The sequence below is a fragment of the Bradyrhizobium centrolobii genome (genome assembly GCF_001641635.1).
GTDB classification, from domain to species: domain Bacteria; phylum Pseudomonadota; class Alphaproteobacteria; order Rhizobiales; family Xanthobacteraceae; genus Bradyrhizobium; species Bradyrhizobium centrolobii.
Genome location: NZ_LUUB01000118.1, coordinates 1 through 103,552 on the forward strand (window position 1 = coordinate 1; position 103,552 = coordinate 103,552).

The 103,552-nt window shown below is 62.1% G+C and carries 85 protein-coding genes and 7 pseudogenes; 45 read left to right on the forward strand and 47 right to left on the reverse strand.

Going from position 1 to position 103,552, the window contains the following annotated elements; translation table 11 throughout:
• Positions 1-75: 75 nt before the first annotated feature.
• A protein-coding gene (locus AYJ54_RS48485) for an IS5 family transposase (protein WP_430641395.1) occupies positions 76-836 on the forward strand; the annotation gives its coding sequence in 2 pieces (ribosomal slippage) (positions 76-409 and positions 409-836; 762 coding nt in all).
• A gap of 333 nt (positions 837-1,169) precedes the next feature.
• Here AYJ54_RS48485 and AYJ54_RS41490 read toward each other — a convergent pair.
• The 14 genes and pseudogenes from AYJ54_RS41490 to AYJ54_RS48490 all read right to left on the reverse strand — a co-directional run.
• Positions 1,170-1,817, reverse strand: a complete 648-nt coding sequence (locus AYJ54_RS41490) for an ABC transporter ATP-binding protein (protein WP_063708258.1) — start codon at positions 1,815-1,817, stop codon at positions 1,170-1,172.
• Positions 1,804-2,535, reverse strand: a complete 732-nt coding sequence (locus tag AYJ54_RS41495; protein ID WP_063708350.1) for an ABC transporter ATP-binding protein — start codon at positions 2,533-2,535, stop codon at positions 1,804-1,806. Before AYJ54_RS41495 ends, AYJ54_RS41490 begins: the two co-directional genes overlap by 14 nt.
• A complete protein-coding gene (locus AYJ54_RS41500) occupies positions 2,532-3,461 on the reverse strand; it encodes a branched-chain amino acid ABC transporter permease (RefSeq protein WP_063708259.1) in 930 nt (309 codons plus the stop codon). The genes AYJ54_RS41495 and AYJ54_RS41500 overlap by 4 nt, the downstream gene beginning before the upstream one ends.
• Positions 3,458-4,354, reverse strand: a complete 897-nt coding sequence (locus AYJ54_RS41505; protein WP_063708260.1) for a branched-chain amino acid ABC transporter permease — start codon at positions 4,352-4,354, stop codon at positions 3,458-3,460. The genes AYJ54_RS41500 and AYJ54_RS41505 overlap by 4 nt, the downstream gene beginning before the upstream one ends.
• A 44-nt stretch (positions 4,355-4,398) precedes the next feature.
• Positions 4,399-5,673, reverse strand: a complete 1,275-nt coding sequence (locus AYJ54_RS41510; protein ID WP_063708261.1) for an ABC transporter substrate-binding protein — start codon at positions 5,671-5,673, stop codon at positions 4,399-4,401.
• A 525-nt stretch (positions 5,674-6,198) separates the two neighbouring features.
• Entirely contained in the window at positions 6,199-7,152 is a 954-nt protein-coding gene (locus AYJ54_RS41515) for a branched-chain amino acid ABC transporter permease (RefSeq protein WP_063708262.1), read from the reverse strand.
• Positions 7,149-8,048, reverse strand: a complete 900-nt coding sequence (locus AYJ54_RS41520; RefSeq protein ID WP_063708263.1) for a branched-chain amino acid ABC transporter permease — start codon at positions 8,046-8,048, stop codon at positions 7,149-7,151. The genes AYJ54_RS41515 and AYJ54_RS41520 overlap by 4 nt, the downstream gene beginning before the upstream one ends.
• A gap of 1 nt (position 8,049) precedes the next feature.
• A complete protein-coding gene (locus tag AYJ54_RS41525) occupies positions 8,050-8,787 on the reverse strand; it encodes an ABC transporter ATP-binding protein (RefSeq protein ID WP_063708264.1) in 738 nt (245 codons plus the stop codon).
• The gene (locus tag AYJ54_RS41530) at positions 8,784-9,581 is read right to left on the reverse strand and encodes an ABC transporter ATP-binding protein (protein WP_347337247.1); all 798 of its coding nucleotides are present in this window, start codon (positions 9,579-9,581) and stop codon (positions 8,784-8,786) included. Before AYJ54_RS41530 ends, AYJ54_RS41525 begins: the two co-directional genes overlap by 4 nt.
• Positions 9,582-10,892, reverse strand: coding sequence for an ABC transporter substrate-binding protein (locus AYJ54_RS41535; RefSeq protein ID WP_063708265.1), 1,311 nt, complete (start codon positions 10,890-10,892; stop codon positions 9,582-9,584). It lies immediately after the preceding gene.
• 583 nt (positions 10,893-11,475) lie between these two features.
• A pseudogene (locus tag AYJ54_RS53210) lies at positions 11,476-11,692 on the reverse strand (SOS response-associated peptidase); the annotation flags it as partial.
• A gap of 141 nt (positions 11,693-11,833) precedes the next feature.
• A complete protein-coding gene (locus tag AYJ54_RS41540; RefSeq protein ID WP_063708266.1) occupies positions 11,834-12,238 on the reverse strand; it encodes a c-type cytochrome in 405 nt (134 codons plus the stop codon).
• Positions 12,239-12,281: 43 nt separating this feature from the next.
• Positions 12,282-13,970 carry a PQQ-dependent dehydrogenase, methanol/ethanol family gene (locus AYJ54_RS41545; RefSeq protein ID WP_063708267.1) on the reverse strand — a complete coding sequence of 563 codons (1,689 nt, stop codon included), beginning with the start codon at positions 13,968-13,970 and terminating at the stop codon, positions 12,282-12,284.
• Positions 13,971-14,144: 174 nt separating this feature from the next.
• A pseudogene (locus tag AYJ54_RS48490) lies at positions 14,145-14,330 on the reverse strand (oxidoreductase); the annotation flags it as partial.
• A gap of 56 nt (positions 14,331-14,386) precedes the next feature.
• Between AYJ54_RS48490 and AYJ54_RS51735 the strand changes: the two are divergent.
• The 5 genes from AYJ54_RS51735 to AYJ54_RS41575 all read left to right on the forward strand — a co-directional run bounded on the left by AYJ54_RS51735 (position 14,387) and on the right by AYJ54_RS41575 (position 17,042).
• Positions 14,387-14,572: a hypothetical protein gene (locus tag AYJ54_RS51735; RefSeq protein ID WP_063708269.1), complete on the forward strand. Its 186-nt coding sequence runs from the start codon at positions 14,387-14,389 to the stop codon at positions 14,570-14,572.
• A gap of 120 nt (positions 14,573-14,692) precedes the next feature.
• Complete coding sequence (locus tag AYJ54_RS51740) at positions 14,693-14,959, forward strand: hypothetical protein (protein ID WP_210184086.1); 267 nt, start codon at positions 14,693-14,695, stop codon at positions 14,957-14,959.
• 12 nt (positions 14,960-14,971) lie between these two features.
• Positions 14,972-15,607, forward strand: coding sequence for a hypothetical protein (locus tag AYJ54_RS41565; protein ID WP_063708271.1), 636 nt, complete (start codon positions 14,972-14,974; stop codon positions 15,605-15,607).
• 178 nt (positions 15,608-15,785) lie between these two features.
• On the forward strand, positions 15,786-15,968 hold the full coding sequence (locus AYJ54_RS53215; protein WP_063708272.1) for an SDR family oxidoreductase: 183 nt from the start codon (positions 15,786-15,788) through the stop codon (positions 15,966-15,968).
• Between the two features lie 12 nt (positions 15,969-15,980).
• Positions 15,981-17,042 carry an SDR family oxidoreductase gene (locus AYJ54_RS41575; RefSeq protein ID WP_245329281.1) on the forward strand — a complete coding sequence of 354 codons (1,062 nt, stop codon included), beginning with the start codon at positions 15,981-15,983 and terminating at the stop codon, positions 17,040-17,042.
• A 1,369-nt stretch (positions 17,043-18,411) separates the two neighbouring features.
• Here AYJ54_RS41575 and AYJ54_RS41580 read toward each other — a convergent pair.
• The 3 genes from AYJ54_RS41580 to AYJ54_RS41590 are packed head-to-tail and all read right to left on the reverse strand — an operon-like array spanning position 18,412 to position 19,976.
• On the reverse strand, positions 18,412-18,798 hold the full coding sequence (locus tag AYJ54_RS41580; RefSeq protein WP_063708273.1) for a baeRF12 domain-containing protein: 387 nt from the start codon (positions 18,796-18,798) through the stop codon (positions 18,412-18,414).
• Between the two features lie 40 nt (positions 18,799-18,838).
• The gene (locus AYJ54_RS54205; protein WP_063708274.1) at positions 18,839-19,651 is read right to left on the reverse strand and encodes a DsbA family protein; all 813 of its coding nucleotides are present in this window, start codon (positions 19,649-19,651) and stop codon (positions 18,839-18,841) included.
• A 31-nt stretch (positions 19,652-19,682) separates the two neighbouring features.
• Positions 19,683-19,976 (reverse strand): ATP-binding protein, encoded by a 294-nt coding sequence (locus tag AYJ54_RS41590; protein WP_082906093.1) that lies wholly within the window; start codon positions 19,974-19,976, stop codon positions 19,683-19,685.
• Between the two features lie 5 nt (positions 19,977-19,981).
• Between AYJ54_RS41590 and AYJ54_RS50280 the strand changes: the two genes are divergently transcribed.
• The 12 genes and pseudogenes from AYJ54_RS50280 to AYJ54_RS41640 all read left to right on the forward strand — a co-directional run bounded on the left by AYJ54_RS50280 (position 19,982) and on the right by AYJ54_RS41640 (position 29,029).
• The gene (locus AYJ54_RS50280; RefSeq protein WP_136624304.1) at positions 19,982-20,347 is read left to right on the forward strand and encodes a hypothetical protein; all 366 of its coding nucleotides are present in this window, start codon (positions 19,982-19,984) and stop codon (positions 20,345-20,347) included.
• Between the two features lie 433 nt (positions 20,348-20,780).
• Complete coding sequence (locus AYJ54_RS41595) at positions 20,781-21,194, forward strand: cupin domain-containing protein (RefSeq protein WP_063708275.1); 414 nt, start codon at positions 20,781-20,783, stop codon at positions 21,192-21,194.
• A 387-nt stretch (positions 21,195-21,581) separates the two neighbouring features.
• Positions 21,582-22,180: pseudogene (locus tag AYJ54_RS41600) on the forward strand (sulfite oxidase-like oxidoreductase).
• Complete coding sequence (locus AYJ54_RS54210; RefSeq protein ID WP_430641465.1) at positions 22,173-22,535, forward strand: FAD-binding oxidoreductase; 363 nt, start codon at positions 22,173-22,175, stop codon at positions 22,533-22,535. Before AYJ54_RS41600 ends, AYJ54_RS54210 begins: the two are co-directional and overlap by 8 nt.
• Positions 22,526-22,918 (forward strand): ferredoxin reductase domain-containing protein, encoded by a 393-nt coding sequence (locus AYJ54_RS54215; RefSeq protein ID WP_430641466.1) that lies wholly within the window; start codon positions 22,526-22,528, stop codon positions 22,916-22,918. The genes AYJ54_RS54210 and AYJ54_RS54215 overlap by 10 nt, the downstream gene beginning before the upstream one ends.
• Positions 22,919-23,172: 254 nt before the next feature.
• Complete coding sequence (locus tag AYJ54_RS41610; RefSeq protein ID WP_063708276.1) at positions 23,173-23,859, forward strand: antibiotic biosynthesis monooxygenase family protein; 687 nt, start codon at positions 23,173-23,175, stop codon at positions 23,857-23,859.
• A 307-nt stretch (positions 23,860-24,166) separates the two neighbouring features.
• Complete coding sequence (locus AYJ54_RS41615) at positions 24,167-25,102, forward strand: LysR family transcriptional regulator (RefSeq protein ID WP_063708277.1); 936 nt, start codon at positions 24,167-24,169, stop codon at positions 25,100-25,102.
• Positions 25,099-25,836, forward strand: coding sequence for a peroxiredoxin-like family protein (locus AYJ54_RS41620; protein WP_063708278.1), 738 nt, complete (start codon positions 25,099-25,101; stop codon positions 25,834-25,836). Before AYJ54_RS41615 ends, AYJ54_RS41620 begins: the two co-directional genes overlap by 4 nt.
• A gap of 12 nt (positions 25,837-25,848) precedes the next feature.
• Positions 25,849-26,130 (forward strand): GNAT family N-acetyltransferase, encoded by a 282-nt coding sequence (locus AYJ54_RS41625; protein ID WP_245329282.1) that lies wholly within the window; start codon positions 25,849-25,851, stop codon positions 26,128-26,130.
• A 199-nt stretch (positions 26,131-26,329) separates the two neighbouring features.
• A complete protein-coding gene (locus AYJ54_RS41630) occupies positions 26,330-26,905 on the forward strand; it encodes a cytochrome P460 family protein (protein WP_063708280.1) in 576 nt (191 codons plus the stop codon).
• Between the two features lie 164 nt (positions 26,906-27,069).
• Positions 27,070-27,615, forward strand: a complete 546-nt coding sequence (locus AYJ54_RS41635) for a DUF1993 domain-containing protein (RefSeq protein WP_082906094.1) — start codon at positions 27,070-27,072, stop codon at positions 27,613-27,615.
• 73 nt (positions 27,616-27,688) lie between these two features.
• Entirely contained in the window at positions 27,689-29,029 is a 1,341-nt protein-coding gene (locus AYJ54_RS41640; RefSeq protein WP_063708281.1) for an MFS transporter, read from the forward strand.
• Positions 29,030-29,209: 180 nt separating this feature from the next.
• Here the strand turns inward: AYJ54_RS41640 and AYJ54_RS41645 are convergent, their stop codons facing one another.
• Positions 29,210-30,574, reverse strand: coding sequence for an MFS transporter (locus AYJ54_RS41645; RefSeq protein ID WP_245329283.1), 1,365 nt, complete (start codon positions 30,572-30,574; stop codon positions 29,210-29,212).
• 132 nt (positions 30,575-30,706) lie between these two features.
• Positions 30,707-31,183: a redoxin domain-containing protein gene (locus AYJ54_RS41650; RefSeq protein WP_063708283.1), complete on the reverse strand. Its 477-nt coding sequence runs from the start codon at positions 31,181-31,183 to the stop codon at positions 30,707-30,709.
• Between the two features lie 384 nt (positions 31,184-31,567).
• Here AYJ54_RS41650 and AYJ54_RS41655 point away from each other — a divergent pair, with 384 nt between their 5' ends.
• The 6 genes and pseudogenes from AYJ54_RS41655 to AYJ54_RS54220 all read left to right on the forward strand — a co-directional run.
• Positions 31,568-32,185 carry a cytochrome P460 family protein gene (locus AYJ54_RS41655; RefSeq protein WP_245329284.1) on the forward strand — a complete coding sequence of 206 codons (618 nt, stop codon included), beginning with the start codon at positions 31,568-31,570 and terminating at the stop codon, positions 32,183-32,185.
• Between the two features lie 118 nt (positions 32,186-32,303).
• A complete protein-coding gene (locus tag AYJ54_RS41660) occupies positions 32,304-32,933 on the forward strand; it encodes an FMN-dependent NADH-azoreductase (protein WP_063708355.1) in 630 nt (209 codons plus the stop codon).
• Between the two features lie 46 nt (positions 32,934-32,979).
• Positions 32,980-33,897: an NADP-dependent oxidoreductase gene (locus AYJ54_RS41665; RefSeq protein ID WP_063708284.1), complete on the forward strand. Its 918-nt coding sequence runs from the start codon at positions 32,980-32,982 to the stop codon at positions 33,895-33,897.
• A 24-nt stretch (positions 33,898-33,921) separates the two neighbouring features.
• A pseudogene (locus tag AYJ54_RS41670) lies at positions 33,922-34,222 on the forward strand (cupin domain-containing protein); the annotation flags it as partial.
• A gap of 93 nt (positions 34,223-34,315) precedes the next feature.
• Positions 34,316-35,263 carry an L-histidine N(alpha)-methyltransferase gene (egtD, locus tag AYJ54_RS41675; RefSeq protein ID WP_063708285.1) on the forward strand — a complete coding sequence of 316 codons (948 nt, stop codon included), beginning with the start codon at positions 34,316-34,318 and terminating at the stop codon, positions 35,261-35,263.
• Positions 35,264-35,487: 224 nt separating this feature from the next.
• Positions 35,488-35,566, forward strand: a pseudogene (locus tag AYJ54_RS54220) (IS6 family transposase); the annotation flags it as partial.
• A gap of 120 nt (positions 35,567-35,686) precedes the next feature.
• Here AYJ54_RS54220 and AYJ54_RS41680 read toward each other — a convergent pair.
• The 4 genes from AYJ54_RS41680 to AYJ54_RS41695 form a co-directional block, all read right to left on the reverse strand.
• The gene (locus tag AYJ54_RS41680; RefSeq protein WP_063708356.1) at positions 35,687-36,232 is read right to left on the reverse strand and encodes a carboxymuconolactone decarboxylase family protein; all 546 of its coding nucleotides are present in this window, start codon (positions 36,230-36,232) and stop codon (positions 35,687-35,689) included.
• A gap of 34 nt (positions 36,233-36,266) precedes the next feature.
• On the reverse strand, positions 36,267-36,902 hold the full coding sequence (locus AYJ54_RS41685; RefSeq protein ID WP_063708286.1) for a nitroreductase family protein: 636 nt from the start codon (positions 36,900-36,902) through the stop codon (positions 36,267-36,269).
• A gap of 178 nt (positions 36,903-37,080) precedes the next feature.
• The coding region (locus tag AYJ54_RS41690; RefSeq protein ID WP_245329285.1) for an NADP-dependent oxidoreductase at positions 37,081-37,927 on the reverse strand (847 nt) is incomplete at its 5' end.
• Between the two features lie 319 nt (positions 37,928-38,246).
• On the reverse strand, positions 38,247-38,738 hold the full coding sequence (locus AYJ54_RS41695; RefSeq protein ID WP_063708287.1) for an OsmC family protein: 492 nt from the start codon (positions 38,736-38,738) through the stop codon (positions 38,247-38,249).
• Between the two features lie 697 nt (positions 38,739-39,435).
• On the opposite strand from AYJ54_RS41695, the gene AYJ54_RS41700 reads away from it, so the two are divergent.
• The 3 genes and pseudogenes from AYJ54_RS41700 to AYJ54_RS41710 all read left to right on the forward strand — a co-directional run bounded on the left by AYJ54_RS41700 (position 39,436) and on the right by AYJ54_RS41710 (position 49,920).
• The gene (locus AYJ54_RS41700) at positions 39,436-40,575 is read left to right on the forward strand and encodes an efflux RND transporter periplasmic adaptor subunit (protein ID WP_136624305.1); all 1,140 of its coding nucleotides are present in this window, start codon (positions 39,436-39,438) and stop codon (positions 40,573-40,575) included.
• Positions 40,572-43,745: an efflux RND transporter permease subunit gene (locus AYJ54_RS41705; RefSeq protein WP_063708289.1), complete on the forward strand. Its 3,174-nt coding sequence runs from the start codon at positions 40,572-40,574 to the stop codon at positions 43,743-43,745. Before AYJ54_RS41700 ends, AYJ54_RS41705 begins: the two co-directional genes overlap by 4 nt.
• A 295-nt stretch (positions 43,746-44,040) precedes the next feature.
• Positions 44,041-49,920 (forward strand): annotated as a pseudogene (locus tag AYJ54_RS41710) (ATP-binding sensor histidine kinase).
• On the opposite strand, the gene AYJ54_RS41715 reads toward AYJ54_RS41710, so the two are convergent.
• The gene (locus AYJ54_RS41715; protein WP_063708357.1) at positions 49,915-50,307 is read right to left on the reverse strand and encodes a response regulator transcription factor; all 393 of its coding nucleotides are present in this window, start codon (positions 50,305-50,307) and stop codon (positions 49,915-49,917) included. The pseudogene AYJ54_RS41710 and the gene AYJ54_RS41715 overlap by 6 nt on opposite strands.
• Before the next feature lie 232 nt (positions 50,308-50,539).
• On the opposite strand from AYJ54_RS41715, the gene AYJ54_RS41720 reads away from it, so the two are divergent.
• The 6 genes and pseudogenes from AYJ54_RS41720 to AYJ54_RS54225 all read left to right on the forward strand — a co-directional run bounded on the left by AYJ54_RS41720 (position 50,540) and on the right by AYJ54_RS54225 (position 57,687).
• Positions 50,540-51,175 carry a response regulator transcription factor gene (locus AYJ54_RS41720; RefSeq protein WP_063708290.1) on the forward strand — a complete coding sequence of 212 codons (636 nt, stop codon included), beginning with the start codon at positions 50,540-50,542 and terminating at the stop codon, positions 51,173-51,175.
• A 384-nt stretch (positions 51,176-51,559) separates the two neighbouring features.
• The gene (locus tag AYJ54_RS41725) at positions 51,560-52,450 is read left to right on the forward strand and encodes a LysR family transcriptional regulator (protein ID WP_063708291.1); all 891 of its coding nucleotides are present in this window, start codon (positions 51,560-51,562) and stop codon (positions 52,448-52,450) included.
• A gap of 393 nt (positions 52,451-52,843) precedes the next feature.
• Complete coding sequence (locus AYJ54_RS41730; protein ID WP_063708292.1) at positions 52,844-53,245, forward strand: SPW repeat domain-containing protein; 402 nt, start codon at positions 52,844-52,846, stop codon at positions 53,243-53,245.
• Between the two features lie 359 nt (positions 53,246-53,604).
• A complete protein-coding gene (locus AYJ54_RS41735; RefSeq protein ID WP_245329286.1) occupies positions 53,605-54,441 on the forward strand; it encodes a hypothetical protein in 837 nt (278 codons plus the stop codon).
• A 350-nt stretch (positions 54,442-54,791) separates the two neighbouring features.
• Positions 54,792-56,387, forward strand: coding sequence for a GMC family oxidoreductase (locus AYJ54_RS41740; protein WP_063708294.1), 1,596 nt, complete (start codon positions 54,792-54,794; stop codon positions 56,385-56,387).
• A 65-nt stretch (positions 56,388-56,452) separates the two neighbouring features.
• Positions 56,453-57,687 (forward strand): annotated as a pseudogene (locus AYJ54_RS54225) (DUF3095 domain-containing protein).
• A 61-nt stretch (positions 57,688-57,748) separates the two neighbouring features.
• On the opposite strand, the gene AYJ54_RS41750 reads toward AYJ54_RS54225, so the two are convergent.
• From AYJ54_RS41750 to AYJ54_RS41790, 9 genes are all read right to left on the reverse strand, one after another.
• A complete protein-coding gene (locus AYJ54_RS41750) occupies positions 57,749-58,765 on the reverse strand; it encodes a helix-turn-helix transcriptional regulator (RefSeq protein ID WP_063708295.1) in 1,017 nt (338 codons plus the stop codon).
• Positions 58,766-59,001: 236 nt separating this feature from the next.
• Positions 59,002-61,209, reverse strand: a complete 2,208-nt coding sequence (locus AYJ54_RS41755; RefSeq protein WP_063708296.1) for a xanthine dehydrogenase family protein molybdopterin-binding subunit — start codon at positions 61,207-61,209, stop codon at positions 59,002-59,004.
• Positions 61,210-61,213: 4 nt separating this feature from the next.
• Positions 61,214-61,669 (reverse strand): (2Fe-2S)-binding protein, encoded by a 456-nt coding sequence (locus AYJ54_RS41760; protein ID WP_063708297.1) that lies wholly within the window; start codon positions 61,667-61,669, stop codon positions 61,214-61,216.
• Positions 61,670-61,959: 290 nt separating this feature from the next.
• The gene (locus tag AYJ54_RS41765; RefSeq protein ID WP_063708298.1) at positions 61,960-62,415 is read right to left on the reverse strand and encodes a DUF3788 domain-containing protein; all 456 of its coding nucleotides are present in this window, start codon (positions 62,413-62,415) and stop codon (positions 61,960-61,962) included.
• Between the two features lie 734 nt (positions 62,416-63,149).
• The gene (locus tag AYJ54_RS41770; RefSeq protein ID WP_063708299.1) at positions 63,150-63,341 is read right to left on the reverse strand and encodes a hypothetical protein; all 192 of its coding nucleotides are present in this window, start codon (positions 63,339-63,341) and stop codon (positions 63,150-63,152) included.
• Between the two features lie 681 nt (positions 63,342-64,022).
• Positions 64,023-64,883, reverse strand: a complete 861-nt coding sequence (locus tag AYJ54_RS41775; RefSeq protein WP_430641467.1) for a carbohydrate ABC transporter permease — start codon at positions 64,881-64,883, stop codon at positions 64,023-64,025.
• A gap of 101 nt (positions 64,884-64,984) precedes the next feature.
• On the reverse strand, positions 64,985-66,103 hold the full coding sequence (locus tag AYJ54_RS41780; protein ID WP_063708359.1) for a carbohydrate ABC transporter permease: 1,119 nt from the start codon (positions 66,101-66,103) through the stop codon (positions 64,985-64,987).
• A 104-nt stretch (positions 66,104-66,207) separates the two neighbouring features.
• On the reverse strand, positions 66,208-67,866 hold the full coding sequence (locus AYJ54_RS41785) for an extracellular solute-binding protein (RefSeq protein WP_245329287.1): 1,659 nt from the start codon (positions 67,864-67,866) through the stop codon (positions 66,208-66,210).
• Positions 67,867-68,214: 348 nt separating this feature from the next.
• Positions 68,215-68,670: an RbsD/FucU family protein gene (locus AYJ54_RS41790; RefSeq protein WP_063708301.1), complete on the reverse strand. Its 456-nt coding sequence runs from the start codon at positions 68,668-68,670 to the stop codon at positions 68,215-68,217.
• Between the two features lie 99 nt (positions 68,671-68,769).
• Here AYJ54_RS41790 and xylB point away from each other — a divergent pair, with 99 nt between their 5' ends.
• From xylB to AYJ54_RS41810, 4 genes are all read left to right on the forward strand, one after another.
• Positions 68,770-70,215 (forward strand): xylulokinase, encoded by a 1,446-nt coding sequence (gene xylB, locus AYJ54_RS41795; RefSeq protein ID WP_063708302.1) that lies wholly within the window; start codon positions 68,770-68,772, stop codon positions 70,213-70,215.
• 137 nt (positions 70,216-70,352) lie between these two features.
• Positions 70,353-71,876: a sugar ABC transporter ATP-binding protein gene (locus AYJ54_RS41800; RefSeq protein ID WP_063708303.1), complete on the forward strand. Its 1,524-nt coding sequence runs from the start codon at positions 70,353-70,355 to the stop codon at positions 71,874-71,876.
• Entirely contained in the window at positions 71,869-72,906 is a 1,038-nt protein-coding gene (locus AYJ54_RS41805; RefSeq protein ID WP_063708304.1) for an ABC transporter permease subunit, read from the forward strand. Before AYJ54_RS41800 ends, AYJ54_RS41805 begins: the two co-directional genes overlap by 8 nt.
• 80 nt (positions 72,907-72,986) lie before the next feature.
• Positions 72,987-73,934, forward strand: a complete 948-nt coding sequence (locus tag AYJ54_RS41810; RefSeq protein ID WP_063708305.1) for an ABC transporter substrate-binding protein — start codon at positions 72,987-72,989, stop codon at positions 73,932-73,934.
• A 111-nt stretch (positions 73,935-74,045) separates the two neighbouring features.
• Here the strand turns inward: AYJ54_RS41810 and AYJ54_RS41815 are convergent, their stop codons facing one another.
• Genes AYJ54_RS41815 through AYJ54_RS41835 form a run of 5 tightly spaced genes read right to left on the reverse strand, consistent with a single transcriptional unit; the run spans position 74,046 to position 80,133 of the window.
• Complete coding sequence (locus tag AYJ54_RS41815; RefSeq protein ID WP_063708306.1) at positions 74,046-75,416, reverse strand: four-carbon acid sugar kinase family protein; 1,371 nt, start codon at positions 75,414-75,416, stop codon at positions 74,046-74,048.
• Positions 75,413-76,627 (reverse strand): ribulose-bisphosphate carboxylase large subunit family protein, encoded by a 1,215-nt coding sequence (locus tag AYJ54_RS41820; protein WP_063708307.1) that lies wholly within the window; start codon positions 76,625-76,627, stop codon positions 75,413-75,415. The genes AYJ54_RS41815 and AYJ54_RS41820 overlap by 4 nt, the downstream gene beginning before the upstream one ends.
• Positions 76,628-76,642: 15 nt before the next feature.
• Positions 76,643-77,182 (reverse strand): VOC family protein, encoded by a 540-nt coding sequence (locus AYJ54_RS41825; protein WP_063708308.1) that lies wholly within the window; start codon positions 77,180-77,182, stop codon positions 76,643-76,645.
• Between the two features lie 19 nt (positions 77,183-77,201).
• Positions 77,202-79,109, reverse strand: a complete 1,908-nt coding sequence (locus AYJ54_RS41830; protein WP_082906099.1) for a TRAP transporter large permease — start codon at positions 79,107-79,109, stop codon at positions 77,202-77,204.
• Between the two features lie 7 nt (positions 79,110-79,116).
• Positions 79,117-80,133: a TRAP transporter substrate-binding protein gene (locus AYJ54_RS41835; protein ID WP_063708309.1), complete on the reverse strand. Its 1,017-nt coding sequence runs from the start codon at positions 80,131-80,133 to the stop codon at positions 79,117-79,119.
• A 138-nt stretch (positions 80,134-80,271) separates the two neighbouring features.
• Here AYJ54_RS41835 and AYJ54_RS41840 point away from each other — a divergent pair, with 138 nt between their 5' ends.
• Entirely contained in the window at positions 80,272-81,327 is a 1,056-nt protein-coding gene (locus AYJ54_RS41840; RefSeq protein WP_063708310.1) for a LacI family DNA-binding transcriptional regulator, read from the forward strand.
• A gap of 55 nt (positions 81,328-81,382) precedes the next feature.
• On the opposite strand, the gene gap is transcribed toward AYJ54_RS41840, so the two are convergent.
• Positions 81,383-82,390: a type I glyceraldehyde-3-phosphate dehydrogenase gene (gap, locus tag AYJ54_RS41845; protein ID WP_063708311.1), complete on the reverse strand. Its 1,008-nt coding sequence runs from the start codon at positions 82,388-82,390 to the stop codon at positions 81,383-81,385.
• 314 nt (positions 82,391-82,704) lie between these two features.
• On the opposite strand from gap, the gene AYJ54_RS41850 reads away from it, so the two are divergent.
• Both AYJ54_RS41850 and AYJ54_RS41855 read left to right on the forward strand, forming a co-directional pair.
• The gene (locus tag AYJ54_RS41850; protein ID WP_063708312.1) at positions 82,705-84,216 is read left to right on the forward strand and encodes an L-lactate permease; all 1,512 of its coding nucleotides are present in this window, start codon (positions 82,705-82,707) and stop codon (positions 84,214-84,216) included.
• A 182-nt stretch (positions 84,217-84,398) separates the two neighbouring features.
• Positions 84,399-85,412: a hydroxyacid dehydrogenase gene (locus tag AYJ54_RS41855; protein ID WP_063708313.1), complete on the forward strand. Its 1,014-nt coding sequence runs from the start codon at positions 84,399-84,401 to the stop codon at positions 85,410-85,412.
• 91 nt (positions 85,413-85,503) lie between these two features.
• On the opposite strand, the gene AYJ54_RS51625 is transcribed toward AYJ54_RS41855, so the two are convergent.
• From AYJ54_RS51625 to glk, 3 genes are all read right to left on the reverse strand, one after another.
• Positions 85,504-86,994, reverse strand: a complete 1,491-nt coding sequence (locus tag AYJ54_RS51625) for a glycosyl hydrolase family 65 domain-containing protein (protein ID WP_063708314.1) — start codon at positions 86,992-86,994, stop codon at positions 85,504-85,506.
• Entirely contained in the window at positions 86,991-88,781 is a 1,791-nt protein-coding gene (locus AYJ54_RS51630; protein WP_063708315.1) for a beta-phosphoglucomutase family hydrolase, read from the reverse strand. The genes AYJ54_RS51625 and AYJ54_RS51630 overlap by 4 nt, the downstream gene beginning before the upstream one ends.
• A 411-nt stretch (positions 88,782-89,192) precedes the next feature.
• A complete protein-coding gene (gene glk, locus AYJ54_RS41870; RefSeq protein ID WP_063708316.1) occupies positions 89,193-90,137 on the reverse strand; it encodes a glucokinase in 945 nt (314 codons plus the stop codon).
• A gap of 64 nt (positions 90,138-90,201) precedes the next feature.
• On the opposite strand from glk, the gene AYJ54_RS41875 reads away from it, so the two are divergent.
• Together AYJ54_RS41875 and AYJ54_RS41880 are read left to right on the forward strand one after the other, a co-directional pair.
• Positions 90,202-91,203 carry a 1-phosphofructokinase family hexose kinase gene (locus AYJ54_RS41875; RefSeq protein ID WP_063708317.1) on the forward strand — a complete coding sequence of 334 codons (1,002 nt, stop codon included), beginning with the start codon at positions 90,202-90,204 and terminating at the stop codon, positions 91,201-91,203.
• A gap of 23 nt (positions 91,204-91,226) precedes the next feature.
• Positions 91,227-94,001 carry an HAD-IC family P-type ATPase gene (locus AYJ54_RS41880; RefSeq protein ID WP_136624306.1) on the forward strand — a complete coding sequence of 925 codons (2,775 nt, stop codon included), beginning with the start codon at positions 91,227-91,229 and terminating at the stop codon, positions 93,999-94,001.
• 146 nt (positions 94,002-94,147) lie between these two features.
• On the opposite strand, the gene AYJ54_RS41885 is transcribed toward AYJ54_RS41880, so the two are convergent.
• Positions 94,148-94,987 (reverse strand): universal stress protein, encoded by an 840-nt coding sequence (locus AYJ54_RS41885; protein WP_063708319.1) that lies wholly within the window; start codon positions 94,985-94,987, stop codon positions 94,148-94,150.
• Between the two features lie 314 nt (positions 94,988-95,301).
• Between AYJ54_RS41885 and AYJ54_RS41890 the strand changes: the two genes are divergently transcribed.
• The 3 genes from AYJ54_RS41890 (at position 95,302) to AYJ54_RS41900 (ending at position 97,515) form a co-directional block, all read left to right on the forward strand.
• Positions 95,302-95,682, forward strand: coding sequence for an SHOCT domain-containing protein (locus tag AYJ54_RS41890; RefSeq protein ID WP_063708320.1), 381 nt, complete (start codon positions 95,302-95,304; stop codon positions 95,680-95,682).
• Between the two features lie 87 nt (positions 95,683-95,769).
• Positions 95,770-97,182, forward strand: a complete 1,413-nt coding sequence (pyk, locus tag AYJ54_RS41895; protein WP_063708321.1) for a pyruvate kinase — start codon at positions 95,770-95,772, stop codon at positions 97,180-97,182.
• Between the two features lie 102 nt (positions 97,183-97,284).
• Positions 97,285-97,515, forward strand: coding sequence for a hypothetical protein (locus AYJ54_RS41900; RefSeq protein WP_245329288.1), 231 nt, complete (start codon positions 97,285-97,287; stop codon positions 97,513-97,515).
• A gap of 67 nt (positions 97,516-97,582) precedes the next feature.
• Here the strand turns inward: AYJ54_RS41900 and AYJ54_RS41905 are convergent, their stop codons facing one another.
• The 4 genes from AYJ54_RS41905 to AYJ54_RS41920 form a co-directional block, all read right to left on the reverse strand.
• Positions 97,583-98,809: a multidrug effflux MFS transporter gene (locus tag AYJ54_RS41905; RefSeq protein WP_063708323.1), complete on the reverse strand. Its 1,227-nt coding sequence runs from the start codon at positions 98,807-98,809 to the stop codon at positions 97,583-97,585.
• 89 nt (positions 98,810-98,898) lie between these two features.
• A complete protein-coding gene (locus AYJ54_RS41910) occupies positions 98,899-100,227 on the reverse strand; it encodes a glycosyltransferase (protein WP_063708324.1) in 1,329 nt (442 codons plus the stop codon).
• A gap of 496 nt (positions 100,228-100,723) precedes the next feature.
• Entirely contained in the window at positions 100,724-101,695 is a 972-nt protein-coding gene (locus tag AYJ54_RS41915; RefSeq protein ID WP_063708325.1) for an HlyD family secretion protein, read from the reverse strand.
• Positions 101,682-103,552, reverse strand: a 1,871-nt coding sequence (locus AYJ54_RS41920) for an ABC transporter permease (protein ID WP_245329289.1), incomplete at its 5' end; no start/stop codon positions are given. The genes AYJ54_RS41920 and AYJ54_RS41915, both read right to left, overlap by 14 nt.

Genomic DNA, 103,552 nt, shown 5'->3' on the forward strand with positions numbered 1-103,552 from the left:
ACTAGGGTCTGTACTCAATAAGGATTCCCGTCTGGGCTGAGTTGTGATTCAAGCTTCCCAAGCGAAGGGGGCTTGATGGGGAAGCAACTGTACTGGCTGAGCGAGTCGGAGTGGAAGCGGATCGAACCGCTGTTGCCACGTGGGCGACGCGGGGCGCACCGCGTGGATGATCGGCGCGTAATCAGCGGGATCATGCACATGCTGCGATCGGGCGCACGCTGGCGGGACTGTCCGCCAGACTACGGGCCGTACACGACGATTTACAACCGCTTCAACCGCTGGAGCCGGCAAGGCGTGTGGAGCAATATTTTCTACGCGTTGACCGGCTCAACTGGCCGGGTCGGGACAATGTCCATCGACGCGACCCACATTAAAGCCCACCGCTCGGCGGCGGGCGCAAAAGGGGGGACTTCCAGCAGGCGGTCGGCCGCTCGCGCGGCGGGCGCACCACCAAAATCCACGCGCTAACCGAGGATCACGGACGTCCGATCGCCTTCTTGCTTACCCCTGGCAATTGCCACGATCTCGTGGCCGCGCGCGATCTGTTACCAGCCGTGCCTCCAGCCCGACGCTTACTGGCCGACAGAGCCTACGATGCCAACAGCCTGCGTGTTTGGTTGGCGGATCGCGGAACAAAAGCGGTGATCCCGCCTAACCCAACCCGCAAACATCCTCACCGATATGACGCCAAAGCCTATAAGAGCCGTAACCTTATCGAGCGCATGTTCTGCCGCCTCAAGGATTTCAGACGCATCGCGACCCGCTATGACAAGCGAGCCGACAACTTCCTATCCGCCATCCACTTGGCAGCCGCACTCACCTGGTGGATTAATTGAGTCCGGACCCTAGATCGCAAGGGCAGGGTACTCGCGCGGCTTAGAAGCTGATCGTGCTCGTCACGAGCAGACCTCTATGTTCGGCCGATCGCGACAAGCCGTGCCGATTGCAGTGAGGACAAAAAATCGTGTCGGGGGTTCGAGTCGCTCTCCGGTACCAAGACCCACGATTTTGTGCGCGAACCTACATTTTCCGCGATCCTGTTCGCCGGACGGTAGCGCATCGTCGTGATAGCTAATCGTCTTATCCGTTGTGCAAATTCCTCCGCTGAGAGCTCTGCTATCGCGGCGGCGGCACGCTGCCGAGCCAGGCGCGTTTCATGCCAAGCATGTTCACTTGCTCACACTCACCGATCCCCGGTCGATTGCGAACACGCGGTCGAGCAGGCCGTGGGCATGCGTCATGCTCGATTCGGAGAGAACGACCGACAGCCCCGACTTGCGCAGTCCTGAGATCACCTCGGCCAGCCGCCGTGCCAGCACCGGAGCCACGCCCTCGAACGGCTCGTCGAGCAGAAGAAGCTTGTGCCCGGCCATCAGCGCCCGGCCCAGCGCCACCAGCTTCTGCTGGCCGCCCGAGAGCTGCAATGTCTTCCGTGCGCGCAGCGCCGTCAGCTCGGGGATGGTCTCGTAGATGTGCGCGAGCCTCGCGTCTGGGTCTTGTGCGTCGGCGGCCCATGCCGGCAGCAGCATGTTCTCCTCCGCCGTGAGGCCCGGCACGAGCCGACGGTCCTCCGGCATGTAGCCGATCCCGAACTCCGCGCGGCGATGGGTCGGCAGGCCGGACAGCTCTCTGCTCTCGAATTCGAGCTTTCCCGATGCCGGCGGCAGCAGTCCCATAATGGTGCGCAACAGGGTAGTCTTGCCCGCTCCATTGCGGCCGATCAGGCCCACGAACTCGCCGGTGCCGACGTCGAGGTCGACACCGCGCAGGATCGCTACCGCACCGATGGAGACAGACACACGCTCAAGCCGCAGCATGGGGCACCTCGTCGCCTATCACGTAGCGGCGAACGCTGTCCGCGCGCAGCACGGTGTCGGGCGTGCCGTCCGCGATGATGCCGCCGTCGTAGAACGCCACCACGCGCCCCGCGAAGCGGGCGACGATGTCCATGTCGTGCTCGACGAAAATCACGGTCACGCCGGCCGCGCGCGCCGCGCCCATCACGACGTCCATGATGGCGAACTTCTCATCAGCGGAGACGCTGCTCGTGGGCTCGTCAAGGAGGAGCAGCTTGGAGCGGCTGGACAGCGCCATCGCGACGTCGAGAAGCTTGCGGATGCCCTCAGGCAGCAACCCGGCCTGCTGATGCCCGTAGGGCTCAAGCGCGAACCGCGCGAGCGCCGCATCAGTCGCGGCCTGCGGATCCTTTGCTCCGGCGATGCTCTCAGCGATCAGCAGGTTGTCGCGCACATTGAGCGTCTGGAACAGCTGCGGAACTTGGAACGAGCGCGAGACCCCGAGCTTGGTGATCTGGCGCGGGCTCAAGCCGACGATGTTGCGTCGGTCGAACATGATGCGTCCGCTGTCGGGCTTAAGATAGCCCGTCACCATGTTTAGGAAGGTCGTCTTGCCGGCCCCGTTGGCACCGATCAAGCTCACCACGGTATTGGCGTCGAACGCAAGGCTGATGTTGGCGGCGGCAGTCACTGCGCCGAAACTCTTCTTCAGTCCTTCCGCGGTCAGGACGGCATTCATGCGGATCTCCGCCACCGCTCGGCGAGCGACCACAGGCCGGCCGGTTGGAACATGATGATGGCAAGCATGGCGAGCCCAAGCGACATCTGCCACACATTGGGCGCGTATTGGCTGGCTATCGTGCGCAGCGCCTCGAAGATGGCCGCCGCCACGAACGGGGCAATGATGCTCTGAGTCCCGCCGAGGATGGCGATGAATACGAATTCACCCGAGGTGGTCCAATAGGTTGTCTCGGGATCGACATGACCGACCGCCAACGCGGCCAGCGCGCCGCCAAATCCTGCCAGTGCGCCCGCGATCAGGTAGTTGACATACACGACCCGATAGGGTGATGCGCCGAGATAGGAGACGCGCAGCTCGTTGTCGCGCACAGCTGAGGCGAGTCGCCCCCAGTGTCTGCCGAGCAGCCGGTGCACCATAAGCGCGGCAACGACCGCGCAGGCGGATCCGGCGATCAGGAACACGCGACGCTCCATTCCGGAAGCGAAAGCCATGCCGAAGAATGTCCGCGCATGCAGGTTGAACCCGTCCGTGCTTCCCAGGGCGGCACTCTTCACCAGAAGGCCGTACAGGATCATCGAGAGCGCGAGCGACAGCATGGCGAAGAAGATGTCGCGATAGCGGGCGAGCAGCAGGCCGAGCAGAGCGGCGATCAGCCCGCCGGCAGCAGCCGCTGCGAGCAGCATCACGGCCGCGTCGGCAATATGCCATTGGTGCGAGAGCAGGGCCGCCGCATAGGCGCCTATGCCGAAGTACAGCCCCTGTCCGAACGACACCAGGCCGGTGCGCATGAGGACGACAAGTCCCAGCACCACGACGCCTTTGGCGAGCGCCAGCATGGCCATGAACACGAGCCATTGCGGCGCCAGTAGGGCGAGCGCGATCAGGAGAGCAAGCGCAACAGCGGCGGCGGCAAGAGCCTTCATATCTTGCGCGCCTCCTGCGCCGCGAACAGTCCCTTCGGGCGCGCGATCAGCACGATCGCCATCACGGCGTAGATCGAGAACAGCTCGGCCTCCGGCCAGTAGCGCACCGTCGCCGAGCGCACAAGGCCGACAAGCAGTGCGCCGAGGGCCGCTCCGCCGAGACTGCCAAGCCCGCCGATCACGACGACGGCAAAAGCGAGCACGATGACTTCAACGCCGATGCCGGGCGTGACGGCCACCGTGGGTGCTGTCAACGCGCCGCCGAGCGCGGCCAGCGTCGCGCCGACGGTGAAGGTCGCGAGATAGAAGCGGCTTACGTTGATGCCCATCGCCATGCTCATCTCGCGGTCATGGATGACGGCGAGCAGGAGCTTGCCCTGCCGCGTGCGATAGAGTGCCCACACAAGTGCGAGCCCCGTCACAAGCGCCATGCCGATCAGCAGCAGGTTGTAGGCGGGGTAGGCGAGGCCGCCGAGCGAAAAGTTGCCCGGCAGGGCGTACGGCTCGGGCAGCAGCAGTGAGTCGACGCCCCACACCAGCTTGATCACGTCCTCCATGATGAGGAAGACCGCATAGGTGATCAGCACCAGCACCACCTCGTCCTTGCCGTACATCCACTGCAAGAGCCCGCGCTCGAGCAGCGGGCCCACGAGGCCGCCGACGACAATGGCGGCCAGCAGCAGCATGCCGAAGCTGCCGGCCGCCGGCAGTCCGCCGTTAAGCCACGCGCTGGCGAACGAGCACGCCGCGTAGGCGCCGAGTGCATAGAGGCTGCCGTGGGCGACGTTGAGGATGCGCATGACCCCATAGATCAGCGTCAGCCCGGCCGACATCAGGAACAGCCAGGACCCATATGCGATGCCATCGAAGGCAACGGGCAGGATATTGCTCATCGGGGGCAAGCGGCGGCGGCTCGAACAAGCCGCCGCCTCCAAGGCTATTTCTTGAGATCGGACTTGATCCAGGCTTCGCTCTTCACGCCATCCGGCGGGTTCACCTTCTCGGCGGGATAGCGGACGACATCGACCATCTTGAGCTGACCACCCTCGACCTTGGTGGTGCCGACCGCAGCATCCATGATCGCCTGGTGTCCCTTGCCAAGTGACATCTTCACCGCTCCGCCGGGACCCTCGAAGGTGAGGTTCTCGAGCGCGGCAATGATCCTGTCCTGATCGGGGACCGCGCTGCCGGCGCCCTTCGCCTTCTCGTAAGCGGCCTTCACGGCCAGAATTGCCTGCGCCATCTTGAAGGAGGCATAGTTCGGCGGCACTTGATACCGATCCTGGTAGTTTGTCTTCAGCCAGCGCGCGAGTTCAGTATCGGGCGCGAATGGTCCGAAGGGGCCGCGAGCCCCCAGGATGGTTCCGTCAGGAATACGCGTGCTGAGCCTGTTGATCGCGGGCTCGCCCGCCGAGAGAATCACCTTGTGCTTTTCGAACAGGCCGCGCGGTGCGCCTTGCAGCACAAGACCCTCGAGATCGCCGCCCCACATGCTGGAATGGATCACCTCTGCGCCACTACCGAGCAACGTGGTGATCTCGGCGCCGAACTGACCCGCAAAGAGCTTTGGCATCTGTGAGGTCTTCACCTCGATACCGGGCTTCAGGGTCTTCATCGAATTCTCGAAGTCCGCCCATGAGTCCTGGCCCCAGGCGTAGTTCTGGTTGATGCCCGCAATCGACTTTACGTTGGGGTTTCGTTCCACCAGGTAGAGCGCGACAGACACGTTATCCATCGTGCCGGTGGGGCCGGTGCGGAACACATATTTGTAGCTCGCGTCCTCGAAGATGCGCGGCGTACCGCAGTCGAACAAGATCGTGAGCTTCTTCAGCTCCTCGGCCACCGGTGCGATCGCCAGGCAATCGCCGCTCGAGATATAGCCGATGACGATATCGACCCTCGGCGCAAGGTTACGAAATTCGGCCACCTGCTTCTGCGGACCGCCGGCCTCGTCGATGATGACGAGCTCGATCGGGGTGCCGCCGAAGCCCTTCTGCGTATACGGCGCAGGCACGGTGCCGGCGTTGAGCGTCTCGGCGGTGAGCTCGGCCGCGTTGCGGGCCGGGACGCCAAACGGGCCGGCCGCCGGGCCGGAGAGCAGCGTCACAATGCCGACCTTGATCGGCTGCTGCGCCAGAGATGCAGGGACAGTGAGCAGCATGACGAAGGCGGCGACGGCCGTGCGCAAGCCGAAGCTGGGTGATATTCGCATCTGATTCCTCCTCCACGTCGTCGGTGGTCGCCTGAACCTGCGGACCCTTCTTCCGGTCTCTCTTGATATGCTATTGTAACTCGCCGATTTGCAGTACGTCCAAGAATCTTGAGGGGGCGACCTCGCGCCTCGGGGCGATCTCGCGGCGTCCATCCGGGATGCTGGCTGAGTTTTCGCTCCAGTCCATTACTGGCCGTGCGACGAGCTCCGACAGGGTCCCAGATGCAGGCCGAATCCGCCAGCCCCAAAATATCTGCTTTTCTTTCGTCGGGGAGCTCAGCTGGTTCAACGCAAGAACAAAGAATCCTGGCAACGGGGGTTCGCGTCGCTCCCCGCTACTAAGTCCTGCGATTTCCTACGTTGCCTTACCATTTTCTGCGATCGCGTTCGACTGCATTGCGGGGAAGCTCTTCCTCGATCTGAACTCCCGTGCTTGGGCGAGCGTCATTGCATTTTGTCCGTTGCTTTCGAAATCGAGAGCAACCCGCGCGCTGTGACCCGATTCAGCGTAGGGGACGCTCCCAACTACTGGTTGAGCCACCGCCTCATGAACCCGAGCAGCCCTTGGGGCATGAAAATGACCATTGCGATGAAGATGAGCCCAACCGGAATCAGGTAGTACTCCGTGAAGAAGCGCGAGAAGCCCTCGCGCAGAAGCAGGAAGAACGCGGCGCCCACGATGGGCCCCACCAGCGTGCCGATTCCGCCAATGACGTTGAAGATTACCACCTCACCCGAGATCAGGAAGAAGACGAAGTCGGGCGCTGCGAACCGGTTCTGGATGGCGTAGAGCACCCCGGCCAACCCAGCGAACAGCCCGGAGAGCATCACCGCCGCGATCTTGTAGCGCTCGATGGGATAGCCAATGGCCCGGGTCCGCGCCTCGTTCTCGCGGATGGACTGCAGCACCATCCCGAAGGGAGACTGGGTGATGCGCCGTAGGGCGAGATAAGACGCGGTCACCACCGCGAGCACAAACCAGTGGAGCGTCTCAGAGGTGAATGGGACCGAGAAGAGGCCAGGAATGGCCAGCGCCGGCCGGCCGAAGGTCAGCCCGTTCTCACCGCCGGTCACCTCGGTCCACGTAAAGATGATGACATAGAAGATTTGAGAGAAGATCAAGGTCGTGATCGCGAAGTAGATGTCGCGCAGACGCGTGGCAAAGTAGGCCACGAAAGCGGCGACTCCGGCCGCGGCGATAAGCCCATACAGAATCGCCAGCCATAGATCAGGCGGCTTAACCAACAGCAGCGCTGCCGCGGCGCCGTACATCCCGAGACCAAAGAAGGCCGAGTGGCCGAACGACACCATGCCCGCGTAACCGATCAGGATGTCGGAGGACATGGCCAGCAGCCCCCAGATCAGGATCTCAGTCAGGAAGCGGCGCCAGAACTCCGGCAGCACGAGCGGCGCCACAATCAGCAGCGCCAGGATGACGGAAAACGCGGTCCAATAAACAACGACTCGGCGCGCACTCATTTCGGTGTCGGAACGAAGAGCCCGGTGGGCCGGAAAAGCAGGGTCAGGATCAGCACGACAAAGGAGAAGATGACCGCCTGGGCCGGGCTCACCCAGAGCGAGGCATATGATTCCATCAGGCCGATGAAGATGGAGGCGGCGATCGAGCCCCCGAGGTTGCCCATGCCGCCGACCACGACGACAATAAAGGCCTTAAGGACCCAATCGAGCCCCATGGCATGATTGACACCAACGAGCGGGCCGAACAGCACGCCACTGGCGGCAGCCATACCGGCACCGATGGCGAAGACGACGGTGAGGACCGACGGCACCGGGATGCCCATGGCCTGAGCCATAACACGGTCCTGAGTGGTGGCGCGGATCCAAATGCCGTAGGTGCCGAATTTGAGGAAGAGCCAAAGGGCGCCGATGATGGCGGCCGAGAGCAGTGCGATCACGAGCCGGTACCACGGGTAGTCCAGATAGAAGAGCGTGAAGTGGCCGGTGAAGGGCTCCTGGATCTTGCGCGCCACCGGCCCGAACTGCCAGAGCGCGTAGTTCTGCAGCACCAGAGAGATCCCGAAAGTGGCCAGTATGGTGGTCAAGGGATCCCGCCCGAGCAGTGGGCGCAGAGTCGTCACATGAATAGCTGCGCCGAGCAGCGCGATGGTGAGGGTGGCGACGACGAGCGCCACCCAGAAGTTGCCGGTGGCGGCCAACGTGATAACGCCCACGTAGGCGCCCAGCATGAACAGCTCACCGTGGGCAAAGTTTACCACGTCCATGATGCCGAAGATCAGTGTGAGTCCGGAGGCTACCAGCGCCAAGATCATGCCGGTGACGATGCCGTTGACCGTCTGGATGAGGAGTTGCTCGAAGGGAATGGCCTGAAGAAGCTGCTCGAGGGGAATGCCCATGCTACACTCCCAAATACTGGTGTATGACGGCATCGCTCACCCGCAGCTTGGAGGCCACCGCGTGGTGCCGGACGACGCCTTTCTCCATGATGTAAATCCGCTGGCTGGCCTCGAGCGTCAGCGGGACATTCTGCTCCACAAGTAGGATCGCCGCGCCCTCGTGGTGGAGCACATCGATGATCTGTCGGATCTGCGAAACCATGCGCGGCATCAGGCCTTCCGTCGGCTCATCCAGCAGGATGATCTTGGGCTCGAGCATCATTGCACGGGCGATAGCGAGCATCTGTTGCTCGCCACCCGAGAGCGTGCCGCCGGCCTGATTGCGGCGCTCGGCCAGCACTGGGAAGTAGTCGTAGACCTTCTCCAAGAGCTGCTTCTTCCTAGCGTCGGTCACTCCGCGGCGGTCAAGACCGGTACGGAGATTCTCCATGACCGTCAAAAGGCGGAAAATCCGCCGGTCCTCGGGAACGTAGCCGATCCCGAGCCTCGCCAAGCGGTGGGTCGGCAGATGGGTGATGGGCCGGCCCTCGAATAGCACCTCGCCCTGGCTCGGGCGGACGATGCCCATGATGGCCTTCAGCGTCGTGCTCTTGCCGACGCCGTTGCGCCCGAGGAGGCCCACTACCTCTCCTCTCCCCACCTCAAGAGAGACACCATGCAGAGTATGGCTCTTGCCGTAGTAGGTGTGGATGTCCTCGACCTTGACGAGGGGGTCCGTCGATGCGTTGCCCAGAGTCATGTCTTCAGGTAGACCTCCAGCACTCTGGGGTTCCGCTGGATCTCCTCCGGCGTCCCCTCGGCCAGGATCTCGCCGTAGTGGAACACCGTGATGCGCTGGGCCAGCTCCATGACCACGCGCATGTCGTGCTCCACGATAAGGATCGTCAGGTTCTTCGCGATGCGGCGCACCAGTGCCATTGTGTCGCGGGTTTCGGCCGCGCTCATCCCGGCCGTCGGCTCGTCCAGGCAGAGGAGCTGGGGTTCGGTAGCCAGCGCGATGCCGATCTCAAGATTGCGCTGCTCGCCGTGGGAGAGGTTGGCGGCCATTTCGTCCCCTTTGCCTCGCAGGCCGACCGCCTCCAATACTGCTTCGGCCTTTTCGATGATGTCGCGGTAAGCGCGGTGGTGGGTCAGCAGGCTCCAGCCGTGCCGGCGTGACTGCGCAGCGATGCGGACGTTCTCGATGGCGGTGGCGTTCGGGAAGATGTTGGTGATCTGATAGGACCGGGCGATACCCTTCTGAGAGATCCAATTGGGGGGAAGCCCCGTGATGTCCTCTCCGTTGAACAGGAAGCGCCCCGTCGAGGGGCGCAGGACGCCGGTCAGGCAGTTGAAGAAGGTGCTTTTGCCGGCCCCATTTGGCCCAATGATTGCGCGGATCTCGCCCCGCTGGAGGTCGAAGTTGACGCGGTTGAGCGCGGTCAGGCCTCCGAAGCGGACGGTTAGGCCTTCGGTACGGAGGATAAGGGCCGAGGCGCCTCCCAGGGCGGCGCTGGCCGGGACAGTCGCTTCCAGAGTAGGTTCGCCGGCCACTTAGGTGGAGGCAAACTTGCAGGCCGGCGCGAACATTGCCTTCTCCTTCGGGACTACCTCGACGATCCGGTGCTTGCCGTCCTTGATGTCGAAGATGAACTCGCGGAGGAAGGCCTGATGGTCGTCCTTGCGGAGCGTCTTGTCGCCCTGGGGGAAGTCGTCCCCTTCCTTCATCTCGAGCCCCTCCAGGGCCTCGATGAGTTTGGCCGTGTCCTCGCGGCCGCGGAAGCCTGACTTCTCCATGCCCATCTTGAGGGCATTCATGGCCTCGAAGTTCGACTGGACGTAGCGATCGGGCAGCGGGCCGGACGGATCGATTTGCTTGAGCCGAGCGACGGCCTCTTCGAAAAACTTCTTGTGCGCGGCTGTGTTCAGCGGCGCATCGAGAACCGGGATGTATCGGTTGATGCCGACGAAGCCTTCGATCTTTCTGCCCAGGGCAGGAAGGTTGGTGGATTCCGCGATGGCGCCGTCCCCAGCCCACTTATACCTCCTGGTCAGGCCTAGGTCGAACGCTTGGTTGCCGACCGTCACGCCGTCCTTACCGAAGAAGATGCCGAATAGGCCGTCGAAGTCCCCTGTGATCTTGGAGAGGAACGGCGTCATGTCAGCTGTGCCGAGCGGAATGCCTGTCGTGCCTACGACCTGGCCGCCCGCCTTTTTGATCTCCTCTGCGTAAGCATCGCGAGTCGATTGGCCCCAGGCGTAGTCGGCATACGCAATGTGCCACTTCTTGCCCATCTTGCCGACCAGGAAGGGCGTAAACGCCACCGCCTGAGCAGGGGCGTAGTCGAATGGCCGGAATGTGTACCGACTGCACTTGCTGGTCGTGATAGTGGTGTCGAGGCACACACCGATCATGTTGACGATCTTGTACTCTTCAAAGACCGGCATGCAGGCAAGGCATACGTTTGACAGAAAGCCACCCTCGTGGACGTCGATTTTGTCCTCGACGACCAGCTTCTCTGCCTTGCGCCGTCCGACGTCGGGCTTGGACTCGTAGTCCGCCACGATGAGCTCGACGGGGCGACCGTTGATGCCGCCTGACTTGTTAATGCGGTCAACGGCCATCTGGGTGCCGACCAGAGCCGTCTTGCCCCCCGCGGCGGCGGCGCCGGAAAGCGGCTGCAGCGTGCCGATCCTGTACGGCTTGGCCTGGCCGAAGGCAGCGCGCCACGGCGCTGGCACCAGCATTGTCGCTCCGAGCACTCCGGCACTCGCCGCGCTCCACCCGACTAGCCGGCGGCGTGTAACCTTGCCGCCGTACCAGAATTCCTCGCCCCGATCCTGCGCTTCCTCTTTGTCAAGCATAGCGGGTCCCTCTCTGGACCGCTCAGACAGATTTCCAGATCATCGCCACGAGCGGGACCGGCGAAGACCTGAATTATGCGTGCCGCCTCGGCTTGCNNNGAGCCACACCTCAAGCCGACGCATGCCATCGCGCCAAGGCTCACGGCACCTCTCCCGATGTCCCATCGAGACTACGGCGTCCCATCGAGACTATGGCTCGTCGCGCCTACCATCAGGCTTATTTAAAATTATAGACCTTCAAGGGGCCCGCGCCAACAGCAGCTCTTGCTCAGCGGCGGAAGAGCGCGCGCCCCCTCCGACGCGAGGATAGCTTCGTGCCAATTTTGGAAATCGAAATCGTAAGTAGCGATCGCGCAGCGGAAGCTTCGTCGGTGAATTCCAATTCCACTACCAGATCAAGCGGGACGAGCCGATAACGGACACGCTGCGCGCAGTCGCCGCGACCGTCGCTTCCTGTGCGGCCCGCGGCGCAGCCAGACTTCGCGGTTCCTGGAAAAAGGGACATTGACGGTCCGTTAGCGGGCCCGCAATGGGCCTCACTCGTGGCGCCGTCAAAGTCATCACGACTATCGGTCCACCGAGATCAGTACTTCGCTCGGCACCCCCGGGCCACGATCTTGAGCGCATCATCCGGTAATGGCCGCCGCAATGCCTTCGCCTCATCCCACGGCGCGCATCCAGACGTTCCATTCTTCATCGGTCGTCAGGATCGCCGGCATGGCCTTCGGATGGATCGGCGCGACCACCGCGTTCGCTTCCGTCGTCAGGAAGCCGTAGACGAGATGTGGTCCTGGGAACGGCAACGCAACGCCTCAAAGGTGGCATCAAATGGATGTTCACAACCGAAAAGCTTGCGCCAAACCGGAGCGCGCCTATGTGCAGCCAGACGTTATTCCCAGGACCAAACACATAATCAATGTGCCGCGGCGGGTAGTACGGCTTCATGGCTCCGCCTGCACCGTCTGGAGAAAGGCGAAGATGGTCCAGAGCGTCTCGTCATCCAGCCGCCCCGTCCAGTTGGGCATGCCCTTGTCAGGTCGGCCATGCGTGACCGTGAAGTGGAACACGTTGGCCATGTTCTCGCCGTAGCTACGCTTGAGCCGGCGGAGGTCTCGGGGCGGATCGGGGCTGACCGCATTCGGCCCATGGCAATGGGCGCAATATTGGTTGAACAGACCTCGCCCCGTGGCGGCCTGGCCGGCGTCGCCCTCGTAAGAGTTCTTGGCCGAGACCGCAGGATCGTCCGCGCGCGCATACCGCGCCGCACTGGGCAGACCAAAGAAGACGGCGAGCATGCTCGCGCCGGCGAAGATCGCGGCAGCGACCTTCGCTGGGCGTACTTGCATGCCGCTAGGCTGCCCCATGCTCACGACGGAACAGTCTTCCGGCTCAGTCTGGCAACTCGAAGACGAACAGCGCGCCGCCCTCGGGGCTCGAGGCGAATATCCGTTCGCCGGTATGCCCGAGGAAGCTTGGTGGGGTCTTGAGCCGGCCGGAGACGACGGCGACGTACTGCTTGCCATCAAGCTCGTAGGTGATCGCACCCTGGCTGATCCCGGACCCGGCGTTGAACTTCCACAGTTCCTCGCCGGTTTTGGCATCGAGCGCCTTGAACCAGCCCTGGATGTTCCCGTGGAAGACGAGCCCGCCGCCTGTCGTTAGGGCGCCGCCCATGAAAGGCAGCTCCTCTTTGCTGCCCCAGACCCGCTTCTGACTGATCGGATCCCATGCCACCATTTCGCTCATGAAGCCACCTGGACCGGGCTTGTCGAGATCGAACTCCTCGGCGAGATAGAACGCGCCCTTCTTCCTTTCTTCCTTCCTACCGACGAGATCCATGCAGAGATTGAAGGTCGGGATGTAGACCAGACCGGTCTGCGGGTTATAGGCCATGGGCTCCCAGTTTTTGCCCCCGAACAGGTTCGGGCAGATGTCCTTTGCCCAAACGTCGAGACGTGGCCGTCTTTCCGGGACTTCGACCGGCCGCCCGGTCTTGAGGTCGATCTCTTTTGCCCAGTTGACCATGACGAAGGGCTGGGCCGATATCAGCGCGCCGGTCTGGCGATTGAGCACGTAGAAGAAGCCGTTGCGGTCGGCCTTGAGCCCGACGGGCGTCTTCTGCCCGTTGATATCGAGGTCGGCGAGCACGAGTTCGTTCACGCCGTCATAGTCCCAGGTGTCGTACGGCGTCGTCTGGTAGTGCCAGACGATCTTGCCGGTATCTGCGTCGAGCGCCAGCGTGCTGGCCGTGTAGAGGTTGGTGAATTTGCCGTAGTCGCTCGTATCCGGGCCGCGCACCGAGGCTCCCCACGGTGAAGGGTTGCTGGCCCCGTAATAGACGAGGTTGAGCTGCGGGTCGTAGGAGCCGACGAGCCACGCGGCACCGCCGCCAAATTTCCACGAGTCGTTTTTCCAGGTTTCCGCGGCAGGCTCGCCGGCGGCAGGGACAGTATGAGTACGCCACACCTGCTTGCCGGTATCCTGGTCGTAGGCCGTGATGGCACCGCGAACGCCGTATTCGCCGCCGGCATAACCGGTGATCACGAGGTTCTTGACAAGGATCGGCGGCGAGGTGATCGCGGCGCCCTCGTGGTAGTCGACGACCTGGGTCTTCCAAAGCTCCTTGCCCGTGCTCGCATCGAGCGCGACGAGGTGGGCGTCGAGCCGCCCAAGAAACAGCTTGCCGCCCGCATAGGCGACGCCCCGGTTGTCGAGCCCGCAGCAAGTCGTCTGTTGCACGTCTCCGGGAATCTCGGGCGCATACTTCCATTTCGGCGTACCGTCTTTCGCATTGAGGGCATAGACGTAGCGGGGCCCTGCGGAAGTGGTGACGAACAGCGTATCGTCTACGACCAGAGGCGTCGATTCCTGGGCCTCCAGCGAACCAAGCTGAGCCACCCATGCCACCCTCAGCTTGGAGACATTGCCTCTATTGATTTGGGTGAGCGCGCTAAAGCGCGTATTCGCTGTGTCGCCGCCGTAGATCGTCCACGACTTTCCGCTTTCGGCCGCGGCCCCTAAGGGAAGCGCCGACAGCGCCAGCAGCGAACCTGCAAGCATTCCGCTCAGTCGCGACATTGCGATATCCTCCCTATTTGCTTCTTTTCCCCGGCACGACGCTTCGGCGTTTTTGTGCGTGCCCGGTGAGCGGACGGATCGTAGCCCTCTGGGGCTGCTAGGCAAAGATCGTTACCGGAGCCATGATGCTCACAGGCCTAATTGCAGCGATCGGCGCGGTGTGCTGCATCGGGGCCGCGCGCGATTTTCGATTGAGCCGCCGTAAGCATCCGCGTGCTTGTTGGTTCCGTCCTGCAGGAATTGGTCGGGCAGATAGCCGTTCGCGCCATAAATCTCAACGCCGTCGAAGCCGGCGCGCAGCGCCCTGAGACGGCCTTCAACGCGAGCGGACGCGGTCGTGCCGCCCTTTCGGAAGACCAGTTCGTGCGCGCACTGACCGGCTCCAAGATGATCGCGTATCCCGACAGGTCCTGCCGATGATCCACGAGCATCAGATCGACGTGCAACTCCGGATGGCGATTTATGAAGCAGGCAACCTGATCTTGATTAAGCTTGGTCACGTTTGCGCATTCCCCAGCGCGCCGCACTGCAGCATTCTGTTTTCGCAAACCGACCGTCCCAGCCTCGCGCCTTTTGACGATCAGGGCTATCTTTCGTTCTGATTGTGCTTTCGGCGAACCGCATGAAGCTTGGCCCTGGTGGCGGGTCCCGACGGCAAGAAATGAGCCGCACAGCTTTCGTTGGTGATCAAATGACGCATGGCGGCCAAAAAGGGTTTCGGCATGACCAAGCACGGCCGATCGGGGCACGCGATCCGATCGCCGCGTTTCCGTTTCCTGCAGAAGCTCGAAGCACAGAAGACCGATCGCAAGGACCGCTCTTGGATCAAGGATCCGAAACAGTCTGTCGAAGAGCTGTTCCATCCTGGGAAGCCGCGCATCGGCAAAGCGCTCCTCGAGGCTTACGGCACACCGGCCTATGCGCCGCCGCGGCGCGCGAGCGTCGCGTTTCAGCGCAAGTCGCATGGTTTCTATAAGAACCACGGCTGAGTTAATCGACGCATGAGCGGCATCCTTACGATCTGGAACGATTGCGCGCGCGGGCGCGAAGCGACCTATGAGGAGTGGTATCAGGATGAACATCTGATCGAGCGCCTCAGCGTCAGCGGCTTCCGCGTCGGTCGTCGGTATGAAGCGGTTGTCGCCACACGACAATTTCTGACCACCTACGAGGTGGAACGACCGGACGTGCTCGCCTCGGCTGAATACCGTGGGCGGCTCGCCCATCCGACGGAGCGCACCGCCGCGATCATGCGGGATGGTTTTTCCAATATGTGCCGGACAGTTTGCGAGCGGCGAGAGATCCGCGGGGCGATCCGGGGTAACGTAGCGTTAACTGTCGCATTGACCGAACCTGATCCACTGGCTCGGTTGCACGATGTTGCTGAGAAACACCCGTTGAGCATCGAACTGGCGCATTCAGAAATCTGGCTAGCGACGGAGGCAAAAAAGGCGAAGCTCTCAACCGAAGAGGCGTTGCGCGGCAGAGATGCCAAGATTTCCGGCTGTCTGGCGCTGGAATTCCTGCGGCACGAACCGGCCCTGCGCTCAGCCGATGGTATACGGCGCGCACATCCTGGTGCCGAGATCGGCGTCTATCGCTTGATGTGCTCTCTAAGAAAGGAGGATCTGGTTTGAAGATCCTTCTCATTCGACGAAATCCAGCGCGCCGACGCGGCCAAATTGGGGATGAAACTGGAAATCCTCTACACCAATGTCGAGGGCGAGGCGAGGAAACGCGATGCCTCAGACTACACCCAGAATAGCTCTTGTCACTGGCGCTGTGCGTCAACGCGATCCGTCCAGGCACGCACCGATGATCCAAGACATCCTTGGCAAGCCCGCCAACTACGGCCTAGATCGGGTCGCACTGCATCCGTTGAAGCGCATTTCGACGGTCGCGGATCAGGCGTCGGCGGCAGCTTTCCTGTGCAGCCCAGAAGCAGGGTTCATGACCGGCGTCGCGCTGAGCGTCGATGGCGGCAGAGCAATCAGATAGCGAAAGCGATAAATGATGGCACGCACAAGAAAAACGGCGCTCGTGGCTGGAGCGACTGGCGTCGTCGGGCGCAGCCTACTGCGGCAGCTTGTCTCCGATCCCGACTGGGAGGTGATCGCGGTATCGCGGCGCGCGCCTGACATCGAAGGCGACTACCGCCACATCGCCGCTGATCTGCTGGATCCGGCCGACGTCGCGGCAAAACTGAGCAGGCTGAGCGAAGTCAGCCATATCTTCTTTTCTGCCTATATCGAAAAGCCCACCTGGGCCGAGATGGTCGCCCCTAACATGGCGTTGCTAACCAACCTGATGGATGCGCTAGAGCCGGCAGCCAAGGACTTGCAGCATGTCAATCTCATGCATGGCACCAAGTGGTACGGCAATCACCTCGGCCCCTTTAAAACCCCGGCCAAGGAGACCGATCCGGGCCACATGCCGCCCAACTTCTACTATGACCAACAGTCTTTCATTGTGGAACGGCAAAAGGGCAAGGGGTGGACATGGTCCTCTGCTCGGCCGCACGGCATCTGCGGTTTCGCCATCGGCAACCCAATGAACCTAGTGATGGTGCTGGCCGTCTATGCCACAATTTCCAAGGCTCTGGGCTTGCCGCTGCGCCACCCAGGATCTGAGGCTAACGCCCGCGCACTCTACAACGTCACCGACAGTGGACTGTTGGCCCGCGCCTGCGTGTGGATGGCCACTGAGCCAGCAGCCGCAAACGAACCGTTCAACATCACGAATGGCGACATTTTCCGCTGGCAGGACATATGGCCCGCAATTGCCGACTATTTCGGGATGAAAATTGCGCAGCCACAGAAGATCGACCTAGTGCAGATGATGGCAGACAAGGGGCCGCTTTGGGAGCGCCTGGTCAAGGAGCATATCCTTCAGTCAATCCCCTATGAGCAGCTTGTTCGCTGGAACTACGGCAACTTCGTCTTCACGCCAGAATTCGACATCATCTCATCCACGATCAAAGTCAAGCAATTTGGCTTTACCGAGGTTCAGGACAGCCAAGAAATGTTCCTGCGCCATTTCGATGAACTTCGCGCGAAAAGAGTCATTCCCTAACGAGACGTGTGCGACAACGCCCGTACGCACGATCGGCATGCGGTAGGCTTGTCAATCAACCGGTTCGGTCTCCACAAGAAGTTCGCGATAGGCCGCTGTTAGTTCTCCGCTGACATCGCACGCATCGCCGAAGGAAATCCGGCCGTCACTGATCCTGCAGCATAATGGCTAATCTGTTCAACGCCATGTCGGATACGGATGCAAATCGAACCGATCGTGTGATCTGCTGTCTCCATTAATGTTCGCCGAGTCTTTCCGTCGTTTTCGTAGACAGCCCCAAGGAAAGAATGGCGTGTGCACGACGTGTGCACCGGGAGATCAAGAAAAATCTATCCTCGTCGAATGTGGATGGTCGCTCTCTGGCATAAGGCGATAGCCATAGGAGTGAGGCGGCGAACAGCAGAGCTCGGCAACTCGAGAGCCGATCATGTGCTATCGCGAGCAAAGCACTTAGAATGCGTTCTCGGTCGACGTCGGGAGGCTCCGCCTAATGGCGCACGCCAAGCCAGGTCGCGATTGCAGGGTAGCCGCGGAGCCACATGCGGTCGAGATCGAGGTCCATCGGCAGTGGTTGGGATGTGCTCGAACGGCGCGGACATATCGTCAACCGGTGGGGCACCTGGAACGAGATGGCTGGCCACGCCCATGGGATCACGATTGATCCGCAAAGCGGGATCCTGAGCGGAGGTTCGGATCCGCGCAGCGACGGTGCGGCGATCGGCTATTAGGATCGGAGCCGGCCGACTGTGGCGGCGCAAGGCAGGCCTCCCGCCGAGAATGCCGCATTCAAAGCGTGGTTGGATCGCGTGCAAACGGCGGTCTTTGGCGGACTAGCAGAGCGCCGTTCGCCGAGTCACGCTGCCCGTCGATAACAGAACAAGGCTCCCGAAATAGTGGGTCTAGCGCTGTAGCGGATCCCCGCTACCAAACGTGCGATTTCGTGCGCCAAACTACGATTTTCTGCGATTTCATACGATTGATGGTCGCGCCCTAGGCCCGCTCGCGGCGCAGCTTTCCATCTTCAGAGCGATCGTCGCAGCTAGCACTGCTGGTTCCCACGTCTTGGAATGAAAAAACGGCGTACCGGTCAACGGGGATTGACGGACACTCTCTCCGCCATTTTCACGATTTTGTACGCCAAGCTGCGATTTTCTACGGCTTTTCGTGCGCTTGCCGGCAGCGGTCGGCGGCGTTGCGGCCGGACTATCGATCGCATTAGTTGCCGGTCCGGACCGTCGGCTTGGACCGTACGCACTCGCGCGGCTCTAACGATCGGTTCTTGCCGAACGCTGCAAGTGTCGGTCGCCGCCGCTATTCGCGCAGGCTTTGGTTGGACAGGCTTGCGCTGGCAGCCGTTTCCAGAGGCACGTCAGGCATCAGCGATCAGTGAGGCGATGTCCTCGAGCGGTCGCCGGCTGAAGTCTTTCGCGAGCTCACCTATGATCTTGCCTTTCAGGTCGCGGTGGAAGTGCTTGCGCATCTCCCCTAGGGTCCTCGGGTCGGAGACAACGACCAGGTGTTCTATGGTCCCGTCCAGGCTGAGCTTGTTCAGAAACGCGGCCGTCGCTGCCGCGAAGTCGTCCTCGACGAGCCGAGAGCCGGTGTGATGGCGCGCACCCGAGCCTGAGTGGGCGGGCGCCGGCGGAGCCGCCGTGATCTCGACCAAGTGCACCCCCGGCTTCACGCCTGTATTGTGGAACAGGCGCATCGTCTCGCCGTCAGCGACTGCTACTGTCGTACCGGTCGGTAGAATCATCGAAAGCCCTCCATTCACGATCCGCATAAACACCGGCGGGCTATGATACTTGCATGCCAGCGCTCTGCGGCGCCTCTTCGATCAGTTCCTGGCGCGAAGCTCCCAGAGCAGGGCAGTCCCAACGACGGCCGAAAGAATCGACGCGGCGAACACGGCGATCTTGGCGGCTGAGAAGTCGGTGTCGCTTGGAAACGCCTGCCCGGCGATGAAGAGCGACATCGTGAAGCCGATGCCAGCGAGGGCTCCTGCCCCGGCCAACTGCCGCCACGTGTACTCCGCCGGCTTGACAGCTATGCCTGCGCGCACGTTGGCCGAGCGTGCCAAGCATCGCGTCGACGAGAGAGCTCTCGTCCCAAGGTCCATCATAGCGCCGGCGGTTGATGTAGAAGGTCGGCGCGAACCTCACGCCGCTTGCGCGGGAGCTTGCGACATCCGCCTCCACTCTCGCCCTCGCGCGCCGCAAGGCGTCGCTGTCGCCGAGCGCGAAGTCGGCGTTCACGCCGAGGTCGGTGGCCATCGCGACGAGGTCGTCCTCCGTGAGCTGCATCGACCTCGTCATCAGTTTGATGTGCGCGGACCAGAACGCCTCGGGCGTCCGGGCAAGCTCAGCGAGCTCGGTCGCCCGAAACGCAAGGCTGTTGTCCGTGAGCGGCCTGTGTCGGAAGGCGTAGCAGACGCGATCGCCGAGTTGGTCGCGTGCTTGCGCGATACGCTCGTTGGCAGCCCTGCAGTGCGGGCACGCGTAGCTGCCGTACTCGACGAGCGTGACCTCGGCATCGGCGAGGCCGAGCACGTGGTCTGTCTCGTGGTCGACCGGACGGTCGAGGCGGCCGGGCGGGATCATGAGCTCCATCGCTGAACCGGTCTCCAGGTGTTCGTGCCAGTTACGACGTCGGCGCAGCCTTCGCTGGGTTGACGATCTGGAATACGCCGCCGTCGCGTGACCGCGTGTATGCGATCTCCGTGTCGACGATACTGCTGGAGAGCCCAGCCGCGTGCACGCGCGGGAGGAAGAGGCGCACTAGCGTGCCGGCACCCCGCTCACTCTCTATAAAGACCGCGCCGCCTCGTCCTTCAGCAAAGCGCTGGACCTGGGGGAGCCCGAGACCGGTTCCGCCGCCCGGGGCCTTTGTCGTGAAGTACGGGGTGAAGGCCTGCGAGAGGACCTCCTCGGGGATGCCCGGTGCGCGGCATCGTTCTGGCGTTCGAGCAGCCGCAGGCCGCTGTCGATTACGGCGAGAAGGTTGTTAATGTCGTGGACGACCAACTGCGCTATGTCCGCTATCGCCTTCACCGTCTCCCGCCTGCGAGGAGCGATCGAGCCACGCGTGTCGGACCGCGCGTCGGTGCGGCACAAAATCCTCGAGACCTCACCGTTGGACCCGACGAGCGGGATCTCCACGCACCTGGACGCAAAGAGGCCGCTACCGCGATCGCAGACGCCTCGCACTCTTGCGCTGAACGCACGCCGCGCTCCAAGCGCGACGCCAGCGCTGTCCACGAGCACGACGACATCCTCCAGCGGCGGATCTTCGACAGAGCCGGGTAATGAAACTCCGATTGTCTCTTTGATCTGCATATCGGGCCTCCTGACCTGCGATCGTTCAACGGAACGCCGACTTCGGCCTGTACACGAGAGCGGGCGACACAGGTCGAAGATTGAGTCCATGACGGTCGAAAGGAAAATCACCTCTCGCCATGGAGTCGATAGCCGACCGTTATCGGAAATGGCTGAGAGACGCGTGGCACCGCTGCGGAGGGAGTGCGGCGCGTCCGTCTGCGAGCACTCGCCCGAGCGGAACTCTCGGCGACCGCGAAGAGATGTTCACGTGCCTACGGCCATCATAACGCGCGGCTATCGACTTCATGGCGTGACGTCATTTCCCATTCGCCGCGCGCAATCCCATGCTGACGAGTGTGAACGGCAACCTTTCGCCGCCACTCCGACACCCGAACAAGGATCCACAATCAGGAGGCTACAAATGTCAGTGAAGCAGCCGGTTCTCACGGCGCCCCACGGCGGCGAGACGGTGACATCGAGCGGGGGCTCGAGCGTCGAGATGAAAGTGGAGAGCAGCCAGTCCGGGGGCGACTATGGCGCTGTCCTGTGGACGGTGCGGGCCGGGGAGGAGCCACCGCTGCACACCCACTCGCGCGAGGACGAGCTGCTCTACGTGGTGCAGGGGCAGCTAATCGCGCGGGTCGGCGATGCCCGCGTCGAGGTGGGGCCGGGCGCCTACGCGGCTCTTCCCCGCGGTGTGCCGCATACAATCGAGGTGGTCGGCGACCAGGCGACCCTGCTGCTCAGCTTCGTGCCGGGTGGGCTGGAGCGCTTCTTGGTCCCCCGGAAAGGAGAACAGCCCGATCCGGCCGCTTTCGGCCTGACGTTTCCCTAGGGGCGGGGACCGCGGGGCGCGGCGTTCGCGACCGTGCGCCCGCTCGGGCCCGGGTGCCGGCCGCGTGCGACCGCGCCAGATGATTGATTGCACGCGCTGGAAAATCACCTCTCGCCATGAAGTCGATAGCCGACCGTTATCGGAATGGCAGAAAGACGCTTGGCACGCTGCGGTGGGAGTGCGGCGCTTCCCATCGGCGACCGCGAAGCGGTGTTCACGTGCCTAGGGCATCATAACGCGCGGCTATCGACTTCATGGCGTGCCGTCATTTCCCATTCGCCGCGCCGAATTCCATGCTTCGCCGGTACCCTGCTCATCCGGCGCACAGCGGCTTAGCGTGTTGTGCGGGACTAAGCTCCTTTCACCCGCCGACGGAGGAAATCCGCTATGGTCACTCGCGGTTTCACAGGCCGCCAATCCGGATCAGAACCATCGGACCGGATTCCCCCGGGACAGCACCTTGTCGACAATTTCCCGGTGCTTACGGCCGGCCCCACGCCGCGAATCGAGCCCGCGGACTGGACTTTCACGCTCAAGGTCGGACCTCGTCCGGTCAAAGCGTGGAGCTGGTCGGAGTTCAACGCGCTCCCACGAACCAAGATGACGCGAGACATCCACTGCGTGACCTCGTGGTCGAAGCTCAACACCGCGGCGTGGCCGTCGACGACATCCTCGCCGACGCTGGCCTTAGCGCACCCACTCCGTTTGCACTCGCACATTGCTACGACGGATACTCCACCAACGTGCCGATCGCCGACCTCGCGATGGGGAAGGCGATGGTCGCGCTCAAGTACGAAGGCCAGCCGCTGCCGCGCGACCATGGGGGGCCGGCGCGCCTGCTCGTGCCGCATCTCTACTTCTGGAAGTCGGCGAAGTGGGTGAACAGGCTTCAGTTCACGGAGCGCGACGAGGCTGGCTTCTGGGAGCTGCGCGGGTACCACATGTACGGCGATCCGTGGAATGAGCAGCGATACACGAATGACTGAAGCGATTGCCGCAGCCGCGCGATGGCAGAGCTGTGCGATTGTCGAGGTCGCGACGGGAACGCCGGCTATCAAGAGCTTCTTTCTCCGCCTCTCCGAACCGTTCGACTATACGGCCGGACAGCATGTCGACGTGCGGCTGACTGCGCCCTGCGGCTACACTGCCATGCGCAGCTACTCGATCGCGTCGGCCCCGAGCGATTCCAAGGTGATCGAGCTGGCGATCGAACGCCTCCCGGACGGTGAGGTCTCCCCGTTCTTCCACGACGTCGCCCAAGTAGGCGACACGATCGAGCTTCGCGGGCCGCTTGGCGGACACTTTCTCTGGCCGGGGCTTCCAACAAACCAGTGCTCTTGATCGGCGCCGGCTCCGGCGTCGTGCCGCTCATGGCGATGATCCGGTATCGGAAGGCCAGCGGAGAGCCAGTGCCTGTCGCGCTGTTGCTCTCCTCCAGGACCTGGGGTGACGTGCCGTTCAGGGACGAGCTCCTCGAGCTCGAGAGGTCGCTTCCCGATTTCGCGCTCGCCTTGGCTCTGACACGCGAGCCGGCGACGCGCCGCACCGACTTCAGCAGGCGGATCGACGGCAGGATGGTCGCTGACGTCGCGGGGCGGCTGCCTGTGTCCCCCGGCTGCGCCTTCGTGTGCGGGTCAAACGCCTTCGTCGACATCGCGGCGGACGCTGCGCTCGCTTTGGGACTGGAAGCCGGGGCGATCAAGACCGAACGCTACGGCACTTGAGAGACGATCCCTCTCGCTTCGCGAGAGGATAATTTTCGCAAACCCCAGATTGTCCGTGCGGCCTGCGGCAATCACGGTCGCGCTGAATGCAAGGATACGCAACAGTGAACGAAACGGGAGCCTACGCGGATGCTGTCCAAGGCGATCGATGTCGACGGCTCGAAGGTCTTCTGCTGTGAAGGCGGCGCGCATGGCGGGAGCGCTCCGACATCGAGATCGACTTCGTCGCAGCACTCTAGGAGCGGGATACGACGATGTTTTCAGTGATTTTCGAAGTCCTCCCCAATAAACAGAACTGGGATGACTACCTTGACAACGCCAAGATGTTGCGCCCCGAGCTGGAGCAGGTCGAAGGCTTCGTCGACAACATCCGCTACAAGAGCCTGACCCGCGAGGGCTGGATCCTTTCGCTTTCGAACTGGCGGGACGAGAAGTCGCTTGTCCGCTGGCGCACCCGCATGCGCCACCACGAGGTCCAGCAGAAGGGCCGCGACGAAATCCTCGCAGACTACCACCTCCGCGTCGGCCAGATCACTGCCGACAATCAGGTGCCCGCGGGGTACGCCCTCACGGAGCAGCGGCTCGACGAGACCGAAGTCGGGGAGGGAACGGCGGTCACGCTGATCAACGCGACTCGCCCCACGGAATGGAAGCAGACCAACAACCCGTACGACTGTGCCGAGTGGCCCGGACTGAACCCGTGGGCCGCCGACTGCACGTCCTGGGACATCTTCGACGCCGTGCTCACGCCCGGCGACCTGATTCTGCTCATATCCTGGAAGGACGCCGCCGCAGCGCAGGCCTACGAGGACGCTTCCGCGCCGAATGACAAGGCGAGGGTCCGGAAAGTGCGGATCGTGCGCGACTACGGCAAATACGACCGTCGCGAGGCGCCTCAATACTACACAGATGCCAAAGGCGGCGAGACCCTCCGCGCCTGACACCGCTCCGTCGGGAAGGGCCAGCCAAATCGTGGTCCCTGCCAGCGGATGGCGCCAACCCGCCGAGCGTAGGTACTCCGGACTATGGCTCGCCCAGCCCCGTCCGGTTCTCGCCCACCTCGCAGCGCACTGGCCCGGCTCTCAGAAGTTCCTGAAAGCGTGTCCGTGCGTCCAAATCAATAGACCGAGCCGTTCCAACGTGCGCACGCAAGTCGCATCTACGCTCCATGATTGCGACGTGCCCGTCACGTCGTCGAGTGCAAAGGCTCCTCAGTATCGACAGCCGCAGCTTGACGGAGAACAACCCATGGAGCTTCATCAGGTTCGCTACTTCCTCGCCGTCGCGTCCACGCTCAACTTCACCCGCGCGGCCGAGCAGTGCAATGTCACACAGCCCGCCCTGACCAAGGGGGTGCAGAAGCTCGAGCAGGAACTCGGCGGCCAGTTGATCTACCGCGAGCGTCAGCTGACCCAACTCACCGATCTTGGAAAGGAAGTCCTTCCGATGCTGGAGCGCACATTAGCCTCGGCAGAGGCGGTGCGTCGCCGAGCCCAGGAGTTTCAACGCAAGGACGTCGCGCCACTGAAGATCGGCCTCGCCCCATCCATCTCGGCCTCGCTTGTCCTCGATCCGATCGCGGAGATCGCAAAGTTCGTTCCTGGACTTCACGTCGAGCTGCGCGAGGGCGCGGCGAAGAAGCTCGTCGACCTCTTGCTTGAGGGGGAGATCAACGCGGCAATGGTCGGGGACGTGCAGGACATGCCCGACCGCATCGACGACTGGTCGCTGTTCGAGGAGCGCTACGTCGCGGTTCTTGCGCCGACACACCGGCTCGCAAACCGTCCCTCGATCGGCATCGACGACCTCCGTGAGACCATCTTGCTGGAACGCGCCGACTGCGACGTCGCCGCGAAGATCCAGCAGTCGTATTTCTCCGAGGAACCGCCCCAACTCGGCCACTGCAGCGGTCACGACCTGCACCTCCAGCACATGGCCGCAGCTGGCTTCGGCGTGATACTGGCGCCCGAGCACATGCCGCGCCTTCCGACGCTCAAGACCATTCCGCTCGAGGGCTCGCCGGTTTCGCGCGAGGTGCGGCTACTAGCTGTGCAGGGGCGCCGCTACTCGCCGGCGCTGGACGCTTTCGTCAAGGTCGCGCGGCTTCGCGACTGGTCGTTCGAAGTCGCCGACCGGGGCGTGCCGCACGCAACGGTGCCGGAGGTAGTGAGGGCGCCCACATGACCACGACACGCGCGCCGGCGGCCAACCGTTTCCAGCCAATCGATCCTCAGCCTGATGACCCCCCACCGATGCCAAATCAGACCGAAAAGACGCTCGCCCGGATTCGCACCGAGCTGTTGACGATGTTCAGCGCCGCGGACTGGGAGTCATACAACCACCTCGTGGGCTGGCTCCGCGATACAGACGTGGCATCGCACGCGTTGAAGGTCGGAGACGACGCGCCGGACTTCCTCCTGCCGGACGCCGACGGCCGTCTCCACTCCTCCGAACAGCTGCGCCGCAATGGACCTCTCGTCCTGAGTTTCTTCCGAGGCGGCTGGTGTCCGTTCTGCACGGCTGAGCTCTGCGCCCTCCAGGCCGCGAAGGATGAGTTCGAGAGCATCGGCGCGACTCTCGCAGTCGTGACACCCGAGACGAGCGACCTCCCGCGGCAGCTGAAGCGGGGTCTGGGCTTGGACCTGAAGGTGCTCTCCGACGTCGACTACGGCGTTGCCATGTCGTATGGCGTGCTGTTCCGGGTGCCCGACGAGACCAAAGCGCACTATTCCGGGCTAGGCTTCGACTTCGGCGCACGGCACGGGTCACCGGTGTGGATGTTGCCCATTCCCGCGACCTACGTGATCGACGCAGAAGGCCGGATCCGCAGCGCGTTCGTCGAGCCCGACTTCACGATACGGGAGGAGCCGGCGCAAATCTTGGCCTCGCTGCGCCAGGCCGCTTCCACGTCCGGGTGAGGGAGGCAGAAAGTGGAAAGCGACATCCGGGACAATCCGGCAATGAGCCGGTTTGAAATGCCCCTCGGCGATAGCGCGCTCGCAGTCGCCTACTACAATGTCGAAGACGGTCGCGTCGTCCTGCTCCACACGGAGGTGCCACAAGAGTTATCCGGCCTGGGGTACGGATCGATGCTGGCGCATGGCGTTTTCGAAGTGTTGCGACGCGACGGGAAACGAGTAATCGCGAAGTGCCCCTTCATGTCCTCCTACGCCGCGCGGCACCCCGAGTACGGTGCACTCCTCGACGGCTGATCGCGCTTTTGGACGACAATACCTCACGCCTATCGAATGCATGTCCAAAGGGAATTTCTAATTTCGCCGGCTGCGTCCGATGTTTGGGCCTGCCTAGGCCCGCCGAGCACACGCGGTCGGCTCCACAGCGATTGAAACAGTGATTTGAAGCCGTTGCGCCGAGTGACCATGCCACGCGCGAGCAGCAAAGGAGACCCCCATGAAATTATCGAGGACTGTCAGCCTGGCTGTCGCCGTCTCGCTGGTCGCCGGCACCGTGGCAGCGCTCGCGCAGATCAGCGGAGCTACTCCGACCGGCCCGACCGCGAACGTGGTGGACTCCGCCGGGCACCTGCGCGTGCCGGCGGACTACCGAACCCTCTACCAAGCGCTCGGCAGCTGGGCGATTGCCGCCGACAGCGGCCAGGGCTCGAAAGAAGTCCACGCCGTCTACGCATCCCCGGGGGCGATCGACGCCTACCGGAAGACGGGCCACTTCCCGGACGGCGCCGTTCTGGTGAAAGAGGTCTTCGCGACTTCGACGAACGAGATGACCACGGGCACGGTGAGCCACGCCGACAAGCTCAAGGGTTGGTTCGTCATGGTGAGAGACAGCAAGGGAACGCACCCCGGTAACCCATTGTGGGGCGACGGGTGGGGGTGGTCGTGGTTCGATGCGGACAAGCCGCTCAAGACCACCTCGACGGACTACCATTCCGATTGCCAGGGGTGCCACGTGCCGGCCCAGGCCACGGACTGGATTTATGTGAATGGATATCCCGTCCTGCGTCACTAGGTGAACGTATGCGTGGACGCCTCCTCTTGCCGTGGTTTCGCGAAGGGAATGTCGAATCCCGCAAGCTGGTACGGCAAGCCGGAAGATTGAAGAGCCTATTGTGACCATCCGTTTCGGTTATCAACCTTGCGGGTCCGACCGACGTTCAGAGTACAAGCGAGCGCATGGAGTTCGACGTGTCCTTCTCTGTCTATGACATCACGGTCCCTGTCATGGTGCACGGACTGAACGTGATGGACGACTATCTCGACCACGCCCAAGCGCTCGAGCGGACCAGGGGAATTGAGCTTGGGAGGATCCTTGGCGAGCGGCTTGCGCCCGACATGCTGACTTTCGGAGAGCAGTTTTCCGTAAGCTGCAACAAGGTCGGCGCGCACATGGCAAAGCTGATGCAGCGCGACGCGCCAGCGCCCCACAACACCCCCATGATGTACCCGGCATTGAAGGAGCGGCTCATCGAGACGCGTGGCTTCCTGCAAAACGTGCAGCCGGAGGAGATTGCCGGCGCACAGTCCCACACCTACGAGTTGATGCCGCCTATCGTGCGAGGGTGGTTCGGCGGCGACGACTATGTCCGGCACCTGGTGCTGCCCGACTTCTTCTTCCACATCTCAATCGCGCACGCGATTCTTCGGCGCCTCGGAGCGAAGATCGGGAAGCGCGACTACCTCGGTAACCTCAGTCAGCAGAGCGGCAGTGACTACTCATGAGAGGCGGGCGCGGCGCGACACGGGCCGAAGCCCTCAAGATTGTTGTTGTCATCGCGCCGGACATTGCATCCTGATGGGCGGCGTCGAATGTTTAGCGGCGTCGAAGCGCCGCTGGGTAATGCTCTGCATCTTGCTTGGACTTGGTCTAAGTTCCCTTGGAAGCGCGATCGTGAATATCGCCTTGCCGAATGTCTCGCGTTCATTCGCAAGTAGTGACGCAGCGACCGTTTGGGTCGTGAACGCCTATCAGCTTTCGGCAACGGTCTGCTTGTTGCCCGTTGCAAGTCTGGCCGAATCACTCGGTCTGAAGCGCGTTTATGCCGCCGGCTTAGCTATTTTTGTTCTCGCGTCGTTGGGTTGCGCCTTCGCTCCAACATTGCCGATGCTGGTGAGTGCGCGCTTGATTCAGGGTGCTGGAGCGGCCGGCGTTGCTGTGGCCGGCGTTGCATTGGTACGCGTGATCTATCCGCGCCGCATGGTCAGTAAGGGCCTCGCGTTGGTCGCATTAGCGGTGGCGATACCTGGAGCATTGGGGCCTACCATCGCGGCGACAATACTTGCCGTGGCAAAATGGTCCTGGTTGTTTCTGGTGAACGTACCATTCGGTCTCGCGGTACCGCTATTTATTACCGCTGCTCCACCAGACGTTCGGGTTGCTCGCCTTTTCGATCTGACCGGGACCGCTCTCAATGCGTTAGCGTTCGGACTTTTCGTCGTCGGTGTCGGCACGCTGGGTATTGGCGATGGGCGCATTGCGATGGGAGAGATCGTTGCAGGACTTGTCTGTTTCAGCCTCTTCGTTCGACAACAGCGCCAGAACCCTATGCCGATGTTGCCGTTCGATCTTTTCCGTATACCTCTGTTTACCCTATCGGTGTGGACATCTGTCTGCTCCTATGCAGCACAAATTCTGGCTTACGTCTCCTTGCCGTTTTTGTTTGAGACGGGGATGCATCTTTCGGCCGTAGAGACAGGTTTTCTCTTGACGCCCTGGCCGTTCATGACTGCCGTCACGGCTCCGATCGCCGGTCGCTTGACAATCCGCTACCCCGCCTCGGTGATTTGCAGCATTGGTTTGACGTTGTTGGCGGCCGGTTTGCTTCTGATGGTCTTCTTGCCGACAACTCCGGCGAAGTGGGATGTCGTATGGCGGCTGGCCCTTTGCGGTATCGGCTTTGGCCTTTTCCAGACCCCGAACAACACTGCGATGATGACGGCTGGACCCATAGGGCGCAGCGGGGCCGCAAGTGGGATGAATGCCGCGGCTCGCTACATCGGATGGTCAGTTGGTTCTGCCTTGGTCTCACTGATCTTCGGCTTGGGCGGAGATCAAGGCGCGATCTTTTGTTTGGTCGCCGGAATGGTCTTCGCTCTGATGGGAGCCGCCACCAGCAGCGCTCGTCGGTTCAGATAGCGTCCAAATGCGGAACGCCAGCACGTCGTCGGAGGTTGTGTGGCGATATCTGCGCCATGTGCTCGCTGCCGCAGACAAGCGGCTTTCAACAAGCCGCCACCGAACTCGGGGTTCGGGAATCGACGATCAGCCATGGCATCCGAGAGTTGGAGGATGGTTGGAGGAGGTGCCGCATGCCTTCTAAGCCCCTCTCGAGCCGCCCGCTTTCGCCGCGGCCGCTGTCAGGGTCATCGAGGCTGTAAGGGCGCCGCCGATCGAGGTTGCAGCGGCTACGGCGAGGCCGACTTCGTAGCCGGACGCGAAAGACGCGACGCCGGCGGCCAGTGCTACCCCGGCAAGCTGTGCAATCCGGCTCGCCGCATTGTTGATGCCGGAGGCGACCCCTTCGTCGGCCTGATCCACACTCGACATGACCGACGCGGTGAGCGGCGCCACGAGCACAGCGAAGGACAGGCCCAGCAGGGTCATGGGTCCGATCACGCCGAGCATCAGGGATTCGTCCCGGCCGAGCGCCATCAAGATATAGGCGAGTGCCGCACCTGCCGACCCCGCGATGAGCATGGCCCGCGCGCCAATCTTGTCCGCCAACCCGCCGAAGAAATTCGACAAGAACCCCACGCCGAGCGTGAAGGGCAGGAATGCCAGCCCGGCATCGGTCGACGACAGGGCGCGGCGATCGACGAGGTCGAAGGGTAGCAGAAAGAACATGATCGAAACCCCCGCATAGACCATCAGGGTGGCCACGTTCAGCCCGAGGAAGGCGCGGTTCTCCACTAGGCGAGGTGGGGTCATCGGGTGTTCGCTTCTGAGCTCCCAGAACCCGTAGATGGCGAGCCCGGCAATGCCAAGCCCGGCGACGATCGCGAGCACCGTGCCCGGCCGGGCTGGAGTGTCCGCAGCGGCCTGAGCTTCACTGGGGCCGATCTGGCTGAGCGCCCAGGTGAGCGCCCCGATCGCCGAAGCGAGGATCGCGGCGCCAATCACGTCAAACCTCCGCTGGATGCGGCCATCTTTCGGCGCGAAGACCAGCAGGACTCCCAGTGCTACGAGCGCGAGCGGCGGGTTGATCCAGAACACGGATGGCCAGCCAAACGTCTCGGTCAGCCAGCCGCCCAGGACAGGACCTCCGGCGGTGGTGAGAGCCGATGCCGCGGCCCATATGCCGATCGCCCGGTTTCGCTCCGCGCGCGGATAGGTGGCCCCGATCAGGGCGAGGCTGGCGGGGGTGACGATCGCTGCGGCCGCTCCCTGCGCGACGCGGGCGGCGATCAGCCAGGCGGGCGAAGGCGCCAGCGCGCAAGCTGCGGACGCCAGACCGAACAGGACGCAACCGAGCCCGAGCATGCGCGCCTTGCCATAAACATCCGCGAGCGCGCCACCGATCAACGTCAGCGAGGCGAGCGCCAGCATATACCCGTTGAGAACCCATTGAACGGAGGCGAGGTCCGCTCCGAAATCAGCGCGCAGTCTCGGTAACGCAACGGGCAGCGCTGTCCCATCGATGAACGCCATCGAGGACGCGAGCACACAGGCCGTGAGCACCATGCGCCGGCACCGAGGCGACGCTTCCCGCCCGAGCTCTCGCGGGCAGGGTGCTGCATCGATAACGCCGCGGCTGCACGGCTCTAAAAGCGGCTGTCCCATTCATCGACCTCCCCGCTAGTCTGCCGCTGGTCTTCAGTTCTTTGCCAAAGATTTGAGGTGGCGGACAAATCCGAGCACATCGTCGGGCATCAGACGGCCGATCGCGCGGGTCGAATACACGGCCGTCACCACCTGGCCTTCGGGACTAAGGACGAAGCCGGTTGCCTGGAGACAGACGGGATCGTCATTGACGAAGGCGCCGGTGACTGCGGAAACCGCTCGCGCGTTGGCGCCGTAAGCGACCGGGAAATTGAGCTTGTGCTTTTCGACGAGCATCTCCGACTTTTCCCGATCGTCTACCGATACAGAGACGACCTTGATGCCTTCCCCAGCGAATTTATCCGCTGCTCTCGCGAAAGCGGCAAGCTGGGCATTGCAGTACGGACACCAGGAACCGCGGTGGAATAGGACCACACCGAACCAACCGGCGAGATCGGCAGGCAAATGGATTTCGCCGCCACCGACGCGAGCAAAGGTAAGAGAGGGAAAGACATCGTTATTCTGCAGCATCACAATTGCGCTCCTTGTTTGATATGTCTGGTGCTCAAAGCGCCGAATGATCCTGCAACGCTTCTGACAGAAAAACGTCTTACACCATGGCGGTCGAACCCCCGGCGAGGGAAATCACGTCTCGCCATAGAGTCGATAGACGATCGTTATTGCCGCTCGCTGCGCGGCGTGATGCCGTCGCGGCCTGAACAACTTGCCTTGATTTACGAATGGCGGAGAGGACCGTCGCAGCAGCATTCCCCGCTGCTATGGAAACTATACATGCCGGCTATTGGAAAATTTCGTCCCGCGCTGCGATCAACGGGTACCCAATGTCGCAGGTTCCATCGAGTAACGCCCAGGGCGACCTGGAACAAACATTACTCAATTGCGTGGGAAAAAAGTATGGTTATGGAGAAAAAAGGTAGGCGCCTTACCCTGCTGATCGCCGGAGCGGTTTTTAGCGCAATTGCTATAACAGCTGTATTCGCGCAGTCCGAATCCAATAACGGCGGCGCACCGACGAGGAAGCGCTATCTCCCCGAATATACCGCATCGGGCGACTTGATCCTGCCGAAGAATTTCAATGAGTGGGTGTTCGTCGGCTCACCGCTCACTCCGAATGCGCTCAACGGCGGGAAGGCCAATTTTCCCGAATTTCACAACGTCTATATCGAGCCGGGCTCGTACGAGATCTACAAGAAGACAGGTGAGTTTCCGGAGGGAACGATCTTCTTCAAGGAACTACAGCTGACACTCCCAGCCGAGAACCCGGATGGATCGCGCACCGAGGCCTCCGGGCGAGGCTTCTTCCCCGGAAAGCTGAACGGTGCGGACGTTGCGGTCAAGGATAGCAAGCGCTACGCCGACACCGGAGGCTGGGGTTACTACAACTTCAATCATCACGAGCCGAAGGCGCCGACAGCCAAGCTGCAGCCAAAGTCCGAATGCGCGTTCTGCCACATGGTGAGCGCTAAGAAAGACGACGTCTGGACCCAATTCTATCCGCTGCTGGACAAATGAAATCGTCAACACGCTACCGGTTCCCCGAGGCGACGAACTCAAGTGCGCGGCGCTTGTACGAACTTGAAGCGCTGGTTGACACCGCGGTTGGTTTCGTAACGCCATGGGGATCGTTCGAATGAACATCCTCCATATTGATTGCAGCCCGCGTCCAGAATCGTACAGCCGCCAGCTTTCGGCGGCGATCGTCAAAAAGCTCCTTGAGGCTGCGCCCGCCGCAATCATCAGCCGGCGAGACTTTGGCGCAGGCCCCCTGCCGCACGCCGCGCCCGACTACGCGACCGCCCTGTCGTCGCCGGCTATGTTGGCGGCTCCGCCGAGCGGCGCGCTGGATCTTTCCGAAGCGCTTATTCGGGAAGTCGAGGCGGCCGATGTGGTCGTTATCGGAACGCCCATGCACAACTTAACCGTTCCCTCGGTCCTCAAGGCGTGGATCGACCAAATCCTGCGCGTCGGTCGCACCTTCGTGTCGACGCCGGCAGGGAAGGTGGGATTGCTCCGGGATCGTCCGGTGTTTGTCGGCATCGCTTCCGGTGGAGTCTTTACCGGCGAGAAAGCCAACCAGCCCGATTTTCTCACGCCGTATCTGTCGGCTGTACTGGGCAGCATCGGGCTGAAAACCCTGCAATTCCTTCCCGTGCAGGCCACCGCATTTCTCGCTGGGGACCAGGCCACATTAGCAAGGGAGAAAGCGCTCGCGGCGCTCGACCTGACGGTCATGGGAGAGGTTCCATGTTCGATCGCGTGACGGGTGTTGCCGCATCCGAGGCGAATGAACCGAGGAGACAATTCGTATGAAGGCGATCGTCGTAACGGACCAGGCTGCGGGAACCGCCGGGATGAGGCTCGTGGAGCGGCCCGAGCCGCAGGCAGCGATCAACGACGTCGTCGTTCAGGTTCATGCGTCGGGATTCACCTCGGGTGAGCTGACGTGGCCCTCGACGTGGACCGATCGCCTCGACCGTGACCGAACACCGTCGATTCCCGGGCAGGAGCTGGCAGGAGTGGTCACTGCTCTCGGCTACGGCACGACGGGGCTATCGGTGGGACAGCGCGTGTTCGGCCTCTCGGACTCGTATCGCGGCGGCACTCTGGCGGAGTATGTGGCCGTCGAGGCACGCAACCTCGCGCCACTGCCGGGCGACGTCGACTTCACGGTGGGTGCGAGCGTGGCGATGCCGGGTCTGACCGCGTGGCAGGGACTGTTCGTGCATGGCCGCCTTCAGGCGGGGCAGAGCGTACTCGTGCATGGCGCGGCCGGCGCAGTCGGGTCGATGGTGACGCAACTCGCACGTGAGGCCGGCGCCTACGTCACCGGCACCGGACGCGCCGCTGATCGTCAGAAGGCGCTCGACTTCGGTGCGCAGGAATTCCTCGACCTCGAGACCGACGTCCTCGAAGACGTCAGCGGAATCGATCTGGTGTTCGATGTCATCGGCGGCGACATCACGAAGCGGTCTGCTGGCGTGATCCGGCCCGGAGGAACACTGGTGACCATCGCCGGGCCGACCGAGGCGCGGCCCGCCGACGGCATGGCGATCGACTTTGTTCTCGTGTCCGATCGCGCCCAACTGGGTGAGATCGTCCAGCGGGTGCGGGACGGACGACTGCGGACGAACATCGGCAACATCGCGACCCTCGACGATGCCGTCGCTGCGTTCAATCCAACCAAGCGGATCAGCGGGAAGACAATCATCCGCGTTCGTCCGTAACGATTGGGCGATGGCGAATGGTTTCCCAATATCCCCGGCAAGTCGCTGATCGCGGTGGAAGTCGATTACGCCCCCGGCGCAGCCTCCGCGTCCCACACCCACGCGAAGTCGGCTTTCATCTACGCCCACGTGATTTCGGGCGCGATCGAGTCGAAGGTGAATGACGGTGAGACGCGCATCTATCGGGCAGGCGAGGGCTGGTCGGAGCCGCCGGGCGCGACCCATTCGATCAGCCGCAACGCGAGCAAGACGGACCCCCGCAAAGCTGCTCGCTGTCTTCGTCCTCGATACCAATGACAACCCGCCGCCGACGCCCGTCAAATAACCTACCCGCTGCGCCAGGCAAGAATCTACGGTGATGATATCGGCCTCGAGTTTATCGCGACCGTCATCTGCCGTGTCACCGAAAGCGGAAAATATGCTTCACGCAAATAACAGCATCGACCCTGTTGAAAATGCATTCGCCCGAGACGTCGTCGCCGGATTATCCGCTGATGTGAAGACACTGCCAAGCCGTTGGTTATACGACGAGCGTGGATCTGCACTTTTTGAAGAAATAACGAGGCAGGATGAGTATTATCTGACTCGAGCCGAAACGTCGATCCTGCGAGAGCGGCAGAGTGATATCGCCGATTTTGTAGAGTCTCGTGCGATTCTCATCGAGTATGGTGCGGGAGCCGGCGTTAAGACAGAGCTTGTACTGGCAGGGCTGCGTGACCCCTACGTGCCGATCGATATCGCCGACGCCTTCCTTGCGGAAACGTCGAAGAGGATCGCTTCGCGCTTCCCATCGCTCTGGGTCCGCCCTATCGAGCGCAATTTCCTGGATGTATTTGAGGTTCCGTTTGATGGCTCCGGCGGCTGCAGGACTGGATTTTTCCCGGGCTCGACGATGGGGAATTTGAACACGATCGAGGCGAAGACCTTGCTTGCGCAGATGGGACGACACCTGGGCGACGACGGACGCGCCATCATCGGTGTCGATCTCCAGAAAAACGTAGATACGCTTCTGCGTGCTTATGACGACAGCGCAGGTGTGACGGCCGCTTTTAACCTCAATCTCCTTGAGCGGATCAACACCGAACTGGGCGGTGACTTCCGTTTGGAGCAGTTCGAGCACGCGGCGCGCTGGAACGAGATCGAGAAAGCCGTAGAGATGCACCTGGTCAGCTTATGCGATCAGCGCGTTACACTGTGTGGGCGGACGTTCAATTTCAGAACATCGGAAACCATACACACTGAGAGCTCCCGAAAATATACTGCGGAGAGCTTCGAGCGGCTCGCCCGCTCCGGCGGATGGAGGGTTGCCGAGGCTTGGCAGGATGCGGACGGGCTATTTGGCCTGTTCGGACTCACTCGCTATTGAACAGCCGATCGTCGAATTGCTGCCCATTCATGTGCAGGCTGAATACATCGTATTTGGGCGGAAATTCGGATGATGACGACGGTCAGTCGATTACCTGACATCCACACCTTTCCAGAATGCGATGTAGCCTTTGATGGCCGCTGCTGTGTCAGAGGGCTTGCGGCGAAACTCTATGGTCCATTGACCTTTGGCTATGGAATCGATGCCATCGACACGGCAAGCACGGCAAGAAGCACTGGCTTTGGCGGGCGGTCGATCAGAATGATTTCGTGCTCGACGTGGTAAAAAGCCGTGTCGGCACACCAAAAGCCCGGACGCGCTCCCACGAAATCTTTCCTGGGTGCATCCGGGCTCTGGCGTTACGCTCGCATCACATAAAAGCTCCGAGCACTCTCGGAGATGGTCGATGCGACCGGATAGAGTTCAGATCGAGCCAGCCGGCGCAACGGCGGGAAAGTCCTTGTCGGGATCGAACACGTTATTGAAAAAGTTCGTCAGGGAGTACATGGCGACCAGCGCGACGATCTCGATGACGTTCGCATCCGTGTACCCGGCATCGCGGACGGCCTTCAGATCGGCGTCGCTGACCTTGCCGCGGGTCTCGATGACTTTGCGCGCAAATTGGATCGCGGCGTCTCGCTTCGGGTCGCTGGCATGGCCCTTCCGAGCGAGAATGATTTCATTGGCGGGCAGCTTGGCCATATGATCGGCCGTAAAGCTGTGAACCGTCAGGCAGTAGTCGCAGCCGTTCACTTCGGAGACGGCGAGGCCGATGCTGTCACGCGTCTTCACGTCGAGCGCCCTGCTCAAGGAGCCGAGCAGGTTGGCCCACGAGTTGAACGCGATCGGGCTCGCCGCGAATGTCGCCATCATATTTGGGGTGAACCCGATGTTCTTGGTGAACATATCGAGGGTCGGTTTCGAATCCGCCGGCACCTGTTCCGGCTTTAGCGCCGCAATTCTCGGCATCATAAGCTCCGTAACTTACTGGTTTCACTAACAATTAAACGAGGTTCAATACGTCGGCCACCGGACGGCGTGGCTTCTGCGGCCAGTTTCCCGGACGCTCCGCCCCTATGGACAGCAGCATGACCGGTACTTCGTCCTCGGCCAGTCCGAACTCGCGGTGCACCGCTTCGGGATCGAAACCGATCATCGGCGTCGAACCCAGGCCTAGCGAGCGGGCCGCATAGACCATCGCCGCCGCGCCGAAGGTGGCAGTGCGTACTGCCTCGTCGCGCTGGCGCTGTGGGTACTCCATGTACAGACCGCGCGCGGGGATTTCCCATTCCGGCACCATCTTCGCCGGCATGATGCCCGCTTCCACCACCGGTGCCAGGCGCTCCGGTACTACGCCGGAATCGGCCAACTGGCCGCAGACGATGAAGGTAACGGCTGCCTCGCTGATCGCGGGCTGATTCCAGGCGATCGGACGCAGCCGAGCCTTGGCTTCAGGCGAGCGTACCGCAATGAAGCGCCAGTTCTGCAAGTGGAAGGATGTCGGCGCGGTGGTGCCGATTCGCACCAGCTCGCGGATTTGGTCGTCGCTGAGGGTGGCGGTGGGGTCGTAGTACTTGGTGGCGCTGCGGCTCAGGATACATTCGATGACGGCGTTGGTCATGGTGATTCCGTTAGTCATGGTTCTTCCTATGCGTGAAGGGATAGGTTGAGATAACGAGTGCTTTCGCCCTCTTTGCTGGAAATGCTGCAGGGATGGGGTCCGTTCGACATCTCATGCCAGGGGCCATAGGTGATTTCCCAGGTGCCCCTGGCGTCTAACAGGACGCGGCCGGCTGCGCGCATCGAATGCGCGTCGTTCACGGACGAACGCGGATGATCGTCTTCCCGCTGATCCGCTTGGTCGGATTGAAAGCGGCGACAGCCTCGTCGAGGGTCGCAATGTTGCGGATGTTCGTCCGCAGTCGTCCGTCCCGCACCCGCTGGACGATCTCACTCAGTTGAGCACGATCGGACTCAACAACGAAGTCGACCGCCAAGCCATCGGCGGGGCGCGCCTCGCTCGGCCCGACGATGGACACCAGCATTCCTCCAGCTCGAATCAGGCGCGCGGACCGCTTCCCGATGTCGCCACCGATGACATCGAACACCAGATCGACTCCGCCGATGTCTTCGAGGACGTCGTTCTCGAGGTCGACGAATTCACGCGCGCCGAACTCGAGCGCCTTCTGACGATCAGCGGAACGTCCGGTGCCGATGACGTAGGCGCCGCCCAATCGTGCGAGTTGCGTCACCATGGAGCCGACTGCGCCGGCCGCGCCGTGCACGAGGACGCTCTGCCCCGCCTGAAGGCGACCGTGCTGGAACAGTCCCTGCCACGCGGTGAGGCCCGAGATTGGTAGACTCGCGCCCACTGTGAAGTCGACGTCACCCGGGAGCGGCGCGAGGTTGCGCGCCTCCATTGCTACATACTCCGCCAAGGTGCCGTCGCGATACCAGTCGGCGAGACCGAACACTCGCTGCCCCACCGACAGCCCCGTTGTGCCATAGCCGAGAGCGGTGATCACTCCGGCCAGCTCATGTCCGGGAATCGACGGTGTTCGGTCACGATCGAGGCGGTCGGTCCATGTCGAGGGCCATGTCAGCTCAGTAGGGACGAATCCCGACGCATGAACTTGAACGACGACGTCGTTGATCGCCGCTTGCNGGGCCGCTCCACGAGCCTCATCCCGGCAGTTCCCGCAGCCCGGTCCGTTACGACGATTGCCTTCATCATCCACCTCCCTGTGTGGTGCGTCGTCATCTTTCGTCTCTTGCAGACAAGCAAATGTACGATCGTGAGAATCGATGGTCCAATGACCTGTGGCTATGGAATCGATGCCATCGACGCGAAAGATCAAAGCGCGCCAGCGGTGAGCCGCGGAACGAATGCCCCGCGAGGCGTCGTGGGTTCGCCGAACTGGAGACCCCGCGGGTATGATAGGCTGCGATGCCCCAGTGCAGTGGTCGACGGCACGAGAGACGCTCAATCCGGAGTGATATTCGGGATCGGGAGTAGAGCCAGATCATCCTCGTAGCTGGCCTGGGTGCTTGCGTTGCGGCCGGAAGTAGTAGCGTCCAGGCGCGTGCTGATATCCGCACTAATGCCGAGAATTTTGCCGACGGGACAGAGGTTTGCTGCTTCCAGCAAGAATGCGCGCTGCTGTGCGTCGAGTTCTCCCCCGAGCACGAGGGTGCGCGCGAACGAATCTCTTTCGCCCTGGGCTCCGCGGTGGAAGCTGACGCCAACTTCCAACCGCTCCAGCGGAAGTTTCTCGCGTCGAGCCTGATAACGAACGCTCATAGCGGTGCATGCGGCGAGAGACGCGCTAAGAAGGTCGTAAGGATTGGGTCCAGAAGATGTGTGGCCGGCGCCATCTGGGCCGCCGACAGGAAACTGAGATTCGCCGACATGCCCAACCAGCGCGCCAAGATTGGTGGGGTCGCTTGCGACGACAACCTCGCGGATCTTGGTCATGATTAGGTTCCGATCGTTCGAATGATTGATCCACCGGCTTCGACGAGTGTGTACGCCAGCGGCAGCGCAAAACGGGTTTGCGAGATCTCAGCGCCGCGTCCGCTTCAGCCAATGCGTTCAGTAGCTAAATCCGGCGACCGTTCAGGTAAAGCTATCATGTCCATAATCGCCAGGAATGCTCCGTGAAGTCAGTGTCGAAGTTCTACGACGAGGAAAATCCGTGAACACACACGCAGCGGGCTTGATGGTTCTTCCCGCTCACGAACGATGCATTGACTTCCAGCGAGCCGAAGTCCCGGTCGGACAGGATGCGAGTGAGCGCACCGCTTTCCAACTCGGACCTCACACTATTGACGCCTGAGGCGACGCCGCCGCGACTGAGCGCGACTTAAAAGCCTCTGCAGAATGAAAACGTCGCGGTTTCGAGTGCTCTGCGGATCGTGGCATTCCTCGCCACGGCGTCACGCTCGCGCGGCGAGCGGCAATAACGACCGTTTATCGACTCCATGGCGAGAGGTGATTTCCGTCGCCGGCGTTGCAGGGTCATTCTCCAAAGCATCGTCGAACCTGAACTTTCGGTTCCGCGATCGACAGGCGGAACATGATGGAAGATCAAGAAGGCAGTGGGTCGATATGCAAAGCAACGATGTAATCTAGATCGTCGCGCCATGGGCGCGCTGACATTACGAGAAGTGCTTTGGCGCGCGTTCGACTCCAATTTGACGACGAGGCCAGTCGGACCAAGGCGGCCGCGTCTCCGCCGCCGCCGGTGACAGTCGCGCAACCGGTCAAGCGTACGGTCACCGACTGGGACGAGTTCACCGGTCGCTTCGAGGCGATCGAGGAGGTCCAGGTCCGCGCCCGCGTCGGCGGCTTCGTCAACAGTGTCGAGTTCAAGGACGGTGCGATCGTCCATGCCGGCGATCTGCTCTACATCATCGATCCGCGCCCGTTCGAGGCGGTCGCCTCGCAGGCCCAGGGCCAACTCGACGACGCGCGGGCCAAGGCAGGGCTTGCCAAGCGTGAACTCGATCGTGGGCTGAACCTGGTCCAGACCAGCGCAGTTTCCGTACAGGTCGTCGATCAGCGCCGTCAGGCCTTGCAGGCGGCTTATGCGGCCGAGACGCAGGCCGAGGGTGCGCTGAAGGCCGCGCAGCTCAATGTCGAATTCACCCACGTGCTGGCGCCGATCACCGGCCGCGTCAGTCGCCATCTGGTGACCCCCGGCAACCTCGTGCAGGGCGCCGATAGCGGAGCGACGTTGCTCACCTCGATCGTGTCGCTCGATCCGATCTATATCTATTTCGACGTCGACGAGGCGACCTATCGGCGCAACAGCAAGCTGTGGTTCGAAGGCAAGCGGCCGAGTTCGCGCGATACGTCAAATCCCGTGCAGGTGGCGCTGACCGGCGAGAGAAAGCCCTCGCATGACGGGAAGATGGACTTTCTCGACAATCGGCTGGACATCTCGACCGCGACGCTGCGCAGCCGCGCGATCGTCCCGAACAAGGATCTCTCGATCCTGCCGGGGCAATTTGGCCGCGTCAGGATCATCGGCTCGTCGCCCTACGAGGCGCTGCTGATCCCGGACGCTGCCATAGCCACCGACCAGTCGCGCAAAATCGTGTTCGTGGTCAAGGAAGACAACACAGTGGAGGCAAGGCCGGTGGTGCTCGGGCCGCTCGATGAAGGGCTGCGCGTGATTCGCGAGGGTCTCAAGGCGGAGGATCACGTCATCGTCGACGGGCTGCAGCGTGCCCGCGTCGGCGCCAAGGTGACGCCGAAAATGGCGCAGGCGCCGGCAGGCGACAAGGCTACGGCAGGTGCCACGCCATGAATCTTGGAAAGCTTTCCATCAACCAGCCCATCTTGGCGATGGTGCTGTCGATCGTGCTTTTGATCGTCGGCACGATCGCCTACCAGACGCTGCCGGTCTCGGAATATCCGCAGGCGGTGCCGCCGACTGTTACCGTCACCACGCAATATCCGGGCGCCTCGGCGCAGACCGTAGCCGACACCGTCGCCGCCCCGATCGAGCAGGAGATCAACGGCGTCGAGGACATGCTGTATCTCTACAGCCAGGCGACCTCGAACGGCCAGCTCGCCATCACCGTCACCTTCAAGCTCGGCACCGACCTCGACAAGGCGCAGGTGCTGGTTCAGAACCGCGTCGCGATTGCGCAGCCGCGGCTACCCGATGAGGTGCAGCGCAACGGCGTTGTCACCCGCAAGAACTCACCTGACATCCTGATGGCCGTGTTCGTGCTGTCGCCTGACGACACGTTCGATCAGCTCTACATTTCCAACTACACGCTGCTGCAGGTCCGCGATCAGCTTTTGCGGCTCGACGGCGTCGGTGACATCCAGATGTTCGGCGCCCGCGACTACTCCATGCGGTTGTGGCTCGATCCCGACCGGATCGCTGATGTCGGTCTGACATCGAGCGAGGTGCTGGCGGCGATCCGCGCCCAGAACCTGCAGATCACCGGCGGACAGATCGCGGAGCCACCGATCGCCGATCGTGCACTTCAGCCGAACCTCGTCTTCACTGGCCGCCTCAAAGACATCGGGCAGTTCGAGGACATCGTGGTGAAGGCCGGTTCGGACGGCCGAACCGTACGTCTGCGCGACGTCGCTCGCGTCGAGCTCGGTGCGCTGTCCTACGCCACCAGCAGCCGCATACTGCGCAAGTCGGCCGTTGCAATGGTGGTGACGCAACGGCCCGGATCGAACGCGCTCGCCACAGCGCGGGCAATCTCCACCACCATGGCGAAGCTGAAGGAGAGTTTTCCGAAGGGGCTCGACTACAATATCGGCTACAACCCCACCGAATTCATCGCCCAATCGGTACATGAGCTTGTCAAGACGGTCTACGAGGCGATGGCGCTCGTCGTCATCGTAGTGCTGGTGTTTTTGCAGGGATGGCGGCCCGCGATCATCCCGATCGTTGCGATCCCGGTGTCGCTGGTCGGCACTTTCGCGGTGATGGCCGCGCTCGGATTCTCGATCAATAATTTGACGCTGTTCGGTTTGGTTCTCGCGGTCGGCATCGTGGTCGACGACGCCATCGTGGTTGTCGAAAATGTCGAGCGACATCTCCAGCACGGTATGAGCCGGCGCGAGGCGGCGCTCAAGACCATGGAAGAGGTCGGCGGCGCGCTGGTCTCGATCGCGCTGGTGCTCTGCGCGGTGTTCGTGCCGACAGCCTTTCTGGGCGGCATTTCCGGACAGTTCTTCCAGCAATTCGCCGTCACCATCGCGGTCGCGACCGCGATTTCCTGCTTCTGCTCGCTGACACTGTCGCCGGCGCTGGCCTCGCAGATACTTACTCCGCACGAGGAGAAACGTCCGCCGGCGCGCTGGAACATCATTGCGCGCGGCTGGGACGGCTTCACCGTGCTGTTCAACCGTATCTTCGATCGCCTGGCGTACGGCTACGCGGCTGCCGCCGAGTTCGTGATCCGGCATACAGTGGTGATGCTTGTGATCTATCTCGCGCTGATCGGCAGCGCCGGCTGGTTGCTCGCCACCACCTCGCAGGGTTTTATTCCCGCGCAGGATCGCGGTTACCTCATCGTCTCGGTGCAATTGCCAGGCGCCGCGTCGCTGGCGCGGACCACTGAGGTGGTGCGCGAAATCGAGCGGATTGCGCTGGATACGCCAGGTATCGTCCGTGTTGGGGCGTTCAGCGGCTTCTCCGGCGCGACGCGCACGCAGGCCGGCAACGCCGCGGCGTTGTTCCCGGTGTTCGACGAGCAGGAGGCACGGCAGAAGAAGGGATTGTCGGCCAGCGCGATCACGGCCGATCTGCGCAAACGGCTGTCGGTGGTCCAGGGCGCATTCATCATCGTCATTCCGCCGCCTGCCGTGCCCGGCATCGGCACCGGCGGCGGCTTTGCCATCCGCATCCAGGATCGACAAGGGCGCGGTCCCGAGTTGCTCGCAGCCGCGACCGGCGAGCTCGTCGCCGTCGCGCGGAAGTCGCCGAACCTGACCTCGGTGTTCTCGCCTTTCACGGCGAATACGCCGCAGCTGTTCGTCGATATCGATCGCGTCAAGGCGCAGAAGCTCGGCGTTCCCATCGCCAACATCACCGACACGATCGAGACTTACTTCGGCTCGACCTATGTCAACGACTTCAACCTGTTCGGACGGACCTATCACGTCACTGCCCAGGCAGATCTCCCATTCCGGAAGGAGACTTCCGATCTCGCGCGGCTGCGTACCCGCAACGTGGCCGGCGACATGGTGATGCTCGGCAGCGTCGTGGACTTCAAGGACGTCTCGGGACCTGATCGTGTCGCGCGCTACAATCTGTACTCGGCGTCAGAGCTGCAGGGTGAGCCGGCACCCGGCGTGAGTTCGGCGACAGCGCTCAATGCCATCAAACAACTGGCCGACAAAACATTGCCGAGCGGCTTTTCCTTCGAATGGACCGATCTGTCATATCAGCAGGTGACGGGTGGCAATGCCGGCCTCTACGTGTTCCCGATTTGCGTGCTGTTCGTCTATCTGGTGCTGGCCGCGCAATACGGCAGCTGGACGCTGCCGTTCGCGGTGATCCTGATCGTGCCGATGTGCCTGTTCGCGGCCACCATCGGCGTGCGCATCACGGGACAGGACGTCAACATCCTGACCCAGATCGGCTTCGTGGTGCTGGTGGGGCTGGCTGCCAAGAACGCGATCCTGATCGTCGAGTTCGCGCGCGACATCGAGCTGGAGGGCAGGTCGCGGCTGGAGGCCGTGATCGAGGCCTGCCGGCTGCGGCTGCGTCCGATCCTGATGACCTCGTTCGCCTTCATCTTCGGCGTGCTGCCGCTGGTGGTGTCGACCGGTTCCGGCTCGGAGATGCGCCAGGCGGTCGGCGTCGCCGTGTTCTTCGGCATGCTCGGCGTCACGCTGTTCGGCCTGATCTTCACGCCGATCTTCTACATGGTGGTGCGCAACCTCGCGGAAGGCAGGAACGAGGGCAAGCCGACCCAGAGGATCGCGGCCGCGGCGGAGTGAGTAGCGGTGACGCCGATGCGCGAGGAAGCGGGAAGACTATCTCCGTTACCCTGAGGAGCGCGGAACCCGCGTCTCGAAAGGTGCACGGCCTCGCCGGGTCAGGGCGGGCAAAATCGCTCCAAATTGCTGCTAAAATGAAGGAGGATCCGCGGTCGCCGTAGCCGGCAAGGCCGACGGCTGGCATTTCTCGGGCGATAGAGTACGATTTCTCCAGGCTGGAGAGAGGCCGCGCGTGTGGCAACGAAGAGCTTGATCAGCCGACTTCAAGCCGAAGTCCGACGCCGGAGTCTGACAGATGGTGAAGCAGTCGCTGAACGTCGCGTACTCGGACGGTAGCTCTCAGGTGTTGTGGGAGGACGGCGAGCGCGTGTTCAGCCGTGGCTGGCGACTGGACGACAACGGCAACCGGGTCGCCGTGCTGCTTGTTGCCCCCGCCGCCGACCACCCGTCCCGGACAAGACTCGATCGCCTCACGCACGAATACGAACTGAAAGATGAGCTCGACGGGGCATGGGCGGCGCGGCCGCTGGCCCTCATGCGCGACGCCGGTCGGACCGTGCTGGTGCTCGATGATCCGGGCGGCGAGCCGCTCGACCGTTTGCTCGGTGGGCCCATGGAGGTCGGACGCTTCCTGCGCCTGGCTATCGCGGTTACCTCGGCTCTGGGCAAGCTTCATTAGCGCGGGCTCATCCACAAAGACATCAAGCCAGCTAATATTGTGGTGGACCGCGCGGATGGACACGTGCGGCTCACCGGGTTTGGCATCGCGTCGCGCCTGTCCCGCGAGCGGCAGGCGCCCGAGCCGCCCGAGACCATCGCCGGTACGCTTGCCTACATGGCACCCGAACAAACCGGGCGGATGAACCGCTCGGTCGACGCCCGCAGCGATCTCTACGCCCTCGGCGTTACGCTTTACCAGATGCTCACGGGCGTTTTGCCCTTCACGGCGGCCGATCCAATGGAATGGGTTCACTGCCATATCGCAAGACCGCCGGCGCCGCCCAGCGAGCGGTTAAAAAACCTCCCAGGCTCCGTCTCTGCGATCATTATGAAGCTGCTCGCCAAGACTGCTGAGGAGCGTTACCAGACGGCTGCAGGCGCCGAGAGTGATCTACGGCGTTGCCTTGCTGAATGGGAAACCCGAGGCGATATCGACGAATTCCCGCCCGGGGAACACGACACTCCGGACCGGCTTCTGATCCCCGAGAAATTGTATGGCCGGACAGCCGAGATCGATACCCTGCTTGCCTCCTTCGACCGTGTCGTCGCCGGCGGCAGGCCGGAGTTGGTGCTGGTTTCCGGATATTCCGGCATCGGCAAGTCCGCGGTCGTCAACGAGCTTCATAAGCCACTTGTTCCGCCCCGCGGTCTTTTTGCATCGGGCAAGTTTGATCAGTACAAGCGCGACATCCCCTACGCCACCCTTGCGCAGGCCTTTCAGAGCCTGATCCGCCCGCTTTTGAGCAAGGCCGAAGCGGAGCTGCGGCAATGGCGGGAGGCGCTGCTCGAGGCGCTCGAACCGAACGGTCGGCTCATTGTTGATCTCGTCCCGGAATTGAAGCACATCATCGGCGAGCAGCCACCGGTCCCCGAGCTGCCGCCACAGGATGCGCAGGGCCGCTTTCAGCTGGTGTTTCGGCGATTTATCAGCGTATTCGCGCGGCCGGAACATCCGCTCGCCCTGTTCCTCGACGATCTCCAATGGCTCGATGCAGCAACGCTCGATCTGCTCGAGGATCTGTTGACCCGGCCGGATGTGCAGAACCTGTTGTTGATTGGCGCTTACCGCGACAACGAAGTCGATCCCATCCACCCGCTGATGCGCAAGCTCGAAGCGATGCGCCAGGCTGGAGCGATACTGCAAGACATCGTATTGGAACCCCTAACCCGTGACGACTTGGGGCAACTAATCGCGGATTCTGTTCACAGCGAACCAGAGAGAATCACGCCGCTGGCACAGCTGATCCACGAGAAGACAACCGGCAATCCGCTTTTCGCTATTCAGTTCATTTCTGCTCTCGCCGACGAAGCATTGCTCACTTTCGATTATGGCGAGGCGCGATGGTGCTGGGACCTGAATCGTATTCACGCCCAAGGTTACACCGACAATGTGGTGGACCTCATGGTGGGGAGGCTGAACCGCCTGTCCGCCGAAACGCGGAATGCATTGCAGAAGCTCGCCTGCCTGGGCAACGATGCGGGGTTCACCACGTTGCGGATCGTTTACCAGGACTCCGCGGAGGAGATGCATGGCCAGCTTTGGGAAGCGGCGCGAGCAGGGCTGATCTTTCGTTCGGAAGATTCCTACAAGTTTCTCCACGACCGTGTCCAGGAAGCCGCCTACTCCTTGATCTCGGAGGAACCGCGTGCCGAGGCCCATCTCCGAATAGGGATGCTGCTCGCAGCGAAGACCCCTCCAGAGAAGCTGGAGGAGATGATCTTCGAAATTGTCAATCAGCTCAACCGCGGCTCGCATCTCATCACGTCAATTGAGGAGCTTGAGCGGGTCGCAGAGTTGAATTTCATTGCAGGTAAACGCGCCAAGACCTCGACAGCGTATGCCTCGGCGCTGAACTATCTGGTCTCCGGCGTAGCACTGCTGCCAGGGGACTCTTGGGAGCGCCAGCACGACCTGATCTTTGAGCTGGAGCTGCACCGGGCCGAATGTGAGTTCCTCACTGGTGCACTGGCGGAAGCCGAGCAGCGCCTGGCGGTACTGTCGGCCCGTGCCGCAACGACGATCGAACGAGCCCGCGTTACGTGCCTGCAGGTGGATCTTTACTTGACCCTGGATCAGGCCAGCCGCGCGATCGCAGTCGGTCTCGACTATCTCCGACACCTCGGCATTGACTGGTCGCCGCGCCCGACGGAAGACGAGGCTCGGCGCGAGTATGAGCGGATCTGGTCCCAACTCGGCTCCCGCACGATAGAAAGCCTCATTGATCTGCCTTTGATGAGCAATGCCGCATCGCTCGCGACCCTCGATGTCCTGACGAAGCTCGGGCCGCCAGCCTGGCATACGGATGCGAACCTAGCTTCCCTGGTCATCTGTCGAGCAGTCAATCTTAGCCTCGAGGGTGGCAATTGTGACGGCTCGTGCTACGCCTATGCGGTGCTTGGCAGGCTTGCTGGACCGAAATTCGGTGACTACCAGGCGGGACTTCTATTCTGCCGTCTCGGCTATGAACTGGTCGAACAGCGCGGGCTAAAGCGCTTCCAGGCCAGGATCTATCTGAACTTTGGAAGTTTAGTCACGCCCTGGACGAGACATGTCCGGGAAGGTCGTGATCTGCTGCGGCGTGCGTTTGAGACGGCAAACCAGATCGGTGACCTCACTTTTGCGGCGTACTGCTGCAGCCACCTGAACACGAACCTTCTTGCGGCGGGCGATCCACTCGATGAGGTGCAAGGCGAAGCCGAGCGTGGTCTCGCGTTTGCGGAGAAGATGCGGTTCGGTCTTTTGATTGACTCCATCGCCGGCCAGCTTGGGCTGATTCGGACACTCCGCGGCTCGACGCCGATTTTCGGTTGCTTTGACGATGGGCAGTTTGACGAACTCTTACTAGAGTCCCGTTTCTGCGGGAACCCGGATCTGGCGCTAGCCGAGGGCTGGTACTGGGTCCGCAAGCTGCAGGCGCGCTTCTTTGCCGGCGACTATGCGTCGGCCATTGAGGCCTCGTCGCGGGCGCAACGGCTGCTGTGGACATCGCCGTCAATGTTCGAAACGGCAGAGTATCACTTCTATAGCGCACTCTCCCAAGCGGCATCCTGCGAGTCCGCAGCGGCCGGCCAGCAGCTTGTCGACGCACTGGCCGCGCACCACCGACAGCTCGAGGTCTGGGCGACGGCTTGCCCGGACAACTTCGAGAACCGCGCCGCACTGGTCGGAGCGGAGATCGCCCGGATCGAAGGCCGTGCGCTCGATGCCGAGCATCTTTACGAGCACGCTATCCACTCGGCACGCACGCACGGCTTTATCCACAACGAGGCGCTCGCCAACGAAATCGCTGCACGCTTTTATGCCGCACGCGGGTTCAAGAAAATCGCGTATGCCTATCTGCGGGACGCGCGGCACGCATACATCCGCTGGGGAGCCGACGGAAAGGTACGCCAACTCGACGAGTTGTTTCCGCACCTCAGGGAGGAAAAGCCGGTTGCCGGCCGGACAAGCACGATCGGGGCACCCGTCGAACAACTGGATCTAGCTACTGTTATCAAAGTCTCGCAAGCCGTGTCGGGCGAGATCGTTCTAGAAAAGCTGATCGACACGCTGATGCGCACAGCGATTGAGCACGCGGGTGCCGGGCGAGGTCTGTTGATCCTTGCGGTAGGTGTTGGGTATCGGATTGAGGCGGAAGCCACGACCAGCAATAATACGGTGACCGTCGGTCAGCGACAAGCAAGTGTAACCGCTGCAGATCTGCCGGAGTCCATGCTACAGTACGTGATCCGGACGAAAGAGATCGTTCTTCTCCATGATGCCGCAGCCGCGAACCCGTTTTCTGCCGATAAGTACATTCATCAGCATCACGCCCGATCAATTCTCTGCCTGCCGTTGCTCAAACAGGGCAGACTGGCCGGTGTACTCTACCTCGAAAACAACCTGACGGCCCACGTTTTCACACCTGACCGCGTCACAGTGTTGAAGGTAATTGCGTCGCAGGCGGCAATCTCGCTCGAAAATTCGCGGCTTTATGACGACCTCGCGGATCGGGAAGGGAAGATTAGGCGTTTGGTCGACGCCAACATCATTGGGATCCTCATTGCCGACCGCGAAGGGCGGATCCGAGAAGCCAATGACGCGTTTCTACGCATCGTGGGATATGACCGTGAGGACCTGGTCTGGGGTCGCCTGCACCGGACTGGGCTGACCCCGCCGGAGTGGCGCGAGCTCGACAAACGTGCCTGGGAAGAACTGAACTCAACTGGAAGGCTTCAGCCCTTCGAGCAGGAATACTTTCGGAAAGACGGCAGCCGCGTGCCTGTGCTTGTTGGCGCCGCGTTGTTCAAGGAAGGAGGTGACCAGGGCCTTGCGTTCGTCCTCGATCTGACCGAGCGCAAGCGCGTCGAGGAAGCGCTTAGCCAAGCACAGAGACTCAGCCGCACTGGCAATTGGATCTACAACGCGACAACGATGCGTTACCTCTATTGGTCGGACGAGAGTTACAGGATCTGGGGGTTTGATCCGCTGCAGGGCCTTCCAAGTCGACAAAGCATGTGGGAACGCATTCACCCGGAGGACCGCGACAGAGTGTGGGGAGCGGTTCAGGAGGCCGTGCACCAGAAAAGAGATTTCATGGCCGAGTTCAGACTCCTCCTACCTGATGGAACAATCAAGTGGGTCGAAGGAACCAGCTATCATGTGTTTTCGCCCCGGGACACGCTGGCTGAGGTTATCACCACAACCGTCGATGTGACGGAACGAAGGCGAGCACAGGACGAACATGAAAAGCTGCGCCAGCTCGAGTTGGATTTCACCCACATGAACCGCGTGAGCATGATGGGAGAATTGGCCGCCTCGCTGTCTCACGAAATTCTGCATCCGATCGCTACCGCTCGTAACAACGCCCGTGCAGGGATGCGCTTTTTGGAAATGAATCCGCCAAATCTGGATGAGACCAGGGAAGCGCTCGCTTGCGTTGTCAGGGACACGGACCGAGCCAGGGATATCGTCGGACGGATGCGTGATCACATCAAGAAAGCGCCTCTGCGAAAGGAACGCTTTGATCTTAATACGGCGATCAACGAAGTGATTGTACTGGCGCAAAGTGTGATCCACAGGAATGGCGTTTCGGTCCAAACTCGGCTTGCAGATGGACTGCTTCCGGTTATGGGGGATTGCGTTCAGCTGCAACAGGTCATGCTGAACTTGATTCTGAACGCGGCTGAAGCGATGGGCTCGGTTGAGGAAGGGGCAAGAGAGCTATTGATCAGCATCGAGCAGGATCAGGCAGGCGTCCTCGTAGCCGTACGCGATTCTGGGCCCGGCATTGATGCGCAGCATCTCGATCGAGTCTTCGACGCCTTCTACACCACGAAGTCCAGTGGAACAGGGATGGGGTTGTCGATATGCCGCTCCATTATCCATGCTCATGGGGGCAAGTTGTGGGCGGAAGCGAACGAATCTCGCGGCGCCGTATTTCAGTTCACGCTGCCAGCGGACGACGACTCATGAATTGTCTTCAATCGGCGTACCCGGCTGCAGAGCCGAACGCAGGCATCGCTCGAGATGGTCGTCGTCCACTGGCTTGCTGAGGTAGCAAGCAATCCCGTCCTTTAGAGCCCGATCCCTGACGACCTCATCGGGGTAGGCGGTAACGAGGATCGTCGGGATCGCGTACCCTGCATCGACCAAATGCCTGTGCAACTCGACTCCAGTCATTCCAGGCATGTGAACGTCGGCGATCAAGCAGGCGGTTTCCGGCAAAAAGCGTGACGCCAGGAAATCGGCTGCTGACGGAAACGCCTCGACAGTGTAGCCCATTAACACCACGAGCTTTCGCATTGACTCACGATAGAGCTGATCATCGTCGACGATGGCTATCAGTGTTCGGTTCAACATCGCCGGTTCCAGGCGCCTTCCTCGCTCCACTACACTGGCGGCAAACCTCGCGCCTGCATGCAATTTCTAGTGTCCGGGACATTCCCCAATAATGCAATGACCGCGCCCGTAAGCGATGGCTTAGGCTTCCGGCTATCCGCTTAGGCAAAAGAGACCTGTTCATCTTGAATAATTGTACGTAGAGTGACGTCGGATTAGGGGGAAATGTGCTTCCTCACGCAGGATGCCGAGAATGGGTGAGGCAAATCCCTGTGTCTTGGTTATCGATGACGATCCCGAGTTTCGCGACTCGGTCGTGCGGCTGTTGCGGACAGTCGGCTTACCTGCCCGACAATTTTCGTCTGTTCCCGAGTTTCTCAAGGCCGATCCGCCGGACGGTCCCACTTGCCTGGTGCTCGACGTGAGAATGCCGGGGCGAAGTGGTCTTGAGCTTCAGCGCGACCTTGTCGCCGCAAACAGGCAAGTGCCAATCATCTTCATCACGGCGCACGCCGACGTGCCGATGACCGTGCAAGCGATGAAGGGCGGTGCAATAGAGTTCCTTACAAAGCCATTCCGTGATCAGGATCTGCTTGACGCCATCGAGGCTGGCCTCGCTGGCGATCGTGCCCGTCGAGAGAGTGATAGCGCATTGGCTGCGCTCAAGGAGCGTTTCGACATCCTCAGCTCCCGCGAGCGTCAAGTTATGCTCGGCGTCGTGGCCGGTCGCCTAAACAAGCAGATTGCCAACGATATCGGCATCGCCGAATCCACGGTGAAGGTGCATCGCGTGAACCTGATGCGGAAGATGAAGGCACGTTCGCTTCCCGAGCTCAGCCGGATGGCGGACCTTCTCAATATAAGACTAGAGCAGCCGCAGAACCCCTGAGCCGGAAAGGCATGTCCTCAGTGTTTTCCTGCGAGGGCGCCATCTACTCGCAAATTGCGTCTACCGCATTTTGCTGCACCGCTGGCTCCCTCCCTTAGGTGCCCATCCGACTAACGGATTCGGGGCGCGAGGTTTACGCCCTCACTTCTAAGCGATCGCTTAGCATAGGCAGCGACAAGCGAACCTCACAGTACCTCCGCGCAATCGACCGCAGCCCTCCAAGCCATCAAAATGCGCCCAACGAGGCTCTCGTCGGAAAACCGCCTTCCCAGGCGCGCGAGGTTATAATGCGCGCATTAATCGATCGCTTTGTGCATCCCGGCCGCAACGGGCATCGGTTCATCAACCTCCCCAGGCTCGCAGCAACTTGATGGAGAACAATCCATGGAGCTTCATCAGGTTCGCTACTTCCTTGCCGTCGCGTCCACACTCAACTTCACCCGCGCCGCCGAACAATGCAATGTCACGCAGCCCGCCCTGACCAAGGGGGTGCAGAAGCTCGAGCAGGAACTCGGCGGCCAGTTGATCTACCGCGAACGCCAGCTGACCCAACTCACCGATCTTGGAAAGGAAGTCCTTCCGATGCTGGAGCGCACACTGGCCTCGGCAGAGGCAGTGCGTCGCCGAGCCCAGGAGTTTCAACGCAAGGACGTCGCGCCACTGAAGATCGGCCTCGCCCCATCCATCTCGGCCTCGCTCGTCCTCGATCCGATCGCGAAGATCGCAAACTTCATCCCTGGACTTCACGTCGAGCTGCGCGAGGGCGTGGCGGAGAAGCTCGTCGACCTTTTGCTTGAAGGGGAGATCAACGCCGCAATGGTCGGGGACGTGCAGGACGTACCCGCCCGCGTCGATGACTGGTCGCTGTTCGAGGAACGCTACGTCGTGGTTCTCGCGCCGACACACCGGCTCGCAAACCGTCCCTCGATCAGCATTGACGACCTCCGTGAGACCGTCTTACTGGAACGTACCGACTGCGACGTCGCCCCTAAGATCCAGCAGTCGTATTTCTCCGAGGAACCGCCTAACCTCGGCCACTGCAGCGGTCACGACTTGCACCTGCAGCACATGGCCGCCGCTGGCTTCGGCGTGATACTCGCGCCCGAGCACATGCCGCGCCTTCCGACGCTCAAGACCATTCCGCTCGAAGGCGACCCAGTCTCGCGGGAGGTGCGGCTATTGGCTGTGCAGGGGCGTCGCTACTCGCCGGCGCTGGACGCTTTCGTCAAGGTCACGCGGCTTCGCGACTGGTCGGTCGTCGCTCGGACAGCGTGAAATCGTGGAATGCGTCCGGGGAGAGCATGCGGCGCGCATGCGGTCACTGCGGCCGGTACAAAAGCCACCCGAATGCGCTACGCACGAAGCGAACAATGGTGTCTTCCCAAGCCTTCCCTAACCTCGACAGTCGGACACTGAAGCACCGCCCTCGGACACTCGCGGTCGACGTGCCAAACTAACGCGCTTCCATGGCGCCGGGCGAGTGGAATGGAAACAATAACGACCGGGCATTTCTAATGGTTGGCGTGCCGGCGTACCCTTACTGCTCGTCTAACCGGGCTGGCCGTGACGGAGTGCTTGCCATCACAGGGTCGCGAAATCGCCCTCTTGGGTGGATGCATTTTCCACGTCGCAAGGACCCGCTCGAGTAACCAAGCAGAGGAGTCTTCGATGTCGTTTCGCTTCATCACCAAGTCTATCCACGCCTACCTGATCGATTATCCTGTCGCGATCGTCTTGATCGCAGCGCCGTTCGTGCTGAAGCTCGGCCAAAGCGGACCGGTTGCAGTGGAGCTTTCGGTTGTCGTCGGTGTGGCCGCGCTGCTCTTGGCCGCCCTGACCGACCATCCCACCGGGCTCGCCCGCATCATTCCCTACTGGCTGCACCTTTGGGTCGATCGCGCCGTCGGGGTGGTCTTTGTCATCGCACCGTTTGCCTTCAAATTCGCGGGGCTCGACGCCTGGTACTACTGGGTCCTCGCTGCCGCTGTCCTGCTCACGACGTCAGTCCTGAACGCGCCGGAGGAGTCGGTCGCGATGCGTCCGGAATTGGGCAGGCGTGCAGCTGGCTGAAATCTGCGATGGCGTCGTCGAGACGTCGCCGATGTTCGTCTGCAGCCGTCCGTCACAAACCCGTGCGCTAGGGGCTGGGGCCGGGATCATTCTTGATAGCGCCGATGGCGGAGGGCTAATACGGCGCAAGCCCTCGCCGGATCGGGTGGCTGATATTCAATGGGTCTAAGATGAACGCGTTTGCTCAGCCGCGGGACCGAAACGCCGTGATTGGGCCGCGCTTCGACTATTTGGCGCTGGCTCCCGCGGCGGCGGCCGTTTGCTACCCCTTTCTACTCCGCGCCTTTCATGCCGTCATCGACACGCAGGCCGCAACGCTTTCGCCTCTCGCAATTGTCGCCGCGATCTTGATCCTGGCCGTGGCGTTCGTCGTGCCGTTTCTCGCGATCGCGCTCGCTTGCCGGTCCGACGTCGATCCAGGGGCGCGGCGGCTCGCCTATGCCGGCGTGGCGACCCCGACGCTCTTTGTCTTTCTTGGCGTCGTTCAGGCTTTGATTCATAGCCCGATCCCCGACGAACTCGTGTGGTGCGTGCTTTGGCTCGCAATCGCGATTTGGTCACAGACCGCCGGCAATCCCGCCGCCGCAACGCAGCCGGCCGTGGAGCGGTGGCGCATTCTCCACGGAATGACGGCGGCGGTCTTGTGCCTATACGTGGCGTTTCATCTGGCCAATCACTTGTTTCGGTTGATCGGCCCCGACGCACATGCGGCCGTCATGAAGATCGGCCGCGTTGTCTACCGCTCTGACGTGGGTGAACCGCTGTTGGTCGCAGCCATGCTTTTCCAGACCGGCACCGGCCTGTTTCTGGCATGGCGTTGGAGCGCCGCTCCGCAGGGCTCCCATCGGACATTTCAGGTCGCCTCTGGGGCCTACCTCTCGCTGTACATCCTCGGGCACATGAATTCGGTTTTCATCTACGCTCGTGGCTTTTTCGGTATACCGACCGATTGGAATTTCGCGATCGGAGCCCCGACCGGCCTCATTCATGACGCATGGAATATCCGCCTGTTGCCTCATTACGCGCTCGGCGTGTTTTTTGTCCTAAGCCATCTCGCGTCGGGATTGCGGGTGGTGCTGATCGCGCATGGCGTCGATCGACGCGCCGCAAATCGTCTTTGGGGCGCGGGCGTCGCAATAAGCGCCGTTGTCTCGGTCGCGATCATCGCGGGTATGTGCGGGGTTCGGATCAGCTAGGCGACGGAGGCAGTGTTGGCCCATGTCGTGACGGCGCGGCAGCGGCCGGTGTGACACGCGGACCGTGTTTTTCGCTTCGTCGAGCGCGAGAGCTCGTCTTGCGAAACTGCGACGCAGCTCTGGTACGTCACCGATGCCAGTGAGGCGAAGGCCGCCAGGGCGACCTCGGGGAGCGATAATAACGATCGTCTATCGACTCTATGGCGAGAGGTGATTTCCCTCGCCGGAGCTGCAAGGTCACTCTCCAAAAGCATGGTCCAATCAATCTCAGGATCAGGAGCCGCGATGGCGCTGCGTCAGCGACGGATGTTGATTGAACGATACACATATTGTGAAGGAAAAGGGCACGGATGTCCAAGGATGCCTACGATATTGTCATTGTTGGCGCGGGCGCGGCCGGCTGCGTTGTCGCGAGTTATCTCGCCGAACACACCGATGCGTCGATCGCGCTGATTGAAGCGGGCGACACGGATCGTGATCCGTTCATCCACATTCCAGCCGGCTTCGCCAAACTGCTGGCCCACGACCGGCATGTCTGGAAATACGAGACGGTTCCCCAGCACGGCACCAAGCGAGCATATCGCTCAGGCAAGGTACTCGGCGGCGGCTCCTCGATCAACGCGATGTGCTACGTCCGTGGTCAGAGACGTGATTTCGCCGCGTGGCAGGACGCGGTCGGCGACACCGGCAAATGGTCGTATGAAGACCTGCTTCCCGTCTTCATGGCGCAGGAAGACAACGACACCTTCCACGACGAATATCACGGCATAGATGGTGGCCTGGCGGTCCAGTTGCCCAAGGGCATCAATAAGCTGAACCAATATTGCCTCAAGGCATTCCAGGAATATGGGGTTCCCTATAATCCCGACTATAACGGCAAGAGCCAGATCGGCGTCTCGCCGGTGCAGTCGACGGTCGGAGATCAGCGCCGGTGCAGCGCGGTCGACGCTTATCTGCGTCCGCACCTCACCTCGGGCCGCGTAACCCTTCTCACCGGCACGACCGTCGTTCGCATCCTCATCGAGAACAAGCGGGCTGTCGGCGTTGAGTTCGTGGACACGAGCCGGAAGAGGATCACGGCCGACGAAGTTGTGCTGTCGGCTGGCGCTGTCCATAGCCCGACGATCCTGATGCACTCTAGCATCGGGCCAGCCGAGCAGCTGCGACAGCATGGTATTGCGGTGATCGTCGACTCTCCGGAAGTGGGCGAAAATCTCCAGGACCACCCGATGGTGCCGGTCCGTGTCTATGTGAAGGGTGATCTCGGCTATCAGGCTGCCGCGCAGGGCCTCGGTAGCGTGAAGGCGGGCCTGCGTTATCTCGTCACCAAGGATGGCCCGGCGTCGGGCAATGGCATCGAGACGGTGACTCACTGGAATCCGTCCGACTTCACCGCCGAACCCACGATCCAATGCTATCACGCTCCTATCGTCTTGACCGAGCAACTCGGCCCGGCGGGCGACCGCTCGGGCATCACTTTCGAACTCGTGGTGCTTCAGCCCAAGAGCCGCGGCTGGGTGCGGTTGGCCGACAGCGACCCGACGTCGATGCCCCTCATCCATCCGAACTTCATCGGCGAAAGGGAAGACCTGAGGGCCGCGGTGGAATCAGTGCGCGCGATCCGCAAGGTCATGGCCCAGGAGTCGTTGGCGCCGGTGATCGAGGAAGAGATGGATCCCGGCCCGCACATCCAGTCGGATGCGGAGATCGGCGAATGGGTGAAGCGTGTCGTGACGACGATGTGGCACCCGGTCGGCACCTGCCGGATGGGCGAGGATGCGCGAGCGGTGGTCGACGCAAGGCTCAGGGTCCGCGGGGTCGACGGCCTCCGGGTAATCGATGCCTCGATCATGCCGAACATCACCAGCGGCAATACCAACGCTCCGACCCAGGCGCTAGCGCGCCACGCCGCGGCGGTGCTGGTCGAGGATCTGAAGCGGACCTAACGAGTTCTGGCGCGAGCCGGCGGCCCCACTCTGAACTCCGACGACGACCGAAGGGAGTGCAAACGATGGTGGATGAATCAGAGCCAGTCGTCGAAGTCGATCTTTTCCAGATAAAGGTTGACCAAGCGGCCGAGGACGACCGCTTCTATCAGGCGCTTGTGCCCTTCGACTCCTTTGATGACGTAGTGCGGCGAGATCGGTATCGCCCTCTACCTGATGACTGGATCGTCGCTGTTACCGACGTCAGCCATTCGACCGAAGCTATTGAACAAGGACGGTACCGTGAGGTGAATACGGCCGGTGCGGCGGTTCTTGCTGCCGTCAGCAATGCACTACCTGACCTGCAGTTTCCGTCCACGTTTGGAGGAGATGGCGCGAGCTTCGCCGCGCCCGGCGCCTATTCGTCCATCATCAGGGATACGTTGGCAAAAACAGGCGCCTGGGCTGAAGACGCATTGGTCTCACGTTGCGCATTGCGGTCGTTCCTGTCACGGACATTCGCGCTCAGCATTTGGACGTCCTGGTAGCTCGCTTCGCGCCATCCTCGAACGTCACCTACGCGATGTTCGACGGCGGCGGACTTGCCTGGGCCGAGCGTAAACTCAAGCAAGGCGGCTACACCTTTCCGCGCGCGCCCATGGGAGTAACAGCCGACCTCACGGGTCTTTCGTGCCGATTTGCGCCGATCGGCACCAAGCACGGCGTGATCTTGTCTCTTATCGTCGTGCCGCGCGATGATCCGACTTCGTTCGTGGAGTTCATACAGGAGCTCCTGCGGACGCTCCGTTCAAATGAGCTCGGCCTTCATCCATTGCCTGTCGGAGGCCCGCCCCCTGCACGGACGGGCGACCATCTTGATCATGCCATCAAGAAAGGTAGCCGAAAGATGCCCTTTGCGGCTTGGGCTGCGAAGGGCTTGCGCGGCATTCTCGCGCGGGTGGGCACCCCGCTGGGAGTTCCTGTTGGTGGCTCTCATGACGCTCAGTTTCGGCAAGAGCTTGTGGAGAATACGGACTACCGAAAATTCGATGACGGCCTACGTATGACAGTAGACTGCTCATCTGAACTCGCTGACGTCTTGGACGCACGCTTGGAGGAGGCTCAGCGACGGGGTGCATGCTTTTTTGGAACGCATCGACAGTTGGCGGCAAATCTTACGTGCTTCGTGCCATCACCTACGCGAGCCAATCACGTGCACTTCGTTGACGGTGCTTCCGGCGGTTACGCCTTCGCGGCCGCCAACTTGAAGCGAAATGTTGCGAGCGGAGAAGCACCTGAGTCTGAGCGCCGCTCTGCATGACGCAAAGCGGAGGGCGCCGTGGCGGCCGGCCCCCTTCCTGCTTTGGGATCGCACCTCGTTCTCAGATATCCTTCTGGGCTTTGCCCTCCTTGGCTATCCGGCGATAGTCGCTCGGATCTCGATTGTACGCGTTTCGAAAAGCTCGCACGAAACTTGAACGGCTCTCGTACCCCGCATTAAGAGCAACGACGTCGATCGACATCGTCGTTGTCGTCAGATCGATCGCAGCCTGGCGCATTCTCAAGTCTCGCAAGATGGCCATCGGGGATCGTCCAAAGATGTCAGAGAAACGCGCCATGAACGCCGAACGGCTCAATCCTGCACTGTGCGCCAGGCTCTGAACGGAATGGGCGGCTCCCGGCCGCGCCACCATATCTGCAAAAGCACGCGTGACCTGCCTGTCGGCAAGTATCGAGAATCGTTCAGTCCACCGCCGGGATGACCTGAGGGACCGTCGCACCAACGAGACAATGATCTGCTTGAGCAGAGACGCGGTCATGGCTCCAACGCCGACCTCTTGCTGTAGCAACTCGTCCATGGCCTCGCGAAGCTTCAGATCGATCCTGTCCGCCGGCTCGAATTGCTCGATCACCGGTTCGCGGAGTTCTCCGAACAGCCTCACAGACTGACCAAAGGATGCGTTAAAAAAACCGCATATCTGGACGATTTCGGGTTGCTCGTTTGGCACTGCGACGCGGAGGATGCCGTCTTGACGAGTCCAGCAGTCTCTCGAAATGAGCTTCGGTGGGCCATTTCCACCGTCAACCTCGATCATGAACGGAGTGTTTGGCGGAACGATGATGAGCAAATGAGGGCTCAACGGTATCGTCGGTCCGCCGTTGATCGATATGCGTCCCAGGCCACTTAAGTTGTAGTGGATCCCGGGTACGTCAATCGTCCCAAATTCGACTCGATGGCCGTGCGGCACCAAAATCTCAGTCAGCGCGATGACATCGATGTCGAGCGCCTGCATCAAGTTGTTGAGGTCTGTTGTAGACAATTTGATAGTGGCGCCCGCGGGCGGTGAAACTTTCTGCCCGGCGAGAGCCTGCTTTTGAACCGCCTTCGAAGTGTGCATGACTGTGGTGGCCTTTACTGCCGGCTACCGGCACCGATAGTGCTCCGAACCTGTTCTCCAAGGGGCAGCGGGGGCGTCGCCATGCTCGTTCGTACCACTGAACCTCGTCTCTTGCCATTAGACGAAATTAGGACCTGCGGAGAACGCGAACGCTCCCATAGTCATTATGCTCCGGGGCCTTTAGTTCCCGACCGTCATCCTATCCGCGCCACGACGCGCGGGGTGACGGGCAAGGACTAAGACGACGACTTCAGCGAATTTGTATCAATCGGCAGGCTGCGCACACGCCTGCCGGTTGCGGCGAAGATCGCATTGGTTACTGCAGCACTGACAATGGCTGTCGGAGCTTCACCAACGCCACCCGGAGCCTCTGCGTTCTTAATCAAGTGAGTCTCCACCACCGGCACCTCGTCGATACGCATCGGCAGATAGCTGTCGAAATTGCTCTGCTCGACCCGTCCATCCTTGAAGGTGATTGACCCATGGAGCGCGGCGGTAAGGCCGAAAAGAGTTCCGCCTTGAACCTGTGCTTCGATTGTATCTGGATTGACGTACATTCCGCAGTCAATCGCACATACGATCCGCTTGACTTTGACGAAGCCATCGGCCGCCACTTCGACCTCGGCGACCTGCGATGTGTAACTTCCGTATGCGAATTGTACCGAAACTCCGCGGCCATGCCGCGCGGGAAGGGGCGATCCCCATCCTGCTTTTTCCGCCGCGAGCGACAGAACAGCGAGCGCTCGCGGATTGTGGCCAAGCAATCCCTTGCGGTAAGCGACGGGGTCCTGCTTCGCGGCATGAGCGAGCTCATCTATGAAGCTTTCGACCACAAAAACATTGTGAGTCGGTCCGACGCCGCGCCACCAAGACGTCCGGACACCAGCGGGCTCGACCCGGACAAAGTCGACGTGGATATTGGCCAGCGCATAGGGCGGCTCGGCCGCCGCTTCGACGGCATCGGGGTCCAATCCGTCCTTGACGTAAGGGGGATAGTAGCGAGCCATGACTGAGGAGCCGGCGATTCGATGCGTCCAGGCAACCGGCTTGCCGGCCGCGTCAAGTCCGGCCGACAGCCGATCGAGATAGTACGGCCGATACATATCGTGCTGTATGTCTTCCTCGCGGCTCCAGATCACCTTCACCGGACCATCGACGTGCTTGGCGATCTTGACGGCCAGCACCGTGCCATCGGCCTCCAGCCTTCGCCCGAAGCCACCGCCAATCAGATGATTGCGAATTTTGATTGCCTCCTTTGGCAGGCCGGTGAGTTCGGCTACCAGAGACTGCGTAATCGTAGGTGCCTGCGTCCCAACCCAGATGTCGCAACGATCCTTCTGGAGGTGGACGGTGCAGTTCATCGGCTCCATCGCCGCATGGGCTAGGAAAGGCACCTGATAGATAGCGTCAACCCGTTGCGCTGCCTCCGCAAGTGCCTTCCCTACATCACCGACGTTACGGGCAACCGCGCCCGGCTTTTTGGACTCCTCTTCCAACTGCTTGACGATATCGGCGTTGCTGACCTTGCCGTTCGGCCCGTCGTCCCACGTGATGGCGGCAGCCTCGAGCCCCTTCTTCGCCGCACCCATGTGATCCGCCACCACGGCGACAGCTTCATCGATATTGACCACCTGCCGGACGCCCTTCACCGTCAGCGCAGCTTTCTCGTCCACCGTTTTCGCTTTGCCACCGAGCACGGGCGAAATCGCAACTGCGGCAACCTTCATACCCGGTAATCGCGTATCGATGCCGTAGAGCGCGCGCCCATCGACCTTTATCGATGAATCCACGCGCTTGGCACGCGTGCCGATCAGGATGAAATCCTTCGGATTCTTCAATTTGACATTTGCCGCAGGCGGCACAGGCAATTTCGCCGCAGCCTCCGCAAGTTCGCCATAGCTCAGATGCTTCGAGCCTGACGCATCGAACACGACGCCGTCCTTGGCGCGGCAAGTCGCCGGATCGACATTCCAGCGTTTTGCGGCTGCCGCAATCAGCAGATTGCGACCTACTGACCCTGCCTGACGCAGCGGTGTCCAGAAGGCGCGGACAGAGGCGGAACCACCTGTATTTTGAATGCCTATGATCGAGTTGACGTAAAGCGCATGATTTGGCGGCGCATGCTGAACCTGAATCTGGTCGAGCTTCACTTCCAGTTCTTCAGCGAGAAGCATCGAGAGCGACGTGTAAACCCCTTGTCCCATCTCAACCATCGGCATGATCAGTGTCACGGCGCCGGTTGGATTGATCCGTATAAATCCATTCGGCGCGAAAGTACCCGCGACCTCGTTTTCGACCACTTGCGAGGCAGGCGCCGCGAAGACCGATTCCGTGCTCGCACCGGTCAGCGCAAAACCAAGCAGCAGACCTGTGCCCTGAAGCAAGGCGCGCCGCGACATCGCTGTTTCATCGGCGATCTGCTCAGTCAGAATAAGCCTATCCATGATCTCAAACTCCCGCAGCGTGCTTGATCGCGGCGCGGATGCGCTGATAGGTGCCGCATCGGCAGACATTGCCCGACATGGCGGCGTCGATCTCGTCATCCGTCGGCTTCGGCGTGTCCTTCAGCAGCGCCGCCGCCGACATGATCTGGCCGGACTGGCAGTAGCCGCACTGCACCACCTCCAGCTCCAGCCACGCCTTCTGCAAGGCCGCGCCCTGCGGCGCCCGGCCGATCGCCTCGATCGTGGTAACCGCGCTGTCGCCAACGCTGTCCACCCGCGTCTGGCAGGAGCGGACCGCCTGGCCGTCGACATGCACGGTGCAGGCGCCGCACAGCGCCTGGCCGCAACCGAACTTGGTCCCGGTCATGCCGAGCACGTCACGCAGCACCCACAGCAACGGGATGTCGCCGTCGACGTCGACCTCATGGGATGAGCCGTTGATCTTCAATGTGAAAGCCATGAATGCCTCTTGAGCGCGTTGGGAGTGAGCGGTGAGCCAATCAACGTCACTCATGAAATCCGCGAAAGTGGTACGGATTGATCGCAGCACGAGGCGAAGCTTTCCAATAGCCGGCATGTATAGTTTCAATAGAAACGAGGAATGCAGCGCCACGACGCGCCGCTCGGCGCGAGCGGTGCTGCATTCGTTGCCTGCGAACTATATATTCTGGCTACTGGATAGCGTCGTCTTGCGCTTCCGAAAGTCCAGCGTCGCCGACTTGGTCGCGAAACTTAGGATTTCCGCGACATTCAACCGCGCGACGGTGGAGGGCGCTTCATAGTCAAAAGCTCCATCACATCATGCCGATCATCTGCGGATGAGATCGCAACTGTTAGGAATTTCCCGTCCGGGTATGTTTTGGCTTCATCGTAAGTCTTAACCAACTGCGAGCGCCATACATAACGCCGCTCCTCAAATTGTTTTCGTTCCGCTCCCCCCAAGACCACCACGGCCGAAAACCGCTTGTATTCCGGCAGGAAGGTGCAGAACGCCTTTGTCTTCTTGTAGCGCAGGGACCAGCCGCGCTTCTTGCCGCCATAGAGCCATTCCGGCGCGAAAACACCGGGGTAGAATTCCTCGATCCAGTTCTGCAGGCGGGCCCAATGCTTGAACGCACCCGGTCCAATCCAGTCGCGGACAGTGCTGTCATCGGGCGAAGCTGACTTGTCGGTGATCCTGTCGCCGACCTGGGGGGACTGTTCCATGCCGCTTTCCTTCCACCACGACTTAGCGGCCCGACCTTGAGCTTGCGCGAAAGGTGTGTCGCCATGTTCCTGAGGGTTGAACCTGTGTTGCGCCTGATATTTCTTCCGTCGCAGAATCGGAAGTTCTGCCGCCGGCCTCTCTCCGTCATTGGGGCATAGGCGAGTTGCCCGTCAAAGCGGAAATCTGGCGCGTGGATTTGCGGACACGTATTCTGGACTTCTGGTCCATTCTTGGAGGACAGGACTGTGCTCATTGACAAGCATTTTAGCCTGGTCTGTTCAGCGAGACGCGTGCGAGATACATCGCTCAGCTTGCGAAGGCGCCGGCGCTTGCACCGCACGCCGCTCCCGGCCAGGGAAAGCCCTGCATTAGCTTGCTCCTGCCGGGTCTGAAGCATCCTGGCAGGCCCCGCGCACCGAAACGCCCTCGCGCACTTCACGAACGCCGATACCTACTTCACGGAAATTGCGAGCGGAGGAAGTCTGTGGGAGCGCCTGCGTCCAAGATTAAAACCTACCCAGGGACTTTTTCGAGCCGGCGACAAATAGCGTATGAACGACGGCTTTTGACGAGCTACAAAGAGTCCGCATTGCGAGTTAGGCTGCTCTCCAGTAAGAAAACAGCGCTTGCCAAATAGTGGGTCTAGCGCTGTAGCGGTCCCCTGACTCGAACCCCCGACCGTCTTGACCAAGGGGGAGCGCTTCCCCTTGAGGGATATCCTCAGGCTCTACGACTAGGATTTGAAAATCTTGCGAAGATCTGCGTTGTCAAATTTTTCCACCGGCATCTGCAGCCGTTTTGCCCGTTCGTCACGATCCTTCCTGCGAAACTCCCTCTCGCTGCACTCGAATTTGGACAGCTCTTCGTCCACAGCTCGCATGAACTGAGCGTGCGAATTGTCGGCTGCTTGATCGCGTGGGGGCATGCCGGCCTCCCCGAAGTGACAATGGCAAGCTTCGTACCGTCGGCTTGATCGGGGCACTGGAACGCGAGCGGCATTCTCCCAATACGCGGCGTGAACTAGATGCCAAGAGTTGCCCCGGGAGTAAATAAATGTTCCGACCACCCGGGCGACAGCTAACGCAGCGAAGGACGATGACCGTGCGACGAAACCCCATCTTCTGCCGGATAACCCCTTGGGTGCGACCACTAAGTCATTGATTGTTCTCAACTCGTAGCTGACTCTTAATCAGCGGGTCCCAGGTTCGAGCCCTGGTGCGCCCACCAAATAAAACCTTTCGCCTTCAACGATTTACGGGAGCGGTTGCCGAGAACAAAAGAGGTCTCGTGCGACGCTTTTTGTGGTCGTACGCCGCGCGACGAGTTAACGGTGCTCTCTGACTGTTGCCGATGGAACCCGGTCTGCAGGAGACCGTCAAAGAGAAGCGGGATCGTCGGCATATGCCGAACTTCTTGCGCGCGAGAGTGGTCACCCCGTTGACCTGATCGAGAAGATCGCTCCAACGTTGGCGCGCTTCAAATGAGTCCCGCCGGGGGGCGACTCGCTGCCCCCGCTACCGATCGTACGATTTTGTACGCCAGCCTACGATTTTCTGCGCTTGCGTTCCGCCGGGCTGAGCTGCGTGACATGGCTCGGCCTTGCCGGCTACTTTCCTGCTCCCGTGGTCAAGCCGCGGACAATGTAGCGCTCGAGGAAAATGCCGACCAGGACGAGCGGGGCGATCGCCGCCGTCGACAGCGCCGCCATCGACCACCAATTGATGCCTTGCGAGCCAGTCTGGCTCGCCACCATCACCGGGAGTGTCTTCGCGTCCGTGCTCGTCAGCAGCGCCGCGAAGAAGTACTCGTTCCAGCACAACACCAGCGAGAGAATGAATGCGGCCACCATTCCGGGAAGGGCGAGCGGCAGAATGATGCGCAGGAAGGCGCCCCAGGTCGACAGACCGTCCACGAAGGCGGCTTCGTCGAGTTCGATCGGAATCGCATTGAACTGATCGCGCATGATCCAGATGACGATCGGCAGCACCGACAGCGTGTAGAGCAAGACAAGGCCAAATCGCGTGTCGAGCAGGGCCAACGCCTTGTAGAGGACGAGGAACGGCAGCGCGAGCACGACCGGCGGCAGGATCAACTGGGACATGAAGAAGAAAAGGATGTCGTCGTTGCGCATCCAGGCGAATTTGTAGCGGAAGCGGCTCAGGCCATAGGCCGCCAGCGATCCGAGGATCAGCGCGAGCAAGGCCGCGCCGACTGAGGTAATGATGCTGTTGACGAAGCGGTTCACGAATTCGGAGCGGGCCGTCGAGGTCCCGAACAGTGTATCCGGCGAAAGGCCGAGCGAACGCCATCCCTTCCAGTCCGGCTGAAAATCGATCCAGGGAATGAGGTGAGCTTGCGTCACATCGATCGCCGATTTGAACGATGTCGTGACGGTCCAGTAGATCGGGAAAAGGCAGATAAACGTCCAGGACAGGAGTGCAGCGTAGATCAGCATGCGGCCCAGCAACCGCTTTGCGCGGGGGGCCGCCGGATGCCTCCGGATGGGCTTCGGTACCAGGGTCGATCGCGCCAATCGAGCAACTCCGTTTGGAAGTGACTTTCCGCGCCTTAGACGACCTTCTGCGTCCAGCGCTTGGACAGGCGCAGCAGCACGGTCAGGAGCACGATGATCATGAGCAGATAGACCATGGCGAGCGCCGTGCCATATCCGACATTCGAGCGGTCGCGGTAGACGCGGTAGATGAAACTCGACACCGTGTCGGTGGCCCCGCCAGGGCCGCCGGCCGTCACGTTGATGACGATGTCGGCAAGCTTCAGCTTGAAGATGATGCGGATGATGAGAACGGTGATGCTGACCGGCAGCATGATCGGAAACGTCACGTGCCAGAACGACTGCCAGCCATTGGCGCCGTCGACCTTGGCTGCCTCCTGCACCTCTTTCGGCATCGCCTGGAGGCCGGCGAGCAGGATGATCATGATGAAGGGAATCGAGACCCAGGCGTCCATCGCCTGGATGCTCAAGCGCGCCATCCAGGGCGAGGCGAAGAACGCCGGATTGTCCCAGCCGAGATAGCGCGCCAGCGTCGCGGCCGGACCGAAGCGATATTCCAGCAGCGACTTGCCGATCATCCAGCTCACTGCCACGGGGCTCAGCATCATCGGCAGCAGGAACACGACGCGGAAGAATTTTCGCGCCCGGATCTCGGCGCTGAGCAGGAGCGCCAGCCCGAACGCGATCGCGTACTCGCCGAGCACCGCGACTGTGTAGAAGATCATGTTGCCGAGCGCATTCCAGTAATAGCTGTCGTTCAGCATGCCCCTGACATTGTCGAAGCCGGAAAAACGCGGGCCCTCGACCGAGCTGAGATTCCAGTCGAGGGAAGCGATGTATATCCCGAAGATGGTCGGGAAGATCACCACCGCCACGGTGAAGAACACCGCGGGCAGCAGGAACAGCGCGCGCTGGCCACGCTCGCCGCGGGTCAGGACCTGTCCGGTGCCGAATGCAACGGCCCACATGAGATAGGCGATGAGGATCGGACGCCAGTCGGAAAACCCGGTCGCGATCGTGCCGGTCGTGTGCAGGATCTGGACGAGGAGCACGAGCGCGAAGCCGAGCGAGGCCAATGCAACGAGCGCGCGGCCGGCGGTCTTTCGGCTGCCGGGAGCACGCGCCGCTGCCGGCTTGAGGTGTAGCTCTTCGCTTGCCGGAACTGGATTCTGCATCGCAACGAACTCTGCCGTTTCCAAACGATCGGCCGGCCGCCGGGCAAGTTTACGGCTGGCACCGTAGTGGTGCCAGCCGATCGGTCTTCGCGAACCTCTCGCGGCTACACGCCGAGCGAGGCCTTGTAGAGCCCGATCTGCCGCTCACGGCCGATCTGGTCGGTCAGCTTCTCCCAGGCCGCCGCGATGTTGTTCGCGCCGGTCTGCGCGTCGACCTTGCCGGCGAAGATCTTCGTCAGTTCGTCTTCCGCAATGCTGTAGTACTGGAAGATGCCGGGAATGCGCGGCTCCACCGCCCGGTTGGGGTGATTGTAGGAGCCGAGCTGCGAGTTCAGATAGGAGGTGATGTACTTCCTGTCATAGCCCGCCGCCACCCACTCATCGTATTGGAAGTGGCTGGTCCGGTGGGCCTGGAAGCCCGACGGATACATCACCGTCCAGAGCGACAGGTCCTTGCCGCCGAGATGCGCGGCCGCGCTCCAGGCGGCCTTGTGCTTCTTCTCATCGCCATTGACCCTGGCCATGACATAGATGCCCCAGCCGAGATAGGCGCAGTTCGGCGCATGGTTGGGGCCGCTTGGGAGCTTGTCCCACTGGCCGGTCTTGGAATTGTAGACATCGTCCGAGCCCGGCAGGATGTCGAAGCCGACGACGTCGCCGACCACGGAGGTGTCGCTCGCCTTAGCGACCTGGCCGATATCGCCCCACCAGGGGATCATCGAGCCGATGCCGGCCAGGAATTGCTGGAAGCCGGTGGTGTTCGGATCGGCATTGAGCTGGTCGGCCGGCTCGAACGGCAGCGCGTCGATCACGTCCTGGATGGCGCGCACCCAGGCCGGATTGTTGATGCGCGGCTTCATCGTGTCGATGTCGAACAGCCAGGCCTTGTCGTCGGGGTGCTTGGCATAGGCCGAGGCGCGGCTGCCGAGGAAATAGAAGCCGAACCCGCCCCAGGGTTTTGGCGCATCGAGGTAGCCGAACGCGTTCTGGTTCTTGATCTTCTTGCCCTTGAGGAATTTCGTCACCGCCTGCACCTGCTGCCAGGTTTTCGGCACGCCCCATTCGCTCGAATTCCCTGCCTCTTTCCAGGCCTTGGCGAGGGCTGGGTCGGAGAAGACGTCGGTGCGGTAGTTGAAGTTGTGGCAATCGCCGTCGATGGTGACGCGATAGGTCTTGCCGTTCCAGGTGCCGACCGGCGGCTTCAGGTAATCGACATAATCGTCGATATCGATCTGCTTCTTGACCCAGTCCGGCATCTCCGACGCCAGACCCTTGCCGCAGACGTCGCCTTCAAACGGCGCGCCCATCTCAAGGATGTCGAAGTCGACCGTGCCGGTCGCGATCGCTTGCTGCAAGCGCGGATTGTAGTCGGCCTGGGCGAGGTCGATCCAGGAAATTTTCGCGCCGGTATACGCTTCCCATGGCTTCAGGAAGCCGCGGAACAGGAGGTTATGCAGGTTCTGGTTGTTCAGCCCCATGAAGGAGAGCTCGACGCCCTTGAATTCGCCTTCCTTGATACTCGCCTTGGTCGGGCCGAGGCAGAGCTCGCCGACCTTCTGCCAGTCGGCGTCGGTCGGCGCGCCCTTGCCGACACCCGGGATCTGAGTGATCTGTGCGCGCAGATTGCTTTGCGCCAAGGCAACTTCGGAAAATGTGCCGAGCGCGCCCGTCGTGCCCAGTGCGGCGGCGCTGGCGGCGCCTTTCAGCACCGTGCGCCGGTTCGGCCAGAGTGCGGGATGCTGATCATGCTCTTGCTGTGTCACCACCATACCCTCCCATTGTTGGCTTTCTTGATCTCAAGTTTGGACCGCCTGGGCACCAAGACGTGACGCTCGCGAACTTCCATGTCGTGGCGTGGTGGCAGAGGTCGCTTCGAGTATGCAACGGCGCACTTCAAAGTCAACGAAAGCAGGCGAGAACTTGAAGCCGGGCACGGTGTAGACGTGAACGACGAATACAGCCGTCGATGATGCCGCGCTGCAAGATGGATGATCAGGCGAGACGCCATGCAGCGTCGATCACGTTCGCGGCGAGCGTGAACGGGTTGATTCCGGACAGCGGCATCGTGCCAGTGTCATATTCACGTTGGACGTATCGTTCAGCGCCGGCGCTCAGTCAGCGTCGGGCGGGATGACGCCCTTCTTGAAGATGAAGCAACCGTAGAAGCGGCGTTCGCCGGTCTGGATCACGCAATAGGATTTCTTGGCGAGTTCATAGAAGGCAAACCGCTCGACCGATCCCATAGGGAACGAGCGTCCTTCCGCGGCATCGATTTGGGCCTGAACCTCTTGCTGCACCGGCGGGATTTCGTCGGGCTGGCCGACGATCTCCATGCGTGACGCCGGCTTGTCGACAAAACTGTCGAGCGGCAGCACCGACAGGACCGCGCGCGCGGCGCGGCCGGCGCTGACGTTGTCGATGCGCAACAACCGCCCCAGTACGGTCTGCCGGGCAACGGAGTCGGCGGGGAAATTGGTGTCGCACAGGACGAGGTCGTCGCCGTGCCCCATGGACCGCAGGGCGTAGAGTACATCCGCATTGAGAAGAGGGTCGATCGATTTCAGCATACAGCGCCTCCCTTGACGCGATCAGGCTTCTTGGATTGATTGGACTATCCGACGTCGCGGCGCCGCCGTCCATATCGACGTCAGCAATTGTAAGCTTCCATGTATCTCGGAATCGATCTCGGCACCTCGGCAGTCAAGACCGTTCTCGTCGACGGCGCCCAGCGCGTGATTGCAAGCGAGAGCCGGCCGTTGACGACCGCCTCGCCGCGGCCCGGCTATTTTGAGCAGGATCCCGCGCAGTGGATCGATGCGACCTTTGCCACGCTGGATGCCTTGAAGGCGACGCATGCCGGCGAGTTGGCGGCGGTCGAAGGCATCGGACTGTCCGGCCAGATGCATGGTGCCACGCTGCTCGATGCAAGCGCCAAGCCGTTGCGGCCTTGCATCCTCTGGAACGACGGACGGTCCGCTACCGAGTGTCGTATTCTGGAACAACGCTGGCCCGCCTTGCGTGCGACGTCCGGCAACAAAGCGATGCCCGGATTCACAGCGCCGAAGCTGCTCTGGATCGCGACGCACGAGCCTGAGATTTTTGCCGCCACGAAACTCGTCCTGCTTCCGAAGGCCTACCTGCGCCTGGTCCTGGCGGGCGAAGCGATCGAGGACGTCTCGGACGCATCGGGATCGCTGTGGCTCGACGCCGCGCGCCGGGACTGGTCGGATGCTGGGCTGGCGGCGACCGGCCTGTCGCGCGAGCACATGCCGCGTCTGGTCGAGGGTTGCGCACCCGCGGCAACACTGCGCAGCGAGCTCGCGCAGCGCTGGGGCATGAGCAGGCGGCCGATGATCGCGGGCGGCGCCGGTGACAATCCGGCGGGTGCCATAGGCATCGGCGCGATCAGACCGGGAACCGCGTTCATTTCGCTGGGAACCTCAGGTGCCTTGCTGGCGCCGACCCACAGAATTGCCGCCAATCCGGATCGCGTGGTGCATACGTTCTGCCACGCCATCCCGGCAATGTGGATTCAGGCCGGCGCGATCCTCTCGGCGGCCTCCTGCCTCGCCTGGATCGCGCGCCTGTTCGGCGTCGCCGAGGCCGAGCTGCTGGCGCCGCTTGGGTCGCGGCCGCAAGCACCGTCGCCCGTGAGCTTTTTGCCGTATCTCGCGGGCGAACGGACGCCGCACGACGACCCCGTCGTGCGCGGCATGCTCGATGGTTTGACCCACGGCACCGATCGCGAAACGATCGTGCAGGCCGTGCTCGAGGGCGTTGCCTTTGCGCTGGCCGATTGCCGGGATGCGCTCGCAGATGCCGGCATTGGGGTTACAGAAGCCGATGCCATCGGCGGCGGTTCACGGTCCCGGTTCTGGCTGTCGGTGCTGGCAAACGTTCTGAATGTTCCGATCCATCGCTTTGCCGAAGGTGAAACGGGAGCGGCGTTTGGTGCGGCGAGATTGGGGCGGCTTGCTGTCACGGGCGAGGCGGTCGACGCCGTCTGCACGCCGCCGCGACGCATCGAGACATTCGAACCTGGACGCGCGCTGGTCGATGCCTATGCCGAGCGGCTTCCCGCGTGGCGCGAACTGTATCGGCCGCGCCACTAGCCTCGATCTGGCGTTGCACATACTTCGGTATGGTCGTCTTCGGTATTGCTCTGCGTCACCGCTTTTGTTTAATGAGCAAACCGCGATGCCTGAAAACGAGACGCGGGCAGGAAACGCATTGTGCGTCGGGAGGCACGATGAACGATCCGATCCTCGAGATGCGGGGGGTCTCAAAATCCTTCTTCGGCATCAAGGCGCTGCGTGCCGTCGATCTCACCGTCTACGCCGGCGAAATCCATGCGCTGATGGGTGAGAACGGCGCCGGCAAATCGACGCTGATGAAGATATTGTCTGGCGCCTACAGGCCAGATCCCGGCGGGGAGATCCGCATCGAGGGCAGGCCGGTGCGGATCGAAGGCCCGCTCGGCGGCCGCGCCGCGGGTATTTCCATCATCTATCAGGAGCTATCTTTAGCCCCCAATCTCAGTGTTGCGGAGAATATTTATCTCGGCCGAGAGATCTCGCGTTCAGGTATGCTGGCGCGCGGCGCCATGCGCGAGGGCGTCGGCCCGATCCTGGAACGGCTGGGCGCAGACTTCCTGCCATCGACGTTGGTGGCGCATCTTTCGATGGGCCAGCGCCAGCTCGTCGAGATCGCGCGTGCGCTGCACGCAAGATCAAAAATCCTGATCATGGACGAGCCGACCACTGCGCTTACCGCTCACGAGAGCGAGCGGCTGTTCGCGCTGATCCGCCAGCTTCGCGCCGAGGGGCTTGCCATCATCTACATCTCGCATCGCATGGATGAGGTGTATGCGCTCGGCGACCGCGTCACCGTATTGCGCGACGGCCGGCTGGTCGGCTCGCTCGACAGGCAGGATATCCGCGCCGACACCATCGTCCGGCTGATGGTCGGGCGCGACGTCTCTTCGTTCTACAAGAAGGACCACGACCCGGAGGCGGGACGCGGACACCCCGTGCTCGCGGCGATCGACATGGCAGATGGTCAGCGCGTCAAAGGTTGCTCGCTCACCGTGCATGCGGGCGAGGTGGTCGGCCTCGCCGGCCTGATCGGCGCGGGCCGCACCGAGCTTGCACATCTCATCATCGGCGCCTCGCCCAAAACCTCCGGCCGGCTCGAGCTCGAGGGTCGACCGGTCGAGATCGGCACGCCCGGCGAGGCGCTCGACGCCGGGATTGCCTATCTGACCGAAGACCGAAAGGCGCTCGGCCTGTTCCTGGACATGTCGTGCCTGGACAACATCAACCTCGCGGTGCTCGGCAGGGATGCCAGATTCGGCTACATCCTCGACCGCGACAAGGCCCGCGACCGTGCCAGCAAGGCGTTTGCGGCGCTCGGCATCCGTGCCGGCAATGTCGGCGTCACCGCCGGCGCGCTTTCCGGCGGCAATCAGCAGAAGGTGCTGCTGTCGCGGCTGCTTGCGACCACGCCAAAGGCGCTGATCCTCGACGAGCCGACGCGCGGCGTCGACGTCGGTGCCAAGTCCGAGATTTACTCGATCATAGACAATCTCGCCAAATCCGGCACCGCGATCCTCGTCATCTCGTCCGACCTGCCCGAGATCATCGGCATCTGCGACCGCGTGATCGTCATGCGTGCCGGCCACATCGCCGGGGAGATCAGGCGCGAGGCGACGGCGCCCTTGAACCAGGAAGACATCATGGCGCTCGCCACGGGGACGGAGCAGCTCGATGCATGACAGCCCTCTGAAGGTAGAAGCCGCCACCGCTGCGGGCCTTGCGGCCGTGCAGGAAACCAAGCGTCAGCGCATCAGGCTGCTCATCCGCGCGGCTGGCATGCTACCGGTTCTGCTGATCCTCTGTGTCGGGTTTCATTTCCTGTCCGACGGCCGCTTCTTCACCGGCCAAAATCTCGGCATCGTGTTGCAACAGGCCGCAGTCAACACGGTGCTCGCCGCGGGCATGACCTTCGTCATCCTCACCGGCGGCATCGACCTCTCGGTCGGCTCGATCCTGGCGGCCTCCGCGATGGCCGGGCTGACGCTCTCCAAGCTGCCCGAGCTTGGCGCGCTGTGGCTGCCGGCCGCGGTTCTCACCGGCCTCGGCTTCGGCGTCATCAACGGCGCGCTGATTGCACTCCTCCGCCTGCCGCCTTTCATCGTCACGCTCGGTTCTCTCACCGCTGTGCGCGGTCTTGCGCGGCTGCTCGGCGCCGACACTACGGTGTTCAATCCTTCCATTCCCTACGCCTTCATCGGCAACGGCTCGCTGACGCTCATTCCCGGCGTCGCGTCAATCCCGTGGCTCTCGGTGATCGCTTTGCTCGTCATCCTGGTCTCGTGGCTGGTGCTTCGCCGGACCGTGCTCGGCGTGCACATCTATGCGGTGGGCGGCAATGAGAGCGCGGCGCGGCTTGCGGGCATCAAGGTCTGGGCCGTGCTGATCTTCGTCTACGGGGTATCGGGACTTTTCGCCGGCCTTGGCGGCGCCATGCAGGCGGCGCGGCTCTATGCGGCCAACGGCTTGCAGCTCGGCCAGTCCTACGAGCTCGACGCGATCACCGCCGTGATCCTCGGCGGCACCTCCTTCGTCGGCGGCATCGGCTCGATCTGGGGTACGCTGGTCGGCGCGCTGATTATCGCCGTTCTCTCCAACGGCCTGATCCTTATCGGGGTCTCCGACATCTGGCAATATGTGATCAAGGGTCTGGTGATCATCGGCGCCGTGGCGCTGGATCGCTACCGGCTGCAAGGCTCGGCGCGCACCTGAGTGTGCATGGCCGATGCGAGCTTCCGTTACGGCAACTGGTCTGCCGTGCCGGGGATGAAGACAGACCAGGGAGGAAGCCAATGTTGAAGACGATCACGCTCGCCGGCGCCGCGATGGCGCTCGCCCTAAGCACCGCGCCGTCCTTCGCCAAGGAGCTCAAGTCGATCGGTGTCTCGCTCGGCTCGATGGGCAACCCGTTCTTCGTCGCGCTGTCGAAGGGCGCCGAGTTCGAAGCCAAGAAGACCAATCCAAACGTGAAAATCACCACGGTCGGCTTCGAATATGATCTCGGCAAGCAGGTCACCCAGATCGACAATTTCATCGCAGCCGGCGTCGACCTGATCCTGTTGAATCCCGGTGATCCCAAGGCGATCGGGCCAGCGATCAAGAAGGCGCAAGCGGCAGGTATCGTCGTCGTCGCGGTCGACACCGCGGCCGAAGGAGCCGATGCCACCGTGACCACGAACAATGTCCAGGCGGGCGAGATCTCCTGCCAGTACATCGTCGACAAGTTAGGGGGCAAGGGTGACGTCGTCATCGAGAACGGGCCGCAGGTCTCCGCCGTGATCGATCGCGTCGTCGGCTGCAAGAACGTTTTCTCGAAGAATCCCGGCATCAAGGTGTTGTCTAGTGACCAGGACGGCAAGGGCTCGCGCGAAGGCGGCCTCACCGTCGCGCAGGGCTATCTGACCCGTTTCCCCAAGATCGACGCCATCTTCGCCATCAACGATCCGCAGGCGATCGGCACCGACCTCGCGGCGCGCCAGCAAGGCCGCAGCGGCATTATCATCACCGCGGTCGACGGCGCGCCCGATATCGAGGCGGCGCTCAAGGACCCCGCGGCGCCGCAGATCCAGGCTTCCGCTTCGCAGGACCCGTTCTTCATGGCGCGGCGCGCCGTGCAGGTCGGTGTCGGCATTCTCAATGGCCAGAAGCCGGCGTCGACCGTCGAGCTCTTGCCGTCGAAGCTCGTGACCCGGGACAATGTCGCCGAGTATAAGGGCTGGACTTCGGACCGTTCGCAGTAGCCGCTTCACGTCTTTCGCGGGCTCCGTCGGTCGGAGGCGCTCAGCCGATGCATGGCTGGTAAGGCCTGCGCTTGGGAGACCACCGCGGTTGAGCGGCCACAAGGCAGCCGCTCAATTCGTCTTGCCGTCTCTCGCCAGGCAGAACAGGTCGACGCCGCCGACCTGTCCGCCCTTGAGCGCGATCTCAATGTTTGCGTGCTCACGGTCCGATGCGGCACGGCAAAGAGGCGCCCCCGAAACCAGCGGCGCGATCGCGCTGAGAGCATAGATTCCCATGGCCTGGAGCGCGTGGCCTGAGGTGTCGCCGCCGGCGACCACCGCGCGCGGAAGGCGAGTCGTTTGCAGAATGCGATCGAGTGCCTGGCCAAGCCCGGCGCCGATCCGGTCGTTAATTTCCGCCGTGCTTACTCCGCTCGCTTCGATGGCTGCCCTGAGAGCGCCGATCGCCGGATCGTCCGGGCCGCTTGCAGTGATTAGAAGCGGATCGCGCCCGGCCAAGATGGCCTCAACGCCGCGATCGGCGCCGCGACCGACTTCTTTCGTCCATTCGGCCGCGTCGACGGCGCGGGCCGCATCCAGCCGCACGGCTTCAAACCCCTCCTGGACGGCATGGGCAATTTGGGCGGCCGTGATGGGCGAGCAGGAACCGGAAATGCAGGCGATCCGCTGTACGGGAGAGAACGACATGTGCGGCCCGGAGTCCGCGATCAAGCCAGACGACCGCCAATAGGCAACCAGCGCCTGCTCCACGCCCTGAGAGCCGACCGCGAATAGCCGATCGCCACGATGTTCCGACATGAGGCGTCCGGCCTCGATCAGAGACGATTGATCAAGCACATCGAGCGAGATGATCTCGGCGCCGCCGGCGCGCACGCGCGCCAAGGTCTGCTCTGCCTCGCCATTGGCCATGGCGACGAAATCGACAAGCCCGATCCGCCGCGCAGTCTGACGGGCGAGATGGCGGCCAAGATCGGCCTCGTCCATCGGCGTCACCGGGTGACGCGACATCGTCGGATGGCGGTCGAGACGATGGCCGACGCCGTTCACGGTCGCGAAGAGATTGCCGAAGACTTGGTAGCGGCCCATCGCGGGCGAGGCGACCAGCAGCGGATGCCATGCACCGCCAAGGCGCGGCACCGCCAGATCGATCGCCCGCCCGATCGAGCCAATGTGCGGCGCGGAGTCGAAGGTAGAGCAGACCTTGTAGTGCGAAATCGGTGCGCCAATGCCGGCGAGCACGTCGAAGACGGTCGGAAGGTTGAGCTCCATCCAGGCCGGATCTTTCGCGCGCGCGGTGCCGGCGATACCGATGCCGCGGAATTGCGCTGCTGTGGCAAGTTGCTCCGGGCTCGGAAGCTCGAGGAACAAAATCGTCGGAAGGCCAGCGAAGGTCAGCGCTTCCATCGCGGCCGACGAGCCGGTGTAGTCGTCGCCATAAAATGCGATCAGCGGGCCGTCGGGAAGACTTAAGGAGAGCGTCATGGGCTGTACGGCGCCTTGCGGGACACTGCGTCGTCCCATGCCGCACGTAATTCGGCCACTCCAGCGCCAGGTCCGTCGGGATGTGCCAGGATGCCGCCGCCAGCGGCGAAAATCAGATCGGTTGATCCCAGTGCATGATAGGTTGGAAGCGCCTGCGCGGCAGTCTGGCCCGATGAAAACACCGGCATGGCGACGCAGGGCCTTTGCTCGAACAAAGGCGTGAGCGTGGCTTTGGCGGATGCGATCACGCTGTCGTCGGACTCGCTGAACTTGTTGCCGATGCCGTTGACATGCATATGGTCAGCACCCGCAAGCCGCCAGATCTTTTGCCAGGCTGCAAACTCCCAGCCCAGCGCTGGATGCCGGTTCAACGCCCCCCAGCCGTTGCGATGCGCATGAATCGGAAGCTGCGTGTGGCGACCCAGTTCGATCATGCCAGCGAGCCCGACCGAGTTGATGCTCGCCATCACGCAACTGCCGCCGTGCGTCAGCACGAAATCATGCCGGCGGCGCATCTGGTCGATCTCGCCGGTGAGGTTGAAGGCGAGCATGACTTTCTTGCCGGCCCGCTCGGCATGATCGTTCACCACGCGCATCACCGCGCGCACGCGTTCATTGAATGGGCACGAAGGTCCATCGGACTGCAACTCGTCGTCCTTGATGAAATCGATCCCGGCGTCGCAAAGAGTGGCAACGAGACTTGCCGTCACCGCTGCGCTGAGCCCAACGCTCGGCTTGATGATGGTGCCGATCAGCGGACGACCGTACACGCCGGTCAGCTCGCGCGTTCCGGCAACGCCGAACTTGGGTCCGGCATAGGCGGATGCGAACTCGCCCGGCAGCCGCAGATCGAGCAGCCGCAGTCCGGTGAGCTGCCGCAATTCCCAGAGATTGCCGGCAACCGTCGTGACCAGATTGGGAAGAGACGGGCCGATATTGTCGAGTGGCCACGACAGCGTCACCCGCGCGCGCCGCCAGGGCCCACCCGGATCGACTGGCCGCGCCACCGGCAATGACGGTGCAGGCAACGGATCAAGCAGTTCGATGCGCTCGACACGGGCTGCCGCCCGTTCCTTGAGCTCAGGCGTTTCGCCTGGCACGGCGACGAAGGTGCCGCTGGATTGTTCGCCTGCGATGGCCTCCGCGGTGGCGCGCGGATTGCAAGGCGTCTCGATCAGATAATCCGCTTCGATGCGAACGGGAGCTGTCACGGGATCAGGTCCGCGCTAGAGCTTGCTGAGATCGGGAAAGGGGCGCACCGGATCGCTTCCATTCCAGCCTCGTGCCGCCTCACGGATCAGATCGAACATCTTCCCCTTGGGGCCAGCGACCTCCGACAATTCGATCACCGTCCCTGGGTGATATTCGGTATCGAAATAGACGAAACGGCCGCGGGGGCCGACTTCGCCGCTCATCACGGGCCTGAAACCCTGGGCCTCGAGGCGGGCCAGGTCGGCGTCGTAGTTGTCGGTCCAGTAGGCGACATGCTGCAAGCCGGTATGCCCGGCCTTGAGGAAATCGGCATACATCGACGGCGCATCGTTGCGGATCTGGATCAATTCCATCTGCAATGGTCCAGAGTTCGCCAGCGCGACCGAGTTGTGCGGCTCATAAGCCTCGCCACGATAGCGATAGTTCACGATCGGCACACGCGGATTGTAGAACCAGGGCCCGATCCCGAGTTCGCGGCTCCAGTAATCCATCGCCTTTTCGATGTCGTTGACGACGTAGCCGGCCTGCCGGATCTCGCCAAAAAAGCGGCTCATACTTGCATTCCCGTTTGGTTCAGAACTTGAGGAATCCGGTCGACAGCCACGGCACCGCGGCGACAATGACGAGCCCGACAAACAGCGCGACGACATAGCCCCAGATGTGCTTCAGGCCCTCATCCGGCGAGATCTTGCTGATGGCGCAGGCGCCGTAATACCCGACCCCGAACGGCGGCGAGAACAAGCCGATGCCCATCGCGAAGATCACCACCATGGCGTAGTGCACCTCGTGCACGCCGACCTGCTTGGCGATCGGAAACAGCAGCGGTCCGAACAAGACAATCGCCGGAATGCCTTCCAGCACGCTGCCGAGGATCACGAAGAGGAGAATCGAGACTGCGAGGAAGCCGTAGGCGCCGCCCGGAATTGCCGCCATGGTCTGCGCCAGTTGTTGTGAGAAGCCGGATTGCGTCAGGCCCCATGCCATCGCGGTGGCGCTGCCGACGATGAAGATGATGGCGCCGGTCAGCGAAGCGGTCTCGACCAGCATCGGTTTGAGGCGCTCCCAGGTAAACTGGCGATAGACCAGGAGTCCCATCAGTGCCGCGTAGACTATACCGATGGTCGAAACCTCCGTCGCCGTGGCGACGCCTTCGACGACGGCCGTGCGGATCACGAAGGGCAGCAGGATCGCGGGCACGGCGGGCAGCGCCAGTTTCGCGATCTCGCGCGTTGAATGCCGCCGCATTTGGCTGAGGTCGTCATGCCGGTAGCGTCGCCACACCACCACGCAGAGGGCGGCCCCGACAGCCAGCGCCGGCAACAGGCCGCCGGTGAAGAGCGCGGCAATCGAGATACCGGTCACCGAGCCGATGGTGATCAGCACAATGCTAGGCGGAATGGTTTCCGTCTGCGCGCCCGTTGCGGCGAGCAATGCGACGAGATCGCCGGGCTTGGCACCGCGCCGCTGCATTTCCGGCAGCAGCACCGGCGCAATCGCGGCCATGTCGGCGATCTTCGATCCCGAAATGCCGGACACCAGATACATGGCGCCGATGAGAACGTAGGACAGGCCGCCTCTGACATGGCCGAACAGGCTCGCCAGGAACTGGATCATGGCACGCGCCATGCCGGTCATTTCGATCAGCGCACCCAGGAAGATGAACAGCGGCACCGCGAGCAGGATGAGATGGGACATGCCTTCGTCGAGCCGGCCGACCATCACCATCATCGGCGTGGTCGTCGTCAGTGCAAGATAGCCGAAGGTTGCCAGCGCAAAGGAGAAAGCGATCGGAACGCCCGCGAACACACTGGCCGCCACCACGCCGATAAAGAAGATGATCAGATTGTAGCGGCCGAGCGGCTGCAGGGCCGGTCCGGCCAGCCAGAATGCAGCGACGATACCCGCGGTGGCGATGAGACCTGCGAGAATCAGCGGAGGGCGATGACGGCGTGCCAGACCGATTGCGGCGGTGATGGTCATCAACACCAGGCCCGCGGGAATGGCCGCAGCGCGCCAGGCGTTGTTGATCTCGAGCGCAGGGGTCACGATGAAGCGCTCCTCGCTCGCATAGTCGAATGCGGGATAGAGGATCAATGCCAACAGTGCGAGCGGTGCTGTCGTCGCCATCACCTCGAAAAAAGCCCGTGCGCGCGGACCGAGATAGCGCATGAGGCCGGTCATCCGCATGTGCTCGCCGCGGCGCAGCGCGATGACGGCGCCGAGCATGGAGAGCCAGAGAAAGAGGATGGACGCCAACTCGTCGGACCAGACCAGCGGACTGCGGAAGACGTAGCGGCTGACGACGCCGGCGAGCAGAATGATGATCTCGATCACGACGAGGCCGGCAGCGGCGGTTTCGACCGCTGCGCCCAGCCCGCGATCGAGGGCGGCAAACGCCTGCGCGAAACCGCGGGCCGATGTAGAGGCGGGGCCACGCCCGGCCTCCACATAGTCGCTCACCGGATGTTCGGCGATCGTCATTGCGCGCTCAGGCCAGCTTGCCGACTGCGTTTTCGAGCAGGCCCCAGGCCTCCTCGCCGAAGCGGGTCTTCCACTCGCCGTAGAAACCCGCCTCGCGCAGCTTGGCGCGGAAGCTGTCCGGCGCCGGCTTGGTGAAGGTCAGCCCCTTGGCCTGCAGGTCCGATTGCACTGTCGCATTAAACGCCTTGATGTCCTCGCGTTGCTTGATGCCAGCATCGTTGATGGCGCCGGCGACGATGGCCTTGAGGTCGGCCGGCAAGGCCTGCCAGGCGCGGCCATTGGCGATGAACCAGAAGCCGTCCCAGATGTGGTTGCTGATCGCACAGTACTTCTGCACTTCGTAGAGTTTGGCGACCTGGATGATCGGCAACGGATTTTCCTGCGCATCGACGATGCGGGTCTGCAGCGACGAATAGACCTCGCTGAATTGCAGGCTGGTCGGCGATGCCGCGAGCGCCTTGAACATGGAGATGCTGAGCGGGCTCACCGGCACGCGGATCTTCAGGCCGTCCATGTCCTTGGCGGTCTCGATCGGTTTGGCACCGCTCGTAATCTGGCGAAAACCGTTGTCCCACATCTTCTCGAAAGCATGGAGGCCGACCTTGGCCATCGCGGCGCGGACATGCACGCCGAGCGGGCCGTCCATCGCCTTCCAGACCTGATCGTAGTCGGCAAACGCAAAGCCCGCGGCATTGATCGCGGCGACCGGGACCAGCGTCGCGGCGACAAGCGCCGATGGCGTGAAGAAGGTGATCGCGCCGCTGCGCACCTGCGCCAGCATGTCGGTGTCGCCGCCAAGCTGGTTGTTGGGGAAGATGGCGATCTCGACGCGACCATTAGTTTCCCTGGCGATCCGTTCGGCGGCTTCCTGCGCCCGGATGTTGAGCGGATGGGTGAGCGGCAGGTTGTTGCCGTATTTCAGCGAGAATTCGGCGGCGCGCGCGGCGCGCGGCATGGCGCCGATGAGACCCGCTGCGGGAAGAGCCGACAGGGCCTGCAGGGCACGCCGACGAGACAGGATCATGGGCTTCCTCCGGAAATCTTTTTGATGCCAACTGATGGCTTGGCGGGTAGTCTTGCGCGAAAATCACAGGCAGGGACCGGGGTGTCAAACGGCCAAAATGATGGTTTTTGATGTATTCAAGCCCGGAGTGTTTCCGAGATGGACAAGCACGTAGCGCTGCCGCTAAGCCGCATTGTCGACGTGGCACGCCGTGCCGGCGTGTCCACCGCGACCGTCGACCGTGTGCTCAATCGCAGGCCCGGCGTGCGACGGGTCACGCAGCAGCGTGTGCTCGCCGCTGCGTCCGAGTTGAATTACATGCCAGCCGAGGATTTGCTTGCCGCGATGAAGCCGAAGCCGATGCGGCTTCTGTTCCTGCTGCCGGCCGGCACCAACCGGTTCCTCGCGACGCTCGGGCAATTGATAGCTTACTCGGAGGCGCGCCTTGCAGCGTTCAACGTTCGTTGCCAGGTCGACTACATCAAGAGCTTCAACGCCGAACTGCTGGCGCGACGGCTCTGGCAATACCGCGACAAGGTTGACGGCATCGCCTTCATGGCGCTGGAACATCCCGCCGTCCGCGAGACCGTCGATATGCTCGCCGAGCGCGGTGTGCCGACCGTCACCGTGATCTCGGATATCCTCAATGCGCGCCGGGTCGCCTATCTCGGCCTGGACAATCGCTCGGCTGGTCGAACGGCCGGCTACCTGATCGCGCGGTTTATCGGAGCGAGGAATGCGAAGGTGGCCATGATCGCAGGCAGCCTGAGCTACCGTGCCCACGAAGAGCGCGAGATGGGCTTCCTGCACGTCTTCGAGGAGCTATTTCCCCTGATCAAGGTCGTAGGCCTGCGCGAGGGACATGACGATGCCGACAGGAATTATCGCCAGACCCGCATGTTGCTCGGCCGGCACCCGGATCTTGCGGGGATTTACAACATCGGCGGTGCGGCAGATGGCGTCGGGCGGGCACTGAAGGAGATGAATCGCGCGCGAGAAACCGTGTTCGTCGGGCACGGTCTGACGTCGGACACGCGCAGCCTCCTGATCGACGGGACCATGGACGCGGTCATCACCCAAAATCAGCTGCACACGATGATGAGCTGCATCGGCATCTTCGACAATCTGCGCGCCGGCCGAAGCGCCATGCACGGTATCGAGACGCCGCGCAGCGAGATCATCTTTCGCGAAAATATTCCGGGATCAGGCGTCTAGTTGAAAATCCGTCACAGGGAGAGTGAGCGGAACGTCCTCGCGTCTCAGTCTCGGTTCAGATCAGCTTCCCCATCGCTACGGCCGTGTCCGCCATCCGGCATGAGAAGCCCCACTCGTTGTCGTACCACGACATCACGCGCACCAACGTGCCGTCCATGACCTTGGTCTGATCCATGTGGAAGACGGAGCTGTGCGGATCGTGGTTGAAGTCGACCGAAACATTGGGACTGTCGGTATAGCCAAGAATCCCCTTGAGTTGCTGGTCGGCGGCGCGCCTGATCGCGGCGTTCACCTCGTCCTTCGACGTCGCCCTCTTGGCGACGAACTTGAAGTCGACCGCCGAAACGTTCGGCACTGGCGCGCGAATGGCAACGCCGTCAAGTTTGCCGTTCAGTTCCGGCAGCACGAGGCCGACGGCCTTTGCCGCACCCGTTGAGGTGGGGATCAGCGACATCGCCGCGGCTCGCGCGCGATACAGGTCCTTGTGCAATGTATCCAGCGTCGGCTGATCGCCGGTATAGGCATGAATCGTTGTCATGAAACCTTTTTCGATCCCGATCGCGTCGTTGAGCACCTTGGCGACCGGCGCCAGACAGTTGGTCGTGCACGAGGCGTTGGAGACGACCTTGTGCTCCTTCGACAGCCCGTCGTGATTGACGCCGTAAACCACCGTGATGTCGGCGCCGTCGGCCGGCGCCGAGACAAGGACGGCCTTTGCGCCTGCTTTGAGATGAGCGGAGGCTTTGGCCTTCGAGTTGAAGATTCCAGTGCATTCGAGTGCGATGTCAACGCCCAGGTCCTTCCATGGCAGACCTGAGGGATCCTTGATCGCGGTCACCTTGATTTTGCCGTTGCCAACGCTGAGGGCGTCGCCCTCGACCTTGACTTCACCGGGGAAGCGGCCGTGCACTGAATCATATCGCAGAAGGTGTGCGTTGGTCTCGACTGGGCCGAGGTCGTTGACTGCGACCACTTCGATATCCCTGCGGCCATTTTCGATGATGGCCCGGAGAACGTTGCGGCCGATGCGGCCGAATCCGTTGATGGCGACGCGAACGGTCATTTTTCGGCTCCCTTTCCTGGCACCACGCTCGACAGGTTTGGATCGTGAAGACTATGACGATTGTTTCAACGCGATCTCCGACAGCCGACCTTGATATGCGGTCGGCCTCGAATGGCTGCTAGCCTCCTCTGGGATCCGGGCACCTGGTCCTGTGACCACGTGCTCCCTTCAAGAGCCGGAGCATCGCTTAGGAATCTCCTCGCTTTTGCGCGCAACTTTTCGCAATTGCGATCAGGTGACCCGGTTCTGCAAAGGGTCGGCGCATGCTAACTTTTGGTTGCGGTTTGAGCCAAATCAAGTCCACGGGAAGTTGAATGGCAGCCTTGATCGCGACGGCTCCGCTTGCCCTGATCATCGTCCTGATGGCCGCATTGCGGTGGTCGGCCGCCAATGCTGGACTGGTCGGGCTCGTGGCGGCCTCGGTTGGCGCAGTCGGATTCTTCGGCTTCGGAACCAGCATCCACGCTGAGCAGGGCATTGTTGGAGCGTTCCTCGGAACCGGCGCGGAGGCGGTTTTCTCGGCCGTTGACATCCTGTGGATCATCCTGCCGGCCTTGTCTCTCTATGAGCTGCAGCAGCGTTCGGGTGCGATCGATGCCATCCGGACGGGACTGATGAGTTTGTCCTCGGACAAGACCCTGCTTGCCCTCGTCATTGCCTGGTTCTTTGCGTCGTTCATGGAAGGAGCGGCGGGGTTCGGCACGCCAATCGCTCTCGCTGCGCCGCTCCTGGTCAGTCTCGGCTTCACACCCGTCGTGGCGGTCGCCTTACCGCTCATTGGTCACGTCGCGGGCACTTCTTTTGGCGCGCTCGGCACGCCGATCCTCGCACAGACCGACGTGTCTGGCATCAGCGGCAACAGCATCGCGCCACCGACGGCACTGCTGCACGCAAGCCTGGCGCCTTTGCTGGTGCTTTCGATCGTGTTCATCGCAGGCACTGGACGTTTCCAGCCAAATTACGCGGCGTGGGCCATGGTCGCCGCCGTCTGTTTCCTGCTGCCGTACCTGGCGTTGGCCACGTGGGTGGGACCAGAGCTGCCGACGATCGGCGGAGCGCTTGCCGGCGGATCGGCATTTGCTTTTATCCTCAGGCGGATGCAGGTGCAGCAAGCTGAAACCCTGGATGCGAGATCGCTTGCCATTGCTGGTCTGCCGTATGCCGTGCTGGTCGGCTTGATCCTCGTGACGCGACTCGGTCCGCAGATCCGCGATGCGCTGCGGCACGTTGTGCTCGAATGGGCGCTGCCTGGACCGTTCGGCGGCCGTATCGAGCCCCTCTATCATCCGGGGACCATGCTGCTCGCCGGATTTCTGTTCGGCGGGCTCTTGCAGGGGTGCAAGATTGCCGATCTGGGCTATGCCGTCACGGCTGCCGCTCGTCGACTGGTTCCCGTCGCCGCTGCCTTGTTTGCGATGCTCGCCATAGCCCGGCTGATGGTCCATGCGGGAATGATAGAGACGCTGGCGGCGACGGCCACTCGGATCGGTCAGGCATGGCCGCTGCTTGCTCCTTCAGTTGGGGCAATCGGTTCCTTCATCACCGGCTCGACAACCGTCTCCAATATCCTCCTGACGGATCTGCAGCAGGCAGCGGCTGCCGGGCTCGGCTTGCCGGTGCTTGCACTGATCGCCGCTCAGGGATTCGGAGCAGCCGTCGGCAATTGTGCGGCTCTGCACAACATCATCACGGGCGCCGCAACGGTCGGCTTGCAAGGACGCGAAGGCGATATTCTGAGAAAGACGGGACCGGTTTGTCTTGGATACCTCGCGCTCGGAGGCGTTCTGGGGCTGATGCTCGCTCGATGGTTCCCCTTTAGAAGTTGAGAGACGACCGGACTCCGTGTGCCATGTTTGCTGATCGGGGGAGCGAAAGTGGTTCAGCAGCATTGTCCCATCAGGGAGCCAGCGGCTGGACTGAATCCCGCCATCAATGTGGGGTTGCATAGGGATCGGATTGTGTAAACTCATCCGAGCCGTGAACCCGTGCTCTGACCCGGGAGGCCACAATGAACATTGCCATGTTCGAGACCGAGGAATGGGAGCGTCAGGCCTGCGCCCGCCTCGAGCCGCACCATCGCGTACGATGCGTTGCCGAGGCGCTGGACGCGCGGAATGCAGCTGGCTTTTCCGACGCCGAGGTCGCCAGCCCATTCATCAATTCACGGCTTGACGCATCGGTCCTTTCGCAATTCCCGAGGTTGAAGCTGATCGCGACGCGATCCACCGGGTACGATCACATCGATCTTCATCACTGCGCCACGCACGGGATTGTTGTCTCGAACGTGCCTGATTACGGCGACTCGACCGTCGCTGAGCACGCTTTCGCCCTGCTGTTGGGCGTTGCGCGCAACCTTGTGGAGGCGGTGGAGCGGACGCGGCGAGGCCGCTTCACGCAGACCGGGCTGCGGGGGTTCGAGCTGCGCGACCGGGTGATCGGCGTGGTCGGTACCGGTCGCATCGGGCTCCGTGTGATCGAAATCGCTCGCGGCTTCGGCATGAACGTTCTTGCTTACGATCTCCGACCGGACGAAGCGGCTGCTACCCGGCTCAACTTTGCCTACACGACCCTCGACCAGCTCTTATCCGATGCCGATGTCGTGACGCTGCATGTTCCGGCAACATCTGGCACCGTTCGCATGCTCTCAGATCGCGAGTTCTCCCTCATGAAGCCGGGTGCAATCCTGATCAATACGGCACGCGGCCATATCGTTGAGGTTGAAGCGCTGGTGCGGGCGCTCGCTGATGGCAGGCTCCGTGGCGCTGGCCTCGACGTCCTGCCGCAGGAGCCCCTGATCCGCGAAGAAGCGGCCATCTTCCACCAGGAGGCGGTCCGCGACGCCAACGATTTCAAGGCGCTCGTCGCGAACCATGTGTTGCTGCGCTTTCCCAATGTGATTGTCACTCCGCACAATGCCTACAACACCGACGCTGCACTGGGGCGGATCATCGCGACGACACTTGCCAACATCGAGGCATTTGCGCAGGGGACACCGCAGAACGTTGTATCGGCGGCGCGTTGAAATTAGCGCCGGAGGCGATCTCACCCCCTCAGGCTTCCGAGCTCTTCGTGGCTTGCGCCGCCGGCCGGCCGCGCAGTCAGTGTTCGTGTGATCACGAGGGACGGGTAAGCGGCACGCTGGTCCGGTCGCCCGGGTGCAGGACGATATGCCGGTCGCCGACCGCGATGGAGATCGCTTCCGCCCCACTTCGATCGCTCGCCAGCGTGAGTTCATCCTGAGTTATGTCTACGCTGAGCGTGTGCTGGCGATAGCGGAGGCGAAATGCAAGCCGGCGCAGTTCGTCTGGCAGTGCCGGATGAAAATGTAATTCTTCGCCGCGCAGCTCCAGCCCGGTGAAGCAGCGCTGCAGCAGGTCGATCGTGCCCGCCATGGCGCCGAGATGGATGCCTTCGCGTGTGGTCCCTCCTTGAATATCGCCAATGTCGCTTTGCAGAGCTTCCGTGAACAGCGACCAGGAGCGCTGCCGGCAGGAGCGCGCCAATACCCATGCATGCGCAATGGCACTCAAGGTGGAGCCGTGCGAGCTGCGGCGCAAATAATAGTCGATGGTTCTGGGGATCGTGCCAGGATTGAACGTGTAGCCGAGGCGGTCGAAGAGCTCGGCCAGTTCTTCTGCGGAAAACAGGTAGAACACCATCAGGACGTCGGCCTGCTTGGAGAGCTTATAGCGATTGGGCGTGTCGCTCTCTGCCTCGAGGATCAGATCGAGGCGCATGATGTTTGGATATTTTCGCCTATAGGCGTCCCAGTCAAACTCCTGCAGCGCCTCATAGCCCTCAAACTGGCTGAGAATTCCGTTATCATGGAAAGGCAGGTATAGCTTGCCGCTGACATGCTCCCAACGCGCGAGTTCCTCCTGCTCGATCCGCAAGCGCTGGCACAGTTCGTGACAGCGTTCCTTCGGCAGCAGTTCAAAGAGGTCGAGCGCGCGAGCGATGCACCAGACGGCCATGACGTTGGTGTAAGCGTTGTTATCCAGCCCCGGCATCTCGCGGTCAAGGTAGCCGTCATGGAATTCATCCGGGCCCATGATGCCGCGAATGTCATAACGGCCGCGCGCTTCGTTCCATTGCGCAATGCTGGCCCAGAAGCGCGCGATCTCGAACATCAACTCGGCGCCGAAGGAATAGAGGAACTCGGCATCGCCCGTGGCCTGGTAGTACTGCCAGACATTGTAGGCGACCGCCGCGCCGACATGGCGTTGAAGATGGGTATCGTCCTTGATCCAATTGCCGGACCGCGGGTTGAAGTACATGACGTCGGTCTCTTCGCGCCCATCACTGCCGCTCTGCCATGGGTACATGGCGCCGCGGAATCCGGCTTGCTGAGCCGCCCAGCGCGCCTCATCGAGACGTCGATAGCGGTAAAGCAGCAGGGCCCGGGCCAGGATCGGCAGCCGGAGGATCAGGAACGGGAAGATGAACAGCTCGTCCCAGAAGATGTGGCCACGGTACCCCTCGCCGTGCCAGCCCCGGGCGGGGATGCCGGCGTCCAACTCCATGCTGTGGCTGGAGGCTGTCTGGAGTAGATGAAACAGATGCAGGCGCACGGCAAAATGCGCATCGTCCGCTTCGTCGCTCACGATCTCGAGCAGGTCGAGGTCGCTGCGCTCCCATAAATGCGCCAGACACTTTCATGGGTTTGCAGGAGGGCATCAAAGCTTTCGGCCCGCACGATGGCAGTGCGCGCGGCGGTTTCCGGATCCGCGATTGCGCGATCCCTGGAGGTATAAAGCGCGACGATCTTCTCGATTTCAGTGCTGAGGCCCGGCCTGACATCAAGGACGATGTCGTAGCCAACACGCGCCGCTTCCTTGATTGGGCGTTTGTCGACGGCGACATCGTGTCCGCGTATTCTTATGTCCATCCGTGCGGCCTGTGCGATCCGCAATTGTGACTGCGTCGTGTCGACCTCGAGCAGCATGGAGCAAGGTGCAATCGCGGCCGCTTCGCACACGCGCAGATGCTTGCTTTCAAATGCTTTGTAGCGCGGCACGCCGGTATTGGCGACATCGCCGTCCAGCATGGCGCGCACCGTGAGCCGGCCGGACCAGTTCTCCGAGGTAATGGTGACATGCTGGCCGGCGAGGTGCTTGGCGTCCATGTGCACGAAGCGACGCTCGGCGAGGCTGGTTTCCCGTCCGTGCGGGTCGCGTATCCGCAAAGTTCGCAAGTAGAGACCGCGGCGCAGATCGAGCGCTAGCCGATATTCAAGGATTTCGACGAGATGAAGGTCGAACCACTCTCCCTCGTCTATTCGGAAGGTCAGTGGCAGCCAGTTGGGGAGGTTGACCAGGTCCTCGTGCTCGATGGACCGACCATCGATCCGTGTCGTGAGGCGGTTGTAGCCGCCGGCCAGATACGTGCCGGGATAGTACAAGTTGTCAGCGCGCGCCTCGGCGGCGGCTCCGCGGGTCACGAAGTACCCGTTGCCCACAGCGAACAGGGTTTCGCGACGGCCCTCCAGGGCAGGATCAAAACCTTCATGGGCAAACAGCCAAGGGTCCGGCCGAGCATGGGCGGCGGGATGGCGAGTCTCGGTCCCCTGTTGCGCGATGAACGGGTCAAGTCGGTGCACATCGGGCTTGGCGCCGACTCGTCGCGGCGTCGGCCCATCTTCCAATTCCAAATCGATCTGGTTGAGGTCAGCGACGACGATATCGGCTCCGGCGTTCTCCAGGTCCGCACCATGGCCGGTGCGGTCGATCCCGATGACGAGTCCGAAACCACCCGCTCGTCCCGCCGTCACGCCGGCGATCGCGTCCTCAATGACGACGGTGCGCTCGGGCGAGGTCCCCAGCCGCCGCGCCGCCGCAAGAAAGGTGTCAGGCGCCGGCTTCCCGGGCAGCCCCAAAGTTGCGGCATCGCGTCCATCAATGCGGACGTCGAAGAGGTGATCGAGCCGTGCCGTTTGCAGGATCTGTTGGCAATTGCGGCTCGCCGAAACCACCGCCGTCTTGAGGCCGAGCGCGCGCACGCGCCGGATCAAGGCCACTGTGGACGGATAAATATCTACTCCTTTGCTGCGTATTCCTTCGAGAAACAGTCCGTCCTTACGCCGGGCAAGGCCCTGGACAGTTTCGACCTCGGGACCATCGGGCTCGCCGCCTGCCGCTACGTTCGTGCCTCGGGCTGCCATAAAGGCACGAATAGCTTCTTCGCGCGGACGCCCATCGATGTACCTGCGATAGTCCTCGAGCGTGAACGGCGCAAAGGCAACGCCGGTACGACGGGCGCGCTCTCCGAAAAAAACATCGAACGTTTTCTTCCACGCGTGGAAATGGAGCCCCGCCGTATCGGTAACCACGCCATCGAGATCAAAGGCGACGGCATCAAAGTGCGACGGAACAAGAGCGGCTTTGCGAGACATCTCTCGGGCTCACGGAGCTGTCGTTATCAGAGTTGCGAAAGCACAATGCGATCTTCGATCTGATCTTCCTTCATCTCCGCGAAGATATCGTTGATCTCGCCTAGTGGCCGCTCGGAGACTGTGGTCTTCACCTTGCCTTCGGCCGAAGGCGATCGCTTTGAAGGATGCCGTGTTCAGGGCGCCCGGACGATAAGCCTGAGGGGCACTCACTCACGGGCGCAGCCCAAGCGTGTCCGCTGACGCAACGGTATCACGTGCCCGCGGAAGTTGCGACTTGAAACATCTTCCGGTCCTCTCTTCCACGTCGGTCCCGCATTTTCATTCGCGAAATGGTTGAATGCAGCAGGATTGCTGTCCCTTTTGCATTGGCATGCCGGAACCATACCGAGCGTGAGTCCAGCGCTGGCCAGCTCAAAGGGAGTGGCTTCGCTCCGCATATACTGCTGCACCCAGAAGGCCAGCATGAGGACGCAAAATCTGGTCGATGGGTATCCCATCCAAATATGACCTGAACCGTCCTTTCTCGATGAAGGCCTCAGTGAGCGCCGCCACATCCCACAGCGGCTGCAGTCCGCGGCAGAGGCCGCCAGTGATGACGACCCCTCCGCCGGTCAGAAGAGTCAGGGCCAGACTGCCAGCGGTCGAACCGAGGATGGATGAAAAGATCCTTATCGCCTCACGGCAGGTGGGACACTGGCCCGCTGCAGCGCGGGCCGAAACGTCTTTTGGATCCTGCACATCGATCGTCAGCCCATTGATGTTGGCCAAAGTTGTTGCAATCGCCAAAAGCCCTGATCCGGACAGCAATCGCTCAACTGACACGTGCGGATACTGACCCTGGAGATGCGACAGGATCTCTGCTTGGAGGCGGTCCATCGGGGCGAATGTGGCATGTCCGGCCTCACTCGGGAGGCCTACAAGTGTACCCGCCTGATTGAGGAGAAAGGCAACACCGAGGCCCGTCCCGGGGCCAATCACGAGGGAAGGCTGCCTTGGATCGCGAGTTCCCGTCTTTACGGAACTGATCTCTTCGGGCTGCATCGTGGCAACAGACAATGCCTGTGCGACGAGATCATTGATGACAACTAACTTGCGCAAACCGAGCCGCTGGCGCACATCCGCAATCGAGAAATGCCAAGCGCTGTTGCTGAACCTTACCTCATCGCCCAGTACAGGGCCTGCTACAGCAAGCACCGCCTCTTCCACCATTGGAGCGCCTGACAGATAGTCCTGCGCTGCTTCGACGAGGCTCGGATATTGAGCAGCGGGGAGCTTGCGTACGACGTGCGGATACTTGCCAGCCTCCGCGATCGCAAACCTTGCGTTGGTTCCACCGATGTCCCCGACAAGCCGCATGGCGCTCAGCCTCTAAGGATGATAATTTTCGAACTTTCTATCCCCAGGCGAGAAGGCTTGCGACATGATACAGCAGCCGGAGATAGCCTCAAAGCCGATCGTTACACTGACGCTGAGCCCGACCATCGATCTTGCGTTCCTGTCGAACGAGATCAGACCGATCCGTAAGAACCGTGCAGTAGAACAGCGCACTGACGCAGGGGGCGGCGGCATAAATGTCGCGCGGGTGCTGAAGGAGTTGGGCGCAGGAGCCTACGCCATTTACCTCGCCGGCGGCGCAACCGGACGCGTCCTGAACGAACTTGTCGCGAAATCGGACGTGCCGGCAAAATGCATCGACATATCCGGCGGCACGCGCATCAGTTTTACCGTCTTCGAAGAGATTTCGGGGCTGGAGTATCGTTTCGTAAGCGAAGGCTGTACGCTCGTCGAGGCAGAGTGGCAATCGGCTCTCTCGCACCTTAAGGAATGCGATGCAGACTACATCGTCGCGAGCGGTAGCCTGCCGCCCGGTGTTCCCGTCGATTTTTACGCCCGCCTGGCGAGCATTGTGCGGAGCAACGGTGCACGCTTGATTCTTGACACCTCGGGGCCTGCGCTCCAAGCGGCGATGTCGGCAGGAGGCATTTATCTCGCCAAGCCCAGTGTCGGGGAGTTCGAGGTGTTGACGCACAGAAAGTTCGAATCAGCCGAAGAGATTGTCGATGCCGCGACGTCCTTGGTCGCCAGTGGGTCCGTCGAAAACCTTGCTGTGACCATGGGACGTGATGGCGCAGTGCTCGCAACTCGCTCAGGTACGTTACGGCTAAGAGGTCCCAAGGTGAAGCCCGTGAGCGCAGTCGGGGCGGGCGATAGTTTTGTGGCGGGCATGACTTTCGCGCTCGCACGCCGGGAAAATGCTGAGGATGCGTTCATGCTCGGCATGGCCGCCGGTGCAGCTGCCGTCCTGACCCAAGGCACCCAATTGTGCCGGCGAGAAGATGTCGAGCGTCTCCATGCGGAAGTGGTGGCAGAGCGTGCGTCCATAAAGCCGACCTCGACCTCGCGGTCGCTCCGTAATGGATGAACACAGGCCGATCGGAGACAACCATGGTCGTAGCGGCAGACCCGGCTCGGACGAGTGGCGTCACGGCTTGGCACGCGATGTCCGCGAACGACGTCGCGAACTCGCTTACCACGGACTGCGAGAAAGGACTGGACCCGGCCGAAGCGGCGAGGCGCCTGCAGGCGTATGGACCGAACCGGCTGCCGGAGGGCAAGAAGCGTGGGCCGCTCATGCGGCTCTTGTCCCAGTTCAATAACGTCTTGATTTACGTTCTGTTGGGTGCCGGCTTCATCAAGCTTATGCTGAATCTCTGGGTCGACGCGTCGATCATCTTCGGGGTCGTCATCCTCAACGCGCTGCTCGGGTTCATACAAGAGGGCAAAGCCGAGAAAGCGCTGGATGCCATCCGGAACATGCTGTCCGCCGAAGCTCGAACTGTGCGCAGTGGAGAGACGCGCATGATTCCCGCGGAGCAGCTGGTTCCCGGAGATGTTTTGCTGCTTGAGTCAGGCGACAAGATTCCTGCGGACATGCGGCTTGCCGAGGCGAAGAACCTGCGGACCGAGGAGGCCGCTCTGACCGGCGAGTCCGTGCCGGCCGACAAGAACACAGACGCGGTTTCTGACAACTCCACAGTCGGGGATCGGGAATGCATGGCGTTCTCCGGAACGATGGTCGTGTCCGGGCGTGCAACCGGCGTTGTCGTCGCTACGGGCAGCGAGACCGAGCTTGGTCGCATCAACGCCTTGCTCACGAGTGTCAGCGCGCTCGAGACGCCACTGCTGCGTCAGATCAAGAAGTTCGGCTATGTCATCACCGCAGTCGTCGGGGTCGTTGGCGTGCTGGTGTTCGCCTACGGCAAGTGGGTGACGCACATGGATTTCGTTGAGCTGTTCCAAGCCGTAACCGGCATCGCCGTCTCCGTGATTCCCGAGGGCCTGCCGGCAATCATCACGATCACGCTCGCGATCGGCGTTCAACGCATGGCCGAGCGCAATGCCATAATCCGGCGGCTGCCGGCAGTGGAGACACTTGGCTCAGTATCACGCATCTGCTCAGACAAGACCGGCACCCTGACGCTCATGGAAATGATGGTGGTGTCTGCCGTCACTGCTGAGGCGGTGTATCAGGTCACCGGCAATGGCTATGAGCCGGAGGGTAAGGTCAGCAGGGACGGGGAGCCTGCGGACAAGGAACCGGTGCTCACGCTCATGGGACGCGCCTCCATGCTGTGCAACGATGCAGAGCTGCTTCAGGAGGAGGGCACCTGGAAGGTGGAGGGCGATCCGACCGAGGGGGCACTTTATCCGTTCGCAATCAAGCTTGGCTTGGACCGGCGGACCGAGCAGACCGCGTCTCCGCGGATCGACGCCATCCCCTTCGAATCCGAGCATAAGTTCATGGCGACGCTTCACAGGTCTGCCGACGGAACCGAGTATCTTTTTGTCAAGGGCGCGCCCGAAGTCATCCTCGAGCACTGCGATCGACATCAGACCGTCAGCGGTCAGCCCGTGCCCCTCAACCCGGCGCACTTCTTGAAGGCTGCCGACATGCTCGCCGGTCAGGGCGAGCGTGTGCTGGCCCTCGCCTGGCTACAGAACCCGGGCCTGAAGGTGGGAAGCCTCACTCCCGCCGACCTACCGAAGGACCTTGTACTGCTCGGCTTGATCGGTCTTCTGGACCCGCCACGTAAAGAGGCGATCGAGGCTGTCAAGGAATGCCAGGGTGGTGGCGTTCGCGTCACCATGATCACGGGGGATCACAAGATCACCGCCGCGGCGATTGCCAAAATGCTCGGCATCGGCGACGGCGAGACGGCGGTCAGCGGGGCAGAGATCGAGGAGATGAACGAGGCTGCATTGCGGGAAAAGGTGCGCAATGTCGATGTGTTCGCGCGCGCGAGCCCCGAACACAAGCTCCGCCTCGTGAAGGCGATCCAGGCCAACAAGCAGATCGTGGCGATGACAGGCGACGGCGTGAACGATGCACCCGCGCTGAAGAAGGCTGATATCGGCGTTGCGATGGGGATCAAGGGCACCGAAGTCACCAAGGAGGCAGCGGGAATGATCCTGGCCGACGACAACTTTGCCTCGATTACCGCCGCTGTAAAGGAAGGCCGTACCGTCTACAACAATATCGAAAAGGCCATCCTGTTCATGCTGCCGACCAACGTGGCCCAAGGGCTTGTCATCATGGTCGCGATCTTCTTCCACTTCACGATGCCTATCACCGCTCCGCAAGTCCTTTGGGTCAACATGGTAACGTCGGTCGCATTAGGACTGGTGATCTCGTTCGAGCCCCACGAGCTCGACGTCATGAACCGTCCGCCACGCGCGGTCGAGCGGCCGATCCTGACCGGCTTTGGCTTCTGGCGCGTGCTGTTCGTCGGCGTGGCGTTGCTCGCGATCACACTGTGGGCATTCTTCTGGATGAAAGCGCAAGGGGCCTCGGACGAACTCGCCCGGACGGTCGCAGTCAACATGATCACGATCGGCCAGGTGTTCTATCTCCTGAACAGCCGCTACCTGCTGGACAGTTCATTGTCCTTCACCGCGCATCTCGGCAACAAGTACCTGCCGCTCGGAATTGGCGCAGTCGTAATCCTGCAGCTGATTTTCACCTACGCGCCGCCGTTGCAAGCTATATTCGGCAACGAAGCCATCCCGATCTGGGTTTGGCCCTGGCTCTTCGGGGCCGGACTGACATTCTTTCTCGTTGTGGAGGCCGAAAAACTCGTCATCCGTTCGTCGTCTTCGTTTCGCAGGGCGGTTACCGCGGTGGAAGCCGGGGTACAGCTTCGCCAGGTGACTTCCGCGTGAGGAAGGATCGCGACGCGCGCTCCGTCGCGTGGATTTGTTCGTCCGGGCGCCTGTCAAGAGTAACGAACGGTCATTGCGGCCTGCTGCAGCGGTGTCCCAAGAAGCTTGATCTGGCCTCGTCGTCTCATCGTGCGCGTCAGCCAGACCTAGTGCGACAGGAGCACGGGAATTTCGATCCTCGCCTCGAAAATATCGCGTGTCGCGCTGCCGAGCATTAGCGCGCGCTCGAAGCCATGTGCGAATGCGCCCATCACAAGCAGATCCGCGTCTACCTGCCGTGCGTGAGCCAGAAGGGTTGCGCCGATGTTCGGAGTGTCGCGATGGAGCGTGCTGAATCTCGCATTAACGCCCCACCGCGTCAGATAGCGGCAGAGCGCGTGTCCAGAATGAGGTATCGGAAACAGCTTGTCGTCAATGACCGACACGGCGATGACCTCACGCGACTTAACGAGAATCGGCAAGGCATCGTGCACCGCGCGAACCGCCGAGCGTGTTCCATCCCACGCAACGACAATCCGGTTGTTTGCGAGTGCCGGGGTATTCGGCGGCACGAAAATAATTGGCCGCCCCCCCGCAAACAGTGCTGCCTCGACGAGGTCTTTGCGAGGCGGATCGAGCGGTCCGCGCACATCGATAATCAGCATGTCATGTATCTGGGTAAAGTGGATTATGCGTTCGCGAAGCGAGGCGGACTGGTTTTCGGTCTGTAGAACGTCAGACGATACATTTGCATCTGTCGCCGCGGACCGAACGAGTTCCGCCGTTCGCGCCGCCCGTTCACTTGCTAAGGGTGGCTTGCTCGCAGCCGTCCCGACCTGCCGGATGTCCGGTTCAGGTGGTAAATCGCCGACGTCGGTTTCAATATCCTCAATCAATGCAGATAGATGCGCCCCGTACATGCAAGCCAGGGCGATGGCGTAACGCCCTCCGCGCGAGAGCTCATCTCTGCACACCGAAGGCGGAAGAAAAGCGAGTATGTCCTTCATGGTTCATCCCCGTGCAGCTCAAAAGGGCCGCATCCACCCGCCCGCATGATAAACCGTCTTCAGGCCAGTTCGCCAATCGGCGGAGAAGCCTATCGCCCTTGTTCAGAGCGGCCGGGTTACGCGGGCCGAAGAGATTAACTTGTGTGATGGCTAGACGTTCCAGATCGGGAACGTGCATCGCACAGGCGTTCACCTGAGCGCAGGGCCTCTAGGGCGCCACACAACCCAGCAGTGTACGATCCGGCATAAAAATGCTAGGAGTAGCCGGCAAATACGGCGCAAGTGGTCGACGAAAAAGCAGCAAGGAGGGTGTCATGCTCTTCGAGGGAGGCTTCACTTTTTCAAACTTTCTGGTCGACGTGCTGACGATATTCGCGTTCGTCGTATGGTTCTGGTTGGTCATTACAATCTTTGCGGACCTCTTTAGACGTCATGATATCTCGGGGTGGGTCAAAGCGCTTTGGATCATCGTCGTGATCTTGACGTCGTATCTTGGCGTGATCGTTTATCTGATCACTCAAGGGCGAGGCATGGCCGAGCGCAATGCGCAACAAGCGCAGGCGGCTCGCGAAGAATTGCGGCGTGTGGTCGGGTTCAGTGTGGCCGACGAGCTCGGAAAGCTTGATCAGCTCAGGAAAGCAGGATCAATCACTGACGGCGAATTCGCGCGTCTTCGCGCGAGGTTGGTTCAATAGCGGAAGTCTGTCTTCGGCGCATCGTTGCGAATGAAGCCGCATGCAAGTCCTGCCTGGTCGAACCGGAACCGAAGGGATCACATAGCCATGCGTCGTCGGCGTGCAAAAATCGTTGCTACCGTTGGGCCCGCCAGCGCGTCGCCTGAGATGCTTAAAGCGCTGTTTCTCGCAGGCGTGGACACATTCCGTCTTAACTTCAGCCACGGAACCCATAAGGATCATGCGAGCGTCCATGCCTCGATCCGTGCACTCGAGCGGGATATGCGGCGCCCGATCGGCATTCTGATGGACCTGCAGGGTCCGAAAATTCGCGTCGGCACTCTGCGGGACAGGAAGATCACCGTTCGGTCCGGCGAGACCATTCGCTTTGTTTGCTCCGGATCGGAAGGAGACGGCCGGGCCATTCCGTTGCCGCACCCGGAAATCTTTGCAGCCCTGGCGCCCGGCGACGATCTCTTGATTGACGATGGCAAGGTGCGCGTTCGCGCGACGAGACTGGGCAATGACTACATCGAGGCCGAGGTGATTGTTGGTGGGGCGATCTCGAACCACAAGGGTGTCAATTTGCCTGGAACGATTCTCGATCTGTCGCCACTCACCTCAAAGGACCGCGCCGACCTGGAATCTGGCTTGCACCTCGGCGTGGACTGGGTGGCTCTCTCATTCGTGCAGAAACCATCGGACGTGATCGAAGCGCGGGCCCTGATTGGCGAACGCGCCGGGCTGATGGCGAAGATTGAGAAGCCTGCCGCACTCGAGCGGATCGATGACATTATCCAGATGTCGGATGCGATCATGGTCGCGCGCGGCGATCTCGGGGTCGAAATTCCGCACGAGGAGGTACCCGCTCGTCAAAAGGAACTCGTCCGCGCCTGCAGGCTGGCTGGCAAACCGGTGATCGTCGCCACTCAGATGCTCGACTCCATGGTGGCAGCCCCGACACCCACACGTGCCGAGGCTTCAGACGTTGCGACCGCGATCTATGACGGCGCGGATGCCGTGATGCTGTCGGCGGAGTCGGCCACGGGCCTGTACCCACGCGAGGCCGTCGAAATGATGGACCGCATCATCCGCAGTACGGAGCAGCACAAGATGTATCGCGCGATCATCGAAGCAACCCAGCCGGATGAGGATCAGACGCCGCCGCATGCGGTTGCCGCGGCGGCGGCCGGCTTGGCCTCGGCGATCCATGCGGCGGCCATCGTCGCCTATACCTCAAGCGGGGCAACAGCCGGACGTATCGCGCGCAAGCGTCCCAGGGTGCCGATCCTGGCCACGACGACGAGTGTAGAAGTGTCTCGTCGTCTCTGCCTCTTGTGGGGCGCACATAGCGCGCTTTCCGGGCAAGTCCAAAGCTACGAGGAGATGGTGGGACGCGCGACCGAGCTTGCGAAGCAGGAGGAATTCGCCGTCTCCGGCGATAGTTTGGTGGTCGTTGCCGGAATACCGTTAGGTCAGGCCGGGACAACCAACAATCTGCGCGTCGTTTCGGTCTCCTGATTCCTCTGCATCGGGTCGTTCCAGAGAACATCAGAGCCAGAACGGCGTCTGCCGAAGGAGCGCGGCGCCTGCGACCCCGCCGGGCGGGTGTGGCAGCCTTACGTGCTCGCCAACGTCTGGCGCGATTGGGGCGCCAAAGCAAAGACGATGTTCGGCATCGACTCGGTGCCATTAATCGAGCAGGCGACGCGGCTGGAGTTCGCCGGCGGCCTCAGCGCGAAGATCCTTCCCGGTCTCAGCCTCTATGCGCAGGCCGGCTATCAACTCGCCACCTCAAATGATAATCGCCGCGACGGCGTCAAGGGCGACTTCGGCGTGCACTACTCATGGTAGCCTTTGACGAGCCGACTCGCACGATTTCGTCGTTCACGATCGCCGCGTCAGGTTACGTCGGCCCGTCTCATGTCGGCGTTTCGAGGTTAGCAGCGAACGGAATGCGGCGCTCGGCGGGACGGGCGAGCAGCCAATATCCGGTCAGAGCAAGCAGCGAGCACGCGGCCATCACCGCCGACATCGACAGCGCCGATCGCCCGTCGAACAATGCCGCGACCAGCGCGCTCGAGGTCGCACCGGCGGTCAACTGAATGCTGCCGGCCGCGGCGCCGACAGCGCCGGCGATCTCCGGCAAGGGCTGCATCGTGGCGTTCATGACGTTTGGCATGGTCATGCCAAACGCGAACGCAACGACGATCAGGAGCGCGGCGACGAGGGCCGGTGGCGTCCAGCCGGTCAAGGTCATTGCGAGCAGCGTGCAGGCTGCGACCGCCGGCAGCGCCAGCCCGACCGTCACCACTTGAGCCGGCGATATGCCACGGTGGCCGAGGCGGCCGTCGAGGAAGGCTCCGCCCGTCACCGCCGCCGAACAGGCACTGAAGATCAGGCCATATTGTCGGGGCTGCAATCCCGCGACGTCGATGAAGAACAGCGAGGATCCCGTGACATAGGCAAACACCGTTGCACCGCCGGCGGCGCCCACCAGGATGTAGGCGAACGAAACCGGATGGGTCAGCACGCGAAGATAGCTTGCGAGGACCGCGGGGCTGAGGCGACCGGCGGGATCAAGCCTTGCGCTCTCGGCAAATCCGACCAGCACGGCGAGCAACAGGATGGCGCCAATGCCGGCCTGCACGGCATAGATCAGCCGCCAGCTGCCGAGCGTCAGCAGCGCGGCGCCCGCGGTCGGCGCTATCACGGTCACTACGTTGATGGCGATCACGACATTGGCGATCTTGGCGCGCGCGGCCGGGCCGCCGAACAGGTCGCGGATGATGGCAAAGGTAATTGCCGTGCTGGCGGCGCCCGCGCCCTGGACGAAGCGGCAAATCAGCAGCACAGACAAGGACTGCGCGGCTGCGCAGGCGAGGCTCGCAACGACAAACAGCAAGATGCCGAACACGACCACGGGCTTGCGGCCCAACCGGTCGGAAACGGGGCCGTAAAGGAGCGGTGCTGCGGCGAGACTGACCATGAAAGCGCTCATGGTAAGACTCGCATCCGAGGCGCTTTTGCCGAACGTGGCGCCGGTTGCGGCAAGCGCCGGTACATTGATGTCGATCCCGGAATACGGCACGGCCGCGAGAATGCCGAGCAGCAGTGTGAAGGCAAGGGAAGCCGGCTGAATTTGCATGACGTGACATTCGAATCGTTTGAATAGATCTCCGAGGGAGGGGAGGCTGACATCCCCTCCCTCGTAGGGACGGCGGTCAGGATTTGCCGTCACGCGCTGCGCCGGCCGCGACTGGCCGGCAGCGAGGATTGCTGCCCGGCAACGACCTCGCCAATGATCGAGAGGATCTTGGACCGCGTGCCGATGTTGGCGAACTCGTTGGCCATTTGCGCTGCGCGCAGGTGGTAGACAGGCCGGTCGAGAACGATCCGCACGGCATCACGCAGCGCCTCCCGTGTCGGTTCGTTGGTTGCGAGATTGAGGCCGACCCCGGACCACGCGACGCGCGCGTTGACGTCGGCCTTGTCTTCGGTCAGTCCCGCGGTGACCAGCGGAATGCCGAAGCTCATAGCTTGGTTGACGCTGCCATAGCCGCCATTGGTAACGAGCACGTTCACGCGGGGCAGAAGCCATTCGAACGGCAGGAAGCTGGCCAGCCGTGCGTTGGCCGGAATCGGGCCCGGGATTGCTTCGATAGGCCTTCCGCCTGCGGTAGCGACCACGAGCAGATCGCGCTCGTTGGCGAGCGCGGCAAGCGTCGGGGCAACCAGCAGGTTGAAATTGTGATTGGCCACCGTTCCCTGCGTTACCAGTACCACTTTGCGTGAACCGTCGAGTTCATGCGCCCATGGCGGGAGTGGAACCTGGCCGGGAATGATCGGAGGCGTACCGACGAAACGCACGGACGGCGGAAACTGGCGCGGAAATTCGAAGCTCGGCACCGACAATTGCATGTAGGTATCGGCGAGTTCGACGACGGAATGAAACAGCGGCAGCGATACCGGACCGACGTCCATGGCTTGCAGCGTCCCGTTCAGGCGGCGCAGCACCGGCTGGTCGAGCGCCGCATCATTCTCACGCGCGATGGCGGCATATTCCGCGCGCTGCTCCGCGGTTGTTGCGGGCGGCAAGCCGAGAAAATTCGGTGCGCCGTCTTCGCGCGCCCAATGCAGGAACGATGTGCCGCAGAGAACGACGGGAGGCCGCTTCGTGCGCGGTCCCAGCAGCATCGGCAACAAACCGAAAAACATATCGTCGCCAACGATGACATCGGCTGGAAAATCCGCCAATATCTGCTGCAAGCCCTGATGCTGAGCCGGGATCGAGTCGACAAAAAGGCGCTCGCAGGCGATCCGCAGCCACTCGAAGCCCGGTGGAATGCTCTTGAGTTCCGGAGCGATCGCGAAAACGTCCTGCGGATCGAAGTCCGCGGCCGGGGGAAGCGCAAAAAATCTGGCTCCGCTGGTTTCGATGCGGCTGCGGAACGCGGTCCCCGTCAGGAAAGCGACCTCGTGCCTGTCGGCGAGCAGGATGCGCGTGATTGCAAGCAGCGGGTTGATATGTCCCGTCGCGGGCGTCGAAGCGATGAGAATTTTCATGTGATCGGTCCTCTGATGGTCGCAGCGGCAGGCCGGCTCACCCGGACCGACCGCTCGACGGAGCAGAGAAACCTGCCGATATTGTCGTTACCTGCTTCAGCTTGGCGCGAGTTGGTTACGACCATAACGGATCACGGCATCGCCGAGGCGCGGGCGACGGGGCGATGGAGACGTTAGAGGCTGATTGCCCTTGGATCACGCCTGCGTCACGCAGCCGCGCTTTTTTGTGATCAATCCGCGTGTGCATGGCCGAGCGATGCACCGATCTTCGCTCGATGATCTCCGTCATCGCCCACTTGGCAGGGGTCCAGAACGAATTGGCGAAGCGGTGTTCGGGAAGCCCCTGTGCGATCCCATGAATGGCAAGAACATGTCCCGCTCGGATGATATTCGGATGGAGTCCTCTGCCCATCCTTCATGCGCTTGCAGTCATAGGTCTTGGGATCGGGCGTTGGTGAGCCTGGAAGCTGGCGCAGACTGTCAGCGCTCTTCGTTGTCAGTGCTCGATCCAGACAGTCATGCCCGGCTCAAGGTCTGCTGCCTTTTGCTCCAGGTCGAGGCGCAGGCGCAACGTGTTGCGGTCATGATCGCCGATCACCCGTTCGGCTTGCCAGGTGGCAAAGACACCCAGCGGCCGCAGCTCGGTGATGACGGCCTTGGTTGCGCTATCGGTATTGGTCCGTTTCACGCCCACCGTGTCTCCCATGGCGAGGCTATTGAGATGATCTTCGCGCACATTGAACGAGAGCCACTGCCCGCCCGCGGCCTCGACCATCAGGATCGGCTGGCCGGCGCGGACGTTTTCCCCCACCTCCGCGGCGATGGCGCTGACCACGCCATCAGCCGGTGCGCGTAGTACCATCTTGTCGAGACGGCGCTCGAGCACGGTGACCGCTGCGGCCGCGGCCTGCACCTGTGCATCGGCGATGGCGCGTTCCTCCCGGGTCGGACCCGCCACCGCCGCGTCGTAATTGGCCTGGGCCTCCGCAACGTCGGCACGTGCGGCAGCCACGTCGTTTTCGGCCTGGTCGAGCGTTTGCTGGGATTCGAAGCTCTGTCGTGCCAGCGTACTGGTCCGCGTGAGTTGGGCCTGCACATAGTCGAGGCGGGCGCCCGCCTTGGCGATGGCAGCCTTTAGGGACTCCACCTGTTCGCGGCGGACGCCGGCATAGACGTTGTTGCGGTTTGCGACGGCGGAAGCGAGCGCGGCACGCGCCTGGTCCGCCTGCGCCGTCAACTCCACCGCCGAAAGCCGAGCCAGGACATCGCCGGCCTTCACATGGGCGCCTTTCTCGACCGCGATCGACACGAGCTGGCCGGTCACCTCCGGCTCCACCCTGATCTCGGTCGCCCGCACGACGCCGACGATGGCCGCGGGCAGTTCGGAGTGACGCGTGGCATAGATCAGCGCGGCCGCGACGAGCGCGAGCGGAATTGCGAGGAAGGCGGCAGGTCTAACGCTGCGCATGTCCCTGTCTCCTCCTGACGGCAAACGCCGAGATCACGGCGAGCGCGAAGTAGGCGAGCGCCAGACACCACAGTGCGAGCCAGTCGTGCGCGACCTCCCAGATGCTGGCCCCCATCTGGTTGATGCGCACGAGGCCGTCGATCGCGGAGTCGGCGGGGAAAATCCGACCAAGCGCAAGGGCCGCGTCGGGGATCGCTTCGCGGGGCCACGCAAAGCCGGCCATGAAGAACTGCGGCAGGCTCGTCGCCAGCAGGAGGATGGTTGCGTTCTCCGGCCGCGTGAACCAGGCTCCGACAGCCTGCCCCATAAAGCTCGTCGCCAGCAGGAAGACGCTTGCGAGCGCGAGGATTTGCGGAAGATGGCCGAGCGTCGAAAAACCGTAGATGCGCGGCAGGACGATGACATAAAGCGCGAGCGCCGGAAGGTAGATGGTCAGGTGAGCGACGCCGCGGCCGAGCACGCCGGCAAACGCTCCGCCGCCCGCCGCCAGCGCAGTGCCGGTCAACATCGCCGCGCCGATCAGCAGGGTTTGCTGCAAAATCAGGATGAACGCCGCCGGAACGACGTAGCTCGCATAACCGCCTACCGGGTTGAAGATCGGCTGGAGCAGAACATCGGCCGGGCTCGACGTCGCCAGCTTGGCCTTGACGAGGCTTCCATCCGAGCGCGCGCCGCGCGAAACCAGCTCTGAGGTCAACGCTCCGATGGCGGTGGCTATCCCGCTGGCGCTCGATCTGAATATGAACAGGTAGGTTGCATCCGCGTAGATCGGGATGTGGGCGGTGATGCCTTTGAGCACATCGCGCTCGGTGTTCGGCGGGATTTCGACGGCGGCAAAGGCCTGCCCACGATCGATTGCGGTGCGCGCCTCGGCAAGCGTTCGGGCGCGCACCACCACGTTCAACGCGCCACTCGCATCCAGCGTCTCGACGATCTGCCGGCTGAGATCGCTGAGATCATTGTCGACGACCGCGATGGGAAGCTTACGAAGAATCTGGTTCAGGTAGGGTTGCGGATAATAAATGCCGTAGACCAGAGGAGCCAGGAACAGGAGGGTGAAGGCGCTCCGCGTTCCCAGCACGCGCCGCCACTCCGCCTTGAAGGCGCCGCCGATGCCCGCTGGCGCTTCCTCTGTTTCGGGCGGCTCGGCCGATCGCGCCGCCGCAAACCAGCCCTTGCGGGTGACGCTCGCCATGCGCAGCAGCGCGAGGCCGGCAAAGAGCAGCGCTAGGCCCGCAAGCACCGCGAAGGGAACGGCGGAATCGGCGACCGGCAATCCCCGCGCCGCCTGCCCCAGCAGGACGGCCATGTACCAGCGCAGCGGGAGGACCGCGCTCCAGGTTTGCGCAAAGGCATTCATGCCGATGGAGGGAAAGCCGACGCCGGCGTAACCGAATGCAGGAGAGGCAATGAGGCCCGCAAGTCCGAGCCCCGTCGCCAGATCGCCAGCCAGAAGCTGGAGCAGGGCACCCAACGACAGATAGGCAATGATCAGCAGCGAAGCAGCGGCGATCATCAACGGCAAGTCGCCCTTGAAGGGAATCTGTAGCACGCCCTCCAGGAACAGCGGCTCGACCAGCATGATCAGGACGAAGATGCAGAACAGCGGCGCGAGCTTGCCTGCCAGCGCGACGAGCGGATCGCCACCGGCGCTTTCGAGCCAGGTCCGCGCGTCGCGCCGGCGGAATTCGGAGCCGACGGAATAGCCGGCGGCAAGCGTGATCACCACATGGATGATGGTCGGCAGCAGCGCTCTCAGCAGGAACTGCGCATAGTTCTTTTGCGGATTGACGAGCGCCATGGTCTCCGCCTTGAACGTTCCCAAGGACGCCGGCGCAGGCGCAGCGCGACTGGCGG

Bases quoted from the DNA above. Each gene is read 5' to 3' on its own strand.
- AYJ54_RS41490 (WP_063708258.1), bottom strand. From the start codon at position 1,817: ATGCTGCGGCTTGAGCGTGTGTCTGTCTCCATCGGTGCGGTAGCGATC.
- AYJ54_RS41495 (WP_063708350.1), bottom strand. From the start codon at position 2,535: ATGAATGCCGTCCTGACCGCGGAAGGACTGAAGAAGAGTTTCGGCGCA.
- AYJ54_RS41500 (WP_063708259.1), bottom strand. From the start codon at position 3,461: ATGAAGGCTCTTGCCGCCGCCGCTGTTGCGCTTGCTCTCCTGATCGCG.
- AYJ54_RS41505 (WP_063708260.1), bottom strand. From the start codon at position 4,354: ATGAGCAATATCCTGCCCGTTGCCTTCGATGGCATCGCATATGGGTCC.
- AYJ54_RS41510 (WP_063708261.1), bottom strand. From the start codon at position 5,673: ATGCGAATATCACCCAGCTTCGGCTTGCGCACGGCCGTCGCCGCCTTC.
- AYJ54_RS41515 (WP_063708262.1), bottom strand. From the start codon at position 7,152: ATGAGTGCGCGCCGAGTCGTTGTTTATTGGACCGCGTTTTCCGTCATC.
- AYJ54_RS41520 (WP_063708263.1), bottom strand. From the start codon at position 8,048: ATGGGCATTCCCCTCGAGCAGCTTCTTCAGGCCATTCCCTTCGAGCAA.
- AYJ54_RS41525 (WP_063708264.1), bottom strand. From the start codon at position 8,787: ATGACTCTGGGCAACGCATCGACGGACCCCCTCGTCAAGGTCGAGGAC.
- AYJ54_RS41535 (WP_063708265.1), bottom strand. From the start codon at position 10,892: ATGCTTGACAAAGAGGAAGCGCAGGATCGGGGCGAGGAATTCTGGTAC.
- AYJ54_RS41540 (WP_063708266.1), bottom strand. From the start codon at position 12,238: ATGCAAGTACGCCCAGCGAAGGTCGCTGCCGCGATCTTCGCCGGCGCG.
- AYJ54_RS41545 (WP_063708267.1), bottom strand. From the start codon at position 13,970: ATGTCGCGACTGAGCGGAATGCTTGCAGGTTCGCTGCTGGCGCTGTCG.
- AYJ54_RS51735 (WP_063708269.1), top strand. From the start codon at position 14,387: ATGATCCACGAGCATCAGATCGACGTGCAACTCCGGATGGCGATTTAT.
- AYJ54_RS51740 (WP_210184086.1), top strand. From the start codon at position 14,693: ATGACCAAGCACGGCCGATCGGGGCACGCGATCCGATCGCCGCGTTTC.
- AYJ54_RS41565 (WP_063708271.1), top strand. From the start codon at position 14,972: ATGAGCGGCATCCTTACGATCTGGAACGATTGCGCGCGCGGGCGCGAA.
- AYJ54_RS53215 (WP_063708272.1), top strand. From the start codon at position 15,786: ATGATCCAAGACATCCTTGGCAAGCCCGCCAACTACGGCCTAGATCGG.
- AYJ54_RS41575 (WP_245329281.1), top strand. From the start codon at position 15,981: ATGATGGCACGCACAAGAAAAACGGCGCTCGTGGCTGGAGCGACTGGC.
- AYJ54_RS41580 (WP_063708273.1), bottom strand. From the start codon at position 18,798: ATGATTCTACCGACCGGTACGACAGTAGCAGTCGCTGACGGCGAGACG.
- AYJ54_RS54205 (WP_063708274.1), bottom strand. From the start codon at position 19,651: ATGGAGCTCATGATCCCGCCCGGCCGCCTCGACCGTCCGGTCGACCAC.
- AYJ54_RS41595 (WP_063708275.1), top strand. From the start codon at position 20,781: ATGTCAGTGAAGCAGCCGGTTCTCACGGCGCCCCACGGCGGCGAGACG.
- AYJ54_RS54210 (WP_430641465.1), top strand. From the start codon at position 22,173: ATGACTGAAGCGATTGCCGCAGCCGCGCGATGGCAGAGCTGTGCGATT.
- AYJ54_RS41610 (WP_063708276.1), top strand. From the start codon at position 23,173: ATGTTTTCAGTGATTTTCGAAGTCCTCCCCAATAAACAGAACTGGGAT.
- AYJ54_RS41615 (WP_063708277.1), top strand. From the start codon at position 24,167: ATGGAGCTTCATCAGGTTCGCTACTTCCTCGCCGTCGCGTCCACGCTC.
- AYJ54_RS41620 (WP_063708278.1), top strand. From the start codon at position 25,099: ATGACCACGACACGCGCGCCGGCGGCCAACCGTTTCCAGCCAATCGAT.
- AYJ54_RS41630 (WP_063708280.1), top strand. From the start codon at position 26,330: ATGAAATTATCGAGGACTGTCAGCCTGGCTGTCGCCGTCTCGCTGGTC.
- AYJ54_RS41635 (WP_082906094.1), top strand. From the start codon at position 27,070: ATGGAGTTCGACGTGTCCTTCTCTGTCTATGACATCACGGTCCCTGTC.
- AYJ54_RS41640 (WP_063708281.1), top strand. From the start codon at position 27,689: ATGGGCGGCGTCGAATGTTTAGCGGCGTCGAAGCGCCGCTGGGTAATG.
- AYJ54_RS41645 (WP_245329283.1), bottom strand. From the start codon at position 30,574: ATGGTGCTCACGGCCTGTGTGCTCGCGTCCTCGATGGCGTTCATCGAT.
- AYJ54_RS41650 (WP_063708283.1), bottom strand. From the start codon at position 31,183: ATGCTGCAGAATAACGATGTCTTTCCCTCTCTTACCTTTGCTCGCGTC.
- AYJ54_RS41655 (WP_245329284.1), top strand. From the start codon at position 31,568: ATGGTTATGGAGAAAAAAGGTAGGCGCCTTACCCTGCTGATCGCCGGA.
- AYJ54_RS41660 (WP_063708355.1), top strand. From the start codon at position 32,304: ATGAACATCCTCCATATTGATTGCAGCCCGCGTCCAGAATCGTACAGC.
- AYJ54_RS41665 (WP_063708284.1), top strand. From the start codon at position 32,980: ATGAAGGCGATCGTCGTAACGGACCAGGCTGCGGGAACCGCCGGGATG.
- egtD (WP_063708285.1), top strand. From the start codon at position 34,316: ATGCTTCACGCAAATAACAGCATCGACCCTGTTGAAAATGCATTCGCC.
- AYJ54_RS41680 (WP_063708356.1), bottom strand. From the start codon at position 36,232: ATGCCGAGAATTGCGGCGCTAAAGCCGGAACAGGTGCCGGCGGATTCG.
- AYJ54_RS41685 (WP_063708286.1), bottom strand. From the start codon at position 36,902: ATGACTAACGGAATCACCATGACCAACGCCGTCATCGAATGTATCCTG.
- AYJ54_RS41695 (WP_063708287.1), bottom strand. From the start codon at position 38,738: ATGACCAAGATCCGCGAGGTTGTCGTCGCAAGCGACCCCACCAATCTT.
- AYJ54_RS41705 (WP_063708289.1), top strand. From the start codon at position 40,572: ATGAATCTTGGAAAGCTTTCCATCAACCAGCCCATCTTGGCGATGGTG.
- AYJ54_RS41715 (WP_063708357.1), bottom strand. From the start codon at position 50,307: ATGTTGAACCGAACACTGATAGCCATCGTCGACGATGATCAGCTCTAT.
- AYJ54_RS41720 (WP_063708290.1), top strand. From the start codon at position 50,540: ATGGGTGAGGCAAATCCCTGTGTCTTGGTTATCGATGACGATCCCGAG.
- AYJ54_RS41725 (WP_063708291.1), top strand. From the start codon at position 51,560: ATGGAGCTTCATCAGGTTCGCTACTTCCTTGCCGTCGCGTCCACACTC.
- AYJ54_RS41730 (WP_063708292.1), top strand. From the start codon at position 52,844: ATGTCGTTTCGCTTCATCACCAAGTCTATCCACGCCTACCTGATCGAT.
- AYJ54_RS41740 (WP_063708294.1), top strand. From the start codon at position 54,792: ATGTCCAAGGATGCCTACGATATTGTCATTGTTGGCGCGGGCGCGGCC.
- AYJ54_RS41750 (WP_063708295.1), bottom strand. From the start codon at position 58,765: ATGCACACTTCGAAGGCGGTTCAAAAGCAGGCTCTCGCCGGGCAGAAA.
- AYJ54_RS41755 (WP_063708296.1), bottom strand. From the start codon at position 61,209: ATGGATAGGCTTATTCTGACTGAGCAGATCGCCGATGAAACAGCGATG.
- AYJ54_RS41760 (WP_063708297.1), bottom strand. From the start codon at position 61,669: ATGGCTTTCACATTGAAGATCAACGGCTCATCCCATGAGGTCGACGTC.
- AYJ54_RS41765 (WP_063708298.1), bottom strand. From the start codon at position 62,415: ATGGAACAGTCCCCCCAGGTCGGCGACAGGATCACCGACAAGTCAGCT.
- AYJ54_RS41770 (WP_063708299.1), bottom strand. From the start codon at position 63,341: ATGCCCCCACGCGATCAAGCAGCCGACAATTCGCACGCTCAGTTCATG.
- AYJ54_RS41780 (WP_063708359.1), bottom strand. From the start codon at position 66,103: ATGCAGAATCCAGTTCCGGCAAGCGAAGAGCTACACCTCAAGCCGGCA.
- AYJ54_RS41790 (WP_063708301.1), bottom strand. From the start codon at position 68,670: ATGCTGAAATCGATCGACCCTCTTCTCAATGCGGATGTACTCTACGCC.
- xylB (WP_063708302.1), top strand. From the start codon at position 68,770: ATGTATCTCGGAATCGATCTCGGCACCTCGGCAGTCAAGACCGTTCTC.
- AYJ54_RS41800 (WP_063708303.1), top strand. From the start codon at position 70,353: ATGAACGATCCGATCCTCGAGATGCGGGGGGTCTCAAAATCCTTCTTC.
- AYJ54_RS41805 (WP_063708304.1), top strand. From the start codon at position 71,869: ATGCATGACAGCCCTCTGAAGGTAGAAGCCGCCACCGCTGCGGGCCTT.
- AYJ54_RS41810 (WP_063708305.1), top strand. From the start codon at position 72,987: ATGTTGAAGACGATCACGCTCGCCGGCGCCGCGATGGCGCTCGCCCTA.
- AYJ54_RS41815 (WP_063708306.1), bottom strand. From the start codon at position 75,416: ATGACGCTCTCCTTAAGTCTTCCCGACGGCCCGCTGATCGCATTTTAT.
- AYJ54_RS41825 (WP_063708308.1), bottom strand. From the start codon at position 77,182: ATGAGCCGCTTTTTTGGCGAGATCCGGCAGGCCGGCTACGTCGTCAAC.
- AYJ54_RS41830 (WP_082906099.1), bottom strand. From the start codon at position 79,109: ATGACGATCGCCGAACATCCGGTGAGCGACTATGTGGAGGCCGGGCGT.
- AYJ54_RS41835 (WP_063708309.1), bottom strand. From the start codon at position 80,133: ATGATCCTGTCTCGTCGGCGTGCCCTGCAGGCCCTGTCGGCTCTTCCC.
- AYJ54_RS41840 (WP_063708310.1), top strand. From the start codon at position 80,272: ATGGACAAGCACGTAGCGCTGCCGCTAAGCCGCATTGTCGACGTGGCA.
- gap (WP_063708311.1), bottom strand. From the start codon at position 82,390: ATGACCGTTCGCGTCGCCATCAACGGATTCGGCCGCATCGGCCGCAAC.
- AYJ54_RS41850 (WP_063708312.1), top strand. From the start codon at position 82,705: ATGGCAGCCTTGATCGCGACGGCTCCGCTTGCCCTGATCATCGTCCTG.
- AYJ54_RS41855 (WP_063708313.1), top strand. From the start codon at position 84,399: ATGAACATTGCCATGTTCGAGACCGAGGAATGGGAGCGTCAGGCCTGC.
- AYJ54_RS51630 (WP_063708315.1), bottom strand. From the start codon at position 88,781: ATGTCTCGCAAAGCCGCTCTTGTTCCGTCGCACTTTGATGCCGTCGCC.
- glk (WP_063708316.1), bottom strand. From the start codon at position 90,137: ATGCGGCTTGTCGGGGACATCGGTGGAACCAACGCAAGGTTTGCGATC.
- AYJ54_RS41875 (WP_063708317.1), top strand. From the start codon at position 90,202: ATGATACAGCAGCCGGAGATAGCCTCAAAGCCGATCGTTACACTGACG.
- AYJ54_RS41880 (WP_136624306.1), top strand. From the start codon at position 91,227: ATGGTCGTAGCGGCAGACCCGGCTCGGACGAGTGGCGTCACGGCTTGG.
- AYJ54_RS41885 (WP_063708319.1), bottom strand. From the start codon at position 94,987: ATGAAGGACATACTCGCTTTTCTTCCGCCTTCGGTGTGCAGAGATGAG.
- AYJ54_RS41890 (WP_063708320.1), top strand. From the start codon at position 95,302: ATGCTCTTCGAGGGAGGCTTCACTTTTTCAAACTTTCTGGTCGACGTG.
- pyk (WP_063708321.1), top strand. From the start codon at position 95,770: ATGCGTCGTCGGCGTGCAAAAATCGTTGCTACCGTTGGGCCCGCCAGC.
- AYJ54_RS41905 (WP_063708323.1), bottom strand. From the start codon at position 98,809: ATGCAAATTCAGCCGGCTTCCCTTGCCTTCACACTGCTGCTCGGCATT.
- AYJ54_RS41910 (WP_063708324.1), bottom strand. From the start codon at position 100,227: ATGAAAATTCTCATCGCTTCGACGCCCGCGACGGGACATATCAACCCG.
- AYJ54_RS41915 (WP_063708325.1), bottom strand. From the start codon at position 101,695: ATGCGCAGCGTTAGACCTGCCGCCTTCCTCGCAATTCCGCTCGCGCTC.